Genomic DNA, 114,492 nt, shown 5'->3' on the forward strand with positions numbered 1-114,492 from the left:
GAGGTGGGCGATCTCGGTGATCCGGTGGGCGGGCAGGGTCATCACCGGGGCGATGCCCGCGCGGAGCAGACCGAACAGGTTCACGACGAAGTCGAGGGAGTTGTTCTGCTGCAGGACGACGCGTTGTCCGGGCCGGAGTCCGGCCTCGACGAAACCTGCCGCACGACGCAGCGAGGCGGCACGCAGGTCGGAGTAGCTGAGCGTCCGCGGTCCGTCGGTCGACGCATCGGTGACGGCCGGCGCCTCGGGGATGCGATCGGCACTGGCGTCGAAGCTCGCGAACAGCGGGAGGCCGCGGAACAGTCCGGCGTCCCGGTAGCGCTCGGCCTGGACGTCGGCGTACGGGGTGAAACCGTCGAGCAGGTCGGTCACTCGGTCCAGATGCGTCTGCATGGGACCCATTCAAACACAGGCAGGATAGGGTAACCTTACCGATCGGTCGCTGATGTGAGCCACGCCATCGATCGTAGAGTTGTTTGCTTAGGCTGTCCTAATATCTCTAAGATCACTGGCGCTGCCGCCCACGACCGGAGGACAAGGACATGTCGCTGACGACCGATTCGCGAACCCCGACGCTCGACGCTGCGGGGCCCGGTCCGGCGACGCCGGTCAGCGACTCCGCTGCCGCCGAGATCTCGGCGGCCTGGGCGGGTTCGGGCGAGTTCGGCGACCACGTCGTCTACGAGCGCAACCGTCGCTGGACTTTCGCCGCGGGCGTCCGTGCGCGTGTGATCGTCACGCGCAGCGAGGTCATCGTCGACGACCGGGGGCGCCGGACGACCACTGCGTGGCACGGCGACCCGGCAGATGCTCTCGCCGCGGCGACGGAATCCCTGTCGATCGCCGACTGGCGTCTCTACGGCTGGGTCGGTTTCGACTTCTGCGCGCCGTACCACGGCATCCTCGACCGTGTTCCCGACGACACGGTCCTCGCGCATCTGATCGTTCCCGAGTTCGAGGCCTTCGTCGACGCGGATGGCGTGGACACCGGCACCGCCGATCCCGATCGAGCACGTCGTCTCCTCGAGATCGCCCTCACGGCAAGCGCTCCCGGCGAGTCGCGCCCGGTCGATGTGCGAGTCGACTCGGAGGACTACCGCAGTCGCGTCGCCACCGCCGTCGCCGAGATCGCCGCCGGACGCTATCAGAAGGTCATCCTCTCCCGCGTCGTCGACATCCCGTTCCCGGTCGACATCCCCGCCACCTACGCGCGGGGTCGCGCGGACAACACCCCGGCGCGTTCGTATCTGCTGTCGCTCGGTGATCTCGCGGCCGCCGGATTCAGTCCCGAGCTCGTGGTCGCGGTGCACGGCGACCGGACGGTGGTGACCGAACCTCTCGCGGGTACAAGGGCTTTCGGAATCTCGACCGAGCGTGATGCCGCCGCCCGCGCCGAGCTTCTGGGTGACGCCAAAGAGGTCGCCGAGCACGCGATGTCGGTTCGTGCCTGCTTCGACGAGATCGCGTCGATCTCGGCCGCGAGCACGACTGCGGTGAGCGAGTTCATGGAGGTGCGTGAGCGGGGCAGCGTCCAGCACCTGGCCTCCACCGTGAAGGGCACTCTCGCTGACGGCGAAACATCTTGGCGCGCACTCGAAGTCGTTTTCCCATCGATCACCGCTTCGGGGGTTCCGAAGACCCCGGCCGTCGAGGCCATCGACCGGCTCGAGTCCCGGCGTCGCGGCCCGTATTCCGGTGCGATACTCGTCGCGTCGTCGTCGGGGGAGCTCGAGGCGACCCTCGCACTGCGTACCGTCTTCGCGACCGGGGGCAAAGCGTGGCTGCGCGCCGGTGCCGGCATCGTCGCGCAGTCGACACCTGAGCGCGAGTTCGAGGAGACCTGTGAGAAATTGGGCAGCGTCGCGCCCTATGTCATCCCACGCTGACCACCCGTTACATCCGACCCAACACCATCGTCACCTCAGGAGTGATCACATGTCCGACAACATCACCGAAGCGCTACAAGGAATCCTCGCCGAGGACCTCGACCTCGCGCTCGGCGACGTCACCCGCGAGTCGAGGCTGATCGACGACCTGGGGCTCGACTCGGTGGCATTCGCCATCGGTGTCGTGGCGATCGAGGAGCGTCTCGGCGTGAAGCTCACCGAACGTGAACTCGTCGAATCCACGACGGTCGGAGATCTCGAAGACCTGGTCCGCTCGAAGGCCGGAACACCGGCCTAGGGGGTGTGGGGGATGAGTGTGGACACCGGAGTGCAGACGTTCGAAGAGTTGCTCGACGACGCGTTCGACGAGAAGGTCACCGCGTGGACGGCGCAGGCCGAGAGGGATCATCGATTTCCCCGTCCGTTGCTCGAACATCTCGGCGAGGCAGGGGTTTTCACCCGGAAGTGGGAGGATCGCAAGCTCACCGACCTCCATGACCACTTCGCCTTGGGCCGTCGTCTCGGATCGCTGGGCTCGGCCGCGATCGGCGTCGGTGTCAGCCTGCACGATTCGGCGATCGCCATCCTCCGACGCTTCGGCCGCAACGACTTCCTGAAAGATCTCGCGTACCGGGCGATGACCACCGACGCCGTCCTGTGCATCGGCGCCTCGGAGGAGCAGGGCGGGTCGGACCTGCAGAACTCGGAGACGCGGATCTTCGGCGAGAACGGCGGATACCGCGTCGTGGGGAACAAGAAGTTCGTCTCGCTGTCGCCGATCGCCGACTACATGTTCGTCGTGTGTCGTGGCGTCGAGGACGGCCCCGACGCCGGAGGCAACGTCGCGCTCGCCGCGGTGCCGGTCGACCAGGTCCGCGTCGGCGCGCCGTATCAGAAGCTGGGTGCCGGACCGCTCGACACCGCCCCGGTCGCCATCGACACGTGGATCCCCGAGGAGGCGCTGATCGCCCGCCCGGGCACGGGTCTGGCGATCATCAGCTGGGGCCTTGCACACGAACGCTATTCGGTCGCCGCGCAGATCGCGGCCGCCTGTGAGGTGATGCTCGGCGTGACGCTCGCCCGCATGATGGAGCGTACCCAGTTCGGCAAGAAGCTCTACGACCATCAGGCACTCCGCCTGCGTCTTGCGGACCTGCAGGCCCGCGTGGATGTGCTGAGCTACTCGCTCGACGGCGTCGCCGCCGGGGGCAGGATCAACCTCCGGACCGCGGCGGCACTCAAGGCGACCGCGGCGAACCTGGGCGAAGAGGTCGCCTCGGAATGCCTGCACATCTTCGGCGGTATCGGTTACCTCGAGACCGAGACCCCGATCGGACGCTGGTGGCGCGACATGAAACTCGCGCGCGTCGGTGGCGGTACCGACGAGGTGCTGTGGGAACTGGTCGCCGCGGCCATGAAACCCGACACCGAGCGTTACCAGCAGCACTTCTCCGGTTCTCTCACCCAGGCGCCCTGAGCGTCCTTCATCCAGGCGGTCATCGATGAACAGCACAGTCACTTCCCCGGCCGACGCTCGCGTCACCGAGCTCGCACCCCCGGACCACACCTACCTGCACATGGACACCGACAGCCGGCCCATGCACTGGTCGATGATCCTCGAACTCGAGACGGGTGGAACGCTTCTCGGCCTCGACGAGGTCCGTGCCCGGGTGCGTGAACGGGGCCGGCTGTTCGAGATCTTCCGGCTGGGTGTCAAGAACGGCCGCTGGCGCAAGCCCGAGGTGGTGCTCGCCGACGAGAACTGGGATGCGGGCGAACACGTCTCGGAACTCGGCTTCACCGATCGCGAGCACCTGCAGCGTCGTGTCTCCAAGCTCCTGGAGACGCCGTTGCCGCGTCCGCGTCCGTTCTGGGACATCACGCTGTTCACACCCTCTGCGGGCGCCGAGGGCGTGCGTCAGTGGGTGTTGCTCCGCGTGCATCACAGCATCTCCGACGGCATCGCCGGTGCGGCCTTCGCGGCATTGCTCGCCGACGGTGAGCGCGAGGACCTCGCCGAGTTCGAGCGGTTCGCCACGAGTCCCCGGTTCCACATCAGCGGTATCGACCCGGAGAAGCTGGGCGAGGCCAAGGCGGCGTTCAACGATCAGCACGCCGCCGGTGGTGGCAAGAAGCGCGCCTGGCCGAGCCTGACGAAGTCGGGGCGTCGTGAACATGCGCTGTTCGGCACGTCGACCCGCGCTCTTCGTAAAGCGGCCAAGGCCAACGGTTCCAGCGTGCACGAGTTCGTCCTCGGGGCCATCGGCCGGGCCCTCAGCCTCGATCCGCCGGCGTCGCCGCCGGCGGAGGTCCTCCGCGTGACGCTTCCGGTGACCCTCGACGAGGAGTTCCGGCACACCGGCAACGCGGTGTCCGTGGCGCTGCTCAACCTGCCCGGCAACGAGACCGACCTGTCGCAGCAGATCGAACGGGCTCGTGGTGAGCTGGCCACGATCGCGCAACGGCGGCCCGAACTCTATCTCGCAGCGGCGGACGACCTCCCGCGCGCGCCGCTGTGGGGCCTGCAGCGCGCCATCGTGAACGCCTCGATGGCGCACATGCACCCGGACATCCACATCGGCATCAACCCCGGCTTCTCGAGGGTGCGGTCGGTGCTGGGCAGGTCGATCGTGAGCCTCACCCCGCTGTCGCCGCTGGCCGGCTACTCCTTCTCGGTGACGGTCCTCATCCTCGGCACCACGACGAGTTTCGGCATCGTCACCGATGCGGAGGCACTGCCCGACTACGCGGAGAAGTTCGTCACGACATTCGACAAGGTGCTGAACGAGGCCCTAACGCCCGAGTGACAGTGAAGCTAGCTTAGGCTTGCCTAGTAATCCCGGTGGAAATCGGGAACGATGCAGTACGTGGTGACGCCGATCGAGCGCGCGGCCACGCCAGACGAGTGAACACGCCATACCGAAGAAAACACGGAGAACACCATGCAGAACGACGTCGGCTACCAGGACCCGGGATACGTGGGTGACACCCACGAGCCGGAAGCCGGTTCGGAGAAGCGCTCGGGCGGGGTCAGCATTCCGACGGTGCTGGCATCGGCGGGTGTCGCGGCGGTGATCTCGGCGATCGTCGTCACCATCGGCGTGGTCGGCATCGTGGTCAGCGAACGCAACGACACGGCGTCGGCGGCGCAGCCGACCGTCGTGAACCTGGGTTCCGCACAGGCACCCCAGCAGCAGGGCCTGGTGGGTCCGGCCGCCACCCAGCAGCCGGCCGCCGCGCCCGGGCAGCCCGCCCCGGCGGCAGCACCCGCACCCGCTGCGACGGAGAACGTGCCCGAGAGCGGTGGCACGGTCGGTGCGGGCCCCGACGCCGCCGCGCCCGCGCCGGCACCCGCGCCGGGCACTTCTGCCGCGCCCCCGCAGCAGCAGGCCGCCGCGGCCCCGACGGCGCTGACGCCAGGCCAGCTCAACACCAAGGTCAAGATCGTCATGAACTCTCGCGGCAACCGTGCCGCTCGCGCCGCCGAACTCCAGGGCGGCGAGCGTGCCCTGCGTCAGATCGACGCGGTCGCCCAGGCGATCACCACCTACGGAAATGTCGGCCTCAGCTACCAGATGGTCGGTCCGGTGCAGATCAGCGGCAACAAGATGACCGCCCCCCTGCAGATCAGCGTCGTCGGACGGGGCAGCCAGAACCGTGCGATGACCTGGGTGTGGAGCGGTGACAAGTGGAAGCTGTCGAACAGCAGCGTCTGCCTCATCGCCAGCTTCGTCCTGCTGCCCTGCTCGCTCTGAGACCCTCACCGTTCGTCGACACCTACTGTTCTGGAGATCTGACGTGACCTCACGACTTCGTTTCGGCGCGCTCATCACGGGTGTGTTCATGTTCGCGGGCCTGCTGGCCGGCTGTTCGAGTTCGGACGACTCGGCCGGTGGGTCGGTGCAACTGAACCTGCCCGACGGTCGGTCGGTGACCATCCCGGAGACGCCGAAGCGGATCGTGACCCTGGGCGACCAGTGGACCGACGTGGCGCTCTCGTTCGGTGTCACCCCGGTCGGCTACTACGACTACTCCAAGTCGGCGACGGGAGAACTGCAGCCGTGGTACGGCCAGAAGCTCGCCGACTCGACGTTCATCGACCCGACCAAGGGCGATGACGCCACGACCATCGCCAAGCTCGACCCGGATCTGATCTTCGCACCCGGCTTCGCCTCGAACAGCCCGGAATTCGAACAGATCGCGAAGCTCGCGCCGACGGTCAACTCCATCAGCGGCCAGGAGATCGACCCCTGGCAGGACATGGTGACGGTCATGGGCACCGTCTTGCACCAACCGGACAAGGCGACCGAGATCATCGACGACACCAACGCGAAGGTCGCCGCCGTCGGCAAGGAGTTCCCCGGTCTCGCCGGCAAGACCTACGCGCTGGCCTTCATGTACGGAAACGACCAGCTGTCGGTACTCGGTGATCCGAACGACGGTGCGGCGAAGCTCTTCAGCGAACTGAAGATGGAGATGGCGCCGAAGCTGGTCGCCGAGTACCAGCGCACCCGCAATCCCCGCTTCGGCCTCAGCACCGAGAACATCCCGATGCTCGACGCCGACGTCCTCGTCGTCGCCACCGCGACGCCGGAGCAGGCCGAAACCCTCCGCAAGCTACCGGGTTACAAGAATCTGAAGGCCGTGAAGAACAACGCGGTCACCTTCATGTCGCAGTCGCAGATCACCGGTCTCAACGCGCCGTCGCCGAATTCGGTTCCGTACGTGCTGGACCTGCTCAAGCCGAGCTTCGGGGCCGCGACGAGCTGATCCCTCGAGCGAAATGGCCCGTCCCGCTGTGCGGGGCGGGCCGTTGTCGTCTCGCTCAGCATTCATAGCTCGAGCGTGCGATCGGAATGCTCCCTGAGGTGCTCCTCGCACCCACATAGGAACTAAACCTGGGGCACTTCATTCCAGCGTTTCCGTCACGGTCGATCCTTCCCGCCAAGCTCGCTGCTCGGCGTGTCAGGCCAACCCGGACCCACCGTTATTCAGACAGTCCCCACCTGGTCGAGCGCATACGGGCCGAAGCGCACGTCGGCTCGGGCCGTGGAGGTCGGCAGGTCACGGCGGTGATCGAAAGCAGTGACCGCGAGGCGGACGGCGACCGTACCCCGCCACCCGAGGAGAGGCCGTCCAGCACGTGAAGTCCGGTGCAGGGGCTTTCGGTCCGCAGAGGGGCACGACAAGAGAAGAGGTCTGGCGGCAAGCAGGGCGCTGATCGGGTGTTCGGACGTCGACGACAGTTCGGGATCGGTGACCGATGCCCCTGTCCGATAGCGAGCGGGCGGACCTGCTCCTGATGCGCGAGGAGGAACGGCTGGCGCGCGACTTGTACCGGCGGTCCCATCAGGCGTGGGGTGTGCCGATCTTCGGCAACATTTCCGACGGCGAGCAGCGTCATCACGACGCGATCGGGCGACTACTGAAGCGATACAGTGTGCCCGGAGTCGCCGTCGATCGACCCTCGTCGAACGCCTCGACCGATCTTTCTGTCCAGAGCGGTCCGTTGCCCGGTCCTGCGGCCCGCCGGATCTACACTCACCGGACCTGAAGAGGAGAACCGTGCCTCGTAGCGTCCTCGTCGTCGACGACGAACCCCATATCCGTCGCGTCCTGCGTGGCTATCTCGAGGCGGACGGCTACGACGTCATCGAAGCCGCGACAGGCTCGCAAGCATTGACCCTGGTGCAGTCCCGCTGTCCCGATCTGGTGCTGCTCGACATCCGCCTTCCCGACCTCGACGGTCTCGAGGTACTGCGCAGCATCCGCGGATTCTCCGACGTGTACGTCGTGCTGGTCACCGCGCGCGCCGAAGAGGTCGACAAGCTGGTGGGTCTGGCGGTCGGCGCCGACGACTACATAACCAAGCCGTTCGCACCCCGAGAAGTCGCCGCCCGCGTCCGTGCCGTCCTACGCCGCGCCCGAGGCGCCCCGGACGCACCCTCCCGAGTATCGGCCTCCGGTCTCACCGTTGATCCCGACACCAGGGAAGTGACAGTCGACGGCACACCCGTGAAACTGTCCGCGCTCGAGTTCGACCTGCTCCTGGCGATGGCACGGTCCCCCGGCCGTGTGTACTCACGCAGGCAACTACTCGAGAAAGTGTGGGGTGGAGACTTCTTCGGTGACGAGCGGGTCGTGGACGTGCACATCCGCAGCATCCGCCGGGCGATCGGCGACGACGCCGCCGACCCCCGCTTCATCGGGACCGTCCGCGGAGTCGGCTACAAGTTCGTGGCCACGGCCGGGGCCGACCGGTGAACCGCGGTCTCCGGCTCCCGATGCCGAGCTTGACGATGCGACTGTTCGCTTCCCATGTGCTGGTGGCGGTGGTCGGAGCACTGGTCACGTTCGCCGTCGTCCGTGTCGCGGCGCCGGCGGTGTTCGAAGAACGCGCCACCGGCCCCGGCAGCGGCCGCAACCGCACGAACGGGTCTTCTCCGTTACGGGAGGTCGTGGCCGATGCGGTCACGACGGCGTTGCTGCTCGGTGTGCTCGCCGGAGTGATCACCGCCGCCGCGCTGGGGCTGCTGGCGTCCCGACGCCTGCTGCGGTCGCTGAGGTCGGTGCGCTCGGGCACTCAGGCGATCGCCACCGGCGACTACCGGTACCGCATCCCGGTGCCGCCGGAGGCTGAACTTGCTGCGGTCGCCGCCGACGTCAACGATCTCGCCGTCCGCCTCGCCGACACAGAAGCCCGGCGGGTCCGGCTGCTGTCGGAGGTGGCGCATGAGATGCGCACCCCGTTGACCGTGATCGATGGCTACGCCGAGGGTGTCCTCGACGGTGTCTTCGACGCGGCAGAGCTGGTCCAGATCGAAACCGAGGTCGGCCGGTTGCGCCGGCTCGCCGATGATCTGTCCACCCTGTCCCGGGCGGAGGAAGGTCGTTTGGACCTGCACCCGGCCGACATCGATCTGTCCGACCTCGTCGTACAGGTCACCGGTCGGATGCGCCCCCAATTCGACGATGCCGGCCTGACCGTGACCGTGCACCCGCCGCCCCGGCCGGTGATGGTGTGTGCCGATGCAGACCGGATCACGCAGGTGCTGATCAATCTGCTCGGCAACGCCCTCGCCGCGACCGAGGTCGGCGGCGTGAACATCGACATCACCGCGGATCGAGACGTCGCCACGGTCACCGTCACCGATACCGGTGAGGGACTCGACCCGGACGATGTGGAACGGATCTTCGAACGCTTCTACCGGGTACCGTCCAGGCGCCGGGGCGAGCACGATCTCGGCTCCGGCATCGGCTTGACCATCAGCCGGGATATCGCCCGCGCCCACGGCGGCGACCTTTCGGCCGACTCTCCCGGCCGCGGTCACGGAGCACGGTTCACCCTGCAGTTGCCCACTCGAAGCGACCACCCGATCCGACGCTGACACAACCCGGTCTTCCGCAACGAGGGAAACCTGCACCGGGGTTGCCCCGAGCGGACCGGCCCGCGAGCCGTACATTCCGCGACGTGCGCCGGGTGGCTGCACCCGCCAGCGGACCGATCGCCCGGAGACCGTGCATTATTCCGCGTGCTTCTGCCCTTGGCCCTGCCCGTGCTTCTGCCCCTTGCCCTGCCCGTGCTTCTGCCCTTGGCCCGGCGAGTGTCCGCCGGCCGGCTCCTCGCCGGTCAGGGCCGCCCGGAAGGCCTCCAGGTGGTGCTCGGAACCGGTGCGCAGCTTGCCGTACACGCGGTCGATCGCGTCCTCGTCACTGACCTCGATCGCGGTCGTCAACTCGGTGATGTCGGCGGCCTCGAGTTCAGCCCCGACCGCGTACGCCTGCTCGACCGAGGCCAGGCCGCGGGCGAGCCAACCGTCGTAGGCGCTCTGCAGCTGCGGGTCGGAGTAGGTTCCCGCCGCGAGCCCGGCCGACGGGTCGCTCACACCGTACCGGCCGAGCAGAGTGCCGACGGCATCGTAGTGACGCTGTTCGCTGGTGGAGATGCGCTCGAAGATCTGGGCTCCCCACTGCTGTGCGAACTGTTGGTACAGGTCTCGTGCCAGGCGTTCCTCCTCCCGCATCATCACCAGGTCGGACTGCTCCTGGGAGGACAGCGCACCCCCAGCACTCTCGTCCGGTTCCTGTGCTGACGCGACGGCCGCCCCGAATCCAGCGACTGCGATCGTCGCTCCTGCCGCGAGTGCTGTCACTGTTCTTCGCCAGTTGTTCATCACCGGCACCACCTTTCTCCACCTTTCTCTCCCCACCGAGTTAACTCACCATGAGTGAAGGGACCCCGTCCCGAAGTGTGAAGCTTGTGTGAGAGCAACCCAGCGCTGGTCTTCCGGCGGCATCACCGGGCGGAAGGGCCGAGTGTCACCGCCCGCGTACGACGCCGCACCGCTCTGCCGGCCCGGGCCGGACCTGCACTCGGGGATGGGTGGACATGCTCAGCCCGGGGTTCGGGAAACCGTCGACACCCCGGCGAACGTGTCGTCGAGCGCCGGTGCCGCGGGTCGGCCGACGTCGACTGATTGGCCGCCCACTGGCGTCACCGGCCGGCGATCCAGCTCTCACGCCCGGGCCTAACGGCCCTTGTGCAGCCCCCGCCTTCGAGCGCACTGTGGCCACAGTGGGGGGCGAACACCTTGTTGGAGGAGGGAGTTTCCGTATGACGGTGGTGACCGGGAGCTCCGATACCTCAGCAGAATCGGCCCCCACCTCGCTCCTGCTCGAACGGATCAGGCGGGGAATCATCGGTGAGGGCGAGATCTTGGACGGCCCCTACGGTCGACGCCGGATCACCTACGCCGACTACACCGCCTCGGGACGGTCACTGGACTTCCTCGAGGACTTCATCCGCAGACAAGTGCTCCCGCGCTACGCCAACACTCACACCGAAAGTTCCGGCACAGGACTGCAGACCTCACTGTTGCGGCAGGACGCACGCCAACTCATTCACGACGCCGTCGGCGGCACCGAGAACGATCTGGTGATCTTCTGCGGGTCCGGAGCGACGGGGGCGGTGAACAAGCTGGTCGGAATCCTCGAACTCCGTGTCCCGTCCGGGCTGGCGGCACGCTACGGCTGGGACGAGCAGATCGCCGACTCGCCACGCCCCGTGGTGTTCGTCGGCCCCTACGAACACCATTCCAACGAGTTGCCGTGGCGTGAGTCAATCGCTGACCTGGTGGTGATCGACGAAGACGCTGACGGTCACATCGACGTGGAGCAACTCAAGCAGCAACTGATCGAGCACTCGGACCGGCCGCTGCGCATCGGTAGCTTCTCGGCCGCCTCCAATGTCACCGGCGTTCTGTCGGACACCGACCGGATCGCCGCCCTACTCCACGAGCACGACGCGTTGTCCTTCTGGGACTATGCGGCCGCCGGACCGTATGTCCCGATCCGGATGCGGGAGAGCACTCCCGGGCGCGGCGACTACAAGGATGCGATCTTCCTCTCGCCACACAAGTTCGTCGGCGGTCCCCAGACCCCGGGGGTGCTGGTGATCCGCCGCGAATTGGTGCGTAACACCGTGCCCACCGTGCCGGGTGGGGGCACGGTGGCCTTCGTGGACCCGATCGGCCACCGCTACCTCGACGATCCCGTGGCCCGGGAAGAGGGAGGCACCCCGGCGATCATCGAGTCGATCCGCGCCGGCCTGGTCTTCGCCCTCAAGGACGCCGTGGGGACCGACCTCATCGAGCAGCGAGAACGACGTCTGTGGTGCCACGCCCTGGACCGGTGGCACCGCCATCCGAGTATCGAGATTCTCGGCCCCCCTGATGCGCGACGGCTGTCCATCGTGTCCTTCCGCCTCAGATCGGGCACCGATCGTTACCTGCACCACAACTACGTCGTGGCGCTGCTCAACGATCTGTTCGGGGTCCAGGCCCGCGGTGGCTGTTCCTGTGCCGGCCCGTACGGGCATCGGCTCCTGGGCATCGACCCGCACCAGTCGCGCGCCTTCCGAGACGAGATCGCGCTGGGCTGCGAGGGCATCAAACCCGGCTGGACCCGCATCAACTTCAACTACTTCATTTCCGACACTGTGCGGGACTACCTGATCGAGGCCGTGGAGCTGCTGGCCCGGTACGGCCATCGGCTCCTCACGGACTACACCTTCAGCCCCGATACTGGCCTGTGGCACCACCGTGGAGAAGTTCGTCAGCCGCCATTGCGGCTGACCGACCTGTTCTACGACACCGCGGGCATCCTGCACTACCCGACCGAACGCGAAACCCTCGACGAGGCCGCACTGGTCGACCACCTGCGCGAGGCCCGCACGCTGCTCGAGGCCCGCCCGGAAAAGGTCCCCGACGGCCCGACTCGTCTCCCCGCGCACTTCGAAGCGCTGCGCTGGTTCCCCCTGCCCCCGCAGTGCTTGACCTCCAGACACGAGAACCCCGGCACCGACGGCACCCCGCATTGACCACCATCAGGCCACGACAACGAACAGTGGGAGGCAGGCACAGCATGGGCTACGGCAAGGATGTCCAACAGGAACTTCGCGCACCCGCCCGGGCATTGCGCCAGGCGATCCCGCAGATCTACGAGAGCTTCGGACAACTCTACGCAGCGTCCCTGACCGCCGGGGCGCTCGACGCCAAGACCAAGGAACTGATCAGCTTGGCGATCGCTGTGAGCACGCAATGCGATGGCTGCATTGCCGCACATGCGCGTGGCGCGGCCATACAGGGCAGCACACCGCAGGAAGCGGCCGAAGCCATCGGCGTCGCGATCATGATGGCCGGTGGGCCGGCCACCGTATACGGGCCCCGCGCCTTTGCCGCGTTCAACGAATTCCACGCTGAACGGGCCTCCAGCAGCGAGAACGCCGCACCCGGACCGTAAACGATGGCATGGAACGCGTTCCCGCGATCTCTCCCACCCGAGATGACCACGATGGCCAAACACCGTAGGTCGACCTCCGGCCATCGTGCGGGGGCTGCGCCGCTGTTCGTCTGGTGCGAGCCCCACCGAACATCAGAGGGCCGACGCCACCGCCGAGGCGGCCGAGGTGTTTAGCGGCGGGGGTACGTCAGTGCTCGATGACGTCGCCGGCCGCGGGCCGGCATTGGCGGTGCTGGCCCATCCGGACGACGAAAGCTTCGGGTTGGGTGCCGTACTAGCCGCACTGACCGCAGCCGGGACCGTCGTGCGGGTGGTGTGCCTGACCTACGGTGAAGCGAGCACCCTCGGAGCCGTCGCGGACCTTGCGACCGTGCGCCGTGACGAGCTGACCGCCGCCGCCGAACGCCTGGGCGTCAGCGACATCGTGCTCCACGACTTTCCCGACGGTCATCTGCGCGAGATCGCGCCCGCTGCCCTTGACGAGGTCGTGCAAGACAACCTCGGTGATGCGGCCACGCTCGTCGTGTTCGAACCGGGCGGCGTCACCGGACACCCCGATCACCAGGCCGCGACCGCCACAGCTCATCGCGTCGCCGACCGTCATCAGCTGATGGTGCTCGAGTGGGGCGTCGCCCCCGCCGTCGCCGCGAAGCTCAACGCCGAGTTCGACACCACGTTCGTCGCCCTCGACGGCGACGGGACCGTGGACATCGCCGTCGACCGCGCCATACAGCGGGCTGCAATCAACTGTCACGAAAGCCAAGCCAGCAACAACTCGGTCCTCGCCCGCCGCCTGGAACTCGAAGGCAACGACGAACGGATCCGTCTCCGCCCTCCCGCGCGTTCCGCGGACACCACGGCCTGATGGACAGCTCATGAACCAGCATTTCGCAGCGGCCCGGATATGCCCTCGGGTGCTGCTCATGTGGACGAAGTTTTCGGCAGCTCTCGAAGAGCCGGCGACGTCATCTCGCCAGCCCTTCGAGGCTCGTCGCTTGCGCTCCTCGCACCTCAGGGAGCGAGGGGAAATTCGTCGTGTGCGCTCCTCGCACCTCAGGGAGCGAGGGGAAATTCGTCGCTTGCGCTCCTCGCACCTCAGGGAGCGAGGGGGAATTCGTCGCTTGCGCTCCTCGCACCTCAGGGAGCGAGGGGCGTTGCTCGCTGAGTCCTAGCCGACGACGTCGTCGGTGTCGTCGATCCCGAAGCTGGTGAAAGCGGTGTCCTTCGGCAGCCGGTACACCTCGCGACCCATGACGGCGTTGAGGATTCGGGCGTTGCGGACCGCGCCGATGTCGAGGTTGGGCGCCGAGACGCCGATGGCGTGCTCCTCGGCGTTCGCCACGAACACCCGGTTGGTCAGGGCGGATTCGGTTTCGACCTGATGATTCGCGCCGATGACGAGACGACCGCGCGAATCCCGGTGCAGCTGAGACTCGATGGGGGCCAGGAAGTCCGACTTGCGGGCCTGGTAGCCCGTGCAGGCGATGACCATGTCGGTGGTGTGCGCGAGTGGGGTGCCGGTGTCGAGGTGGCGTCCGCGGACCTTCAGTGTGCCGTCGGCGAGGGTGTCGATGCCCTCGACCTCGGTCGAGATGCGCAGCTGGACGGGGTTGAGCTTCTCGCGCAGCTGGCGCTGGTACAGCAGTTCGTGCACCCGCTCGAGCGTGTCGGTCGATACGCCCTTGTGGAACTGCCAGTGCTGCGGGCGGATCCGATCGCGAGCCGCCTCCGGAAGGCTGTGGAAGTAGTCCATGTACGCCGGGGTGGTCATCTCGAGGGAGAGCTTGGTAAAGTCCAGCGGCGCGAACCAGGGGGTACGGGTCCACCAGCGGACCGAGGGTCCGCCACGGAGATTCGCCTCGAGGAGGTCGACCACGATCTCCGCGCCCGACTGTCCCGATCCGATGACGGTCACCGAGTCGGCGGCATGAGCCTTGTCCTGGTGGCACAGGTAGTCCGAGCTGTGCACGACCGCCGAGGACTCCGACGACAATGATTCCGGCACAAACGGTTCGGTGCCGACGCCCACGACGACGTGGCGGGCGATCACGGTCGACGTCGCGCCGCCGGAGACGATGGAGACGCGGAAGGCGTCGGCCTCGTCATCCCAGGTGACCTCGGTGACGGTGGTGCCCCAGCGCAGGGAGTCGAGCCGCTCGATACACCAGAGCAGGTAGGCCTCGTACTCGACGCGGGTGGGGTAGAAGCTCTCCCGCACCAGGAACCGGTACATCCGGTCGGTGTCGGCCATGTAGTTCAGGAACGACAGAGGGTGCGTCGGATCGACCAGGGTCACCAGGTCCGACAGAAAACCCACCTGCAGTCGGGCCTCGTCGAACATCAGTCCTGGATGCCACCGGAACTCGTCGCGCGAGTCCACGACGAGCACGTCGAGGTCCTCGACGGTCGACGCCAGCGCGGCGAGCCCCAGATTGAACGGGCCGCAGCCGACCGCCAGGACATCTACATTCTCAACTCGGGTCATTCCGACACCCTCACCATTTCTTCACTGTGGGCCTGGTCGCTGGACGCCGAGGCGTTCTCGGATTCCACTTCGATTGCGAGACGCAGGAGTTCGTCGAACAGGTCGTCGATGTCGCTCTCCGAGGTCTCCGGGTTCAGAAGTGTCAGTTTCAGGCAGGTCCGGGGTTCGTCCTCGCCGGGCACCCGTACCTGGGTGCGCCCGATGAGCGCCTTGCCATCGGCGATGAGGCGACGTCGCAATTCGCCGTTGACCGCGTCGAGGTCGGCGCAGCGATAGCGGAAGACGATGGTGGTCAGCGTGACCGGTGCGATGAGTTCGAGCTGCAACTCCGTGGCCACCCGTTGTTCGGCGTACACCGCGAGGTCGTTGCACCGCTCGAGCATCCCGCCGAGTTCGCGGCGTCCGTAGGCCATCAGCGTGGCCGCGACCTTGAGCACGTCGGGCCGGCGGGTGGTCTGCAGGGTCTGACCGAGCAGGCCGCTGTAACCGGCCTCGACGTCGTCGTCGGGGTTGAGATAGGCGACCGAACGGTTCAGCGACACGAACCGGTTGGCATCAGAGAGCAGCATGAGGCTGGCGGCGGCCGGCTGCCAGCCGACCTTGTGCAGGTCGAGGGTGACCGAGTCCGCCCGGTCGACGCCGGTGAGCAGTCCGGACAGACGATCGGAGAACAGCGTGCCGAATCCGTATGCGGCGTCGACGTGCAGCCAGATCTCGTGACGCTCGGCGATGTCGGCGATCTCGGGCAGCGGGTCCACGGTGCCGAAGTCGGTGGTACCGGCCGTCGCCACGATCGCGAGCGGGGTGACATCGCCGGCCTGCCGGATCGCGGCCTCGAGTGCTTCCGGGACGATCCGGTGATGGGAGTCGACCTCGACCGGGATGACCGCGGATTCGCCGAGACCCAGTGCGGCGCATGCGCGGTGCACGGAGAAGTGGGCGACGCGAGAGCAGAACACCACGGGTCGGCGCAGCGCGCCCACACCGTCGTGCCGGACGTCGATGCCACGGCGTGCGGCGGTGTGATCGCGGGCGATCATGAGGGCCAGCAGGTTCGAGATCGATCCGCCCGGGCTGAAGACGCCACCGGCCTGCTCGCCGAATCCCGCCATGCGGGCGAGTGAGCGAACGGTCCAGGTCTCCAGGGCGAGCGTTGCGGGTCCCGAGTCATAGGTGTCCAGCGAGGCGTTGGTGGCGCTCGCGAGTGCATCCGCGGCCACCGCGACGGACAGAGGTGCTGGCTGCAGATGAGCTGCGGTCAGCGGATGGGTGAGATCGAGACCGTACTCGGCCACCAGGCGCGCGAGTCGTGACAGGGCCTCGGACTCGCCGATCCCGGAATCGGGGATTCCGGGGCCACCCAGGGATTCGGTGACCGCGGCGAGCACCGACACCGGATCCCCGGCGGGCAGTGGCGCGCCGTGGTGGTGAGCCGTGACCGACTCGGCCGCCTCGGCCAGACCGCGGCCGATGTCCGCCCATCCCGTTCCCGGCCGGGCAAAACGGGAAGCCCCCCACGCGGACACGCGGTCTTCGGTCACTGAGTTCCCCCTGGACTTTCGATGGTGGTGTGATCATGCGCTCGGTCTCCGTGCGCGTGTCGGTCCGTCACGCCGGGACCCGTCTCTCGAGATCCGCGAGTAGTTCGGCGACCGTCGAGCCCAGAGCGGACGGGATGAGGTCGACGAGTGCGGTCAACACGCCGGTGGCGCGCGTGGCGACGTGGTCGGGAACGATTCCGGGCTGGTGATCGACCTCGACGTGGGTGGCGTGGTCGTCGGTCTCGAAGGCGATCGACAACGGATAGTTGGCGATTCCGTTGAACACCGAACGGCAGGTGGCCGGAGGGCCGTCGGGTCGGGCGACGCCGCGCAGCGGCGCGGGACGCACCGAAGCCATGATCTCCATGACCGGGAACCGGCCGCCCCGCTGGCGAAGTGCAGTGAGGATCGGGCCGAAGTCGGTGCCGGAGTGTTCCATCGCCCGGTAGATCACCGACGCGGCATCGCGCAGGGCCCGCTCGACGGTCGCGGTCGGGTCGACGCGGAAACGCATCGGGATGATGTTGCCGCAGTAGCCGATACGCTGCGGTGGCTGTGTGCGGCGCCGGTTGTCGGCCGGGACCACGAGCACATGGTCGGGTGAACCGGTCAGCGCGAACGCGGCCAGCGAGCACACTCCGATGAGCAGCGCGTTGGGTGTAGCGCCGACGATCTGTGCGACCCGGTCGAACGCGGCGAGCGATTCGTCGGCGACCGCGGCGGCCACCTTGATGCCCTCCCGATCGTCCATCGGGGAGAGCCAGCTCTCCGCGGCGCTCTCGGCGGGCAGTTCGCCGGAGAGCGGGTGGCGCACATCGTCGGCCGCCCAGGTGTCGAGAGCGTGGCGTACCGCGGCGTCGGTGGTCTCGGCCGCAGTGGCGGCATCCGGGGTGGCGGGCCGGGCCTCTGCGTGCACGTCCCCGATCCACTCGCCGGACACGAGCGTGCCGAGCAGCGAAGGCCATGAGGTGTCGTCGACCGCGAGATGGTGAACCACCAGGATCATGCTCACCCGCCCGTCACCTCCCGAGACACGCAGGCGTAACGGCACCTCGGTGAACAGGTCGAATGGGGTGCGGGTCAACCGCGTGGCCATGGTGTCGCTCTCCGTCGAGCCGACCGCGGCGTCGTCGAGACCCCAGGTCCAGACCGAACGGGTTGCGGCCCACCGTCCTTCTCGACGGACCTTCACACGGTGGGGTACTCCGGCTTCGACCTCGACGATCGAACTGAGAACCTCGAAGCGTTCGACGAGTAGTTCCGCTGCGGCGACCACGGATTCGACGGTTCGATCGCCGTCGAACTCGATGACCAAACCGATGTTGTGCGATACCGATTCCGGATCGAGCTCGTAGATCTTCCACATTCGACGTTCGGCGATGCCGAACTGCCCGAAGGAATCCGGGTTCTGTGCGCTCGGGTCGGGGCGGGCCTCGCCCGCAGCGGCGTCGCCGGACTCCGCAATCCGCCGGCGGAGCAGTGTGAGTCGCGCTTCGGTCAATGTGGGCACGGTTCTCCCTCGGTCGAAGTGGCGGTCGAAGTGACGGTGGGGTCGTCCGCGCGCAGGACATCCCAGTCGCGGGCCACCGGGATCAATCGGCCGTCCGCCCACAGTGGGGCCTGGTCCTGGAAGTGCTCGGAATCCGGGTCGCCGCTGACGCCGAGTGGCACCACCCAGAGGCTCGCCCGCGGGTCGGCGAGGTCCCAGACATAGCGGGCCGCGGAGCCGGTGATGCACACGTGGGTGCCGACCGCGGACGCATTGGCGAAGACACACTCCGAATCCCCGGCGAGGGGCAGCGGAGTGGGTCGCAGCGCCGCAAACAGCTCCGGATGTCGAGGTGACGCACCGACGAGATCGAAACCGTGGATCGGGGCGAGCACGTGCACGCTGCCCCAGCTCGGGACGTGCCCGATCGCCTCGACGCGGGTGACGACGGCGTCGAGCGCGTCGAGCGCGACCCCGCCGATGTCTATCCCGATCACCGCGGAGTTGGCGATCACCGTGGTGATGGCGGTGGCGAGGCGCGGCTCCGGGACGAACCACGGCTGGAACACCGCGGGGAAGCCGTGCGGACCCCGCAGCGGCGCGAGGACGTCGGTGCGCGCGACTCCGAGCACCAGCTGACTGCGGAACTCGGCGAACAGGAAGGCGTCGGTGCTGTCGGCGCCCATGGTGCGGTCCCAGGCGAGGATGCGTTGCCGGATGTCCTCGGCGGCCGGGGTGTTGCCCACCACCCGGGTGAGGAGTCGCTGGACCACCTCCGCCTGGTCGAGGCGGATGTCGCGGTGGATGTTTCCGCAGTCGTCCGCGCTGACCGCGTCGAGTTCGTCGAGACGAGCGGTGATGCGGTCGGCGCGGAACGCCTCCACGCACTCGGTGGTGATCGGTTGCAGCGCAGGGACCGTGGACATCCGTTGATTCGCGGTCACGCTGACACCGCCGTCGGCCACGGTCGCGTCGAAATCGGGGTCGCCCAGTGAACCCGGTTCGTAGCCCTGCCACTGGTAGCGCTCGTCCCAGCCGGGAACCGGTAGCCAGTAGTTCTCCGGAGCCCGGACGGGTACCCGTCCGGCCACGTGGGTGACGGTCGTTCCGTCGGCGTGCGCGACGACGGCACGGTTCACCGGCTCGACCCAGGACGACAGCGCGGCTTCGACGTCGGCGATCGATCGGGCGAACAGCAGGTCGAGCGGGGCGTCGAAGGTGACGTCCGTCGAGAGCAGCGGCGAACGCAGGCTGATCGCGAACGGCTCATCCGGACCACCGAACACGACGGTGCCATTGTGTGTGGTGATCACCTCGACCGCAACGGGTTCGGAGTCGCGGACGCCGATCTGCTCGGTGTGCACGGTGGCCGTCGCCCGGTTTCCGCCGGGCACCTCGACGAGCAGTCTGCCCGTCTCGTCGCGGGTGAGTCGCTCGACGTAGAGGTCCTGGTAGTCGGCCATCGCGTTGGTGATGCCCCAGGCGATCTCCTCGCCCTGAGCGAAGTGCGGGATCCCGGCGACGCCCGCGAAGGCGAAACCGGCCACGTCGAAGGACTGTGCCGGGTCGGTCGAGGCGAGGTGGAACTGCTGGTAGATGCCGGGCAGTTCGAGGAATCGGTGCGGGTCACCGGCGACGATCGGGGACCCGGTGGTACTGCGGGCCGCGGAGACACCCCACGCGTTGCTGCCCGACATGGGATCACCCAGGTCGACGGTTTCCCCGATCGGGGATTCGGCGACCGGCGTGGGCCGGGTGAGATCAAGGATCTCGCGAAGGAATGCCTCATCGGGAATCCTCGGCACGGTCGGGTCGTTCTCGCTGCCCTCGAAGGCCCAGAACCGCAGTGCATCCGGTCCGGTGGTGCGGCAGGCGTGGAGCCGGAACAGTTTCGTGGTGAACCGGCCGAACAGCACGTGGTGCATGATGAAGACCGAGATCGGGGTCCACGGCTGCCAGGGCTCCGGATGATGGTCGAGCGCTGCGAGTTCCGGTGCCGGAGGAACGCCATCGGCGTCCGACAGGGTGCTGTTCACGCCGTCGGCGTAGGCGCGCAGCAGGTTTCGGGTGCGCTCCGAGGAGGCGTGGTACATCCGTTCGGCGACCGCATCCAGGCGTGCCCGCCGGGCGAAGGTGTCCCACTCCACGCAGGACTCGCCGAAGACCTCGGCGGTGCGGCCCTCGGCGCGCAGTCGCATGAACTCGATCTGCCACCGGCGGTCCTGACCGCAGGCACGGCCCTGTCCGAAGAGCGCCCCGGCCGGAGTGGCGGCCAGCACGTGCGGGATGCCGTGGGTGTCGCGCAGGATCTCCGCGACAGGAGATTCGGCCGACGGGGTCGTGGTGGTCATCGGGGCCCCCGATCGGCGACGGGGTTGGCGAGCAGATGTCCGGCGTCGATGAGTGATGCGTAGGAGTCCTCGATGTCGACCATCCGCTTGTTGTTGCGCAGCTGCAGGCCGTTCATGTGGACCGCACCGAAATGTGGCGTGAACAGATCCCATTTCGCGAACTTGTCATCGAGATCGGGATGGGCGGCGACGAACTCGCGCAGGCTCTCGGCCACCAGGTCCCAGAACTGCCCATCGGTGACGAGCCGGTCGGTGTGGAGGATGCCCGCCAGTGGGCGCAGGAAGTCGTCGAAGATGTCCGAGAGCACGCCGAGGTTGCGGATCTCGTCGGGTTCGGCGGTGAGCACGCGAGCGCAGTTCTCCGGGAAGCCCTCCGGATCGCCGAAGACCGACACCTCCTCGCCGATGTCCTTGAGGATCGCGCGGACCGGGATCCCGTTGTCGAGGACCAGGATCAGGTTCTCGCCATGAGGGGAGAACTTCAGCTCGTACCGGTACAGCAGGTAGGCGATCGGATGGAGGTACGTCCGCAGGTAGCGTCGAATCCACTCGGCGGCGGGAATCCCCGACCGTGCGATGAGCGCACCGACAAGGGAGTCGCCGTGGTGGTCGACGTGCAGGAGCGCCGCCATGGTGGCGAGCTGTTCGTCGCTGCGCACGAGCGAGACCGGACTCTCGCGCCACAGCGCCGAGAGGATCTTGCGGTACTCCGATCCCGGCTGGGTGATCTGGGTGAAGGTGGGGCTGCGGTAGCCGATGGCCGCGACCTCGAAGATCATCTCGAATCCGATGGCGGCCAGGTACGGGTCGTCGGCCACGAGTCCGCGGACCCAGTTGTTGATCAGCGGGGTGGTGCGCATGTAATCCGCCGACATGCCCCGGGTGAAGCCCATGTTCACGATCGACAGGGCACCCTTGACGTAGTGGCGGGTGGGGCTGGTCGAGTTGAAGACCGTACGGATCGACTGCTGCGCCTGGTACAGGTCGGGGCTCTCACCCACGAACACGATGCGCCGGTCGGCGAGATCGGCGGAGTAGAGCTTGCGGACCTTCTCGGTCCACTGCCACGGGTGCACCGGCAGGTAGTGGTAAGCGTCGGGTTCACAACCGCATTCGCGTAGGACGGCGTCGAAGTCCGCCAGCGTCTCGACGCCGAGTTCGTCGACCAGCATGGCGTCGTAGTCGACGCCGCTGACCGTCGCCACGTCACAGTCCTCACGGCGGGCAGCGACCCAGGCGAGCCGGAAGTGATTGCCGACCTCGGGTGCGTAACGCTCGATGTCCTCGGCGCTGAAGCCGAGGCGCCCGGCGTTCGCCACGATGCAGGGATGACCCTCGGTCATCGTCTTCTCGATGGTCTGGAAGTCGGCGTACGCGAGATCGGTTGCCGTGACGCGCCGTTCGTCGGGCCGGTCGGCGCTGATGGCGAGGGTGTTGATGAATTCCTCGAGGTAGTCCGGCAGCGCCTGAGGGCCGATGCCGAGCAGCGGTGCGAGGTCGACGACCAAGGCGATGGCGTCGACGGGCAGTTCCTCGCCACGTCGCACACGACGCAACGACGACTCCTCGATCGCCCAGTTCTCCAGGGCGAGGACCTCGGCGCGGAAACGGTATTCGGTGTCGCCGTCGGCGGAGACGACGACGTAGTTGCCCGGTCCGGTCTCGACGGGACTCAGGGCGCGTTCGTGAGAGAACTCGGCCAGTATCTTCCTGGCGATCCTGCGGTGATACGTCTCCCGATGGGACACGGTGCCCGGCAGTGCGGTTCGCGGATGGCGGATCTGTTCGACGGTCAACGGATCACGCTCCCAGGTCCGTCACCTCGACCGCGCCGACGCTGGTGCCGCCGGCGGTGACGCGGAGGAAGTCGTCGCGCGTGCAGTAGCTCAGATGAGCGGTCTTGTCGCCGACCGGATAGTCGCCGTCGACCTGGAATCCGACACTGGCGTTGAGGCGGTGGACCGCGGTGTTGCGCACGTCCGGTTCGACGACCACTCGCGCGGCGCCGACCTCGAGGATCGCCGTCCGCATGATGTGCAGCATCACCGCGCCGGTGAATCCGGGCAGGGCCTGCTCGGCGTGGGCGACGAGCAGGTGCATCCCGATGTCGCCCTCGGCATGGACGTAACCGCTTGCGGGGTCGGCGAGTTCGCTGGTCTGCGGATCGTACAGTTCGAACAGGAACTGCGGTCGGCCGTCGTGGTAGCCCAGACGCATGCCGTAGGGCGTGCCGGTGGTCGCTGCCGCGGTCTCCCGGATCATCTTCTCCACGTCCGCGACCGAGCTCTCCAGCATGTCCCAGTACTTGGCCTTGGGATGGGTGAGCCATCCGTGGACCGTGACGGCGTGCGACAGGTCGTCGAGATCGACCGAGTGCAGGTCGTACGCGGGTGCCGATGAAGTGGTCATGATGCCTTTGCTGTCGTGAAGTCTGCGGTCGTGGTGGGTACCGGGGCTGCCGGCTGCGCGTCAGGTCCCGGCCAGCTCGGCGTCCACCTGGTCGTCGGTCAGGGCCACGACGCCGAGGAGGATCTCGGCGACGCGCGTGACGCGCGGGCCTTCGAGGGCGGTGAGCCGTTCGGCGAGGCCTGCGATGGTCCGGTGACCGAAGATGTCGGCGACCGACAGGCGCGGGGCGTCGAGCCAGGTGCGCGACAGCGCCACGAGGCGGGTGGCCTGCACCGAGTCGCCGCCGAGCGAGATGAAGTCCTCGGTGACACCGATCGGTCGGACCGGCAGTACGTCGGAGAAGATCACGGCGAGCGCCTCCTCGAGCGGAGTACGCGGTGCGACGACCGCCGGGCCGGTGTCCGACGGGTCGATGAGGGTTGCCAGTGCCTTGCGATCGTACTTCCCGTTCGCCGTGAGGGGCAGAGCATCCAGCACGGCGATCGAACGCGGGATCATGTGTGGCGGCAGCGTTTCGGAGAGTCCGGCGAGGATCTCGTCCTCGTCGATCCGTGTCCCGGCAGGGACGACGGCGGCACGCAGGTCGCGGCCGTCGGACCAGGCGACCGCCGAACCGACCTCGTCGAGCCCGAGCAGTCCGGCTTCGACCTCGCCGAGCTCCACACGGTAGCCGCGCACCTTCACCATGTGGTCGGCGCGGCCGAGGAAGTCGAGGAATCCGCCGGGCAGATAGCGGGCGAGATCACCGGTCCGATACCACGTCTCGCCGTCGTGGCGGACGAAGCGATCCGCCGTGCGCTCGGGATCGCCGCGATAGCCGTCGGCGACGCCGGCACCGCCGATCCACAGTTCACCGGGGACGAGGTCGGGACGATCACGGCCGGTCTCGTCGACGACCCGGCACCGGACGCCGCGCAGCGGAACGCCATAGGGCACGAACGCCATCCCGGCGGGCACGTCGTCCGCATCGCAGATCGTGGAGTGGATCGCGGTCTCGGTGGTGCCGCCCAGGCCGGCGACCCGGCAGTCGGGCAGCTGTGCGGCGACCCGGTCGAGCAGCGACACCTCGACCTTGTCACCGCCCATGATGATCACCCGCATCGACGCGGGCAGCGAACCGATGTCGAGGATCATGCCGAGGATCGACGGCACGCAGTTGAGTACGGACACCGAGTGTTCGGTGAGAAGTCGCACCCAGTCGTCGATCTTGATGCGCTCGTCGTCACCGGGCACCACCACGGCGCCGCCGACGGCCAGCAGTCCGAAGATGTCGAAGACGGAGAGGTCGAACTCGAGCGAGGAGACCTGGAGACTGCGGTCACGCTCGTCGAGCGAGTAGCGGTCGACGAGGTCGGTGAGGGTGGCCACCGCGGCACGATGCGGGACCTGGACGCCCTTGGGCAGTCCCGTCGATCCGGAGGTGAAGAGGATGTAGGCCAACGCCTCGCCGGACACCTCCGCGGGCTCGGCCGGTGCCGCGGTTCGGGCATGTGCGATGTCTATCACGGCAGGTCCGTCGCCGTCCGCCCAGGCGCCGACATCGGCGGTGAGCACGGCGCGTGGTCCGGCGATGGAGACGATCCGGTCCCGGCGGGCCTCCGGTTGCGTCGGCGCGACCGGTACGTAGGCGGCGCCGACGGCGAGCACGGCGAGTGCGGCGACGACCTGGTCGCCGCCCTTGGGCAGGTGGACGACCACGGTGTCCCCGGTGCGGACGCCCGCCGCGGTGAGTGCGCCGGCCACACGGAGTGCGTCGTCGGTGAGCTCGCCGTGCGTCCAGGTGCGGTCGTCGGTGATGACCGCCGGATACGCGGACCGCTGCGCCGCGCGGCCCAGGATCGTGCCGTGCAGGGTGCCGTCGAAGACATCGGTGGCAGGGAGCGGGTGCTCGACCGAACGACGTTGTGTACGAACCTCATCGGCGACCGGATCGGGCGCGGCCAGGTCCCACTCGCCGTCGACGAGGAGGCCGAGGAGACGGACGTAGTAGTCGAACATCGCGCGGGCGGTGGTCTCGTCGAGATCGGACACCCGGACGTCCCAGTTCAGGAGAAGGCCGCCGGCGATCTCGGTGACCTGTGCGTCGAGCAGTACCTGGGGACCCTGTGAGACGATCCACGCGGGGTCTCCGAGTACGTCGGTGGACTGCGCGGAGAAGAGATCGCCGAGCCCTAGCGCGCTGGTGAACACGACCGGCGAGACGACGGATTCGCCTCGTGCACGCCCGAGTTCGCGGAGGACGTCGAGGCCGTTCATCGAACCGTGGGCGGCGGCGTCGTGCATCGCCGAACGTATCTGGCGTGCGCGCTCGGCCAGCGTCGCCGGTTCGCTCAGGTCGACGTCGACGAGGATCGAGGACGTGAAGTCGCCGACCACGCGTTCGACATCGGGATGGATCTGCGGACGATCGAACAGCGGAACAGTCAGCAGGAACCGGGAATTCGCGGAATGCGTGCCCACGGCCTCGGCGAAGACCGCCGCCACCGCAGCCGCGGGGGTGACGCCCCGGCGGTGGGCGTGTTCCTCGAGTCGCTTCCACTCGGAGGCGGAGACCGAATGGTGCAGGCGGACACTGCGCGGCTCCGTCTCGCCGCGGGCGGCGCGATCGTCGAGTGGGAGTTCGGGCGGTCCGGGCAGGTGGGGGATGCGCTCCCGCCACCATGCGAGGTCCTCGTCGCGGATATCACGGGACGTCCGGTCGGCCGTGATCGTCGCGAAGGTGACCCCGAGTTCCGGCAGGGTCTCCCCGCGGTAGAGACGACTGAAGTCGTCGACCAAGACGCGGTAGCTCATGGCGTCGGCCGCGATCATGTCGACGTCGAGGTGTACGCGGGTGGAACCGCCCGGCAGCAGGCTCAGTTCCGCTCGGATGACCGCACCCTCCTCGACCGGGAGGGCTCGATGCGTTCCGTGTGAACGCTTCTCGGCGAGGATCGCATCGACCATCTCGGCCGATTGGCTGCGCAGGTCGTGGACGGCGATGGCCTCGGGATGGGCGGGTCCGACGACCTGGGTGCCGTCGGGGAGTACGCGGACCCGCAGCATCGGATGGCGCTCCAGCAGTTCGCCCATGGCGGTGGTGAAGCGGTCCGGATCGATGTCGTGACCGTCGAATTCGATGTAGAGGTGCGCGGCGACGTTGCCGAACGCATGGCTGTCGGAGCGGCCGATCCAATACGCGTGCTGCATCGGCGCCAACGGGAAAGGTGCTGTGGGGTCGACGTTCTCCGGGGACTCGTCGGTGTCTGCGGTGGTCGCGGGACTTCCGATGAGTGCGGTCCAGGCGTCGAGTGTGGGTGCGGCGGCCAGGCGGGCGAAGTCGATGTCGATGCCGCGTTTGCGCCAGGTGCCGGCCAGTCGCATCATGCGCAGGGAGTCGAGTCCCTGGGCGATGAGGTCCTGGGTGGGGTCGAGGGACTCCGGTGTCACGCCGAGAGCGCCGGCGACCTCGGCACGGATGACGGCAGGGTCGGCGAGATCGGTGATGGTGGATGTCATCTCGGAGTTCGTGGCCATCAGCCGAAGTGCCTCTCGCGGTTCGGGAGCGTCGTCTAATCGTGTACGTCAATTTAGGGTAGGGTATACTAACTAGTCGCCGCGACCAACGTCCGCCGGCGACAAAACTTAGGTTAGCCTAAGTTATTGAACGTCATGTCGCCAGATGATCTGAATCACGCTTCGGTGAGCAATGGACCACCCCTGTGCGTTACAAAGATTAGGCTAACCTACCCAAGGGTGGTGAGTTGAGTTCGGTCGCCGCGACCCACGCGATTCGCGCGCTCCGGCGCAGTGGACGCCATTCGCCAGATGAACGAGATAGCCGACGTCGCGGTCGGCGAGAACGGGGAACGAACATGTCGCAGAGCAGCGTGGTCTTGGAGGAGGCCGGCTCCACCAATACCCTCGCAGCAACTGTCCGAGAGGCGATGTCGGCGGGGAACACCACGCTGTCCGTGCTCGACTCCGACACCGGCGAGTGGGTCACCGCGCCCTGGCGCGAGGTCCACGCACGCGCCGAGCAGATCGCGATGCAGCTACTCGCCGACAGTGAGCTGCACGAGCCGCTCGCTGTCGGACTCATCGGCGATCCCACCGTCGACCTGATCGCCGCGATCCAGGGTGCGTGGCTCGTCGGAGTGCCGGTGAGCATTCTGCCCGGACCCATCCGTGGAGCCGACGAGGACCGGTGGGCGCAGACCACCTACTCGCGGTTCGTCTCGATCGGCGTCGGCACAGTCCTGGGAAGCGGCTCCCAGCTCGACCTGCTCTCGAAGGTCGATGGTCACCTCAGGATCGCGCGGGTCGCCGAGTTCGGTGTCGCTGCCGACACCACCGACTTCGTCGCCCGCAACGTCAACAGCAACACCGTCGCTGTCCTGCAGGGCACCGCCGGGTCGACCGGTGACCCCAAGACCGCGGTGCTCCCGGCGTCGGCCGTGTACTCCAACGCGATCGAACTCGTGAGCCGCCTCGGGCTGCACCGCACCCGCGACACGGGGTTCAGTTGGCTCCCGCTGTACCACGACATGGGCCTGATGTTTCTGCTCGCCGGCATGACCACCGGCATCTCCACCTATGTGGTGCCGAACACCGCGTTCGCCGCCGCGCCGTTCAAGTGGATGCAGTGGCTGACCGAGACGAAGGCCACCGTGACGGCCGCCCCGAACTTCGCCTACGACATCCTCGGTCGCTACGGGAAGCTCCTGCGCGACGTCGACCTGTCGAACCTCCGCGTCGCGATCAGCGGCGGCGAGCCGATCGACGCCGACGCATTCGACAAGTTCCTGGAGGCGACCGCGCCGTTCGGTTTCGATCGCTCGGCGGCGGCACCCGCCTACGGCATGGCCGAATCCGCTTGTGCCGTGACGATGCCCGCAGTCGGCGAGGGCGCACATTACGACGAGGTGACCGTGACTCCGCCCGGCGGCGGCGAGCCCATTCGACGCCGGTACGCGATCCTCGGAAAGCCGCTGGGCGGCATGCAGATTCGGATCGTCGAACCGAATATTGACGTTCCCGCCATCGACGGTCGTTCCGTGGGCCACGTGGAGATCCGTGGTGCCTCGATGATGCGCGGCTATCTCGGCAGCGCCGATCTCGGTGCGGGGGAATGGTTCTCCACAGGTGACCTCGGTTACCTGATCGACGACCGCCTGGTCATCTGTGGACGGGCCAAAGAGGTCATCATCGTCGCCGGACGCAACCTGTTCCCGATCGAGATCGAGCGCGCGGCCGCCGAGGCCGCCGGCGTTCGGCGTGGCGGCGTGGTCGCGATGGCGCGGGGCGAAGGGTCGTCGCGTCCGGGCCTGGTGATCGTCGCCGAGTACAAGGGTTCGGACCCGGAAAAGGCTCGTGCCGAGGTCATGTCGGAGGTCGCATCGGCATGCGGGATCATGCCGGCGGAGGTGATCTTCGTGGCCCCGGATTCGGTTCCACGTACCACCTCGGGCAAGATCCGTCGCCTCGAAACCCGCCAGATGGTCGAGGACGGGACGCTCGGATCGGTCGAGCGACAGTGAGCCAGGTGGTGACAAGAGGTCGTGGATGGCAGGGCGCCGTCCTCAAGCTGCTGGGCGGCGACGACTTCCGGCTCACCGTGACCGGCTCCGAGGTGGTGACCGATCACTATGTGCGCCTGACGTTCACCGGCGGAGGGCTGCTCGCGAAGAGGGCACCGCACCCCACGATGTGGATTCGGCTGTGGTTCGACGACGCGGGAAGACTCCATCAGCGGGGATACACCGTCGTCGATGCCGACCCCGTCGCCGACACGTTCGGGATCGAGTTCGCGATCCACGACGGCATCGCCGCCCGCTGGGCGCAGCAGGCGCAGCCCGGGGACACGATCAACGCGACCGTGATGGGTTCGAGGTTCGCGATGCCCGCAGACGGGATCCGCGGCTGGATCATCGCCGGCGACCCGGCCTCACTGCCGGCGATCAACTCGCTGCTCGACGCCATCGAGGCATCCGATCGCCCGGAGATGCCTGCCACGATCTGGTTGGAGTACCAGCATGAGAGCGACAGGTCCCAGCCGCTGCGTGCTCGTGCGCACGACACCGTCCACTGGATCGCGCGTGAGGACGAGGGCGCCGCACTCGTCCACGCCGTGCGCGCCTCGGCGTTCGCGGCGGACGACCACTTCGGCTGGGTCGCACTGGACTCCGTCAGCACCCGCGCGGTCTCGGCGACGCTGAGGAACGAGTACGGCATCCCGAAGAAGTCGGTGAAGGCACAGGCCTACTGGATTCCGGGAAAGTCGTTCGTCTGAGGTTCTTCCTGCCCGACGCACCGATCCTCTCGGTTCCGTGGTCGCACCGCACGATCGCTTCCGCTGCCAACATCATTCACTCCTTCGGGGGATACTTCGCCTCAAGGAGCCTGAATAGCATTCATCGGCAGGGGACTTGGTCCAAGGTGAATGCTCAGGAGGCACAGACGTTGAAGCACTCCCGGATGTGGATCGGCGTCGTCAAAGCCGTTGGCGGTGGAGCGTTGGTTGTGTGCGCGGCTGCTCTCGGTGCCGGAGTTGCGGGTGCAGACACCCCCGATGGGGGAGCTGAGACGTCGGTCTCGGCGTCGGGAACGGGGGCTGAGTTCTCATCTGCCGGAGCGCCCTCGGACACGGGACATCCGTCGATCCCGATGGATTCCGACTCGAATTCCGCTGACACAGAGGCTGATTCCGGGAACCTCGTCTCTGGGGACGACTCGAGCCCCGAGGAGGGCGGTGAGTCCCGTTCGGTTGTAAGTGGGGGCCCGGAGTCGGTCGACGCCCTGCCCGAGCCGGCCTCTTCGGGCATCCCAGAAGATCCAGAACCGGTGGGCGCCGATAAGCGTCCGGTTCGGTGGACGCCGTGGGACGAGCAGGCTGCTACGGGAACGGACTCCGACATCCCTGCACCCGAGATCCCGGAAGCGGGAACATCGAGTGGACCTGTGGACCAGGAGTTGCACGGCACCGGCGCACCTCCGATCACCTCGGTTGCACCGGTTGCACCGGTTGCACCGGTTGTCCGCGCACCAACCGTTGAACACACAGGGCAGTTGCGCGTTCGGGGCCTACCTTTGGTATCCGGCCGAGCAGGCAGGGCCGACGCTGCGCCGATGATCTCCGCAGAAGAATCTCAGCCGCTTCCGGCAGGAGAACCGCTGCCCTTGCCGCCGGTGGGATCGGCCGAGTTTGCGTCCGCGTACCTGGCGTATGTGAGGCAACGTGATCCGGAGGGCATCTTCTTTCCATTCATCACCGCAGAACAAGTCACCGCACCTGCGACCTACCTCTACTATGACGAAACTGGGCAACTGGTTGAATCGCCGAACTTCCCACCGTATGCGTCCGGAGTGCTCGAGGGTCTCGCCGGCTACGATTCTGAACATCTCGTCTATGCGAACGCCTACGACACTCCCGTTGCGGTTCTCGTCACGGCGTCGACCACCAGCGAGGTCGAGACAGTGTGGATCGAGGTGCTCCAGCCGGGCGAATCGATTCTCATCCAGAAGACTTCGGGGGGCTTCACACAAGTGAGTGTGTCCGCGCCCCGGAGCGGTTCGACGATGTACAACCTCGGGACCGGCGCCATATGGTTCGACGCGGACGGCGAGGTCACGGGGAGTGTGCGCTCGATTCCAACCGCCATCACTATCGCCGGGCCAACTGCTGGCGACATGTTCGGCGGGCTCAACCCTGGTGCCGGAACTGGATCGCCGATCCGCACTTACTCGTCGCGATCGTCAACCGTTACCCAGTACAACGCGTTCCTGTCGAGCACTGCTTACCGGACATTCGTCGACTGGGCTTCGATCGCGGTCGGCATCCTCGGCGGTACCGACTTGGGCCGCGCGAACCTCTTTCTGACGAGTATCGGGTTGACCATGGGCGCCGTTGACGGCAAGCCGATCAAGGTGATCGCCGGACTGGTGGGAGAAGCCGCCAGCCGGTTCTCCGAGAGCATGGCCAAGCGTGGGAGTGGTGTCGGTTACCTGGCGGGTGTCACCGTGGCGACCTACGCATATGTGTTCGAGCAGGCCTCCGCGATCGACAGCAAGTACGTGCCAGAGACGATCGACTACGCGAAGAAGAACCCGGGGGTCGTGTTCCAGGAACTCGGCAAGGCCACAGTCCAGGTTGCGGCCAAGGTTTCTTCCATCGCTCTCAGTCCGCTGCGCAGCATATTTCGGTGGTGAGGTCGTGATCTCAGCCGAGCTCGAACACCACCGGGGCATGGTCGCTGGCGCCCTTGCGTTTTCGCGCGTCACGGTCGACATGTGCGCCCATGACGCGCGTGTCGAGCGCGGGTGAACAGAACGCGTAGTCGATACGCATCCCCTCGTTGCGCGGGAAACGTAATTGGGTGTAGTCCCAGAACGTGTAACCCGGGGCGTAGGGGAGTGCGGAGTCGACCAGGCCGCCATCCAGGAAGCGCTGCACCGCAGCACGTTCCGGCGGCGTGACGTGGGTGCGTCCCTCGAAGTACTCGCGGTCCCAGACGTCGTCGTCGGTCTGCGCCACGTTCCAGTCGCCGGCCAGCATCATCTCGGCGGCCGGATCGTGTGCCAACCGGAGCGCGATGTGGTCACCGAGGGCGTCGAGCCAGCGGAGTTTGTACTCGTAGTGCGGGTCCTCGGGCGTTCGGCCGTTGGGGACGTACAGACTCCAGACGCGAATCCCGGCGCACACCGCGGAGATCGCCCGGGCCTCTCGGATCGGTTGGTTGTCGACCGGATAGGTGGGCACCCCGTCGAACGCGATCTCCACCCCGTCGAGTCCGACTCGCGACGCTATCGCCACCCCGTTGTAGGCGCCCTGCCCGACATGGGCGACGTCGTACCCGGACGCGAGGAAACTCATCAGCGGGAACGCGTCGTCGTGGCATTTCGTCTCCTGCATCGCCAGGACGTCGACGTCGGCCTGTTCCATCCATTCGACGATCGACTCCGAACGCGCTCGGATGGAGTTGACGTTCCAGGTGGCGATCCGCATCAGCCCTCCCTGCGGTTGTCGAGTTCGGCGACCGCCACACCCGCGGCGTCCCAGCGGGCCCGGACGGCGGAGGACCGGGAAGGGGCGGCCGACAGGATCAGCGCGAATGTCTTTCCGGCGTCACGATAGTGGTCGCGATAGAAGCCGATCGAGTCGGCGAACCACTCGAAGGCGGCGTCATCCTGCTCGAGCAGCCGGTCAGCCCTCGTGACGTGGCTGACGATGATCGACGGCGTTCGGCCGCCGGCGTCGGGTGCGTCGAGGTCGCGCATGCAGTCGTCGAAGGCATCGCGGTTGCGGCCGAAGTGATCCGGGAAGTCCCACACGCGGGCGAACGCGGTGAACAGCGCACCGGTCGTGGTCGCCGCAGTACCGCTGACGGTACGCAGACGGGTGTCGGGGCCCAGGTCGGGCAGCTCAGGCTCGATCGTGAGCCCGACCGCCGAGCCTTCTCTTCCGGCGTCGTCGAGGAATCGGCGGAGGCGAGCACCGAGACCGTCGCGTGCGGTCATGACGGTCCTCGGATCAGGATGAACGAGCGGTAGTGATCGGCGGTGTACCAGGCGGTCCCGTCGTTCCCGGTGACGATCCGTTCGGCATCTCGGCTGCGGCCGGGCTCCTTCGGGTTGACGTCCCATTCCCGGTAGGCGATGCGGCGTCCGTCGGCATCGGTGGACGGCAGCCGACGCTCGTTGTTACGGAAGGTGAGCCCGCCCTTCGTGCCCGGGGCCCGTGCGGCTTCCGGCCATTCGCCGGCGTCGATGAGCGCGAGCGTGCGGGTGACGTGCGCGGGGACCGCGGCCGGCGCACGCGTCTTCGGCGCGGTGGACCCGGACGTTGTGGTGCCCGACCTGGGAGTGGTCGTGGCGGCGGGCGTTCGAGTGATCGAACTCGACTGCGAGACGGTGCCGGCGGTCGCGGAGTCGTCGGCGCCGGAATCGCTGCCGCCGTCGACGAACCAGGTCACCGCGAAGACCAGCGCGATCACCACGAAGGCCACCGTGGTGATCGCGGCCTGCCGACGACGTTGTGCGACGGTCGGTGTCGAGCCTGTGCGGCGTGGCATCAGTGCTCCTGCGGGGCGGGGGCAGGGACGGGAACGTCGGGGGTGGGCAGGTCGCCGGCGGGGATGGCAGGGGTGACGTAGCGGTAGCTGTGGTGCAGACCGAAGCCGAGCCGGCGGTACCAGGCGCCGGCGAGGCGGTTGGTCGTCTCGACCTGCAAGTAGGCGCGGCCGGCGTCGTGCTCGGCACCCCATGCCACCAGTTCGGCGAGGACCTGCGACGACAACCTGCTTCGGCGTCGTTCCGGATCGGTCCACAGTGCCGACAGTCCCAGCCATCGGAGGCCGTCCGGTGATTCGGTGACCACGCCCCGACCGATCGCGATGGCCTCGGTCGACCCGTCGGCGTGGATCGCGGCGAAGGCTCGGGGACCGTCGCCGGCGGTCACCACCTCGCGTACCGCGTGGGCGTCGTGGCCGGAGCGGTGCCCGGAGTAGGCCGACACCCAGTCCACATCAGGATCGTCGGCGAGACGGACGGTGCCGGAACGGGACCCGGCCAGACGAGTCGCCAGCGCCGGGAGGTCGGCGGTGAGCATCTGCACCTCGACGTCGTCGACGCCACCGACGGTCGACGCCGTCAGCAATCGCTCCGGAAGCGCGAGGAGGGGCGGCAACCCCCGGTCGGCGTACCACTGTGCGATCCGCCCGAGCGTGGTCGCGTCGGGGTGTGCCGAACGGTCCAGTGGGACCGCGGAATTCGCGCGGCGACTGAACCCGTGTCCGGCGCGGACGAACCATCCCGCGATCCACGCCGTCTCCACACCCGGCCACGAGCGTGCGGCCACACCCTCCAGAGTGCGGATCTCGCTGTTGCGCACCGGCCTGGCCGACAGCAGCCGCACCGAGGTGACGGAGCTCGCCGGAACCGACACCACCTCGCCGTCGCGCTCCAGGCGAATCGGGTCGGCGTCGTCGATCAGGATGCCGGTGACATCCGATTGCGCCGCACCGGGATTGCCGCGCCAATCGGCGGGGGTCGACTGACCGAGCAGATAGCGCACGACGACTCGGTCGCCGATCACGGCGCCCGACTTCGTCGTGTGCAGCTGGGACACTGTCGTCCGTTGTGGCCTGGTCAGAATCGGTCAGTCGTCGTCATCGTCGTCGTGCCCGAACGGGTCGGCGACGGCGCCCGGCAGCCAGGTCAGTCCGGGTACACCCCACTTGTTGCGCTTGATGGCCTTCTTCGCGGCCCGCGCGTTGCGGCCGACGAGGACGTCGACGTAGAGGAAGCCGTCGAGGTGTCCCACTTCGTGCTGCAGCATCCGTGCGAAGAAGCCGTTGCCCTCGATGACGACCTCGGCGCCGGTCCGGTCGACGCCCGTGACGCGTGCCCAGTCGGCGCGGCCGGTGGGGAACTGCTCGCCCGGCACGGACAGGCAGCCCTCGTCGTTGTCGTCGGGATCGGGCATGGTCTCCGGGATCTCGGAGGTCTCCAGGACCGGGTTGATCACCTCGCCGCGACGACGGGTGGCCATGCGGTCGCCGTCAGGGCAGTCGTAGACGAACATGCGGGACCCGACACCGACCTGGTTGGCCGCCAGCCCGACGCCGTGGGCGGCGTCCATGGTCTCGAACATGTCGTCGAGGAGGGTGATGACGTCTTGCGACGGACGGCCGTCCGCGTCGAGCGGAACCGGGGAGGTGGGCTGGTGCAGCACCGGCTCGCCCACGATGCAGATCGGGAGAATCGCCATGTCGATCACCCTATAGCTGCTCAGGGCGCCGGAACGACGCCGGGTACGGCGTCGCGGACGGCGTCACCCAGCGGGCCCGGGATGCCCGGGAACAGGGTCGACTGCCAATCGAAGCCATCGACGGGATCGGTGACGACCTGCCCGGCGCAACCGCCCCGGAGCGACGTCACCACCCGGGCGATGATCGTCGGGTCCCGCATCTCGATGGCGTGGTCGAATCCGGTGTTGGCCAGGGGCACCGGCGAGTAGGCGCGACACTGCGCCGTGCCGTCGAGCCGGCCGTCGGTCCACTCCCCGTCGCTCTGGACGACCGAATAGCGGGTCGGGCCGGGAGCATCCGGACCCTCGTTGAGTCGTGTGACGGCGTCGGCGTACATGCAGGTGTCGTAGCCTCCGTCGCGCGGTTGCGAACATCCGCCGGGAGAGCCGTACTGGGCGGTGCCGATCGCCACGTACTCGTCGACCACCCGGGCGCCACCGAGGAACTTCAGATAATGACGCGCACCGAGGCCGCCGGCGCTGTGGGCGACGATGCCGACCGAATCGGCGCCCGCCGTGAGCGGGTCGACGACGTCCCTGATCAACCGGGCGTCGGAGGCCACGTCGCGGCCGCTCGCGTGGGCGTAGACGACCCGGTGCCCGGCCGAGCGGATGGCGTCGGCGAGCGGCCGGAAGGTCTCCTCGTTCTGGCGCTCGTCGGCGTAGAGCTGGTGGCCCGGAACGATCACCACGAGAGGCTCACCCGACGCGGCCGGCGCGGCCACCGCCGGTGCGGCGAGAGCCGTGCCCGCAGCGATGCCGACGCCGGCGAACAACGCGGTCAGGCCGCGCGACAGTCCTGAGATCATCCGATTCCCCCCGGATCGACGTGTACGTGGTGAGGCGAGGCTAACAGCGACGGCTCACACGTGGCCCCGGTCGAGCGTGCGTCGTGGCGAGTCACAGCGCGATGGGACGTCGAGACCGTGGTTAGATTGTCTGCGAACCACACCGTTGTGATTCGTCGCCGTGTCCTCCGAGGTCCGAATCGGGAAACCCGGGTCGGGTCGGTCCGCCGGCCCGGCGCACGTCAGCGACGGTGTGAGGGTCATCAGGTTTATCGGTGAGGGAGTGAGATGGACGGCGCAGCTGCGCGTAGCCAGAACGACGGCGATCAACCCACCCCCGACAACGGAGTCCAGCTCGATCCGCACGAGCTCGGTGCGGACGGACTGACGCGCCGGGAACACGACATCCTGGCCTTCGAACGGCAGTGGTGGAAGTACGCCGGCGCCAAGGAAGAGGCCATCAAGGAACTCTTCGGACTCTCGGCGACCCGGTACTACCAGGTGCTCAACGCGCTGGTCGACCGCCCGGAAGCGCTCGCCGCGGATCCGATGCTCGTCAAGCGACTCCGGCGGCTGAGGGCGTCGCGCCAGAAGGCCCGCGCCGCGCGCCGTCTGGGCTTCGAGATCACCTGAGACGCTGACCCCGGTCAGCCATCCGAGGTGCGTTAAGGTCGTCGGTGATGAATGCAGACCGTGAGCCCAATCGCCTCCCGCTGCGCGCGGGGGCGATGATGCTCTTCGCAGTGGCCGTCGTCTTCATCGGGCTCGGCTGGCATTCCGCGGCGACCTCGGGAAGCGAACCGGAGGCCGAGACGACCGCGACCGCCACCTCGACGCCCACCTCCGCGACCCCGTCGTCGACCTCCGCGTCGGCGTCGGCGAAGCGTGTGTGCGTGATCAACGCCGGCCAGGTGTCCGGACTCGCCTCGGATGTGACCGACCTGCTGAAGGAGAAGGGCTACACCATGGCCCAGCCCGGCAACTACACCGCGGGTGGCTTCAGCGAGAACACGATCTTCTACGACGAGGACTCCGACAAGGCGCAGGCCGATCAGCTGGCGGACGCGCTCGGCGGCACCGTCTCCGTCGAGGAACGTCCCAGCTCGTTCACCCGGTGCCGGGGCGGGTTGCCGGTGATCGTGGTGACCGCGGTCAGTGGATCGTGACGTACGCCGCCGGACTATCGTCGAAGCATTCAGAAAATTCAACAGCGCGCCTGTAGTCGTCGCGCACCGTTGGGCCGACGCCCAGTGAACCGCCCCAGCCGGGCGCAATCCCGGTGACAGTGATCAAGGAGTGACATGTCCGGACGTTCGAAACTCGCCGCGTCGCGCGCCCTCGCCGCGTTGGCTTCCGCGGGACTGATCGGGGTTGCCCTGGCCGGTTGCAGCCCCGACCAGAATCCCACGGATGTCCCCGGCACGACGCCGCCCGTGGTCACCGACAAGCCGCTGCCTCCGGGTGCTGCGGACGACGTCGACGGCGAGCCCACCGGCCAGACCGCCGTCGCCGAGATCAAGGACACGTCCGGCAAGGTCGTCGGCGAGGCCACCTTCTCGGCCGAGTCCGAGAGCGATGGTCCGGTCACCGTCAGCGTGCGCGTCACCGACGGCGATCTGCCGGCGGGCTTCCACGGCATGCATATCCACGAGAACGGTGTGTGCGACGCCGGTTCCGGTGGGGCGCAGGCCTTCACCTCGGCCGGCGGCCACCTGCAGGTCGACGGGAACACCAGCCACCCCTCGAGCGGTGACCTGGTCTCGATCAACATCCTCGAGGACCACACGGGCCGTACCGTCACCACGACGGACGCGGTGAAGCTCCAGCAGGTCTTCGGCAAGGCCATCATGATCCACGAGAAGGCCGACAACTTCGGCAACATCCCGGCCGACAAGTACCCGGGTGGACCGAAGGAAGACACCCTGAAGACCGGTGACGCCGGCTCCCGCATCGCCTGCGGCGTCATCGAAGAGAAGAGCTAGGCACCGCGATCCGACAGCGATCGCGGCCGTCCATGACACCGATCGAGTTCGACGGGTCGCCGTCCCCCACGCTGGGGGTCGAGTGGGAATTCGCGCTGACCGACAAGGTCACCGGCGATCTGTCGAACTCGGCGGCGGCGCTCTTCGCCGCGGTCGAGGAGCATCACCCGGAACGTCTGGGGAAGATCCACAAGGAGCTGCTCCGCAACACCGTCGAGCTGGTGACCGGCATCTGCCGGACGACCGGTGAGGCGGTCGCGGACCTCACCGACACACTCGGCATCGTGCGGGTACTGACCGAAGGGCTCGGCGTCGACCTCTACGGCGCGGGCACCCATCCGTTCGCCGAGTACTCGACCCAACTGCTGACCGAAGGGCACCGGTACGCCGAGCTCATCGAGCGCACCCAGTGGTGGGGTCGGCAGATGCTCATCTGGGGCGTCCACGTCCACGTCGGGATCAGCCACCGCGACAAGGTGCTCCCGATCCTCGACGCCCTGCTGAACTACTATCCGCATCTGCTGGCGCTGTCCTCGTCGTCGCCGATGTGGGCCGGCCAGGACACCGGCTACGCCAGCAACCGCGCGATGATGTTCCAGCAGCTCCCGACCGCGGGGCTGCCGTTCCAGTTCAAGACCTGGGAGCAGTTCGAGGCCTTCGTCGCCGATCAGAAGACGACCGGGATCATCGACCACCTCAACGAGATCCGCTGGGACATCCGCCCGTCGCCGCATCTCGGCACCATCGAGGTGCGGGTCTGCGACGGCATGACCAACCTCGGTGAGCTCTCGGCGATCGTCGCGCTGATCCACTGCCTCGTCGTCGATCTCGACCGCCGGTTCTCCGCGGGCGAGACGCTGCCGACGATGGCGCCCTGGCTGGTTCAGGAGAACAAGTGGCGGGCAGCGCGTTACGGCCTCGAGGCCATCGTCATCCTCGACGCGGACTGCACCGAGAGACTCGTCACCGAGGATCTCCACGACCTGCTCGAACGCCTACAGCCGATCGCGCGCGACCTCGACTGCGTCGACGAACTCGCCGGGATCGAGAACATCATCGCGCAGGGCGCCAGCTATCAGCGGCAGCGCGCGGTGTACCGCGACACCCACTCGATGCGCGACGTCGTCGCATCGGTGGTCGCCGAGCTGGACTGACCGTACGTCAACCGGCGCTCAGGGCCTGCCGGTTGAGCCACCGCGTCGAAACCGCGCCTTGTTGGTTGAGCCGGTAGCGAGCGGAGCGAGCCACCGCGTCGAAGCCTAGCCATGCTGGTTGAGCCGGTAGCGAGCGGAGCGAGCCACCGCGTCGAAACCTCGTGCCTTGCTGGTTGAGCCGGTAGCGAGCAAAGCGAGCCACCGCGTCGAAACCTCGTGCCTTGTTGGTTCAACCGGTCGGTGGGTGTGGTGGCGGCCGGGTTTCGACGCGACGCCTCGCTGCGCTCGGTGTCGGCTCAACCGGCAGTGGGGTCGTGTGTCGGCTCAACCGGCGGTGGGGTTGTGTGTCGGCTCAACGGGGTTTCGACGCGACGCCTCGCTGCGCACGGTGTCGGCTCAACCGGCGGTGGGGTTGTGTGTCGGCTCAACCGGCAGTGGGGTTGCCTACTCAGGGAGCGGGAGCTAATCCCGGTCGGGTGCCTCCATGTCCCGCTCCTCCATGAGGCCGTCGCGGGCACGCTGCTCCTGATACGCCAGGCGTCCGATCCGGTGTGCGACCACGGGTGCGGTGATCAGCGCGAAGAGTCCGGCCAGGATGAGCATTCCACTGTCGACACTGTCGCCGAGTCGCACGACGGCGCCGATCAGGACCAGCAGCAGGCCGAAGGTCTGCGGTTTGGTGGCCGCATGCATTCGGCTCAGCGTGTCCGGGAACCGGACCAGGCCGATGGCCGCGGTGACCGCAAGGAGGCAGCCGACGAGAATCAGCGTCGCGCTGACGATGTCCACAATCATTTCTTCACCGTCATGTCTGGTCATCCCGCACACGGAAGCGTGCGATCGACACCGATCCCACGAAGCTGACCAACGACAGCGCGACGATGGCCGGCACGACGGTCGAGTCCCGGCTGTAGGCCGCCCACACGCCGAGGCCACACATGCACAGGGCGATCAGTACGTCGAGCGCGACCAGGCGGTCGAGTGTGGTCGGACCCCGCAGGATCGCGACCGTCGTCAGGACCGCGGCGAGCAACAGCATCGCCGCCACGATCGTCCACACCACGCTCATGACCCCCCTCGATCCGACCGGCCCGTGGTCCGGTCAGGTTCTTCGGCCGGTCGGGCGCCGTCGACCGGCTCGATGGGCCGCACGTGATGGAAGTCCTCGTCGATGCCGTGGTACGGGCTGGGATGCCATTCGCTGTCGCGCTCGAAGGCCTTGATGAACATGCGCTCGACATACGCCACCTGGTCGTAGAAGGCGCGCACCTTCTTCTCCGAGCGGACGTCGAAGACATGGACGTACAGCATGCGCCGCCGGTGATCGATCTCGAGCACCATCGTGCCCGGCACGAGGTTCAGGTAGTCGACGGCGAGCGTGAGAACCATGTCCGACTTGATCGCCACCCGGACTCGCACGACCGCGCCGAGCGGCGGACGGCCGGGACGCAGGGCCATCCAGCCGATCTGCACACTCGAGACGAAGAAGTCGACGATCATCCGGACGAGGAGCCGCGCCACCGACAACGGATGGATACGGCCCTCGACGGGCACGCGGGGCAGCGGCAGCACGGTGAGCACCGCGATCGCCAGGACGACACCGCCGATGACGTTCGCCCAGGAGACGGTGCCCCACAACAAGACCCACACGAAGGTCAGCCAGGCGATGGTCCACAGCCGGACCCCGACCTCGCGGCCGTCGCCGCCGAGCCACTTGGGCAGGCTCGTGTGATTGCGCAGCCACACCAGGGCACTGACGAAGTGCCAGAAGACGAACAGCAGCGACACCCGCCAGGTGTTGATCACCAGCGACAGGACGGGTCCCTTGGTGGAGACCACGGGTGCGCGCCGCTTCGGCTCCCCTGCACGCTCGTGCTCGTGGCCGGTCTGCTTGCCGGTGGGCTGTTTCCCGGTCGTCATCGTGATCCACCTCCGCCCAACACGGCCTCGATATACACGCCGCGGTGGACGACGTCGGTGGCGGCGCTGTCGGTGAAGTCGAAGATGGGGCCGGCCCACACCGTGAGGACGAGGCCGGCGACGACCATCGCGAGCGTGGGGAGCACCATCATCGCCGGCATGCGGCCGACGTCCTCACGGTCGGAGAAGGCGCCGTCGTCGCGTTCGTCGATGAGCGCGGACGGTCCCTGGTCGGCCAGTTCGCCCTCAGGGGCGTCGGCGCGGGGCCGCCAGAATCCCTTGGTCCAGATGCGGGCCACCACGTACAGCGTGAGGAGGCTGGTGACGACCGAGCCGGCCACCAGGATCCAGGCCAGCACCGAGCCGTTCTGCGCGCCGGCCTCGAGGAGGGCGACCTTGCCGATGAACCCGGAGAACGGCGGGATACCGCCCAGGTTGAGGGCCGGGACCAGGAACAGGATGGCGAGGACGGGGCTGGCGATGAGGCCGCCGAGACGGCGCAGTGACGCCGAACCCGCCTGACGTTCGATCAGCCCCACCACCAGGAACAACGTGGTCTGGACGAGAATGTGGTGGGCGACGTAGTAGATCGCCGCCGACATACCGAGTTCCGAGGACAGGGCGACACCGAAGACCATGTAGCCGATGTGGCTGACGAGGGTGAACGACAACAGACGTTTGATGTCGGACTGTGCGATCGCACCGAAGATGCCCACGATCATCGTCAGCAGTCCCGCGACCATCAGCACCGTGTCCATCGACCCGCCGGGGAACAACAGTGTGTGGGCGCGGACGATCGCGTACACACCGACCTTGGTGAGCAGGCCCGCGAACACCGCGGTGACCGGCGCCGGTGCGGTCGGGTAGGAGTCGGGCAGCCACGTCGACAGCGGGAACACCGCGGCCTTGATGCCGAAGGCCACGAGCAGCACGGCGTAGAGCGCGTTGCGGGTGCCGCTGGAGACGTCGTCGAGACGGACGGCCATCTCCGCGAGGTTCAGCGTGCCGGTCGTGGCGTACGCGAAGGCGATGCCGGCCAGGAAGATCAGCGACGACACCATCGACACCATCACGTACGACGCGCCGGCTCGCACGCGCTCCTCACTGGCACCGAGCGTCAGCAGCACGAAACTCGCGGTGAGGAGCACCTCGAAGGACACGTACAGGTTGAACAGGTCGCCGGCGAGGAAGGCGTTGCAGACACCCGCGGTGAGGATGAGATAGGTCGGCAGGAAGATCGACGTCGGCTGTTGCGCCGTGCCGTCCCGGATGCCCTGACCGATCGCGTACACGACGACGCAGAGCAGCACGATCGTCGAGACGACGAGCATCAGGGCGGCCAGTTGATCGACGACCAGCGTGATCCCGAGAGGACCGTTGGGGTAACCCTTGTCGCCCCAACCGCCGATCGCGACGGCGAAGGTGCCGTGCCGGTCGGTCAGGTAGAGCAGCAGACACGACGTGATGAACGCCACCGAGATCGCCACGATGGCGACCACGCGCTGGAACCGGGGGCTCCGGCCCAGCAGCAGCGACAGCGCGGCGGCGCCCAGGGGCACCAGCGTCGGCAGGGCGATCAGGACGGGAATCCAGGACGGCTGCGGAGTCATCGGTCACCCCCTTCGGAGCTGTGTGCTGCGTCGTCGGCGGCGATCTTCTCACCGGAGCTGCCGATGACATTCGGCTCGCCCGAGTCGTCGTCGGGCACCTTGTCGCCCACGACGTCCGGGTCGTCCTCGGTGTCGTCGGAACCGATCTCGTCGATGACGTCCGAGTCGGTCGGCATGATGTCGGTCTCATGCAGGGCGGAGTGCCGCTCGGCGACCTCCTCGGGGGTGAGCGGGTTGCCCGCGTCGTCGAAGTAGTCGCCGGTCACGGTGTCGGACAAGGTGACCGGGTCGTCGCTGCGGTCGCGGTCGGGGGCGGTGTCGAGCGTGCCGGTCTTGATCTTGACGTCCTCGACGTCGTCCTCGACGTCGTCGTCGTCTCGGTTGATCACGAACAGCCGGTACACGAGCGCGAGCACGAACGCCGCCACACCCATGGTGATGACGATCGCGGTCAGGACCATCCCCTGTGCGAGCGGGTCGGCGTCGGTTGCACGGTTCTCCGACGACCGGCCCAGGATCGGCGGATTGCCCATCCCGCCGGACACCACGATGATCATCAGGTTCAGCGCGTTGCCGCACAGGAGCAGGCCGAACAGCATCCGGACCAGGCTGCGTTCCATCAGCAGGTACACACCGCAGGCGGCCATGAATCCGACGACCAGCAGGAGCGGGAGGTTGGTGCTCATCGCGCCACCTGCCCCTTCCCGGTCGGTACGTTCTCGGCTGTCGGTTCGTCCGATTCGGCCGGGACCGTCTCCGACGAGGTCCGGGACCGGACCGTGGTGCGGGCCACCGTCGTCTCGACGTCGAGACGCGCACCGAGACTGCGCAGCACGTCGAGCACGAGGCCGATCACGATGAGGTAGATGCCGAGGTCGAAGAACAGCGCGGTGACCAGTTTGATGTCGCCGAGGACGGGGACGGTGATCTCGAAGACGGCCGACGAGAGCGCCGGGGCCCCGAGGAACATCGAGGTGATCGCGGTGGTGGCGGAGATCGCCAGACCCGCGCCCAGGATGCGGCCCGGTTCGATCGGCAGGGCCTCACCGAGCTCGTAGCGTCCGCCGGCGAGGTACCGCAGGACGAGTGCGAGTCCCGCCGTGAGTCCGCCGGCGAACCCACCGCCCGGCGAGTTGTGGCCGGCGTAGAAGAAGTAGACCGAGAGCACCACCATCGTCGGGAACAGCAGACGTGTCGTCGCCTCCAGCACCATCGAACGGTGCCGCGGGTCGCGCAGACCCGACCCGAGCAGCCACGTCGTGCGGTCGGGTGGGATCGGATCGTCGTCGTCCGAATCGTCGCCACTGATGCCCGCCTGCAGCCGGATGGCGTCGGCGACGCGTGGTGCCGCGCCGAAGCGTCGGTTGCGGAACACCATCGAGGCGACGCCGGTCGCCGCGACGATCAGCACCGACACCTCGCCGATCGTGTCCCAGGCGCGGATGTCGACCAGGAGCACGTTCACCGCGTTCGCGCCGTGCCCGTACTCGTAGGCGGCTTCGGGGAGGTCGACGTGCAGGGGCTCGGTCGAGCGCGCGGAGGCCGCGTACAGACCGATCACCACGAGCATGGCGCCGAATGCGAGACCGATCAGCGCGCGGAGGGGCTTGAAGCCCGTGGCATGCCGCTTCTCCGGCTCGGCGGGCAGCTTGCGCAGCACGAGCACGAAGATGACCAGCGTCAGGGTCTCCACCAGGAACTGGGTGAGTGCGAGGTCGGGGGCGCCGTAGAGCGCGAACAGCATGCCGCAGCCGTAGCCGGTGATGCCGACCAACAGTGTCGCGGCGAGACGATTGCGCAGGACGACCGCGGCGAGCGCCGAGGCGATCATGATTCCGCCGATGACGACCTGGACCGCGGTGGCGCTGTAGTCGACCTGCAGCCGGTCGCGCGCGCCGAGGAACAGGACGATCGTCGGCAGCAGGATCGCCGTGCACAGGATGACGCCCTGGGTGATGGGCAGTGAACCGCGCTGGGTGTTGCGGGTCAGCAGCAGCGAGATGGTGTCGGCCGAGCGCAGCGCAGCGTCGTAGATGCGGTCGGCGTTGAGCAGGGGCCGGAACCCGAAGACGCGGTCGCGGATTCGGCGGATGCCGAGGAAGGCGATCACACCGCCCACGATGACGATGATCGAGAAGATCACCGGGAGGCCGAATCCATGCCACAGGGCGAGGTGTTCGATCTCGTGGCCGTAGCTGTTCAGGGTCTCGGCGTAGGGCTCGAAGAGATCGCCGATCGGTCCGCTGACGAGTCCGGCCACCACTCCGGCGACCGCGAGGACGACCGGGGAGAGGTAGAAGGCCCATGAGGGTGCGTGCATCTTCGCCACTGCCGGGCTGGGCGTGTGCCGCACCTTGCGGCCGAAGGCTCCCCACAGGAAACGGAGCGTGTACGCGCAGGTGATGATCGAGCCGACGAGCAGCACTATGTCGACGGTGTGGGCCTGCCAGGGGGCGAGGGCGCCGGTGTCCCAGACCGACGCGAAGGCGGTTTCCTTGCCGATGAAACCGAAGGTGAAGGGGATGCCGGCCATGCTGGCGCCGGCGACCGCGGCGGTGATGGCGAGCACGGGTAGCCGATGACCGAGCCGCGCGAGTTTACGTATGTCGCGGGTACCGGTGGCGTGGTCGATGATGCCGACGACCATGAACAGCGAGGCCTTGAACATGGCGTGCGCGACGAGCATGGCGAGTCCGGCCATGGCCACGTTGGCGTCGCCGATGCCGACGAGCACGGCCATGAACCCGAGCTGTGACACCGTGCCGAAGGCCAGGATGAGCTTGAGGTCGAGTTCACGCAGCGACCGCCAGCTGCCGAGGACCATCGTGAACGCGCCCAGTCCGACGACGGCGACCTGCCAGCTGGCGGTGACCGAGAAGGCCGGTGCGAGGCGCGCGATCAGGTAGATGCCGGCCTTCACCATCGCCGCGGCGTGCAGGTACGCGCTGACCGGGGTGGGGGCGGCCATGGCGCCCGGGAGCCAGAAGTGGAACGGGGCGATGGCCGATTTGCTGAGTGCGCCGATGAGCAGCAGGACGATCGCGACGTCGACGTAGACGCCGGTCGGCGGGGTCGCGATGATCTCCGAGAGCAGGTAGGTCCCGGACCGTTCGCCCAGCATGATGATGCCGACGAGCATGGCCAGGCCGCCGAAGGTGGTGACCAGCAGCGCCTGGGTGGCCGACCGTCGGGCTGTCGCGCGGACGCCGTAGAAGCCGACCAGCATGAACGACAGCACGGTCGTGAGCTCCCAGAACACATAGAGCACGAGCATGTTGTCGGAGACGACCAGACCGAACATGGCACCGGCGAAGGCGACCATCTCGCCGCCGAACAGTGCGACGCGGGGACGGGCGTCGTCGAAGTAGTGGGCGCAGTAGCAGAGCACGAGGGCGCCGACGCCGAGGATCAGCACGGACAGGATCGCCGCGAGGGTGTCGAACCGGGTGACGATGTCCATCTGCAGCGACGGAACCCAGCTCACCGTCTCCACGACGGCGCGGTCGGCTTCCGGGTCGGGCCAGTGGGAGATCACCCAGATCAGGGCGCCGAGCGGCGCGAGTGCGAGGATGTAAAAGCCCCGGGTGCCGATCCAGTGGATGACTGCGGGCGCTATCAGTACGCACACTGCCAACGCAGTCAACACGGATATCAAAAGGGCACTCCGTCTTTCTCCCGGCGGGGTGTCACGGGCGAACGCCCGCGGGAACTACTTTACCGTTGCCCGTATGTTCCGGTTCGACTGGCTCTGGCGTCTCCTTGTGGTACTGGCTTCGATCGTGGTGGTCGCGGGCTCCCTGGCCGGGTGCGGTGAGGAGGAGCAAGCCGGTCCCGAGGGTGTCCCGCTGCCGTCGGATTTTCCCGTCACGCAGGTGCCGCTGATCGACGGGCACGTGCTCTCGGCGAGCGGTACACGCGCCGACGGCTGGGAGGTCACCGTCCAGGGCCCGGCGAATGCCGGCAACCAGCTCGACGCGGCGGCGAAGAAGCTCACCGACGCCGGCTACACCGAATCGCACCGTTCCACCGAAGGTGGTCAGTCGGTCGCCGTGTTGTCCGCGTTCAAGGGCGGATCGACCTTCTGGGTCCAGATCGGCGCATCACCCCAGGCAGCCGGTGGTGGTTCATCGGTGTTCTACCTGGTGAACGCGGAATAATCCGGCGCATCAGCCCCCGCTGCGGCGGGGGCTTTTTCGTGGCCGGAGCTGCGAGACAAATGACAGAACATGTCAGGTGTTGACCTAACGCCTTTCGGTTACTAGTCTCTCCTGTGACCCGCTTCACAACGCTGCGTCACCGTGTTGTCCGCCCTGGACTCCGGGGCGCACATCCACTCATCGAGGAGCTGTTCCATGACGACGACCGAACAGGCGGCCGACCCGCTCGCCACCATCGCCGACCGCGACCGAGTCTTCATCGGAGGCCGCTGGGTCGAATCGAGCGGCAATGACTGGATCGACGTGGTCGACTCGTACTCCGAGCGCACCGCGGCCCGCGTCCGTGCCGCCACCGCCGAGGACATGGCGCGTGCCGTCGACGTGGCCCGGGCATCGTTCGACGGCGGTGAGTGGGCGCGCAAATCGCCTGCGGAACGCGCCGACGTGATCGACACCATCGCCGACCGCCTCGAGGCACGGGTCCCCGAACTGACGACACTCGGCATCGTCGAGGTCGGCGTCACCGCGCCCGTCAGCGCGATGACCCAGCAGATGGTGCTCGGCCTGTACCGCGCGGTGGCCGCCGAGGCGCGCAAGGTGAACGTCGTCAAGGAGCCGACCGGCGTCGTCGCCGCGATCATCCCCTGGAACGGACCCATCGGCAGCATCGCCTTCAAGGTCATCCCGGCCCTGGCCGCCGGCTGCTCGGTCGTCCTCAAGACCTCGCCCGAGGCGCCGCTGTCGCCGTCGGTGTTCGCCGACGTGGTCGCCGAAATCGTCGAGGAGGGGGTGATCCCCGAGGGCGTCCTCAGCGTGCTCGTCGCCGACCGTGAGGTCTCCGAGTCGCTCGTGGTCAACCCGAAGGTCGTCGAGCACTGCCAGCAGGTCCTGGCCGACTTCAAGGTGCCCCGCTACGTGGTGATCCGGCAGGACCCGCTGCCCCGGCTCCCAAGTGGAAAGATCGCCAAGACGGTGATCCGGGACGAGTACAAGGACGTGGACACTCGCTTCGATCGCGTGCGCTGAGGGGTGCGCGTGCGTTAGACGGGATACGCGCTGGGTGTGAGACGGCCGAGGTTGCGGAGGGACATCCGCACCTCGGTCGTTTTGCTTGTCGGCCTGGCTCGACGCCACGGACGACGAGGCTGTCTCGATTTTTTCCGCCTCGCGGACAGATGACACAGTTTGTCCGTTGTAACATCGCTTGAGGGAGGTGCACACACGTGGCACGCAGAAAGACGGGCAACGTCCTGAGCGAGGACGTCGATGAGGCCCGTAAACAGATCATGGTCGCTGCGGAGAAGGTTTTCCAGCGATACGGCGTATCGAAGACGACGATGGACGACATCGGTCGCGAGGCCGGCGTGTCCCGGCCGACCGTCTACCGCTACTTCGGCGACCGCGACACCCTCATCTCGGCCATCATCGAACGGCGCTCGCGGATGCTGTTCGCCAAGGCGCGGAAGTTCCTGCTGGAGAAGGAGTCCTTCGCCGACCAGCTCGTCGAGGGTCTGATCTTCCTGGTCGATCGCGGACGTCGGGATCCGTTGATCCGCATCCTCGTCAGTCCCGAGCACATGCAGATGGCCGAGCCCCTGGTCGGCGCCTCGGGTCTCGCCGCGCGGTTGACCGCGGAGATGTGGGACCCCGTCATCGAACGGGCGATGGAGCGCGGCGAGATTCGCCGGGACGTCGACAAGGAGAAGATGGCCGAGTGGATCGCGCTCGTCCAGTTCATCCTCGTCGGGCGTCTGGACTTCGACCGTCCGGATGACCCCGAACACCGGGACATGTTGCGTAACTTCGTTCTTCCGGCGTTCCTGCCGAGCGCGGTCCCGGCCGCCACCGCCAAGTCATAGTCCGAACCGCAAAGCGCCCTCGAAATCCGCCCTCCACAGACTGCCCGACGACGCCACGTCGGCGCGGCTACAGAGGGTGGTTCCAGGGGCGGTTTCGGTGGCTACGGCGAACTCTCGGAGTAGACCTCGTCGATGACCGAGGCGTACTTTTCGGCGACTGCGCGTCGTTTGAGTTTCATGGTCGGTGTCAGTTCGTCGGAATCCGGTAGCCACTCGTCGGCGAGCAGCCGATAGTGCTTGACCTGCTCGACCCGCGACAGCTGACCATTGGCACGCTCGACTGCTTCGGCGATCACGGCCTGCAGGGCAGGATCCGCGACCAGTGTCGCCGGGGAGCCGTCGGCGAGTCCGTGCGCGGCCGCGTAGGTGTCCGCGGCGTCCGGATCCAGGACGATCAGTGCGACGTTGTACGGGCGCCGGTCGCCGAAGACACACGCCTGGCCGATGAGCGGCGATGCGCTCTTGAGTTTGCCCTCGATGTTCACCGGCGACATGTTCTTACCGGCGGCGTTGATGATGAGTTCCTTCTTGCGGAACATGCGAACAGACCGTCCTCGACGGCGTTCCGGACCACCGGGATTCGGTGCTCGACGACGACGAGCAGCCCGCGAACGACTGCATGATGGTCTGCGTCTCGCGCAGCTGCTCGGCGCGGCTGGTTCTGGATCTCTGACCCGAAAGGACCGTCCGAGCGCGCCCATCGTCAGCCCGCTGCGACCTCGTCCGCGGCCGGGAGGTCGTGATCCCGGATGATGCCGTGCAGGAAGCTCCGCATCATCGCCTCGAACAGCTGCTTCTGGGTCAGTTCGTTCTTCGACAACGCCTCGGCGAGAAGCGGTTGCGAATCGGCCGACACGTTGGGGAAGATCGCCGAGCGCGGTCGCGGCGGCCGCATCGCCTCCATGAGTACCGCGCCGATGGACAGCGTCTCCATGCCGTCGAGGATGCGGACATGCAGGTCGACGGGGACTCCTGACTCCAGCAGGAACTCGGCGGTGTCCTCGTAGGTGGCGGTGAACAGGTCGCGGGGCAGGTGCTGCAGCAGAACCGGTGCGGCATTGCGATGACGGAGGATCGACTGCCGGAAGTTCAGGGCCAGGTTCACGAAGAACTCCGGCCAGTCCGGTCCGGGTTTCATCCGGGGCCGGCGCACCGCGGTGCCGGCGATGTACCGGGCGACCTCGGTGAGGATCTCGTTCTTGTCGTCGAAGTGGTGGTACAACGACGGCGCGCGGACCCCGAGATGCTTGGCGAGTTTGGGGAGGCTGAAGGCGTCGAGCCCTTCGGAGTCGATGATCTCGATCGATGCCATCACGGCGGCATCGCGACTGATCAACGGCTTGGACGGCCGTGCCATTGTTCCCCTCTCAGCGCGTCACAAAGTGCGGCACACCTTATGCGCGCCCGCATCTGACCTAACCACAGTAGTTTCTGCGTGACCGATCGTCCATGTGGTGGGGGCGATTCTCTCCGGTCAGTCCAGGCGGCGCTCGGCGTACGCCCTGAGCTCCTCCACCTGGACCGGGTCGAGGGAGGGGCGGACCCGTCGCCGGGCCTCGGTGACATCGTCGGCGGTGACCGCGGCGGCGTTGATGTCCCGGCGCATCGCCGACAGGGCGGCTTCGCGCAGGAGCGCCGAACAATCTGCGGCGGAATAGCCGTCGAGGTCGGCCGCGAGTTCGTCGAGGTCGATGTCGTCGAGCGGGACGTCGCGGCCGCTGGCGCGCAGGATGTCACCGCGGGCGGCGGCATCCGGCGGCGGTACGAAGACCAGTCGTTCGAGGCGTCCGGGCCGCAGCAGAGCGGGATCGATGAGATCGGGCCGGTTGGTGGCGCCGAGCACGACCACGTCCTGCAGCGGTTCGACCCCGTCGAGTTCGGTGAGCAGCGAGGCCACCACGCGGTCGCCGACCCCGGAGTCGGTGGACTGTCCGCGGCGGGGAGCGAGGGCGTCGACCTCGTCGAGGAAGATCAGCGACGGCGCCGATTCCCGTGCGCGGGCGAAGAGGTCACGGACCGCCTTCTCCGACGAGCCGACCCACTTGTCCATCAGCTCAGCACCTTTGACGGTGTGCACCGACAACTGGCCGGACGCGGCGAGCGCCCGCACGACGAAGGTCTTGCCGCAGCCGGGCGGGCCGAAGAGCAGCACACCGCGCGGCGGGTCGACGCCGAGACGGGCGAAGGTGTCGGGGTGCTGCAACGGCCACAGCACGGCCTCGGTCAGGGCCTGCTTGGTCTCGACCATGTCGCCGACGTCGGCGAGCGTGATCGAACCCAGGGCCACCTCGGGTGAATCCGACCGTGAGACCGGGCGGATCACGTCGAGCGCGCCCACCAGGTCCTCGGTGCGGAGTGCCGGTTCGGACCTGGTGTTGCTGGCACGGGTGGCGGCGCGCAGCGCGGCCTCCCGGGTGAGCGCGGCGAGGTCGCCGGCGACGAAGCCGGGCGTGCGTGCGGCCACCGAGTCGAGGTCCAGGTCGCCCTCGGTCGGAACCGTCGACAGGATCGCCGACATCAGCCGCGCCCGCGTCGCGGCGTCGGGTAGGCCGATGATCAGTTCGCGGTCGCACAACGACGGATCGCGAAGGCGCGAGTCGAGGCGGACCGGCTCGGCCGTGGTCGCGACGAGTGCGATGCGACCGTCGGCGATGCCCGACCGCAACTCGTCGAGGATGAGGGTGGCGACCGGCTCGGGTTCGGACGGCAACAGGGCGTCGACGTCGGTGATGAGCAGGACCCCACCGGTCGCGCGGGCCTGGGCGACGGCGTCGGAGACCGTGCGCAGGCGGGTGTTGGGTTCGGTCGCGCCGGTCGTCGGGCCGTCGACGGTGACGAGTGTGCGTTTCGCGCAGACCGACCGCACCACTGTCGCCTTGCCGCCGCCGGCCGGCCCGGTCACCAGGACACCGAGGCGGGGTGCGGCTCCCAGGGTGCGCAGCACGTCGGGCTCGTCGAGCGTGATCGCCAGCCATTCGGTGAGCTTGGTGATCTGGGAATCGACGCCGACCAGCTCGGACACCGGCCGGACCGGGACGTCCGGCTCCTCCACCGGGAGGCGGCCGACGCCGGCCGCGGTCGCCGGGGCGGGTGCGCTGACCTGCGCCTCGGGCACGATGCCGAGTGCGCCCGGAAGACGCGGTGAACCGGTGCGGTCGCCGAGCGGGGGTACCACGCCGGCGGTCGTCGACCACAACACCGCGGTGTTGGTCTGGACGCTGACGGGGGAGCCGGGATCGGTGCCGGTGACCGTGAGCAGTTCGGTGGTCCAGGTGATGCCGACGGACCGGGCCAGGGCGCGCGTCGCCTCGGTGGCGGCGAGTTCGGGGCCGAGGTCGCGCGGCAGCAACGACACCGCGTCGCCGACCGACAGCACCTTGCCGAGCAGCGCGCGCCGGAGCGTGGACTCGGTGATCGACTGGGTGGCCAGTACCGAACCGTTCACGATCACCCGGCTCGCCCCGTGCACGACCACCGGTGCCAGCACCACCGAGGCGTTCTCTCTGACCCCGGCGTTGGAGAAGAGGATCTCGTCGAGCAGCGCGATCCCGGTCGGCGACGCCGCGCCGGTCGCCGCGACCACCGCGGCGGTCACGCGGGCGCCGGTGATCGACACGGCGTCCCATTCCCGCAGCGACAGCGCGGTCAGCACCTCGGGATGGACCCGGATGATGCCGCGCCGGGCCTCGGCCGCGGAGGTGTTGAGCCGCGCGGTCAGCGTCAGGGACACCTGTGAGCTCACTCGGTCTCGCTTTCGGCTTCGGCGGCCACCGGTCCAGCGCCGGCGGTCGCGGCGTTCCGGTCCGCGGTGTCGTCCTCGGTCGGGCGATCAGCGGGCTGGTGATCAGTGGGCTGGTGAGCAATGGCCGGGGTGCCGGTCGGACGGTTGAGGCCGAGCCGGCGCTGCGACTTGAGGACGGGGCGTCGTCGACGGCCGTCGGGCTCGGTCTTCGACGCCTTCCGCTGTGCGCGACGTTCGGCGGGCCTCTCCTCCCAGTACTCCGGTCGGGAGGCGACCCAGCGCCGTGAGCGCCACGCGAACGGGATGTGGATCGCGTAACCGAGGATCGCGATCATCATCAGCACGTACGGGTAGGTCAGCAGGAGTGCCGCGCCGACCGCGACGAGGACGAGGAGACCGGCGACCGCGCGGGGCGGGATCGACGCGGTCTTCAGCGACGCGGTCGGGACCCGGCTGACGGCGAGGAAGGCCACCAGGACCAGCCAGCCGCCGACGGCGGGAAGCGACGTCCACCAGCCCTCACCGAACTGCTGGGCGAGACCGATCGGCAGCAGCGCGGCGATGGCGGCCGCGGGCGCCGGAACGCCGACGAAGAAGTCCCTGGTGTAGCCGGGTGCCTCCTCGTCGTCGAGCAGGGTGTTGAAGCGGGCCAGGCGCAGCACGACCGCGCAGCAGTAGACGAGCGCCAGCGCCCAACCGAGATCCTGGCCCTCGAGCAGGTGGAAGTAGACGATCATCGCCGGCACCACGCCGAAGTTGATCGCGTCGGCCAGGGAGTCGATCTCGGCGCCGATCCGGCTGGTCGCGCCCATGAGCCGGGCGACCCGTCCGTCGATGCCGTCGAGGAAGGCCGCGGCCACGAGCAGACCCATGGCGGCGTCGATGTCACCGGTGGTCGCCGCGCGCATCGCCGTCAGTCCGGCGCAGATCGCGAGGATCGTCAGCGACGACGGGATGATGATGCGCCCGGCCTGCGCCTCTCGGCGGACGCGACGCCGCTCGGGTTCCCGTGGCGCCGCCGGTGTCGGGGCGTGGGCCTGCGCCTGGCGTCGTGCCGACCGCGCGGTGGGGTTGCGGGTCGTGGAGGGTCGGGTCGGTCGGCGGATCCCGGGGCCACCGGCCCGGAGTCCGGAGTGGCCGTCGGAGGAGTTCGCTGCTGGGGGGTTCACGGGCGGGCCGGGTCAGAGATCCAGGTAGGCGAACGGGGTCTCGCCGCCGACGGCGCGCTGACCCACCGAGACGCGGGGAGTGGTGCCCTCGGGGAAGTAGACGTCGACCCGGGAGCCGAAGCGGATCAGCCCGTAGGTGTCGCCGAGACGCAGCGTGTCGCCGACCTCCGGATCGCAGACGATCCGGCGTGCGACGAGTCCGGCGATCTGGACGACCGCCAGGTCCGGCCCCGCCCCTCCGCCGGTCGCCGTGGTGCGGATGGTCATCGTGGTGCGCTCGTTGTCGCGGCTGGCCTCGGGCAGGTCCGCGGAGAGGAATGCTCCGGGCGTGTGGGTCACCGCGGTGACCGTACCGGCGATGGGCACACGCTGCACGTGGACGTCGAAGATCGACAGGAAGGTCGAGACGCGGGGCAGCGGCTCGGTGCCCAGGCCCGATTCGGCGGGCGGCACCGCCTCGTCGACCAGCGCGATCGTGCCGTCGGCGGGGGCGACGACCACGCCCGGCTCGGTCGGCGGGATACGGCCGGGGTGGCGGAAGAAGGCGGCACAGGCGCCGGCGGTGAGGGCCGCGGGGCGAGCGATCCAGCGGTGGCGGCGCCCGAGGAGCGCGACCGCCGCGGGAGCGGCGACGAACGGGATACCCGCCGGATGGATCGGTGGGATGGTCTCGCGGGCCAGGTCTAGGAAATGGGCGACACGGCCGGTGTTGCCCTCGTCCGGACGCGGACGTCTGGCCACGATCTACCTCCTGTTGTGCCCGGTGTGGGGCGACTCGATGAAACCTCGTGCACCACGGTGGGTGCGACTCCGGTCCAGCTTAGAGCTCAGCGCAGGACGAGCACGTCGACCGGAGATCCGGCGGCCAGGCCGTCGGTCTCGGTGGGCACGTCGATGAGCGCATCGGCCTCGGCGAGGAACCGCAGGTGATGGGACGCGGGCGGCCCGATCGGATCGACGACGACGCCCGATCCGCCCTCGTCCGTCCGAAGGACTCCGCGCAGGAATTGCCTCTTGCCCTGCGGTGAGCGGATGTCGGCGCCCAGGCGCGCGGTCACACGAGGCCGGTGCGGCGGCAACCCCGTCGCGGTGCGGAGGGCGGGCCGGATGAAGACCTCGAAGGACACCAGGGCGCTGACCGGGTTGCCCGGCAGTGTGATGATCGGCACGGTGGGTCCGGCCGTCCCGTCGGACCCGGCGGACGCGACGTGGTGACCGCACCCCTGCGGCATGCCCGGTTGCATCGCGACCTTGACGAACTCGACGGAACCGGTGGCCGACAGCGCGTCCTTCACGACCTCGAAGGCGCCCGCACTCACACCCCCGGACGTGATGATCAGGTCGGCCTCGCCGGCGACCTCGTCGAGACGCGCGAGGAAGTCGCCGGTGTCGTCCGGCACGAAGTGCACATGCCGGCCGAGCGCGCCGGCCTCGATGGCCGCGGCGGTGAGCATCGCCCCGTTCGATTCGTAGATCTGGCCGTGCTGCAACGGGTTTCCGGGTTCGACGAGTTCCGAACCGGTGGACAGGACCTCGACGCGCAGCGGGCGCGCGACGGTGACCTCGACGATCCCGAGCGCGGCGAGCAGCCCGACCTGCGGCGCGCCGATCACGGTGCCGGCGGGCAGTGCCCGTGCTCCCCGCCCGATGTCGGACCCCGCGCGCCGGATGTGTTTGCCGGACTCGACCGGTGCCGTGAAGGTGACCGTCTCGGCGGCCGCGACCGGGCCGATCACCGCGTCGGTCAGTTCCACCGGCACCACCGCGTCGGCGCCGGCCGGCAACGGGGCGCCGGTCATGATCCGGTGCGCGGTGCCGGGCGCGAGCGTGAGGGTGTCGGTGCGCCCGGCCGGGATGTCCGCGGCGACGGGCAGTGTGACGGGGGAGTCGGGGCCGGCGGAGGCGAGATCCGCGGCGAGGACGGCGAATCCGTCCATCGCGGAGTTGTCGAAGCCGGGCAGCGACAGTGGTGCGTCGACGTCGGCGAGCGTTGCCCGGCCCAGTGCCTCCGGGACGGGCAGCCGGACGGGGACGGGTGGGCCGAACAGCGCCGCGACGACGGCCTGATGCTCTGCGACGGTACGCATGCGCTCAGGATGCCAGGTGGGCGGTCGCGTCTCGCCGCGGTCCCCGATTCGCGGGATGCCTGCACTGCGTCGCCGGGGACCGCGGACTACATTCGTGCCCATGGCATTGGGTCTGCTTCTCGACATCGACGGGGTGATGGTCACCTCGTGGAAGGCTCTGCCCGGCGCGGTGGAGGCCGTCTCCCGACTCGCCGACCGCAAGATCCCGCGGATGTTCCTGACCAACACCACCTCGCGCTCGCGCAACGAGATCGCGGAACTGCTGAACGACTGCGGTTTCTTCGTCGACGGCGGCGAGATCCTGACCGCCGCGAAGCTGACCTCCGAGTATGTGGCGTCGACCTTCCCGGGAAAGCGGGTGTGGGTTCTCAACCAGGGGCCGATCGCGGAGGACATGACCGGCGTCGAACTCACCGACGACCCGTCGGACGCGGAGGTCGTGGTTCTCGGTGGGGCCGGGCCCGTGTTCACCCACCACGCGCTGTCGAAGGTGCTCGAGATGCTGCTCGACGGCGTGCCGGTCATCGCCATGCACCGTTCGATGACGTGGTCGACGGCCGACGGGCTGTCGATCGACACCGGCGTGTACCTCGAGGGCCTCGAGAAGGCATCGGGCAAGAAGATCAAGGCGATCGGCAAACCGTCGCCACTCGGGTTCCGGGCCGCCACCGACATGTTAGGGCTGGAGCCCAACCAGGTGGTGATGGTCGGGGACGACATGCACAACGACGTCCTGGGCGCGCAGGCGTCGGCGCTGATCGGTGTGCTGGTACGCACCGGCAAGTTCCGCGAGGAGGCGCTGAACGCGCTGCAGCGTGACGAGTTCGGGCCCTACCCGGACCACGTCATCGACTCGGTGGCCGACCTCCCCGAGCTGATCGACAAGATCAGCCGAACCTGATGGCCCTCAGACGCGGTCGAGCTTGCTCTCCGCGGCGCGCTTGATCTTGCCGAGGGTCTCGGCCATGCCGAGCTTGAGTTCGGCCTCGAAGGACTCGGTGCCGCCCATGACCTTGTCCACGAGGACCGACGACACCTTGGTGGTGGTGCCGTTCAGCTCACGACGTTCGGTCACGGTGACGCCCGACCCGTTCGGGGTGATGGTGTAGCTCCACACGGTGCGGTTCTCGGCCACGCGGAACGCGATCTCCTGGTTCGGCGTGAAGCGCACGACCTTGGAGGTGGTCGGCCACACCAGCGGTCCCCGGCGGTTGATGTTGATGGTCTTCGTCCCCAACCCGACGGTGCCGCCGCGGATGATCATCTTCTTGCACTGCGGGCTCCACTCGCCCATACGCTGGAGATCGGAGATCACCGACCACACCTGTGCGGGAGTGGCGTCGATGTCGATGGACTCTTCGATGAGTGATGCGGTCATGGTCGCCAACAGTATGGGCTTGTAGGCGCACCGTCAATACGTTGTTGGCGGACCGTCAACAAGCGCGATCGGTGCGACGGAGGGGCTCAGACCAGCAGTGTGATGCCGATGACGGCGCCGATGCCGACGAATACGGCAGCGGTGATCCACCCGGCGGGGTGCTCGTCGTTCTCGAGGAGCAGCGTGCCCAGCTTGCCGGGGGTCAGCCAGTCGATGAGCACGAACGACCACATCATCACGGCGATCGTCAGGACGACGTAGGCGGCGGTGTAGAGGAGCGCGCGCCACAGTGCGAGGAGTTCGGTGTCGACGACCGAACAGGCGAGCACGATGGCCAGTCCGATCACCATCGACGTGGTGAGGATGACCGCGTTGCGGTTGTGGTCGACCCACACCAGCTGCCGCAGACGGCCGGGGGTCACCAGATCGAGCGCCACGAATCCGACGACGAGCAAGGCGATCCCGACAAGGCTGAACGACGCCCCGGCGGCCAGATTGTCACGCAGCAGTTCCATCCGAGTCCCTCTCGCTCATCGACGCTCGCTGAGAACACTATCGGTGGGCGATGCGGAAAGGCCGTCCGACACGTGTCTGCGCAGGGCGGATCGCCCTCGCTCCCTGAGGCAGCGATTGAAGTGCCTCAGGGAGCGAGGAGGGGTGTCAGCCGACGCTGAGCATGTCGTAGGAACCGAGGTCCTTCGACAGCTTGGTGACGTGCGCGTCCGCGTCACCGAGGGTGTGGCTGATCGCGGTGAGGCGGCTCACGTAGTGCGCGATCGGGTATTCGGCGGTCATGCCGATGCCGCCGTGCATCTGGATGGCCTCCTGGCCGATGAGGCGTGCCGAGCGAACGGTCTGCAGCTTCACCCGCGAGGCGATGGCCGCGTCGGCGATGCCGTCGGCGAGTGCGGTCGTCGCGTACAGCACCAGGCTGCGCGCGAGTTCGAGCTGGACGTACATGTCCGCGGCGCGATGGGTGAGCGCCTGGAAGGTCGCCAGCGGAACGCCGAACTGCTTGCGCGACTTGAGGTATTCGACGGTCAGCTCGAGGCTGCGTTCCATCGCGCCGAGGGCTTCGGCGCACAGCGCGGTCTGGATGCCGATCTCCGCGTTGGCGATGAGCTCCGACGCGTCGCCGCTGCCGAGGCGCGTTCCCTTCGCGTCGTTGAAGGTGATCTCGGCGCCGCGTCGACGATCGTGCGTGCGGTAGGGGGTGCGGGTGACGCCCTCGGCGTCGGCGTCGATGAGGAACAGGCCCACCTCGTCGCCGGCGCGCGCCGAGACGATCAGCTTGTGCGCTGCGTCGCCGTGTCCGACAAGGGATTTGGTGCCGTTGAGCACGCCGTCGGCGGTGGCAGTGGTGGCCACCGCGGCCACTGGCCAGCGGTCGCCGGGCTCGTTGTGGGCGAAGGCCATGAGCAGTTCGCCGGAGGCGAGGCCCTGACGCAGCTCGCCGCGGGTCGCGTCGTCGGCGGCCTCGAGGAGCGAGCCCGGGACGAGCACCGAGTCCAGGTAGGGCTCGGGTGCCAGGGCGCGACCGAGTTCGGTCATCACGCTGGTGAACTCGACCGGTCCGGCGTCCATGCCGCCCTCGGACTCGGGAAAGGTCAGGCCCAGGATGCCGATCTCCGCGAGCGACTTCCACACCTTCTCGCTCCAGCCGAGATCGGTGTCGGTCACCTTGCGGAGGGTCTCCACGTCGTAGGTCTTGGTGAGGACCTCGCGCACGGTGTCGCGCAACATCCCCTGTTCTTCGGAAAGCTCGAAATCCATTGTCGTCCTTGGTCTGTGAAGTCGAAAGTGAGGTCAGCGGGGCCGGCGGTCAGAGACCGAGGACCGCCTTGTCGATGATCTGGCGCTGGACCTCGGAGGAACCGCCGTAGATCGAGACCTTGCGGTAGTTCAGGTAGGTCGGGGCGGCGAGCTGGGCCCACTCGGGAGAGGTGACCGCTGCGCTGCCGTTCGCGGCGTCGACGTCGACCCCGGCGACCGGGAGCGAGTCCGGTCCGGCGATGTCGGCGATGAGTTCCATGGCGGCCTGCTGCAGCTGGCTTCCCTTGAGCTTCAGCAGCGACGACGCCGGGTTCGGCTTGCCGTCGGCCGACGACGCGGCGACGCGGAGCTGGGTGATCTCGAGGGCGAGCAGCTCGTTCTCCAGTTCGGCCAGGCGGGTGGCGAACAGCGGGTCGTCGAGCAGCGTGCCGTTGGCGGTCCGGACCTCCCTGGACAGTTCCTTGGCGCGCGCCAGCTTCGACTTCGTGTAGCCGACCCGGGCGATGCCGTTGCGCTCGTTGCCGAGCAGGAACTTGGCCTGCGTCCAGCCGCTGTTCTCCTCGCCGACCATGTTCTCGACGGGCACGCGGACGTCGTTGAAGAAGACCTCGTTGACCTCATAGCTGCCGTCGATGAGCTGGATGGGGCGCAGCTCGATGCCGGGGGTGTCCATCGGGATCAGGAACATGCTGATGCCGGCCTGCTTCTTGACATCCGGGTTGGTCCGGGCGAGCAGGAAGATCCAGTCGGCGTACTGACCGAGCGTCGTCCAGGTCTTCTGACCGTTGATGACGTAGTGGTCGCCGTCGAGGACCGCGCGGGTCTTCAGCGAGGCGAGGTCGGAGCCGGCCTCGGGTTCGGAGAACCCCTGGCACCACCAGATGTCGAGGTTGGCGGTCTGGGGGAGGAACTTCTCCTTCATCTCCTGCGACCCGAACTGCGCGATGACCGGACCGATCATGCTGACGTTGAACGGCAGCGGGTCGGGGACGAACGCCAGGCTCATCTCCTCGCGGTAGATGTGGTGCTGGATCGGCGTCCAGTCCTTGCCGCCCCACTCGATCGGCCAGCTCGGAGTCAGCACGCCGTGCTCGTTGAGGACGCGCGAGGCGGTGACGATGTCGTCGGGGTAGTTGAGGTTGCCCTCTTCGTTCCGCTTGCGGATGTCCTCGGGGACCTTCGCGAAGATGCTGCGCAGTTCCTCGCGGAACGCCTCTTCCTCCGGACTGAACTTCAGGTGCATGGGTTCTTCTCTACTCCTGTCGGGGGTTGCCGGGTGTTCGGCGACACCGGTCGCGGACCGCCTACCTGGAAAGACCGGGAAGACCGCCGCTGACTAAGCGCTTGCTTAGTGATATGTTGCACTATGCCGCGCCGCGTGGGCGGTGTCAATCGGCAAGGTTGGCGCATGGTCGCCGAGCTAATTCGAGGAGGCGTACATGGTCTCGTCGACCGAACCGACGACCCGGGTGCAACCGGTCGCGGCCCGGCAACGACTCCTGCTCGCCGCCGTCGAGGCGTTCGCGGCGAAGGGCTTCAACGCCACGACGACCCGGGACATCGCCAACGGGGCGCAGATGAGTTCGGCCGCCGTCTACGTGCACTTCCGCTCCAAGGAGGAGCTCCTCTTCGAGCTCTCCGACGCCGGGCATCGAAGCATCCTCGACATGATCGACGAGGTCGATGATCCGGCGTCGTCGCCGGGTGACCGGCTGGCGACGGTCATCGGTGCGTTCACCGAGCATCATGCGCGCGAGCACGTCCGCGCTCGCGTCGTGAACTACGAACTGGCCTCGCTCGCGCCCGATCACCTCGAGACGGTCATGGAGCTGCGACGGGAGATCACCCGCCGGGTGCGGGCGATCGTCGATGCGGGTATCGAGAACGGCGACTTCGATGCTGCCGATTCGCAGGCCACCACCAACGCCATGCTGTCGATGGGTATCGACCTCGCGCGGTGGTATCGCGCCGAGAACTCGCTCCCGCCCGAGGAGATGGGGAAGTTCTACGCGCGGCTGGCCACCCGGATGGTGGGTCTGCGGGACCGGGACTAGCTGTACTGGCCCGTCGGTCAGGGTTCGCCGGCCGCCACCGGTTGTCGTGGGCCGGTGTCGCCGATCGTGGCGATGGCGCGGTCGGCTCTCGTGGCGGCACGACGCATGAGGAGGGCGAGTACCGCGCCGAACAGTGCGACCACCAGGACGTAGCCGACATAGCCGATGATCGTCGCGCGAAGACCGATGTGGGACAGGACAACCCCCGCGATCACCGCCGGCACGCTGAACGCGAGGTAGCTCGCGACGAACACCGACGAGAAGACCTGCCCGCGCTGGGCGGGCGGTGTCGCGGCGGTGATGTTGTCCATCGCGCTGAGGAAGGTCGCCGCCCATCCGGAACCGGCCACGATAGAACCGAGGATGTAGAGCGGCAGGGCCTCGGTCAGCACGCCGGACAGCGAGATCAGCACGCCCGCGGCGAGGGTCGGGTAGCCGACGGCCTGCTTGACCGTCGACGGCCGTCCCGTGATGACCAGGGACGTGATGGTCGCGCTGGCGAAGAACGTGAAGAGGATGAGTCCGGCCGCACCGTGGTTGGTGACGCCGAAGACCCGTGCGACAACGGATGATCCGAGCGACAGGTACAGCCCGCCGAGGGACCAGGTGGCCACCAGGGTGGGCACCGCGGCGAAGAACACGGGACGTACCTCACGGGGCACGCGAACCTGGGGGGCGAGGGTGACCGCGAGGTGGCGGCGTGAGCGGAATCCCTCGCGCTCGCGCGTCTCGGGGATGATGAGCAGAGCGGCGAGAAGCATCGCGAAGAAGCCGAGAATGATCTCGTAGACCAGGATTCGCGGCGCGGGCGCGTACTCGACGAGCAGGCCGGTGACACCGACGCCGGCGGCGAGCCCGAACGCCGGTGCGGCGCCGATGATCGTCGAGCCGAGGCGAGCGGTGGGCTGGAGGTCGACGGTGGTCGCGGTGAGGGTGCCCATCGCCGCGCCGGTGGCCAGGCCCTGGAGTGCGCGGGCGGCGAGAAGCGTGCCCACGTCCTGGGCCGCGACGAACAGCACCATGCTGGCGATCAGCAAGACGAGCGCGACGGCGAGCACCGGGCGTCGGCCGATGTGATCCGACAGCGATCCGACCGTCAGCAGGCTCATCAGCATCGTGACCACGTACACCGCGAAGACCAGGGTCAGCGTCAGCGACGAGAACCCCCAGAGCTCCTGGTAGATCGGGTAGAGCGGCGACGGCGCGGCGGAGGCGAAGAGGACCATCACGTAGGTGGCCGCGATCAGCCAGAACGCGCGGTGGGGATGTAGCGGTGCCATCTCGTCTCCTTAACGCAAACGCAGTTGCATTAAGCACGACGATAGGCAGGGATCGCTTCCAAAAGCAATTCGATTTGCAATAATGGTCGCATGGCTATGGGAAGCACAACGTCGCAGTCGGACTCCGCGGATGCGGCGCCGCGCGCGAGGCGGCCCGGTGGCCGGAGTGCGCGGGTGCAGTCGGCGGTCTATGCCGCGGTCGGCCAGCTCGTCGGCGCCGGACAACGCGACACGATGACCATTCCCGAGGTCGCCGACCTCGCCGGGGTCAACCCGACCAGCATCTACCGCAGGTGGGGGTCGATCGACGTGCTCCTGGGTGAGGTGGCGGTCGCCGCCCTGACGCAGGGCGAACCGCTTCCCGACACCGGGGTGCTGCGCGAGGACGTCGCGGAGTGGGCGCGCGTCATAGCCGCCGACATCGGCCGACCCAAGCGCCGGGCGTACCTGCGGGCGATGGTCGCGGCCCGCGACGACGTCGTCGAGGTGTGCCCGTGCTGGGAGATCCGCCGTGAGCAGGCGGAGGAGATGATCGCGCGGGCCCGCGCGCGTGGCGAGTCGGCGCCGTCGGTGCGGCAGCTGCTCGACCACGTGATCGCGCCGCTCTACCACCACGCGGTGTTCGGCCTGGCCGTCGACGATGCGTATGTCGCCGAGTTGATCGACGATGTCGTCTCGATGTTCTCCAGCCGCCCCGGAGACCCGCTTCCGGGCGATAGGGTCCGGGCATGAAGAAGGTTCACGCGTTCCGAGACGACGCACTCGGTGATCTGGACGCGGTCGGCATCGCCGCGGCAATCGCCTCCCGGGAGATCTCGGCAGCCGAGGCGGTCGAAGCGGCCCTCGCCAGGATCGACGCGGTCAATCCGCAGCTGAACGCGATCGCCTTCGACGACCGCGAACGGGCCCGGAAGCGTGCCGTCGACAACGACTTCCCGCTCGGGTCGTTCGGCGGCGTGCCGTCGATCATCAAGAACAACACCGACTTCGCGGGTCTCCCCACGTGTCATGGGTCGGCGGCGGTCGCTCCGAACCCGGCCGTGGCGAACGAGGCCTTCACCAACCAGTTCCTGGCGACGGGCGTCAACTTCGTCGGCGCGTCGAACATGCCGGCCTTCGGGCTGACCGCCACGACGGAGTATGTCGACCGCGAGCCGACGCGCAATCCGTGGGACACCGACCACTCCGCCGGCGGCTCGTCGGGTGGGTCCGCTGCGCTCGTGGCCGCGGGTGCCCTGCCGATCGCGCATGCCAACGACGGTGGCGGTTCGATCCGAATCCCCGCTGCCGCATGCGGTCTGGTCGGTCTCAAACCGACTCGGGGTCGCACCGCGTCGGCGAAACAGACCGAGGACGCCCCGATCGATCTCGTGTGCAACGGGATCGTGAGCCGTTCGGTGCGCGACACCGCCCGCTTCCTCGACGACTCCCAGGGTTTCCGTCCCGCGCCCGGCCTGCCGCCGGTGGGTCTCGTCGAGGGGCCCGGTACCAAGCGTCTGCGGATCGCACTGATCACCGAACCGATCACCGGCCAGCTGCTCGATCGCGACACCCAACGGTGCGTCACCGATGTCGCCGAGCTCGTCGAATCCCTCGGTCACCGAACGGAAATGGTGCCGTTGCCCGTCGATCGCGCCTACATCCGGCAGTTCATCGACTACTGGTCGCTGTTGGCGTTCGCGCTGGACCGTACCGGTAAGCGACTGCACGACAAGGGGTTCGACCGCAAGAAGCTGGACACGTTCACGCGCGGCCTGTCGCGGAACGCGCTGCGCCACTTCTATCGCATGCCGTCGTCGATCCGCGGACTCCGTCGCTCCACGGCCGCTTTCCGCTCGCTGCACGACCAGTTCGACGTGATCTTGTCGCCGACTCTCGCGCACCTACCTCCGGAGATCGGATACCTCGACCCGGGTGTCGATTTCGCCGAGGCGATGGATCGTCTGACCCGGTACGTCGCGTTCACGCCCGCCAACAACACGTCGGGAACCCCGGCCATCAGTCTGCCGCTGGGGCAGTCGACGTCGGGGCTGCCGGTCGGAATCCAGTTCTCGGCCGACCTCGGCGATGAGCGCACGCTGTTGGAGTTGGCGTTCGAGCTCGAGGCGGCCCGCCCGTTCGCGCGGATTCAGGACGCCTGAGCGTCGGTATCGCCCTCCGCTGACAAACCCACCCCTAATCGGCAAAATCACCACCTGGAAGGGTGGTGATTCTGCCGAAAAGGGGTGGGTCTGCCGGAAAGGCTAGTGCTGCACTGCCTTCTCCGCGCCGATGCCGGTGAGCGAGCGAACCTCCATCTCCGCATTGCGCTCGGGGGTGCCGGTGTCCGCCGGGCTGGTCAGCGTGCCGATGATGCCGAGGACGAAGGCGAGCGGGATCGAGACGATGCCGGGGTTGGCCAGCGGGAACCAGGCGAAGTCGGCGCCGGGGATCATCGCGGTCGACGAACCGGAGACGGCCGGCGAGAAGACGATCAGCACGATCGTGGAGATCAGGCCGCCGTACATGCTCCACAGGGCGCCGCGGGTGTTGAACCGCTTCCAGTAGAGCGAGTACACGATCGTCGGCAGGTTCGCCGCCGCGGCGATGGCGAAGGCCAGTGCCACGAGGAAGGCGATGTTCTGACCGTTGGCCAGGATGCCCAGGACGATGCCGAGGATGCCGAGCACGACGACGGTGTAGCGCGAGACGCGGACCTGGTCGTCCTCACTCACCCTGTTGCGCTTGATGACCGACGCGTAGATGTCGTGGGCGAAGGACGCCGACGCGGTGATCGCCAGACCGGCGACGACGGCGAGGATCGTGGCGAAGGCGACCGCCGAGATGATGCCGAGCAGCACCACGCCGCCGATCTCGAACGCCAGCAGCGGTGCCGCCGCATTCTGTCCGCCGGCGGCGGCGAGGATCTTGTCCGGACCGACCAGAGCGGCTGCGCCGTAACCCAGGACCAAGGTGAACAGGTAGAAGGCGCCGATGAGCGCGATCGCCCAGACCACCGACTTACGAGCCTCTTTCGCGGTCGGCACGGTGTAGAAACGCATCAGCACGTGCGGCAGGCCCGCGGTGCCGAGGACCAGCGCGATGGCCAGCGACAGGAAGTTGATCTTCGATTCCAGCGAACCGCCGTACTGGGCGCCGGGCGCGAGAACGTCACGGGCGGCCACCTTTTCGCTCGCCGAGCCGGAGATGGCGTCCTGGGCCGAGCCGAGGATCGAGGACAGGTTCATGCCGAATTTGGCGAGGACGATGAAGGTCATGATCGCCGCACCGCTGATGAGCAGTACCGCCTTGATGATCTGCACCCAGGTGGTGCCCTTCATGCCGCCGATGAGGACGTAGACGATCATCAGCGCCCCGACCACGGCGATCACGATCGACTGGCCCACGCGGCCCTCGATGTCGAGGAGCAGGGCGACGAGGCCACCGGCACCGGCCATCTGGGCGAGCAGGTAGAACAGCGAGACCGCCAAGGTCGAGATGGCCGCCGCGAGACGGACCGGCCGCTGCTTCAGGCGGAAACTGAGGACGTCGGCCATGGTGAACTTGCCGGTGTTGCGCAGCAATTCGGCGACGAGCAGCAGAGCCACCAGCCAGGCGACGAGGAAGCCGATGGAGTAGAGGAAGCCGTCGTAGCCGTAGACCGCGATGGCACCGGCGATACCAAGGAAGCTGGCGGCCGACAGGTAGTCGCCGGCGATGGCGATCCCGTTCTGCGGTCCGGAGAAGCCACGGCCGCCGGTGAAGAAGTCCGCGGCGGAGTTGTTGTTCTTGCTCGCCCGGATGACGATGTACATCGTGATCGCCACGAACGCGGCGAAGATCGCGATGTTGGCGGCCGGACTGCCGACAGTGGCGGCGAGCGTGGTGGTGTGTACGGAGGTGTTCACAGCGACGGTCCGCCTTCCATCTCGTTGCGGATGGCCTCGGCGCGCGGGTCGAGTTCGCGGTTCGCGAAGCGCACGTACAGGCCGGTGATGACGAACGTGGTCACGAACTGCAGCAGGCCGAGGATCAGGCCGACATTGATGTTGCCCCAGACCTGGATCGACATGAAGTCATGCGCGAAGGCGCCGAGGAGCACGTAGACCGCGTACCAGATCAGGAAGAACGCGGTCATCGGGAAGATGAACTTGCGCAGCCGTGCCTTCAGTTCCTGGAACTGAGGGCTGTTCTGCATCTCGATGAACTGCTCGCCCGTCGGCGCATGCGGTGGTGCCGCTGCTGGTTGGTCGATGTTCGACACACTGTCCTCCAAGGTGATGGTGCCACGGTGGTGGAGCCCCACGGTGATGGCTCTTCGGGGAACAGCCTGATTGAGGCCCAGATCACACCGCAATCGGGTGTCGTGGGTCACACGCCGAAGGTCGTCGTCTGTGCGACGGACGGTCGATCGGATCCGACGAACGGTGAACGGTCAGACGTCGCGTCGGTCCGTCTGCCGATCGGCGGGAGGCGTGTCGACGGTCCGACCGGGTAGACGGTCCACGCCCATCCCGACGCGTTCGGGAACGTGCATGCGTGCGAACGTCCGGGCGAGGTCGCCGGGCAGCCGTCGTCGGGTGGCGAGGCTGACCAGCACCATCGTGCCGAAAGCGAGCGGCACGGTGACCGCGCCCGGATAACCGGCCAGCGCGGCCGCCCATCCGCCGAGGACGTCGTCGTCGATCACCCCGGCGATGGCGAGCGACGCCGCCGAACCCGACGACAACCCGCCGACGACCAGACCGGCGATCGCACCGGTTGCGGTGAGACCTCGCCACCAGATCCCCAGCACGAGCAACGGACACAGCGTCGACGCCGCGACCGCGAACACCAGCCCGACGGTCCGGGACAGTTCGAGGGATCCCGCCGCCAGCGAGAGGGCGATCGGGATCGCCCCGCCGATGACCGCTGCGATGCGGAAGTCGCGGACGCGTCCGCGGAGGACGTCAGTCGCCAGCGCGCCGGCCACGGACACCAACAGGCCCGACGACGTGGCGAGGAAGGCTGCGATGGCGCCGGCTGCCACCAGGGCCGCGAGGATCTGTCCGGCCAGACCGCCGACCGCCGCGCTCGGAAGGAGCAGGACCGCGGCGTCGGAGGTGCCGGTGATCAGCAGTTCGGGTACATAGAGGCGCGCGAACACCCCGAGCAGGACGGGGAACAGATAGAACAGCGACAGCAGGGCGATCGCCGCGAGCGCCGTTCGGCGGGCCGTGCGGCCGTCCGGGTTGGTGTAGAAGCGCACCAGCACGTGCGGCAGACCCATCACGCCGAGGAAGGTCGCGAGGATCAGAGACAGCACCTGGAACAGCGGATGGCGGTCGCCGAAACCACCGCCGGGGGTGACCCAATCGTCGCCGTGCACCGGGGCGCCCGCGACCACCGGGGTGGCCGCCCCGGCATCGAGTTCGATCACCGAGCCGGCGGAGATGACGTGACCGCCCGGGGCCGGGATCGGCGCGTCGACCACGGGAGCGCCGTCGAGTGTGCCGGTGACGCGCACGCCTTTGGTCTCGGCGACGGTGACCGACACGTCGGTCGTGACGTCGACGGTGGTGGCGGTCGTGACCCGGGGTGGCGCGGGCTCACCCACGCGTGCCGGATCATTGGCGAATACCCCGATGAGCACCAGGGCGGGGATCGCGATCGCGGTCAGCTTGAGCCAGTACTGGAATGCCTGCACGAAGGTGATCGATCGCATCCCGCCACCGACGACGTTCACGATCACGATGAGCCCGACGCCGACCGCGCCGGTCCACACCGGCGCGCCGAGCAGGATGTTGAGAGTGAGTCCCGCGCCCTGGAACTGGGGGATGAGGTACAGCACGCAGACGACGACCACGACCACCATCGCGGTCTTGCGCACGGTGGTGGAGGAGAGCCGGAACTCGGCGAAGTCGGGCACGGTGTAGGCGCCGGAACGACGCAACGGTGCAGCGACGAACAGCAAAAGTCCGAGGTATCCGGCGGTGAAACCCACGGGGTACCACAGCGCGTCGGCCCCGTACTTCGCGACGAGACCGGCCACACCGAGAAACGATGCCGCCGAGAGGTATTCACCCGATACGGCAGCGGCGTTCCAGCGTGGGCCGACGGTGCGTGAGGCCACCAGGAAATCCGAGGTGGTCCGGGAGAGCCGGCCGCCCCACGCCCCGACCGCGATCGTCGCGATCGCCGCGGCGAACAGTCCCACCGCGGTCAGCACGTCGACGCCGGTCACGGCCCGCCCGGATCGCCGGGGTCGTCGTCGACGAGGTTCATGAAGTCGCGTTCGGCGTGTTCGGCCAGTCGCACGTACAGGAGTCCGGTCAGGTACAGCACGGGATAGGCGAGGAGTCCGAGCACGATCCAGGTGATCCGGATACCGAAGATCGTCGTCTCGGCCAAGCTCGGGAACAGTACGGCGAGGAGGGGGATCGCCACCACGACGACGAGGAGGCTCCCGCCGAGGCGCAACGCCAGCCCGAGCTGAGCCCGCATCAGCCCGCGCACCAGCGCGTCGCCGACCTCGGTCTGCTCCTGGACCTCCACGCGGGTGCGGACCATCCGGGCGCCGCGCCGCGACGCGAGGACCACCCGTTCACGCTGCGGAGGGTTCTCAGACATCGCCGCGACCGGTGGGGGAGCGGTACTGGCGCAACGGGTCTCGGATGAGCCGGTCCTTCAGGTCGCGGACTTGACGACGGCTGACCGGCAGTTCCACCGCCTCCGATGCCCCGTTCGCGCGGATGCTGACGAGTGTGCCGCTGCCGCTGCTCCGCAGTCCGGTGACCATGGGCAAGGCCACCAGGTAGGAACGGTGGACACGTGCGAATCCCTTGTCCTGCCAGCGTGATTCGAGGGTCGACAGCGGGATTCGGACCAGGTGGGCGCCGGACTCGGCGTGGAGCCGGGCGTAATCGCCGACCGCCTCGACCCAGGAGATCGAATCACGCCGGACCAGCGAGGTCACCCCACTCATCTCGACCGGGATCACGTCGTCGGAGCCGGTGCGCGGCTCACCCTGGGTGGCGGGGGTGGGAGTCGTCTCGGCGGGCTGCGTACGGGCGTCGAGGCCGGCGCGGACGCGTGCGATCGCCTGGGCGAGTCGTTCCTCGCGGAGCGGTTTCAGCAGATAGTCGATGGCGCCGACCTCGAAGGCGTCGACCGCCTTGTCCTCGTGAGCGGTGACGAACACGATCACCGGGGGCTGGGCGTACTTGGCGAGGACGCCGGCGAGTTCGAGTCCCGACAGTCCCGACATGTTGATGTCGAGGAAGATCGCGTCGACCCGGCGGGAGTTGAGTTCGCGGAGCGCGCCGGTCGCATCCGTCGCGGTGTGGACCTCGGCGACATCATCCTGCCGGTCCAGGAGGTAACGGAGTTCGTCGAGAGCCGGGGATTCGTCGTCGACGGCGAGCACCACCAGCCCGGACATCCATCACCTCCCGACCGACTGCGCCTGACGTCCGACGACGGACACGAGGATCGTACCGCGTGGTCCGCATCACAGATCGGAACCGCCTGCAACGTCTGGCGGCGACTCGCTCGAGAACCGGCGAACGGTCTGCTAGGCGCGGATGCCGGCCCGGAACTTCGGTACCCGCATGCCCACCTTGGTGCCCGCGCCGACGGCCGTCTCGACCACCAGTCCGTAGTCGTTGCCGAAGGCGGCGCGGAGACGGTGATCGACGTTGGTGAGCCCGACATGGGCGCCCTCGCTGTGGTCCAACGCGTCGAGCGCACCGCTGCGCAGGAGTTCGGGGTCCATGCCGACGCCGTCGTCCTCGACGGTGATGACGCAGTCGGTGCCCTCGTCGGCCGCGGTGATCTTGATGGTGCCGCCGCCCTTCGACGCGAGTCCGTGACGGACCGCGTTCTCCACCAGCGGCTGGAGTGCGAGGAACGGTACGACGACGTTCAGGACCTCCGGCGCGACATGAAGTTTCACGTCGAGTGAGTTGCCGAACCGGGCCCGTTCGAGGGTGAGGTAGCGGTCGATGTTGCGCAGTTCGTCTGCCAGGACGGTGTATTCGCCGCTCGCGCGGAACGAGTAGCGGGTGAAGTCGGCGAAGTCGAGCACGAGTTCACGGGCGCGGTCGGGGTCGGTGCGGACGAACGAGGCGATCGTGTTGAGGGCGTTGTAGATGAAGTGCGGGCTGATCTGCGCGCGAAGAGCGAGCACCTCGGCCCGGTCGAGGCGGGCGCGGGACGCGTCGAGCTCGGCCAACTCGATCTGGCTCGACACGTAGCGGGCAACCTCGGCGACGGCACCGAGCATGCCCGGACCCGGACGACGGGTCGTGGCGACGACGAGGACACCCACGTTGACGTCGCTGGCGACGAGTGGCTGCGCGATGAGGGCTCGCACCGGTGACTCCGCGCCGCACGGGTCGGACACCAGGACACGACGCTGATCGCCGGTGGCCGACGCGGCGGCACGGGCGGCCTCGCGCAGCATGTCGGCATCCCAGATCGCATCGTCGTCCGGGTCGTGGGCGAGACGACGCGGCTCGTCGTCGAACAGGGCGACGGCCTCTGCCGAGGTCAGCGTGCGCAGGTGGGGGAGAGCTTCGCGCGCCGAGTCCTCGGAGAGCCCGGTGCGCAGCGATCGCGCCGCCAGCGACGCCGTGTGCAGCGCCATGTGCACCGCGCGTTCGGTGGGTGTGGTGACCTGGCGGCGCGTCCGGACCAGCACGACGAGGCCGAGAACCATGATCAGCAGCAGGATCGACCCGACGATCGCGACTTCGCTCGACATGGCGCCTCAGCTCCGGATGCCGGTCGCGGTGCCGCGCGAGGCCGCGGTGGTCGACACGGCGAGGTCGATGAGGCGGTAGCGGTCGGCGTGCCACTTCTCCGGCGGCAGGTGGCCGTGGATGTCGAGTTCGGTGACGCCGTGTGCCGTCGCCAGCAACAGTGCGGCGTGGTGCCGGGCCGCATCTCGCTCGGCGTCGGGGCCGATGACGCGGCCCACCAGGTTCATCAGGCCGTCCTGGGCTCGGGCGGCCGCCGGGATGGCGGGGGCGCCCGCCGGGGTCGCGAACATGAGGCGATACAGGTGCGGGCGTCCGACGCCGAGGTCGGACAGGGCGCGCAGAGCGGTGCGGAGTGCGTCCTCGGGGTCGAGTCCGGCGTCGGCGACGATGGCGTCGAGCCCGCCGGCGACGACCTCCCACGCCTGGCTCGCCAGCGCGGCGAGCAGTGCGTCCTTGTCGGCGAAGTGCCGGTAGGGGGCCGACCGTGAAACGCCCGCGCCGTTGCCGACCTCGCGCAGCGTGACCGCTTCTGGGCCTCCGGTGTCGAGGAGCGCTGCGGCGGCATCGAGGAGCGCCCGGCGCGTCTGGGCCGCGCTCTCGGCTCGGGTGGGCATGCCCACACCATAGTTGACATCGTCAACCGAAAGGGCTTGTCTTGGGTTGACAATGTCAACTGAAATGAGAGCCGCGATGGACTCGACGCAGATCGACTCGAACCCCTGGACGCTCGTGATGACCGGGGCGACCCGCGGTATCGGGCGCGTCGCCGCACGGCACGTCCTGGCGGAAGCGCCCGATTGCCATCTCGTCCTCCTCGCCCGCGGCGGCGGGCCGACCGGATTCGCCGACGACTTCGGTGACGTCGGCGGCCGACTGACCATCGTCGACGCCGACCTCGCCGACGTGCGCAGCACGCGTTCGGCCGCTGCGGCCATCGGACGGCTGCTCGACGATGCGACGCTGCCGCCGCTCCGCGGCCTCGCCGGCAATGCCGACATCCAGTTCGTCGACGACCAGCACACGACTGCGGACGGTCTCGAGGCGACGTTCGCGGTGAACGTGCTCGCCGACCATGTGCTGATCGGCGATCTGGCCGACCGCTTCACCCGCGGCTCACGGATCACGATCACCGTGAGCGACACGCATTTCGGGGATCTGCGGCACAACCTCGGGATGGTCCCCGCGCCGCGGTGGATGTCCCCGGCGCAACTGGCGCGGCCGGGCGCCTTCGGCGGCGCGCCCCCCGCGTCCGGGCGAACCGCGTACTCGACGAGCAAGCTCGCGGCCGTCCACCTCGTCCACGAGTGGTCGCGCCGATTGCCCGACGGCGTCGAGATCGTCTCCTACAACCCGGCTTACGTGCCGGGGACGGATCTGACACGGGACGCCGGGGTGGTGGAGCGCTTCGCGAACCGCCGGATGCTTCCGGTCTTCGCGCTCATGGGACTTCTCGATCGGGTGCCGGTCGCGGGACGGCGTCTCGGCGATGCAATCCTCGGCACGTCGTCCGCGGAATCGGGGGCCTACCTCGACCGTGGACGAGTCGCCGCATCATCGGCCGAGAGTTACGACCGGGCAAGGGAACTCGAACTGTGGGAGTTCCTCGAGGCGAAGCGCGTCACGCTCGGCAACGTTCAGTAGGTGGCCCACTCGCCCTGTGCGTACCGCAGGATGCGCGGGTCCATCAGAGTCGACGGCGGAAGGTCGAGTGGTTGCCGATCGAGGGGGAAGACAGTGGCTGCCGTCAACTGTTCCGCACTCAGGAAACGTAGTGGTCCAGGCGCGTTCACCGTCGGGCTGAGGGGTCCTCGGGTGCTCGCGAGGTGAAAACCCCAGTCGCCGAAGGCCGGGACGTCGACGTGGTACGGCGTCGCCGGAAGTCCGGCCTCGCGCATGGTGGAGGCGATGCACCAGAACGACTTCGGTGCGAAGTACGGCGAGCCCGCCTGCACCACGACGCGGCCGTTGTCGGCCAGGTGCGCTCGGACGAGGGCGTAGAACTCGGTGGAGTACAGCTTCGCGGTGGCGGAGTCGTCCGGATCGGGCATGTCGACGATGATCACGTCGAAGCGACGGTCGGTCTGGCGCAACCAGGTGAACGCGTCGGCGGTCACCACCTGTGCCCGTCGGTCGGTCATCGATCCCTGGTTGAGGGATGTCAGGCGCGGGTCTGTCCGGGCGAGGCGGATCATCTCCGGGTCGAGTTCGACGAGCGTCACGTCCCGCGCATCGGGGTATCGGAGTACCTCGCGCAGCGCGAGGCCGTCCCCGCCGCCGAGTACGAGCACCGACGAGTGCGCACCCGACATCGCCGGATGGACGAGCGTCTCGTGATAGCGGTGCTCGTCGATCGAGGAGAACTGCAGGTCGCCGTTGAGGTAGAGGCGGGTGTCGGGGCCTGCGCCGGTGGACTTCTCGGTGATCACGATGTCCTGGTAGGCGCTGCGGGCGGCCGCGACGATCGGGTCGCGGTAGAGCGCCTGCCGCGCCGTCACCTCGAACCGGGCCGACAACAGCAGGCCGGCCACGAGCGCCGCGACCACCGCCAGCGCTCCGGCGGACAGCAGGACGAGGTGGCTGCGGCTCAACGACTTCCGGAAGATGACGAAGACCAGGAAGCAACCGGCGGCAGCATTGACCAGTCCCACCACGAGCGCGCCCCGCAACTGGCCGAACAACGGCAACAACAGGAACGGGAAGCAGAGGCCGCCGATCAGCGCGCCGATGTAGTCGACGGCGAACATGTCCGCGACCGCGGCGCCCGGTTCTTGCCGTCGAATCCCTTGGAGCAGGACCATCAGCAACGGGATCTCCGCCCCGATGAGGACTCCCAGGATGAAGGCGACGACGATGAGGGCCGGGGTGTAGAGCTCCAGGTAGGCGAAAGCGGCGTAGAGCGCCATCACCGACAGGCCGCCCAGGAGCGCCAGCAACAGTTCGATGACCGCGAACGCGGTGACCGAATGGGGTTGCAGTGGCTTCGCGGCGAGTGAGCCGACACCCATCGCGAAGACCATCACCGCGAGGACGATCGACGCTTGTGTCGCGGTGTTGCCGATCAGGAAGGAACCCAGGGAGACCAGCGCCAGTTCGTACACCAGACCGCAGGCGGCGCAGACGAACACCACGGCCAGCAGCGCGGACCGGGCGAAGCGTGGTCGCGCGGAGAGCGGTTCGGTCGTGGTGTCCGTGAGTGTCACAGGAAGACGGTCGTCACAGGATGGAAGCGGCGATGATGATGGCCACCCCGATGTGCGCGATGCCCTGCACCCACACCGCCGGATGACTTTCCGGCTGCACGAGTATCTCGCCGAGCTTGCCGGGGGTGAGCGCGTCGATGACCAGGAAGGTCACCCCCATCACGACCAGGCCGATCGCCGAGTAGACCACCGTGTAGGTGAGGCCCTCGAGAAGGCGGCCCTCGCTGGCGACGATGGCAGCCGTGACGATGATCGCGACCGCGAAGAGGTTGGAGCCGACGAGGATTCCGGCGTTGCGATTGCGCTCGGCCCAGAGCTGTTGGCGCAGCTTCCCCGGCGTCAGCAGGTCGACGATCGCGAAGGACACGATCATCAGGATCACGCCGACACCGGCGTAGGCACCGGCGGCGTAGGCGTTCTCGGTCATGTCAGCGAGCATGGTCGTCTCCGTGGGTTCGGGCCGTGGTTTCGGTCTGCGGGGGATCGGTCGCGAAAACCGGGGTCGGGTGAGTCATTTGCCGCCACCTCCACTGCCGCCGCCGCGATTGCTGCTCCCGCTGCCGGAATAGCCCGGCATCGGAACCCAGAAGGCACCGACATAGTTGTGGTACCGGTTGTAGCCCGACCGGTAGTCGCGGCTCAGCATCACACGGGTCTGGTTGGCGGCGTACGGGAAGAGTGCGACCAGGTAGTCGGGGTACTGGAGGAACTGGGTGCCCGCGACATTGCCCGTTCCGGAGGCGCCGGCGCGCTGGTCGGTGGGGCGCTCGGCGTCGCGGATCTCCGCGGCCACCTCGGCGGGCGTGCCCTCGGCCACGTAGGCGTCCACATCCCCTTCGTCGAGGCCGGTGTTGCGCTCGTAGTTCTGCGCGATGTGATCGCGTGCCGAACCGCCCAGTCCGTCGCCGCGCAGGGCTCGGGCGCCGCACGCGCCGAGCAACGCGAAAATCGTGATCACCACGATGACGCCGATGATGATGTTGCGGATCCGGTTGAGACGGCGGCGCGGATCGGGCGCCGGTTCGTCCGGGGACGGGGGTGGGTGGTTGCCGGGTGGCGGGTAGGTCATGCGGTTGCCGCCCCGCGGTGGATCACGCTGGTCGTGATGACCACCTCACCGGCCTGCGGGTAGGTGTGCCAGGTGTGCCACGAGATCGAGTCCGCCGACAGGTCGGAGACGATGGCGGTCACCGCGTGGGGATCGCCGGGAAAGACACCCATCACGCTCGGATTCCCCGCCGCCATCTGTTCGGTGACGCGGACGCCGAGTTGCTCGACGAGCGCGGCCAATCGGTCGTCGTCGGCCCGTTCGATCCGGGAGCTGAAGAGGTAGCCGCTGTCCTGGAGGCTCTTCGGCAGGGCCGAGGTCACCTCGGGCAGACATGCGACGGTCTCGCAGATGCGTTGCGCGCCGTCGTCGACGACGACCTGATGGCTGGCACCGAGCAGGCGGACCGACACCGTGATGCCGTCGATCTCCCCGTCCTCCCGGGCCAGGGGCTCCTGGAGCGGGGCGTCGAGCGAGAAGCCGAGCTGAGCGGCACTCGTGTCGGCGTACGCGACGGGGAGTCGAGTGACGGACGCACTGAGTTCGCCGGGCTGTTCTGACATGTGTCTCGCAGTCCTTCGTCGCTCAGGTGGTCTGATCGGTGGGGTTGCTGGGGAAGATCCGGTAATCAGCCCGGGTGAGGAGTTCGCCGCGCGCGCATTCCCACCCGCTGCCGTAGTCCTCGAAGGACAAGCGGTCCTCGCCGGCCTGATAGTCGTGGTAGGCCATCCGGCCGGACGTCGCGACCCCGGTCGTGCCCGCCGAGGTGAACCGGGCGTTGCCGGCCTCCTCGGAGTGATAGCGACGGCCGTCGACCTCGACCGTGTCGGGCCCGGGTTCGGAGACGACGCCGGACAGTTCGTGCCACAGCACTACCTCCAGGTCGGGATCGTCCTCGACCGAGATCCACGCCTTGGTGCCGAGCCCGGTGTCGAGGAAGTTCTCGGTCCAGGTGTAGCCGTCCTGGGTCAGCCGCAGCGTGCCGCGGACCGCGTAGGTCTCTCCGCGCAGCTCGACGAGGTCACCGGGCTTGAGTTGTCGCGGGTCGCCGTAGACCGAGTCGTCGTCGGCCGAGGAGAACGGGTCCCCGGGCCGGTAGGTGCGGTTGCGCAGGGCATCGGCCTCGGCCTGCCGGGCCCGGCGGTTGCCCAGAAAGTTGAAGATGACGACCACCGCGATGATCGCGAGCAGTGCCACGACGATGATCAGCAGGAACTCCACTCCGCCGACCCTATCCGGATCCCGGGAGACCGTCAGCCCGCTTCGGCGAGCCGAATGACGCCGCTACCACTCCGCCCGCGCGTCGACGCCGCGCAGGAGCTCGATGACCGGGGCGAACTGCTCGAGCACCGGTTCGAGGACCGTGAGGTAACTGATCCCGGTGGTCTCGCGGAGTTCGACGAGCCGGTCGGCGATGTCGGCGGCGGTGCCGATGAGGATCGACGGCAGATCGAGAAACTGCGGACTCATCGACAGCTCCCACTTCTCGATGTTCTTCGCGGCGACGCCGGTCGCGTCGTCGGTGACCTCGACGATCTGCATCAGCAGGTTCCACTCGATGGTCCCGGCGCGGTCGCCGGCCGCGGCCCGGGCGAATGCGACGCGTTCGGCGAAGTCGTCCGCCGACAGCGGCTCGAGGTCGCCGTCGCGACCCGTGCGTGCCGCGGTGAACCCGACGATGTCGGCGTGCTCGGCGGCCATCCGGAGCACGCGGTCGCCGTTCCCCCCGAGGAGCAGCGGTACGCGCTCCTGCACCGGACGCGGGGTGTGGTCGGGGTCGGTCAGCAGCGACATCGTCCGCGCCACGGTGTCGCCCAGATGGTCGACCCGGCGACCCGCCGGCAGGAATTCGATTCCCGCCGACTCGAACTCCTCCTTGACGTAGCCGGTGCCCAATCCGAGCTCGACGCGACCGTGGGACAGCTGGTCGACGGTCGCGACGTCGCGGGCGAGCAGCGTGGGGTTGGTGAACGCGGCGTTGAGGACGAAAGGGCCCACTCGGAGGCGCTCGGTCGCGGCGGCAGCCGTCGCGAGTGCAGGCCAGGGGCTCGGGATGCCCAGGTGATCGGGGACCAGCAGGACATCGAAGCCGAGCTCCTCGACGTGCTGCGCTCGTCGCTGCCACGACGCGCCGCTGTCCACCGCGAGCATGTTGACCCCGAACCGGAACGCCCTGGACGCGAGAGACATGTCCACAACCTAACCGGGGCCGCGACGGCCGGCCGGGTGAATGCGGTGGCGTCGGGCCCGCCGCAACCTTGCACTCGGCAGGGGCGAGTGCTAAAACGGACGTTGGCACTCGCGAGCTGTGAGTGCCAGGTCGGGACGGTGAGATCGGTACCGAATGACACACCGGTCGTCCGTCGCGGGCACCGAGTCCGGCCATACGAACCTAGTGTCACCCCCTTCGGAGGATCACTTACCCATGGCCAAGCAAATCGCGTTCGACGAAGAGGCCCGTCGCGGCCTCGAGCGGGGCCTCAACAGCCTCGCCGACGCCGTCAAGGTGACGTTGGGACCCAAGGGTCGCAACGTCGTTCTGGAGAAGAAGTGGGGCGCCCCCACGATCACCAACGATGGTGTTTCCATCGCCAAGGAGATCGAGCTGGAGGATCCCTACGAGAAGATCGGCGCCGAGCTGGTCAAGGAAGTCGCCAAGAAGACCGACGACGTCGCGGGCGACGGCACCACCACCGCCACCGTGCTGGCCCAGGCTCTCGTCCGTGAGGGTCTGCGCAACGTCGCTGCCGGCGCCAACCCGCTGGGTCTGAAGCGCGGCATCGAGAAGGCCGTCGAGGCCGTCACCGAGTCGCTGCTGAAGAGCGCCAAGGAGGTCGAGACCAAGGAGCAGATCGCTGCCACCGCCGGTATCTCGGCCGGCGACCCCTCGATCGGCGAGCTCATCGCCGAGGCGATGGACAAGGTCGGCAAGGAAGGCGTCATCACGGTCGAGGAGTCCAACACCTTCGGCCTGCAGCTCGAGCTCACCGAGGGCATGCGCTTCGACAAGGGCTACATCTCGGGCTACTTCGTCACCGACGCCGACCGTCAGGAAGCCGTCCTCGACGACCCGTACATCCTGCTGGTCTCGGGCAAGGTCTCGACCATCAAGGACCTGCTGCCGCTGCTGGAGAAGGTCATCCAGGCCGGCAAGCCGCTGCTGATCATCGCCGAGGACGTCGAGGGCGAAGCCCTCTCGACCCTGGTCGTCAACAAGCTCAAGGGCACCTTCAAGTCCGTCGCCGTCAAGGCTCCGGGCTTCGGTGACCGCCGCAAGGCCATGCTGGCCGACATCGCCATCCTCACCGGTGGCGAGGTCATCAGCGAAGAGGTCGGTCTCTCGCTGGAGAGCGCCGGCGTCGAGCTGCTCGGTACCGCTCGCAAGGTCGTCGTCACCAAGGACGAGACCACCATCGTCGAGGGCGCGGGCGACCCCGACGCCATCGCCGGTCGCGTGGCCCAGATCCGTGGCGAGATCGAGAACAGCGACTCCGACTACGACCGTGAGAAGCTGCAGGAGCGTCTGGCCAAGCTGGCCGGCGGTGTTGCGGTCATCAAGGCCGGCGCGGCCACCGAGGTCGAGCTCAAGGAGCGCAAGCACCGCATCGAGGACGCCGTGCGCAACGCCAAGGCTGCCGTCGAAGAGGGCATCGTCGCCGGTGGTGGCGTGGCCCTGCTGCAGTCGGAGCCGGCCATCGACGCACTCTCGCTCGAGGGTGACGAGGCCACCGGCGCCAACATCGTCCGCGTCGCTCTCTCGGCTCCGGCCAAGCAGATCGCCGTCAACGCCGGCCTCGAGCCGGGCGTCGTCGCCGACAAGGTCCTGAACTCGCCCACCGGCACCGGCCTCAACGCCGCCACCGGTGAGTACGAGGACCTGCTGGCCGCCGGCATCAACGACCCGGTGAAGGTCACCCGCTCGGCGCTGCAGAACGCAGCCTCGATCGCGGCTCTGTTCCTCACCACCGAGGCCGTCGTCGCCGACAAGCCCGAGAAGAACGCTGCTCCGGCGATGCCGGGTGGCGACGAGATGGGCGGCATGGGCTTCTGAGCCTGAGCTCTCCACCTCGGAGCGACACGCTCTGACATCTCAACGGGACCGGCCCACTCCTTCGGGAGTGGGCCGGTTCTGTTGTCTCTCAACCGCTTTCTCCAAACCTGCCGGGAGCGCCCGGAATGCGGCGCGGTCGAAGGGAGTTGAAGACGGCATGGCCTCTCCCATCACAGTCGACATCTGGTCCGACATCGCGTGTCCCTGGTGCTTCATCGGGAAGCGGCGCTTCGAGGCGGGTCTAGCCGAGTTCGCGGGCCGCGACGACGTCGAGGTGACCTATCGCAGCTTCGAACTCGCCCCCGACACGCCCGTCGACTTCGAGGGCTCGGAGATCGACTTCCTCGTGCGGCACAAGGGGATGCCCGCCGCGCAGGTCGAGGGGATGCTCGAGCAGGTCCGCGGGATCGCGGCCGACGCCGGGCTCGACTACGACTTCGACCGCCTCCAGCACACCAAGACCCTGAAGGCCCACGAGGCGCTGCACTTCGCGCGAGCCCACGGGCGCCAGCTCGAGCTGGCGGAACGACTGTTCCAGGCGTACTTCGAGCAGGGCCGGCACGTCGGCCGTCCCGCCGAGATCGCGGACCTGGCCGCCGAGGTCGGGCTGGACCGCGACGCGGTGCTGGCCGCTCTGGAGTCCGGTGACCATGCCGACGCGGTCGCCGCGGACATCGAGCAGGCGCGGGCCTACGGGATCAGCGGCGTTCCGTTCTACGTCTTCAACGGCAAGTACGGGGTGTCCGGCGCTCAGCCCGCCGAGACCTTCACCCAGGTCCTGGAAAAGGTCCACGCGGACTGATCGTGTGTGGACCGCCGGGCTCCGCGGGTAAGGCTGCGTGATGCAGACGTTCCTGCCGTACCCGGACTTCCGGCGATCCGCCGAGGCCCTCGACCCCACGCGGCTCGGCAAGCAGCGCGTGGAGACACTACAGATCCTGCGTGCACTCGAGCTGTACGACTACGGCTGGGGCAACCATCCCGCGGTCACCATGTGGCGTGGGCACACTCCCGCCCTCGTCTCCTACGGCCTCGCCTTCGTCGACGTCTGGCTACGTGGGGGACGCGCGGACACCACGGCCGCGATGATCGCCGAGTTCGCTCCGGAGGCGGTGGGCGTGTCCCAGTCGGATCTCGCCGACGCCGGTCTCATGCCTCCGTGGCTGGGCGACGATCGTCTTCATCGCAGCCACCGTTCGGCGTTTTCTGCGCAAGGACCCGGACTTCTACGTCGCCGAATTCGGCGACGTCCCCGATAACCTCCCGTACTTCTGGCCGGGACCTCCCGCGACGGTTCCCGACCTGGACGACCGGGGCCGAACGGTATGGATCATCCGGGCTTCGTCGACGGAGCAGTACGACGAATTCCGCCGCCGCGACATCGTCGGTCTCGGCGCGGAGTCCGGCATCGACTCCGATGCCGCGATGGCGACCTCAGATGGTCTGCGCGCCCTGCTCAAGGAGTGCAGCCCGGGACGACGGCCGGGCAAGGACCTCCGCGTCCTCGCGTCTTTCGTCGACGACCTGACCCCCGGTGACGAGGTGGCGGTCGTCGATCCCGACGACCCCGAGATCCTTCGGCTCGGGGAGATCGAGGGTGACTACGAATTCACGAGGCGGGGAAAGACTCTCGCACCGCATCGGCGGCGCGTCCGGTGGACCGGCACATTGGCACGTGCGTCCGTGTTGCCTCCCGCACTCCTGCAGAACCCGCGGACGATGTTCCCGGTGCCGGTCGAGACCGAATAGACAGGCCGGACCGGGAAGCGTGGTCCGTTTGGGTGAATTCGGCGGCTTGTCATAGCGAACCGGCGATTGCAGAACGCTATTACGTGGTGGTCGACCCTCCAATTCGTGTCCCGTCCCCGACATAAAGCGGACGCATCCGACGATGTTGAGTATCGTCCGACGTATCCGGATCGATTCCTATTCGTTCGTATTCCGTTGTCGAGACCGAGGCGCGGTTGAAGTCAGTTGAAGGGACACTGATGTCTGCTGTTGGCGGTGACCGCCACCGACGCCTGACCGTTGCGCTGGTCTCTGTCTTGACAACCGTTGCCGCCCTTGCCATCCCGTCGACGGCTTCGGCTGATGACGGGGTGCATGCGGCCCGTGTCGAGCGGCTGGCCGACGCCGTCGCGCAAGGTCGTGTCCTCGACCTCGCCGTACATTCGGCATCGATGAGACGTGACGTCCCGGTCCGCGTGCTGGTCCCTGCGGACAGGTCGAAACCGCGACCCACGCTCTATTTGCTGAATGGCGCCGGTGGCGGCGAGGGAAACGGGCATTGGTTCGAGCAGACCGATATCGTCGACTTCGTCGATGACAAGAATGTCAACGTCGTCGTCCCCATGCGCGGTGCGTACAGCTATTACACCGATTGGGTGAATGTGGACCCGGTCCTCGGCCGCAACAAATGGACGACTTTCCTGACCAAGGAACTCCCGCCGGTCATCGACGGCGAACTCAACACCACCGGGGTCAACGCCATCGCGGGTATCTCGATGGCGGGAACCTCGGCGCTGAGCCTTGCCGAAGCCGCTCCCGATCTCTACACCGCGGTCGCGTCGTACAGCGGCTGCGCGGAAACGAGCACCGACGTCGGCCGGCTGGCGATCCAGGCGGTGGTCGAACTCCGCGGTGGCGGTGACGTGACCAACATCTGGGGGCCGATCGGGTCGCCGGCGTGGCGAGAGCACGATCCGGTGGTCAATGCCGGCAAGCTCCGCGGGAAGTCGATCTACATCAGCTCGGGTACCGGCCTGCCCGGCCCGCACGACCGGCTCACCGGTGCGGGGATCGGCGGCGACACCGTCATCTACGCCGATCAGATCGCGGTGGGCGGTGTCATCGAGGCGGCGACGCATCACTGCACGCGCAACCTCGAGCGCCGGCTCGATCAACTCGGCATCCCGGCAACGATCGACTACGAACCCGGGACGCACTCCTGGCCGTACTGGCAGGACCAACTGGCCAAGTCGTGGCCGACGCTCGACCGCGCGCTGAGTCGTTGACCGCGGCGTGATCGGCCGCCGGTCGCCCGCTTTCCGCGCCGATCTGCCACGATGAGTCGCGTGACGACACCCGGTGCACCGAGCCCGATCGGCAGCCTCCCGAATCTGCGTGACCTGGGCGGCTGGCGGACCGGCGACGGGCGAGTGGTGCGCTCCGGGACGCTGTTCCGGTCGACGGACTTCTCCTCACTCGCCGACTCCGACCTCGCCGCGCTCGCGGGCCTCGGGCTCCGGACCGTGTACGACCTCCGGTCGGTGCATGAGCGGGAGGCCATCCCGGACCCGGCACTGCCCGGCGCCACCGGGATCGGCCTCGATGTGCTCGCCGATGCCCAGATGTCGATTCCGGCCAACATCGGTGCCGTGCTCGCCGATCCGGTGGCGGTCGCCCAGGCCGGTCAGATGCTGGCCGGCGGCAAGGCGCGCGAGATGATCTCCGGTACCTACCGCGAGATGATCACCCTGCCCAGTGCCATCGAGGCCTATTCGGAGTTCTACCGCGGACTGCTCGGCGACGCGCCCAGTCCGATCCTCTTCCACTGCACGACCGGCAAGGATCGCACCGGCTGGGCCGCAGCCGCGTTCCTGACGCTCGTCGGGGTGGGCGAAGAGGACGTCTATCGTGACTACCTGCTGACCAACGAGCGGCTCATCCCGGCGCTGAAGCACATCTTCGACGGCTTCGCGGCAGCAGGCGGCGACCCGCAGCTCCTGGTGGGCGTACTCGGCGTCGATGCGGGATATCTGGATGCCGCGTTCGACGAGGTGCACAGCAGGTTCGGCGGTATCGAAGGGTACTTCGTCGAGGCGCTCGGGATCGGTCCGGGCGAGCAGGAGAAGATCCGCGAGCGGTTCCTCGTCGAAAGCTGACCGGGCACTCTGGCGTGCCGAGCTATGTATAGTTGCATAGACCACTCGGGCCCAGATGAAGGAGCAGGTCATGGCGCCGCATTCCGCCGAATCCGTCATCTCCGGATCGGATGCGCGCGGTCCGCGTGAACGGATGATCGTCCATGCCGCGGACCTGATCGGACGTGATGGTGTCGCCGCGACCTCGATCGGCGACGTGATCACCGCGAGCGCGGCGCCCCGCGGGTCCATCTACCATCACTTTCCCGGTGGCAAGACACAACTCATGACCGAGGCCGTCCGCTACGCAGGCGATTTCATCGCCGAACGACTCGCGCGCCGGGCGACGCTCACACCGGCCGAGACGGTCCGCGAGATCGGCGACGTCTGGCGGCGGATGCTGGTCAACACCGATTATCAGTTCGGCTGCCCGGTCATCGCGGGCGGTCTGGCGCGACGCGGTGAACCCGAGGTCGCCGATGCCGCGGCCGAGATCCTCCGCCGCTGGGCCGATCTCATCACCGCCCGGCTCGTCGTCGACGGCGTGGACAGCGAACGCGCCGACTCGCTGGCCAATCTCGTCGTCGCCGCCATCGAGGGTGCCGTCGCGCTCTGCCAGACTCAGCGCAGCGTCGAGCCGCTCGACCGCGTCATCACCGAACTGGCCGCTCTCTGCGACGCCGCGGTCTATCGGCAGTGACGCCGGCCGGCGCCGCCTGAGGCTTCGAACCCGCAGGACCTGGTCCTGGTCATCTGTTCACCGTTGGTTTGGGAAGGGCTCCGTAGTAGGTTCACGGTGGCGCTACCGCGGTGGTATACGCCGTGAGAACGACGCTGGGCCGAGTTCGGGAGGAGATACGATGACGCCGGTCTTCCGGCACGAGCTGGGCTCGGACTTCGACCGCCTCCATCCCAACGTCGCATGGCGTTACGGCATCGATTCCACCTCCGGTGTCGCGCAGATCTGTCACGGGATGTACGAGTCGGTGTACGTGTCCTCGGCGCTCCCCCCGCCGGCTCTCTGGCACTACGCCAAACGGAATGCGCTGCCGTCCAAGACCAGCCGGATGGTTCCGTTCACCCAGGCCTACTACTGCTACACCGACGAGCTGGAGCGGGAATCCCTGGCTGTACTGCGGACCTTCCAGTACACGACCGGTCCGCGCAAGCTCAACTCGCTGCTCGTCGCGGGACGCACCGGGCTCGTCGACTACTTCGGCGACGGACCCGAGTTCCTGTATCCGATCGAGCCCTCGGTGACCCCGGGCGGCGAAATGCTTCTCGAGAGCGGACCGATGCGCTGGCTGGGACGCGGGCCGAAGGTGGGTATGCGCGGACTGTTCACCGCGCAGATGAAGTACATCGAGGGCTGGGACGAGAAGCGCGAACGCTTTCGCTGCGACATGACGGTCCGCAACCCCGTCATCGGCGAGATCATGCATTTCCGCGGTTGGTTCACCGCCGTGGACCAGGCGTGCACGCTCCGCGACATCCCCGACGAGGCGTGGCCGGTGAACCTGGTCGACCGCGAGAGCTGAGTCTCCGCCGCCGGCCGGACCGTGTTTTGGTCAACCGACCAGGATCGGGGCCCGTCGGCCGACGGTTCGTTGTGTGGCCGTGACCGTCGGGCGGTAGGTTCACCCCATGGCTGTCTCCGCGAACATCGAATTCCACGTCGCCGCCCCGGTCTCGGTGGTGATGGAAGTGCTCATGGACATCGAGTCCCTCCCCGATTGGTCGGGCCCGCACAAGGAGGCCGAGGTCCTCGACGAGCACGACGACGGCAAACCGAGGACCGTGCGCATGGTGGTCACCGCCGCCGGGATCTCCGACGAGCAGACGTGCACCTACGAGTGGACCGAGACGACCTGCGAATGGCACCTGGTCAAGTCGAATCAGCTCAGTGAACAGCACGGCAAGTACACCGTCACCGAAACCGACACCGGCGCGCACGTGCACTTCGACCTGGGCGTGGATCTCAAGATCAAACTTCCGGGACTGATCGTCAAACGAGCACAGAAGATGGCCGTCGACACCGCACGTAAGGGGCTCTCCGCCGAAGTCGAGAAGCGCGCCGCCGGCTGAACGATCAGGGTCGTGCCCCGGGGGTCGTCATCCGGACGATGTCGCTCCGACGATCCCCTCGGGTGGTCCGCACCGGCCCCGGGTACCCTGGGATCGTCATCTGCCCAGCCGTCGCGTCATGGAGGCCAAATCCTTTGAATATCAACAAATTTGCTGTGCGGGCACTGGTCCTTCTCGCCGGCGGAGCCGGTTGTGTCGCATTCGCCGGATTGTCCGGTGAAGGTGTCGCGTCGGCTGTTACGTGCTCGGCGTCCAACGGGACTCAGATCGAACGGGTCGTGGGTGCCAGCGGATGTGGCGCCAAGGCCGGGTTGGGCAGCCGCGCGATCGCCGAGGACCGCAGCGGCAACGGCACCGCCATCTCCGTGTCGGACAACGGCGGCAACGCATCGTCCTACAACCTGCAGCCCGGGTCGTCGGCGCTCGCGGGTGCCAACTCGCGCGGCGTGGCGTATTCGGTGACCACCGGCCCCAAGGCGTTGTCCATCGCGCAGGCGCGACGCGGCGGCACCACGGTGGCGGTCGGCGGGTGGGGCGGGCAGGCCTACGCCGGACCCGACGGGGCGCAGTGCAGCGGCGGTTTCGCGGCGGGCTTCGACTCGATCACCGGAAAGGCTTGCCTGCATTCGGGTTCCATCGATCTGCGGAACTGACCGGGTGAGCGGCCCACTGATCTGAGACGAAAACACCCGACGCGGCGCGTCGTTCACCGGCGCGTCGGGTGTTGTCCGCCCAGGCGTCCTATCGTGGGATCGTGACCGATCTCCACGACGCAGACCCCCACATCGGTCCGGACTTCAGTGTCCTGAACGGCCGGGAGGCACTTCAGCAGCTCGTCGACCTGCACGACGTCACGCAGTTCACGGTCAACGACGACGATGACGACGACCCGGTCCTGCTGACGCTGCCCCACCGCAACGTCGTCGACACCTGGCGCCAGGACTATCCGTACTCCGAGCGCATGAGCCGGCGCGAGTACGAGGTCACCAAACGTCGTCTGCAGATCGAACTGCTCAAACTGCAGAAGTGGTCCAAGCAGACCGGGCAGCGGCACCTGCTGGTCTTCGAGGGCCGCGACGCCGCCGGCAAGGGTGGCACCATCAAACGCTTCAACGAACACCTCAACCCGCGCGGTGCGCGCGTGGTCGCGCTGGAGAAGCCCAGCGAGCGCGAGGCGACCGAGTGGTACTTCCAGCGTTACGTCCAGCATCTGCCCGCCGGCGGCGAGATGGTCTTCTTCGATCGCTCCTGGTACAACCGCGCCGGTGTCGAACGGGTGATGGGTTTTTGCAGCCCGCCGCAGTACACCCAGTTCATGTCGCAGGTCCCGGCCTTCGAGAAGATGCTCGTCGACGACGGCATCAACCTGGTGAAGTTCTGGTTCTCGGTGACCCCGCTCGAGCAGCGCACGCGGTTCGCCATCCGCCAGATCGACCCGGTTCGGCAGTGGAAGCTCTCGCCGATGGACCTCGCGTCGTTGGACAAGTGGGATGCCTACACCGAGGCCAAGGAGGCGATGTTCGCCGCCACCGACACCGACCACGCGCCGTGGACGGTGGTGAAGTCCAACGACAAGAAGCGGGCACGCATCAACGCGATGCGGCACGTGCTCAGCCTGTTCGAGTACGACGGCAAGAACCGCGAGTTCGTCGGCCGGCCCGACCCACTGATCGTCGGACGTGCCGCCGACGTCGTGGGGGAGTAGCCGTCGGGCGCAGGAGTGGGGGATCGGTAGCCTCGTGGGGTGCGTAGCTTTCTCAGTGCCCTGATGACGCTCGTCGCGATGGCTGCGACCGTGCTCGCGGTCCCCGCTCTCTGGCTCGATCTGCGCATCGTCGACCAGGACGGATTCGTCTCCACCGTGGCGCCGATGGCCGAGGACCAGAAGGTGAAGGACTACCTCGCCGACGAGATAGCCGCCCAGGCCACGGCCCGGACCGATCTCCCGATCGCGGGTGCACTGGTGCGTCCACTGGCCGGCAGATACACCGACAGCGAGCAGTTCCGGCTCGACTTCGCCGACGTCGTCGGTCAGCAGCACGCCTGGCTGTTCACCGAACCCGCCCCGGGCGAGGACACCTCCGTCATGCAGCTCGACATCACCGCGATGATCAACCGGGCGCTCAACCTGACCGGTACCCCGAACGAGATCTCGGGACCGGTCGTCGTCGAATTGACCAATGGTGCATCGGGTCTCGAGGCCGGTAGATATGCCGAGGTGGGGAAGCAGATCACCTTCCTCGCCCGGGTGGCGGCAGCGGTGGCGGTCATCGCCGGGCTCATCGCTCTGTTGCTGGCCAGACGGCGCAGCACCGTGTTCGCCTGGCTCGGCCTCGGGGCCGTCGCGGCCGGGGTCGCCAGCTGGGCCATCGGAATGTTCTTCGCCGACCGCGCCAAGCATGAGGTCTCCGGTGCCGAATCGTCGGGTCGGCAGGTCGCGGAACTGATCATCGACGGCGCCTACTCCGACCTCACCCACGTCGCGCTCATCGTCGGCGGTGTGGGGGTTGCGATGTTCGTCGTCGGACTCCTGGGCCGGGTGATCTTCGCCGGCCGGCGCTGAGCGAGTCGCTCCCTGAGGTGCGAGCGAAGCGATCGTCCAGCGCTCCCTGAGGTGCGAGCGAAGCGAGCCACGAAGGGCTCAGTGCCCGGCGAACGCCTCGGCGAGCCACCAGGATCCGCCGTCATTCGTGATCTTGGCGTCGATGACCAGCGGACCGGACGGTTCGGGTGATTCGAGTGATGCGACCCAGCGTCGTACGTCGTCGAGGTCGTCGAACCCGGTGACCGTCACGCCGGTGGCGCCATGGCCGCGGGCGATGGCGGCGATGTCGACCTCGGGAAACGTCACCGTGGTCATGTCGGCGTCGCCGAAGTGGTGTACTTCGGCGCCGTAGGCGGAGTCGTTGTAGACGATCACCACGAGTGGGAGTGCCAGGCGCACAGCGGTTTCCAGTTCGGAGATCGCCATCAGGAAGCCGCCGTCGCCGGTTCCGAGAACCGGGAGCCGACCGGGCTGGGCGATCGCCGCGCCGATCGCGGTGCCCAACCCGAGGCCGATCGACTGGAATGCCTGGGTGAAGCAGAAGCCGAACTCGTCGGGAACCGAGAGGTGCGTCGACGGGTAGCCCATGAAGTTGCCCGAATCGATCGAGAGAATCCGATCGATGGGCAGGATCTCGTCCACCGCGATGGTCAGGGAGCGCGGGTCGATCCGTCCCTCGACGGGTTCGGCGGTGACCGGTACGTCCTGCCACCGCGCGGACCTGGCGATCCGCCCGGCGACCTCGGGGGTGCGGTATCCGCTGTGCGTCAGCGGATCACCGGAAAGGGCGACGAGCACATCGGCAGCCGTGGCGGCACAATCTCCCACCACGCCGATGTCGACGGGACGGTGCGCACCGATCGCCTCGACCTCGACGTCGACCTGGGCCACGACGGTCTGATCGCCGATGAGGCGGCCGTGACGCATCGTCCACATGTTGAGCGCGCAACCCCACCCGACGATGAGGTCGGCGTCGGAGATGAGTTCGGCGACCGTCGGCGACGAGAAACCGCCGGAGATGCCCAGCGCGAACGGATTTCCGGCGAAGAGCCCGTTGGCGACGGCTGAGGTCGCGAGCAGCGCGCCGCCGGCCTCGGCGAGCGCGGTGATCTGCGGTCCGGCCTCGCGGCCGCCCCGACCCGCGACGAAGACCGGTCGACGGGACGCGCGGATGGCCGCGGCGAGGGTCTCGACCGACGTGGTGTCGGGCCGGACCCGCGGCGTCGCAACCGATGCGACGACCGGCCCGGTGATCTCGGCAGGAGCCGCGGCCACGTCGATCGCGACGTTCAGGACGACGGTCCGGCGCTGGGTCACCGCGGTGCGGTAGGCGCGGGTCACGTCGGCGACCACCGTGTCCGGTCCGTGGACGCGGTCGCTGACCGCGCCGACGCTCGTCGCCAGTGCGTCCTGGTCGATCCGGAAGTTCGACCGCAGCGCAGCCGCCGGGGCGTCGGCGGTCAGGACGATCATCGGGGTGCGACTCTTGGCCGCCTCGCCGATGCCGGTGACCGCGTTCGTCAGTCCGCAGCCCTGGTGCACGGTCAGCACACCCACCCGGCCCGACATACGCGAGTAGGCGTCGGCCATGGATGCCGCACCGCCTTCGTGACGAGCCGCGGTGAACCCGACCCCACCGGCGCGCAACGCATTCGTCATCACGAAGTTGCCGCTGCCGACGACCCCGAAGGCGTGACCGACGCCCAGGTCGGCGAGAACCCGGCCCACGACGTCGGCGACCGTGGGGCCGTACGTTGCTGCAGTGCCGGTCACACCGATCAGCTCTCGACGATCGCCAGGACCCGCGACGGGCTACCGGTACCACCGACGATCGGGAGCGGGCTGACGACGATCACGGCGCCGGTCGCCGGCAGCGAACCGAGGTTGCGGAGCGAGGTCAGGCCGTACTTGTCGTTGCCGAGGAAGTGGTAGTGGACGGGGAAGGCCGGATCGAAACCACCCGCGAGACCGGCGTCGACGCCGACGGTCTCGACGCCGAGCCCGGCGATCTGCCGCTGCGTGGCCAGCCACTGCGCGCACTCGACCGAGACGCCGGGGGTGTGCGAGCCGGTCTCGTCGACGTTGAGGAACTCGGCCTCCGATCCGCCGCGCGACTCCCAACCGGTGCGCAGCAGGAGCCAGGCGCCCGGCAGCAGCTCGCCGTGATCGGCCTCCCACGCCTCGACGTCGGTGACCTCGAGCAGGTAGTCGGGGTTGTCGGCGACCTGGGCGGTCAAGTCGAGGACCGCGGCCGGCCCGATCAGCCGCTGCACCGGGATCTGGGAGACGTCGTCACCGTCGCGACCACTGATCCAGTGGATCGGCGCGTCGAGGTGGGTGCCGATGTGCTCCCCGGTGTGGATGTTGTTGTGCCGCCAGTACGGTCCGGGTTCGTTGTAGGCGCTGACCTCTTCGAGACTGAAGTCGATCAGGTTCACGAACGGGGCCGGCAACCGCAGGGCCGGAGTCGAACTCGACAGCGGGGTGGTCAGGTCGATCACCTGCAGGGATCCGTCGGCGAGGCCGGTGAGGAAACCAGAGAGTGCGGTGGCGCTCACTTGCGGGCGCCCCGCCAGTTCATACCCCAGCCGTATGCCTCGTCGATCTTGTCCTGAGCACCGCGGATGTAACGCACCTCGCGGTTGATCACCAGTTCGCCGCCGCGGTTCTCGAGCAGCGCGATCGCGCAGGAGATCGCGGACTGGTCGGCCTCGTCGAGACGGACCTCGATCTCCGGGCCACTGGCCGGGGAGAACGTGACGACGCCGTTGGCGCTCGCCCAGTTGGGGGTGCCCTCGTAGATGTAGGCGAAGATCAGGATTCGACGGATCCGGTTGGTGGCGGAGAGGTCGATGTACATGTTCTCGCCGCCGGCGCCGCGCCGGTCGTCACCGTCCAGGCGGATGATCGGTTGTCCGTCGCGGGGTGCCTGGAATGAGTTGCCGAGGGCCTGGACGATTCCCTTGCTTCCGTCGGTGAACTCCCACAGGCAGGCGAGGTCGAGGTCGATGCCCTTGGCCTTGCGGAACAGGCCGCCGCCGGAGGAGTTCGCGGTCCAGCTGAGGTTGACGCGGACCTGACCGGTGGTCGCGCCCTGCTTGCTCAGGGAGATACTCGGCGCCGACTTGGTCAGGGTGATCTTGGAGAGCGACACCGGCTGGGCGGGCGGCTGCTGACCATAGGCGGGGGTCGGAGCCGGTGCCTGCTGGCCGTAGCCCGGTGCGGGCGGAGTCGATGGGGGCTGCGCAGGCGGTTGCGGCGGTTGGGCTTTCGGGCGCTTGGTGTAGTCGATCCCCATCTCGTTCCTCATCTCGTCGTGCTGACATCGTCGTCGGTGCCGGCGATCTGCTGCCCAGGGTAGTGGAGAGTCGACGGCGTCAGCAGCCGCGTGCAGGAGCCTGGGCCCGGGCGCTCCGGCCGAATGTCGAGGCGATGACCAGCGTGCCCTCCGCTGTCCGGCCGTCCGGCGTCGGTGCGGACGGGTGTGGTGTGCCTCCCGGCGTCGGTGAGAGAGTTCTGGAACGAACCGGCGGGTGGTCGTGCGCTTGTCGCACCTCATGCATCAGGACTCGGGAGCCAGCTTCCGCCACAGGAACTCGAAGGCGAGTGCGGTCTTGAATGCGGCCTGCTTGTTGTCCGCGGCACCGCCGTGACCGCCCTCGATGTTCTCGTAGTACATCACCTCGTGGCCCGTCTCCTCCAGCCGCGCAACCAGTTTGCGGGCGTGGCCGGGATGGACGCGGTCGTCCCGGGTGGACGTCGTCACGAGGATCGGCGGGTACGAGGCATCCGCATCGATGTTCTGATAAGGCGAGAACGGCTGCATGAACTCCCACTGCTCGGGATCGTCGGGGTCGCCGTACTCGGCAACCCATGACGCGCCTGCGAGCAACAGGTGGTAGCGCTTCATGTCGATCAGCGGGACCTGGCACACCAACGCGCCGAAGAGCTCCGGGTAGCGGGTGAGCATGACGCCCATGAGGAGTCCACCGTTGGAACCCCCCTGTGCGCCGAGCTGTTCCGGGGTGGTGAGTCCGCTGTCGACGAGAGCCCCGGCGACGGCGGCGAAATCCTCGTACACCAGGTGGCGTCCGGCCTTCTGGGCCTGCGTGTGCCACGAGGGTCCGTACTCGCCGCCGCCGCGGATGTTCGCGATCACGTAGGTGCCACCGCGTTCGATCCAGTTCTTGCCGGAGATCGACAGGTAGTTCGGGGTGAGCGAGTTCTCGAAACCGCCGTAGCCGTACAGCAAGGTGGGGCCGGTGGTCACGTCCCGGCGGCGGATCACGAAGTAAGGGATCTGGGTCCCGTCCTCCGATGTCGCGAAATACTGTTCGGCGATCACCGATTCGGAGTCGAAGAACGTCGGGCTGCGCTTGATGACCCGAGGACTGGTGCCGTCGCTGTGCAGCAGACTCGGCGGATCGGTGAACGAGGCCGCCATCCAGAACACCTCGTCGCTCTCGTCGGGATCGGTGTCGAGAACCGACACGGTGGCGAGGTCCGGGAGGCCCGGGAAGTCGACGACCTCCCAGCTGCCGAGCTCGCGCACCTCGACCCGGGTGTGCACATCGTGCAACGTCACGATGATGAGATGTGAACGCGTGTAGGCATAGTCGACGAGGCTCGTGTGCGCGTCCGGGATGAACAGCACCGCGGCCTCGCGGCCGCCGGCACGGTAGTCGTCGTAGTCGAACGCGAGCAGGGTGCCCGGCGCGTGGGTCGTACCGGCGACCTCCCATTCCGACCTCGTCATCACCAGCAGCCAGTTCATCCGCACCCCGGCGTGAGCGTCGGTCGGGACGTCGACCAGTTCCGGTTCGCCGTCGCGCAGTTCGAACAACAGGGAGTTGAAGAAGTCCGTCGAACGCGAGACGAAGTGCCGCTCGAACCCGGGAGTGTCGTCGTAGGTCGCGTGCACCGACACGTCGCTCTTCTCGCCGGCGAAGACCGTGATGGCGTCCTCGAGCGGCGCACCCCGCGACCAGCGCTTGGCCACGCGGGGATAGCCGGAGTCGGTCAGCGAGCCCACACCGTCCGGCTGTTCCCCGAAATCTGTTCCCACGTAGACGGTGTCGCGGTCGATCCAGCGCACATTCGACTTGTTCTCCGGCAACGTGAAGCCATCGGTGATCCACTGCCGCGACGGGATGTCGAACTCGCGGATCACGCTGGCGTCGGCACCACCCCGGGACAGCGACACCAGCGCGCGCTCGTACTCGGGCCGGAGCACCGTCGCGCCCGACCACACCCAGTTCTCGTCCTCGGTGCGAGCGAGTTCGTCGATGTCGAGAATGATCTCCCATTCGGGCGCGTCGGTCACGTAGGACTCCAGCGTCGTCCGTCGCCAGAGCCCGCGAGGATTCGCCGCATCGCGCCAGAAGTTGTAGAGGAACTCGCCGCGACGCCGGACGAACGGGATGCGGTCGTCCGTGTCGAGGATCGCCAGGGCCGACGCCTCCATGTCGCGGAAGCGGTTCGACGACGAGAGCGTCTCTACGGTGGGTTCGTTGTGGGAGCGCACCCACGTCAACGCCTCGTCGCCGGTGACGTCCTCGAGCCAGAGGTAGGGATCGTCGATGCTGGTGGAGATGGCGTCGGCCTGCTCGGTCATGGCGTCAAACTTACGCGGGCCGGGTGCCGGTCGCGGGTGTTGCGGGGCCCGCCCGCGGTACGTCTGTGCCTCGCTCGGCCGAAATCGTGCCGATGAACTGGGGAATCGCGACCTGGCGACGCACCACGCGGTATCTTCTCTGCGCGAGGATGAGGAGATCCGCATGCCCACTTTCGATTCGGCCCCCGTCCGGCGCCATGGCCGTGTTCGCGGCCGCTTCTCAGGCAGTTTCCCGCGACGACATGCTCCCCGATGGGGGCGGGTGCCGTTGGCGGTCTGTTCGGCGCTCTCGGTGGTGGCCCTCGTCGCCGCGTGTGACAGCGGGTCCTCCGGTACCGGCTCCCCGCCGACCGAACCGTCGGGGTCGTCGGCGTTGGTGAACCCGAACGCCGTCGTCGCGAGGCCGTTGCCGGCCGACGCGGTGGACAAGGCCGTCGGGCAGCTCGACGGGCTCGTCGAGTCGCTGATGTCGTCGACCGGATTGCCGGGTCTGGCGGTGGCGGTGGTGTCGGGCGGTGAGACCAAGTATGCGAAGGGATTCGGGGTCAAGGACGTGACCACGGGGCAGAAGGTCGATCCCGACACCGTCTTTCAGCTCGCGTCGGTGTCCAAATCCGTCGGGTCGACGGTGGTCGGCGCGGCGGTCACCGACAAGACCGTGGCCTGGGACATGCCCATCGTCGACGGGCTGCCCTGGTTCGCGCTCTCCGATCCGTACGTCACCCGCACGGTGACCGTCGGGGACATGTACTCGCACCGATCCGGACTGCCGGACCACGCCGGCGACAAACTCGAGGACGTGGGTTATTCGCGGACCGAGGTTCTCCAGCGGCTCCGCTTCATGCCTCTCGACCCGTTCCGGATCAGCTACGCCTACACCAACTTCGGTGTGACCACCGGCGGTGAGGCGGTTGCCGCGAAGGCGGGCAAGGACTGGCCGACGCTGTCGCAGGATCTCATCTACGGACCACTGGGCATGACCAGCACCAGTTCCCGCTACGCGGATTTCGAGAAGCGGACCGACCGTGCCGTCGGGCACATCAAGATCGACGGCAAGTGGGCCAAGACCACCATCCCTCGTGACCCGGACGCCCAGACACCGGCCGGTGGGGTCAGCTCGACGGTCAACGACATGGCCACCTGGCTGAAGATGGTTCTGGCGCAGGGCAAGCACGACGGCGCGGAGATCGTCGCCCCGGACGCACTGCTGCCCGCGGTGTCGCCGCAGGTCGTGTCGAGTCCGCCGGCGAACCCGGACACGCGTGCCGGCTTCTACGGCTACGGCTTCAACGTGGGCGTGACGGCCGACGCCCGCACCCAGTTCAGCCACGCCGGCGCGTTCGCGTCCGGTGCAGGCACCGTGTTCGCGATGCTGCCATCTGCGGACACGGCGATCGTCGTGCTGTCCAACGCCGCACCCATCGGCGCGGTGGACGCGCTGGCCGCCGAGTTCATGGACCTCGTGCAGTTCGGCGAGATCCGCAGCGACTGGCGCGAGCTCTATGCCAAGGTCTATGCGCCCCTCAGCGTGCCGAACGGCGAGCTCGTCGGAAAGCAGCGTCCGGCGAATACCACGCCGTCACAGCCGATGCCGACGTTCGTGGGCACCTACGCGAACGCTGTGTACGGACCGGCCGAGGTCGTCGAACGGGACGGCAAGCTGTTCCTCGAAATGGGTCCGGGCGGCGTCCGCAAGCACGAACTCGCCCATTGGGACCGCAACACCTTCACCTTCACCCTGCACGACGAGAACGCCGAGATCGGCACGATCTCGCAGGTGACCTTCGACGGTCCGAAGATGACGGTCGAGTACTACGACGACGAGGAGAGCGACGGGGTCTTCCTGCGGAGGTGAGACGGGTTCGACCGTGCAACAGCTGTCGCGGATCGGTTCGACCGGCGACACGATCTGCGACAGCTGCCGTGAGCGTCAACTCGTCGGCGATGCGGTGGCGAGCGGGTCGGGAACCTCGCCCGTGCGGATCGGGCACCGCGTGTGCGAGTAGATCGTCGGCATGCAGAGGTTGCAGTGGATGCACCGCGACTTCGTCGACGGGTCCGCGGCGATCCGCAGCGGCAGATCGGGTTCTCGCAGGACCGCGCGGCCCATCGCCATGAACTCGAAGCCCTCGGCCATCGCCATGTCCATCGACGCCCGGTCGGTGATGCCGCCGAGCAGGATCATGGGCAGGTCGACCGCCTTGCGCAGCTCGCGGGCGAGCGGCAGCAGATAGCCGTCGTGGTATTGGTAGCGCTTGAGGAAGACCGGTGCGAAAGTCTTGAGCCCGTATTTCATTGCGCCGGAGAAGGCGTCGGCGAACTCCTTGCGCGGGGCGTCCCCGTGGAACAGGTACATCGGGTTGAGCAGCGAGCTGCCCGCGGTGGGTTCGATGGCGTCGAGATGGCCGTCGGACTCCAGCAGCTGCGCCACCTGACATGCCTCGTCGACGTTGAAGCTGCTCAGCTTGGCGCGCCCCTTCGCCCGTGCCTCCGGAGACCGCTCGATGTCGGGCTTGCCCACGCCGTCGTAGGTGTTGAGCTTCACCCAGATCGCGGCCTCGTTCCCGACCTCCTCACGCACGCTCTCGACGACCTCGCGGGCGATGCGTGCGCGGTTGACCAGGCTCCCGCCGTAGCCGTCGCGACGATGGTTGAGCAGGGGAGACAGGAAGCTGGAGATGAGATAGTTGTGCCCGCAGTGGATCTCGAGCCCGTCGAAGCCGGAGTCGACGGCGATGCGGGCGGCCCGCCGGAACTTGATCCGCAACTCGGCGATGTCCTCGACAGATGCCTTGTGGGTCAACGACATCCCCATCGGTGCGGGGATGCGGCCCGGACCCCACGCCTTCGCGCGGTTGGACACCGAGTTGGCCACCGCGCCGGCATGGCCGAGCTGGGCGGCGGCGAGTGCGCCCTCGGAGTGGATGGCGTCGGTCAGCTTGCGCAGACCGGGCATCGCCTCGGGACGCATCCAGATCTGGTGACGGTCGGTGCGACCTTCCGGCGAGACGGCGCAGTAGGCGACGGTGCTCATCGAGACACCGCCGGCCGCGACCTCGCGGTGGAACTCGATCAGTTCGTCGGTGACGAGGGCGTCGGGCGTCATGCCCTCGAAGGTGGCGCATTTGATCAGTCGGTTCCGCAGGGTGAGCGGGCCGAGCTGCGCTGGGCTGAACGGTCCGGCGTCGGGGCTGTCCACGTCGGTTCCTCTCAATCGGTGTCGGTTTGGGTGGGCTGGCTTTCTGCTCCCTGAGGAAGCCCGGAGCTTGCGGAGGGCTGTCACGAAGGGGGCGCCGACAGCCCCGCGGTGACGAACTCCGCGAGGGCGGCGACGGCTTTGGCGTCGAGCGGCTCGGTGCTGCCGAAGCGCAGGAGGATCAGCTGGAAGGCGAGTGCCCAGCGTCGGCGTGCCGCGCCGGCGGGCAGTCCGGGGATGGCGTCCAGCAGGATGTCGGCGAACGGATCGAGGCCGAACCACCGGGCGGTCCAGCCGACCGTCGGGTGGTTGAGGACGAACCGTGACAGCAGCCGCAGGTGCAGGTGACCGGTCGGATCGCCTTGGAGCTCGACGAACGGTGCGAGCAGCACGTCGACGACGTGACGCACCGAGTCGGTCTCGGGATCGATCGACGCCAGGGCGTCGGCCCAGCACGGCGCCAGCCGGGATTCGAGCAGGGCGATCGTCAGGTCGTCCTTGGTTCCGAAGTGGTAGTGCACGGCCGCCGGGTTGGCGTCGGCGGCGGCGCAGATCGCGCGGACGGACACCTTGTCGTAGCCGTCGGCCAGGAAGAGCCGTTCGGCGACGGCGAGCAGGGTCTCGCGGGTACCGGCCGATCCGGCCCCGGGTGCCGCCGCATCGGTGGTCTGGGTCACAGTGGGATGAAACCACAGATCAAACAGCGTTTCAAACAGTGATTGAACCCGTCGCGGTGTTACCGGCGAGTAGTGGGGACGGACTGCGACGGACCATCGACGGGACGTAGGGTGGCAGGCGTGGCTGAACACTTTCAAACAGTTGTATTGGGTGCAGGTCCAGGTGGGTACGTAGCCGCGATCCGGGCGGCTCAGCTGGGCATGAAAACCGCCGTCATCGAGGAGAAGTACTGGGGCGGTGTGTGTCTCAACGTCGGATGTATCCCGTCCAAGGCGTTGCTCCGTAATGCCGAACTCGCGCACATCTTCAATCACCAGGCCAAGACCTTCGGCATGAGTGGCGACGTGTCCTTCGACTTCGGCGCGGCGTTCGACCGCAGCCGCAAGGTCTCGGACGGCATCGTCAAAGGCGTCCACTACCTGATGAAGAAGAACAAGATCACCGAGATCGACGGTTATGGCGTGTTCACCGATGCCAAGACCATCAAGGTCGGCGATCGGGAGATCACCTTCGACAACGTCATCATCGACACCGGCTCGACCGTGAAGCTGCTTCCGGGCGTCGAACTGTCGGAGAACGTGGTCACCTACGAGACCCAGATCCTCACCCGTGAGCTGCCCGAGTCCATCGTCATCGTCGGCGCGGGTGCGATCGGCATGGAGTTCGGCTACGTGCTCGCCAACTACGGTGTCGACGTCACCATCGTCGAGTTCCTCGACCGCGTCCTGCCCAACGAGGACGCCGACTCGTCGAAGGCCGTCGCCAAGGAATACAAGAAGCTCGGCGTCAAGCTGCTGACCTCCACCAAGGTGCAGTCGGTCACCGACAACGGCGACAGCGTCACCGTCACCTACAAGGACGCGAAGGACAAGGACGGCGAGCTGACCGTCGACAAGGTCCTCATGTCCGTCGGCTTCGCCCCGCGCGTCGAGGGTTTCGGTCTGGAGAAGACCGGCGTCGAGCTCACCGACCGCGGCGCCATCGCGATCGACGACTACATGCGCACCAACGTCGACGGCATCTATGCCATCGGTGACGTCACCGCCAAGCTGCAGCTCGCCCACGTCGCCGAGGCGCAGGGCGTCGTCGCCGCCGAGACCATCGCCGGTGCCGAGACGATGACCCTGGGTGACTACCGTTTCCTCCCGCGAGCCACCTTCTGCCAGCCGCAGGTCGCCTCCTTCGGACTCACCGAGGCGCAGGCCGAGGACGAGGGGTACAACGTGAAGGCCACCACGTTCCCGTTCACCGCCAACGGAAAGGCACAGGGGCTCGGCGAGACCACCGGCTTCGCGAAGCTGGTCACCAACGCCGACACCGACGAACTTCTCGGCGGACACCTGGTGGGCGACGGCGTTTCCGAACTTCTCCCCGAGCTGACGCTGGCCCACAAGTGGGATCTCACCGCCAAGGAGCTCGCACGCAACGTGCACACGCATCCGACGATGTCAGAGGCGCTGCAGGAGACGTTCCACGGCGCGATCGGGCACATGATCAATCTGTGAGCCGCGCGTCGGGTTGGTCGGCCACGGCGCGATCGGGCACATGATCTACCACTGGCCACCGACAACGGCTGCTGCCGGTCCCATCCCGAAAGGGGCGGGCCGGCAGCAGCCGTTGTGGTCTGTGCTGTGGGCGAGGATCGGGCGGGTGACTATTCCCCGGTCCGAGCCCCGCTGTTCTGGGTCTCGCTGTTCTGCGTCTCCGCGGCCTTCTCGAGCTCCTCGAGGATCTGCAACGACAGGAAGGTCATCGGCCCGTCGTCCTCGAACTTGTCACTGACGTTGCCGGCGAGTCCGCCCTCGACTGCCAGGCGGCCGCACAGGTCGAGCTTGAGTTGCGGCGAACCCTCGCTGAAGTCCAGATCGGCGAGGTCGACCCACACGATGTTCGGGCGGGTGGTCGATTCGTAGACGAAACGCTTGTTCGTCAGATCCGTGACCGTCTGCCAGATGGTCTGCGACGCATCCGGTTTGCCCGGGTCCGGGATGCGGAAGGGTTGCGCGGCGTTACGGATGACGCTGAAGATCGCGGCGATGGCCTCGAGCTGGGTGTCCGGCTGGGCGAGACGTTCGACGTAGTACGACGCGCCGGCGAATCGATCGGCGGCGAGGGTGGAACCCGGCAGGGGTTTGTCGCCGCCGAGTCCACGGATCTCCTTGACCAGCTCGAGCTGCTTGTCGAAGGTCGGTGAATTGGTCATCACGCGGTAGGAGGGATCGTGGTAGACCTTCGGATGGCCGTCGATGTACTCGATGATCGCCGAGTCGCCGGTGGCGTCGTCGAGCGCCAGGTGGATGGTGGGCGGGGTGCCGCCGGTCGGGTCGTCCATCTGCACCACCTGGACGTCGGTTTCCTCCACCCACGCGACGGCGTCGGCGACCGTGGCGAAGTTGTCGAGGAAGTACTGCAACCAGATGGCCTGGCTGAGCGCGGTGCGCGACCCGTCGTAGGTGCCATAGGTGGATTCGGCCACCCAGAGCACATGTCCCGCCAGACCGGCTTCGTTGAGCCCATCGACCGAGATGATATCGACCGAGATGATGTCGAAGGCCGCCGCGATCACACTGCCGTACTTCGACGTCCAGGTCAGCTCACCCTCGACGCCGTCGTCGCGCTTCACGCCGCGTGGTTGCTTCCACAGGTTGGTCATCAGATCCTTGTGGAAATCCATGTTCCGGCCGACCAGCACCGAACCGTTGGCGTCGGGCCAGATCACTCGTGTGCACATGCGTTGTCACTGCCTAACTCATCGCGATGGGGATCGGTCTCCGCACAGACGGAGTCCGTCGCCGGTGAGCATACTCATGAGGATCTCGAATGTTCTGCCGCACAGTGAAGTCGGCGCATTCTTGACGCTGGGTCGGCAGGCGCCGGCACCCCGGCGCGGACTGTTCCGGTCCGCCCGGGAAGGGATCGCGCACCGGCGGCGACCGGGCTTCCCCGATCACCCGATTGCAGCCGACTCGAGGGCGGCAATTTCGTGACACAACAAGCGGTTCGGGCGGCAAATTTGAGCAGGTGCGGATTGCTCTGACACCGATTGCGGAACGCCTGGACAGATCGGTACGGGACACAGAAGCGGATGACGTGGGAGTTCGCCGCGATTCCGGCGTCCACCATCGAATTCGCACGTTCCAAAAGGTCCGCGCAGGCCTCTCCGGGATCGAATTGCGAATGCCCGGGAAGATCGGAATTCACGGTATAACCAAACGTTATGAGCACAACCATCCTGCACAATGCTCGTCTGATCGACGGGACCGGAGCCGACCCGATCGCCGACGCGGTTGTCGTGATCGACGACGGCAAGATCACCTACGCCGGTGCGGCTGCTGGTGCCCCGCAGATCGACGAGTCGGCGAAGCCGGTGAAGGTGGATGTCGGGGGCAACACCGTCACTCCCGGATTCTTCGACTGCCATGTGCATCTCTCGCTGCCGGGCACCAAGGGCTCACCGATCTCCGCAGCGATGGTCCCGCCGTCGTACCGCTACTTCGAGCTCATCGACCGCCTCAAGACCACGATCGGCGCCGGTGTCACCACCGTGCGTGACCTCATGGGCGTCGACGTCGGCGTTCGGGACGCGGTCGCCCACGGTCTCGTCGCCGGTCCGCGACTCCTGGTCGCCGACAAGATGCTCAGCCAGACCGGTGGCCACGCCGACTTCCACATCGCGTCCGGCCTCGACGGCACCGGCCTGATCGGCGGTCTCCTCGTGGACACCGTCGACGAGGCGCGCCGCGAGGTCCGCAAGCTGTTGCGCAGCGGTGTCGACGTCGTCAAGGTCGCCTCCAGCGGCGGTGTCTCCTCTCCCAGCGACGACCCGGACTGGCTGGGTGCCCGCACCGAGATCGTCGCCGCCCTCGTCGAAGAGGCCCACAACTACGGCGGTCGCAAGGTCGCGGCTCACGCCATCGGACTCGCCGGGATCCAGGCCGCCGTCCAGGGTGGCGCGCATTCGATCGAACACGGCTACGCCCTCACCGACGAACTGCGCGCCGAGATGGTCGAGCGCGGTCAGTACCTGGTGCCCACCCTCATCGAGACCCTCAAGCCCGACACCGCGACCCCGCAGGCGGTCGCCAAATCCGAGAAGTGGCACAACCTGGCACACGAGTCCATCGCGGCGTCGATCGAGGCCGGCATCAAGGTCGCCGTGGGCACCGACGCCGGTCTGGTCCCCGACCACGGGGCGACCCTCGGCGAGCTCGGCTGCCTGGTGAAGTTCGGTGGCATGACCCCGATGCAGGCCATCGTCGCCGGCACCCGCACCTCCGCCGAGCTCTGCGACGTCGCCGACACCCTCGGCACCCTGGAGCCGGGCAAGCTCGCCGACGTGGTCGTCGTCAAGGGCGATCCGCTCGCCGCCATCGATTCGCTGGCCGACCACGACAACATCCTCCTGGTCCTCAAGGAGGGCAAGACCGCCTCCAACCGCGGCGGATACGCACTCTGATCGATCGCGGGGAGTGAACTCGTGGAAGCGCTGAATCGCTTCCTGTGACGCATCGACGAGAGCCGGTGACCAGTTCGGTCACCGGCTCTCGTCGTATCCCGGCACTCTTTTCACGGCCGGCGGTTCGGAATGGCCGATGAATTCTTCGCACACATATCCCGTCCTTTTCCGGAATTCGGCGAGAAACGGACCTAGGAAGTGCGGACTACGCTCGGAGCGGTGAGTGTCGTCGAACGTGTCCGCGAGTGGGAGTTGCCGTGGCCGCTCGACGTTCGGGGCACTGTCGGTCATCTTCGACGGGGAGCCGGTGACCCCACGTTCGTCTACGGCAGCGACGGGTCGATCTGGCGCGCTGTACAGACCCCCGACGGCCCGGGCACCGAGACCCTGCGAATCGACGGTTCCCGAGTGCTGGGACGTGCATGGGGTCCGGGAGCCGACTGGCTGCTCGAGCAGTTGCCGGACTTCCTCGGTGCCTCCGACGACCCGCAGGCGATGACCGTGCACGACGACGTGGTCGCCGGACTCGTCCGGCGGTCGGTGGGCCTGCGCATCGGCCGGACCGACCGGGTGTGGGAGGCGCTCGTACCGGCGATCCTCGAGCAGAAGGTGGTCGGCGCCGAGGCCTTCCGCGCGTGGCGATATCTGGTGCGCCGCTTCGGCGAACCGGCGCCCGGTCCGGTACCCGACACGATGCGTGTGCCGCCGCCGCGGGCCGCGTGGGCCGACATCCCGTCGTGGGAGTGGCACCGGAGCGGCATCGAACCGGTGCGCATGCGCACGATCCGCGGCGCGACCGTGATGGACGTGGAGCGCCACCACGACCGGCTCCGGCTCCTACGGGGCGTGGGGCGCTGGACCGAGGCGGAGACGCGTGCGCGTGCGGTCGGCGACACCGACGCGGTGTCGGTCGGTGACTATCACATCCCGACACTGGTGGGCATGACCCTCATCGGCGAACCGGTCGACGACGCGGGCATGCTCGAACTGCTGGAACCCTATGCCGGACAACGGCGTCGGATCATCCGGATGGTCGAGCTGCACGGCGTCCGCCGAGAGCGGCGCGGACCGCGGATGACGGTGCGCGACTACCGGTCCTTCTGACCCGGAGCGTCAGCGTGATGCATCCGAGGGTGACGAGGGTCAGCGCGATCGCGCCGCAGTAGAGGAGTCCTCCGGTGGGACCCCACGGCGGCATGAACGCGAGTTCCTGTCCGGTGCCGAAGGTTCCGTTGAGGAAGGGCATGTACTGCTGCAGCGTATAACCGTCGGGCACCAGGCTGATCGCGTTCTCGATGACGTACGCCCAACCTAGCAGTGCCCCAACGGTTCCCGCGGGGTGGCCGATGATCGCGGCGAGTCCGATGCCGATCCCGACCGCGAACACCGCGAAGACCGGCACCGCGATCAGGAAGCGGACCCCCTCCGCCGAACCGATGTCGACCCCGCTGTAGACCTTCGGGAAGAAGGTGGGCAGCATCGCCATGACCAGCGCGACCAGTGCCGCGCTACACAGGGCGGCGCCAGTGCCGTAGGCGATCCACCGGGAGACCAGACCGGTCCAGCGCCGCGGGTAGAGGTGGCGGGCGAGCTCTCCCAGCGCACCGCGCTCCGCGGTCGCCTGGGCGTAGGCGGCGACCACGGCCCAGATCATCACGGTGAAGGTGATGACCCAGTAGACCGAATTGGTCGTGGTGACCGAGGTGACCTGGATGCTGCCCGAGATCGACGCGAACCGTTCGGCGACGGTGGCGACGCCGAAAGTGATGACGAGGGGCAGAAGTACCGCTCCCGGGATCAGCCCGTAGAGCAGAATGCTGCGTGCACCGCCGACACGGGTGAGCTCGGCGCGGGTGCCGCGACGGATCTGGCCCACCACGGCCGCGAGTGTGGTGGTCATGGGGTGACTCCTGCGGATGTCAGGCCGGCCGCCGCGGCGAGGTATGCCTCCTCGAGATCCGCATGCCCACCGATGAATTCGGTCAGCGGCGCATCGGCGGTGACATGACCGGAATCCAGGACGACGACGCGGTCGGCGGTGCGGGCCACCTCGTCGAGGTGGTGAGAGGCGATGAGCAGGCGGCGGCCGTCGTCGGCGAGGTCCCGGAGAAGGCCTCGGAGCCAACGGATGCCGTCGATGTCGAGACCGTTGACCGGCTCGTCGAGGATGAGCGTCCGGGCGTCGCCCAGGAGCGCGGTCGCGATCCCGAGCCGCTGCCGCATGCCCAGGGAGTAGTCGACGACCCGGCGGTCGGCGACGTCGGAGAGTCCGACGAGGTCGAGGACCTCGGCCACCCGGCCGGTCGGGATCCCGCCGGCCCGGGCGAGCCAGGTCAGGTGGCGCCGGGCGGTGTGTCCGGGATGGGCGCCGTCGGTGCCCAGGTGCATACCGATCACCGTCGATGGTGTGGCGAGTTCGGCGAATCGCTTGCCGTCGAAGAGGATTCGTCCCGCAGAGGGCGGGATCACACCGCAGATGGTCCGCAGTAGCGTGGTCTTTCCGGTGCCGTTGCGGCCGAGCAGATAGACGAGCTCACCGTCGTCGACGTGAGTGGTGATCCCATCGAGAACGGCCTGCCCGCCCACTCGGACGGACAGGCCGTTGATGTCGAGCACGCCGATCAGCTGTTGCAGTAGATGTTCAGGCCGACGGTCTTGACGCCCTGGCACAGCGAGCTCGCCGCGAGCTTCCAGTTGCCGTCGAGCTTCTTGAACTCGATCGTCATGCGGATCGTGGGACGGCCGGCCGAGCCGCTGTTGAGCGTGGCGGTGACACTGTTGCCCTTCTGGACCAGGGGGCCGGTCACGTCGTTCCAGCCACGAGGCGCACGGAAGAGGCCGAGTGAGTACACGGTCTTCGGGACGATCACGGCGTTCATGCCGCCCTCGACGTTGGCTGCCTTGGCCTGATCCGACGCCGGCGTCTCGACCAGGAACTCGACGATGTCGTTGAGATCGGCGAGCGTGGGACGGTCGGCGGTGACCTTGAAGTTCGGCGGGAAGGTCTTGGCGGCCGAGGCGCCGCCGGTGGCCGATACGAGCCCGATGACGGCCACGAGCGTCGCGAGCGCGGCGATGGTCATCCTCCGGATGAGCTGCATGACGTGGTTCTCCTGTGTCCGGCGGTGGTCGTTCGCCAACGCCTTTGGAGTAACTTAATCCTCAAAATTGATTGAGGCAAGCCTTACCTATGTACGTGTCTCAGGGGAGGGCTGCGCCGCGTCGCACCGGGGCCAGTCGCAGCACGATCTCGCAGTTGCCGCCGGACGGATCCGGGGCGACGCTGACGGCATACTGCGAACTGAGTGCGGGGGAATTCGCGGCAAGTGCCTGCTCGATGACCCCGCGAGCGATTCCGCGGGCGACCTCGGGGTGCGTGCGGGCGATGTCCTGCAACGGGCACGAGCACAGTCGTAGTTCGTGGGAACCGAAGGCGCTCACCATGTTCGACACCTGGAAGCCCAGTTCGCCGAGGGTTTGGGCGGCGACGGTCACGGGGTCGGGCAGATCGGCGGCAGGCACGGGGTGCGCATGCTGTTCGGCCCAGAGGCGACCGGCCTCGGCGCCGGCGTGCTCGCGAGCCGCCGTCGTGCTGCCGAGCTGTCCGAGGAGATGGCCCAGCAGCGCGCCGGTGGGCGCCTGCCGGACCATCCGATAACCGACGCGGGGACGTCCGACGCCTGCGGTCGGGACCGTCGTGGTCTCGACCCGCCCCTCCTCGACAAGTTTGGCGAGGTGGAAGCGGGCCGTGGTGACATGCAGGTCGAGGCGTGCCGAGATCTCTCCGGCGACCATCGGCGCGGCCGATTCGGTGAGCAGGGCGATGATCTTGTCGCGCTGCTTGGTCGCCATGGGTTCCTCTCGATCTCGACGCGCACCGCGCGCGCCGACGCGGAGTTCAGTTCGCAGTCGGATTCTCCAACACCACCAGTGTGACCACTGCATCGGTCCGCGCTTCGAGGGCGTGCGGGATGTCGGCGTTCACGTGGATCGCGACGCCCGCCTCGAGGCGCGTCGTGTCGTCACCCACGGTGAAGTCGATCTCGCCGCTCTGACCGATGACCAGGATCGGCCGGCCCGCGCGATGGTCGGGCATCGTCTGCCCGGCGAGGAAGGACAGACGCACGACGTTGGCACCGTCGTTGCGAGAGAGCACCGAGAGGTCGGGACGGTCGCCGGCCTTGCCGGTGTTCTCGGCAAGGCCGGTGATCACGGTGGTGTCGCTCATGCCGCGACCTCCGGCTTCGCCGCGATGATCTCGATGGCAGCCAGATGCGACTTGTACTTGGTGAAGGTCGAACGCATCGCGAGCACGCGTTTGCGGGCGTCGGCGTCGCGGATGACGTTGCCGACGAACTTAAGTGCGCGGCCGAGGCCCTCGTCGGCGATCACGCGGCGCGGTTCCAGCAGCGCCATCTCGGCGAACTTGACGGTGGTGACCTCGAAGCCGGCGTCGGTCAGCAGCTTTCGCCACTCTGCCTCGGTGAGTGGTCGCGCGTTGACTTTGATCGACCGTGCCAGGGACTTGCGGATCTCGGTCTTGTCCTCGTCGGGAAGGGTGTCGGGATTGATCGCCAGCTCGTGGATCGCGTGGCGGCCGCCGGGGCGCAGCACGCGGAACGCCTCCCCGACGATCTCGGCCTTGTTGCGGTCGGACTGCATCGTCAGCATCGCCTCGCCGACGGCGACGTCGGTGCTCGCGTCGTCGAGTCCGGTGGCCGATGCGTCCCCGGCGACGACCCGACCGCGATCGCCGATGACATCCTTGGTGAGGACGACGGCATCCGGATCGTCGTCGACGCCGACGTAACTGCGTGGCGATCGCTCGAGGATCGACGTGGCGGTCTTGCCCAGGCCGGGGGCGATCTCGAGTACGTCGGCGCCGTTGATGCGGGCGTCGTCGAGCAGGCTCTCGGTGAGCTCCCGTCCACCGGGACGCAGCACTCGCTTGCCGAGCCGGGCGAGCAGCCAATGTCCCGGCATGTCCTCGGTCTTACGCCGCCCGAACGGCAGCTGATCGGCGGACGAAGTTTCGTTAGTCATACCTAACCTCCCTATTTCGAGGAGGACATTACTGTAAATCTCCTGCGGGCATAACCGGCCCCGGCTTCAGGCCCAGCACGTACTGTCCGTGGCCGGTGATGGTCTGCTCGACGTCCACCAGTCCGGCCGCACGCAGGCGGTCGGCGATGGTGTGCTCATCGAAGATGTGAAAGCCGGTCAGGGCGACGACCCGTTGAACCCCGGGAAGTGACGTCAGTTCGGTCGCCACGGACGTGAACACGACGATCTCGCCGCCCGGCCTGGTGACCCGTACCAGTTCGTCGACGACGCGGAGGGGATCGGGGATGAGATAGAGGGCGGCCAGGCAGGTGACGACGTCGAAGGTGTTGTCGCCGAACGGGATCGCGTGCGCATCGGCGCGGAGGAACGCGGCACGGTCGACGGCGTTGGTGCGGGCCGCCCGCGCGAGCATCGCTGCCGAGAAGTCGATTCCGATGCAGCGGCCGTCGCCGGTCAGGCCGTCGGCGATCACGCGTGTGTAATTGCCTGGGCCACAGGCAACGTCGAGGACGAGTCGGTCGCCGGGGCGGGACAGGTATGCGCGCAGTGCGCGGTCGTAGTCCTCGGTGGCGCGCCCACCGAGACTGAACAACCGGGTGAAGGTCGGTCGCCACAGGTTCTCGTAGATCTCGGCGAATGCGGCGTTGCGCATCAGGCGCTGGCTGATCGACTCCATCGCTTCGCCGATGTCAGGTATGACGATCGCGCTGGATGCGGAGCGTGTGGATCGTCGTGGCCAGGCTGTCGTACTGGCCGACGAGCAGCGTGAACTCGATCAGCTTGCGGTCGTCGAGGTGCCGCGACAGTGCGGCCCAGGCGATGTCGGAGACGTCCTTGTCGGCGACCAGCTCGTCGACGGCGCGCAGGATGGCCCGCTCGCGGTCGCCCCAACCGGCGTCCGGGCCCTCGAGGATGCGCTCGAACTCGACGTCACCGATGCCCGCCCGGCGCCCGAGTCTGCGGTGATGGTCGAGCTCGTACTCACAACCACGCAGATGTGCGACGCGGATGATGATCATCTCGGAGTCCTTGCGTGGCAACGTCCCGAACGGCATCAACCGGCCGCTGAAATGCAGCCAGCCGCGGAACAGGCCCTTCGCCCGGCCGAGCGTCGAGAAGATGTGCGCGTCGTCGACTCCGATGACGCGGGCGGCCCCGCGCGCGAAGACGAAATTGAAACCTCCGAGTTCTCGGAGACCACCCGGTGTGACTCGCGGTGCGCTCATGGGGCCACGGTAGACTACGTCCACTATGACGAACAGCACACGGACGTTCAGAAGTGTCGAAGAACTGAAGGCCGCGATCGGCGAAGACCTCGGGTCGGGCGAGTGGCTGGAGATCACCCAGGAGCGTATCGACGCGTTCGCCGACGCCACCGGTGACCACCAGTGGATTCACACCGATCCCGAGCGCGCCAAGTCGGGGCCGTTCGGCACCACGATCGCGCACGGGTATCTGACGGTCTCCCTGCTGCCGATGATCGCCGGCCAGATCTTCTCCGTCGAGGGTCCCAAGCTCGTCCTCAACTACGGCATGAACAAGCTGCGCTTTCCGAACCCGGTGAAGGTCGGCGCCCGCATCCGGTCCAACGCCGTCATCACCTCGATCGAGGAGACCCCCAAAGGCGTGAACATGGTCGTGACCAACACGGTCGAGATCGAGGGTGAGTCCAAGCCGGCCTGTGTCGCCGAGAACCTGCGCGTGCTCGTCTACTGATCCTCGTCTGTTCGATTCGGACTCTCGCGGCGCCCGGCCTCATCCGGCCGGGCGCCGCGGGCATTCGTCGACCGCCGGCCGTCCGGCGAGTCGCATGTTCAGCCACTCGAGCGCGACCGGGAATCCCAAGAGCGCGCCGGTGATGTGTTCGCCGAAGATCTCGCGGTATGCGGCGGTCGCCCCGTATCCAGCACTGCTGGCGGTAGAGCGCTCGGGCGCCCGCTGCGGGAATCCACCACTCGTGGGTTCCGTGGTAGATCAGCAAGGGGGCCAACGATTTACGGTCGGCCATCGCGGTGATCCGGTAGATGCGTTCGGCCACCGGCGAGTGGAACGGGTCCGGGTCGCGCGACAGCAACTGCATCGGCAGGAATGTCCCCCCTGCCAGGGCCTCGGGGATGACGCAGACGTTCTTCAGCGGTGACGTGGCCAGCCAACGCGCGGGCCGGTTGGCCATCGCCAGGATCTCGGTGCGTTCGCGTGCGATGCCGAAGGTCGCGGCGTGGAACAGCCCGGTGGCCAGGTTGGCGTTCATGCTGCCGACCAGCATCCGGAAGTCGGCGGGAACCCCACCGAGTGCGGCGCCGACGATCCGGTCGGACAGTTCGGGTGCGTACTCGCCGACCAGCTTCGACGCGCCGTGCGTCGCGATCGCCCCGCCCGAGTAGCCGGCCATCGCGATCCGGCTGTGCCGCAGGATGTCCGGGCGTAGCGTCAGACCCGCGCGGATCGCGTCGAGGACGACGTGCCCCGCCAGAACGGGCTCGGCGTAGGCCATCCGCGGCCCCTGATGGGCGGGGATGAGGACCGCGTGACCGTCGTACAAGGCGAGCTGAGTGGTCGGCGGGATCAGGTCGGTGGGGTTCGTCGCGATCGAGAAGCCATGTGCCAACGTGTATCCCGGTGTACAGGCGGCTCCGAGTGAGTCGATCGGCAGGTTGTTGACCAGCAGGGGCCGTGGCCCACGGACCGCTCGTGCCGGAATCAGCAGCGTTGCCGTACCGAAGATCGGGGCGCCGACCGCGTCGGTGGTGGCGAACTTGACGAGGGTCGCCGACCGCAACGGGATGGTGACCACCGGGCTCGCGGAGGCGGTGACGTCGCGGACCGCGATCACCTGGCCTGGTTCCAGTGCCGACAGATCGGGCGGCCACCGGTCGAAGAACGGGTCGCCGGTCGGTGACGGCAACAGCGCCTCACGTAATCCCAGTGTGCGGTGGTCGAATCCGGATGCGCGCGCTCGTGGTGGGACCTCGCGGAGGCGGGGGATCGGGGGAGGTGGCACGGCCGAGTCGACGGCCTCGGCGACCGGTGGCGGGACAGGCATCATGTTCGGCGGTTCGCCGGATGCTGACCCCGGGGCCACCGTCCGCCAGGCAGCCACGAGCCCCAGGGTGATGCACACGATCAGCGCGCGCCGGCTGGTCCGGTGTCGTAGGCGATTCGCCGGTGCCGCCATCGGGTGCCTCCGCAGCTCGCGAGTGTGTCGCCTCGCTGCGGTCGAGACTAGGACAAGCGACCAGATGTCGATGCCCGCCACCCGCATGGACATTTCTTCGATACTCAACCGTGATCGCGGCCAGGGGATTTCTGCCTGAATCTGTTTGTCCCCTGCCGAAGTCCCCGCGGGCGTTTAGCATGACGGAATTCGGACCGGAATGGCGAGTTGGGCTGACCATCGGGGGTGAGCTGACCCGGGATCGCCGGTGTGGCAGGAGTGTTGGCGATGCGCTCGAAGTTCAGGTGGCGATCACGGACGCTGTGTGTGGCGGCGGCCGTCGGCGTCGCGACCGTTGGCCTGCTCGGTGGCGTGTGGGGACCGGGGCTCGGCCCGGTGGCCCGGGCCGAGCCACCGAACCTGACCGCCGTACCGTCGGCCATCCCGGGCGAGATCGACGCGGTGGTGCCCGCCCCGCCGGTCAAGAAGCTCAACCGCATCCCGCAGCGGTCGAAGATCGAGGGCGGTTCCAAGGAACTGCAGGAACTGCGTGAGGCGGTCATGCCGTCGCCGGTGGGCGATCGCTTCTTCGATCACTGGCCCGCCGACCTCGCCGCACTCGAGCCCGGCGACCTGATCGCGACTAGAGACGTGACGCAGGTGGCCGGCTTCCTCGTCACCGTGCCGCTGCGGTCGGCCCGGCAGATCAAGTTCCGCACCACCGACGCCACCGGCGGCCCGCTGTTCGGCACGGCGACCCTGTTCGTCCCGCAGAAGGCGTGGAGGGGTCCGGGGCCGCGGCCGATCCTCGTCAACAACACACCGATCGTCGCGCTGGGGACGACCTGTACACCGGGTTACACGTTCTCCCACGGGTACAACAAGGACACCAACAACACCGACCTGTTCCCGCCGCTGACCCAGCTGGCGCTCGATCGTGGTTATGCGGTGATCGTGCCCGACCACACGGGCGCCCGGATGGCCTATGCCGAACCGTATGTCGGCGCGCATGTCGTCCTCGATTCCGTCCGTGCCGCGGCGAGACTCGATCCGATCGAGTTCGGTCGTGGCCCGATCGCCATGCACGGATACTCCGGTGGTGCGATCGCCACCAACGGGGCCGCGAAACTCGCCTCCACCTACGCCCCCGATCAGGCCGGACGCTTCGTCGGCGCGGCCATCGGCGGTGTTCCGGCGGATTACCGGGTCCTGGCCGGGGCGATGAACGCCAACCTCGCATCCGGGGTTTTCCACTCCGCGATGCTGGGTGTGGCGCGGGAGCGTCCGGAGATCCTGGGGATGTCGAACCATGTCGCACGGTGGCTCGCGACCTCCGGGCTGCGCGACCTCTGCACCGGCGAGATGGGCATCCTGGGTTTCTCCCATCTGCCGACGCAGCTGCTCTCGCTCGACGCCGACCCGTTCCATTCACCGGTCGCCGACCACATCTTCGACGTCACGTCGATGTCGGGGTACCGGGCGACCATGCCCCTGTTCATCTATCAGGGGACCTACGAATGGTGGCTTCCCGCGACCCAGGCGCGTGCCCTGTTCGCCGAGCAGTGCGAACTCGGTGCGACCGCGATCTACCGCGAGTATCCGGGTGAGCACATCACGACGGTGTTCGAGGCCTTTCCCGATGTGGCCACCTGGCTCGACCGTCGATTGCAGGGAATCCCCGCCACCAACGAGTGTCGCTGATCCTCACCGTGTCTCGGTGATCGCCATGTACGGCGACACCGTGGAGGAGTGTTCGTTGACGCGCAGTGTGGCGCCCAGGGCGGGGAAGGCCCGCTGTGCGCACTGGGTTCGTTCGCAGACGCGGCAGCCCGCACCGATCGGGGTCACGTGTGCCTGCGGTCCGATCTCGAGGCCGTCGGAGTAGATCACCCGACCGGCATGGCGGAGTTCGCATCCCATGCCGATCGCGAAGGTCTTGCCGGGTTGCCCGTACCGCGCGGCGCGGCGTTCGACCGTGCGCGCCACCCAGAAGTAGTTGCGGCCGTCGGGCATCTCGGCGATCTGGGTGAGGATCTTGCCCGGCGAGGCGAAGGTCTCGTAGACATTCCACAGCGGGCAGGTGCCGCCGCTGGAGGAAAAGTGGAAACCGGTGGCGGACTGTCGTTTCGACATGTTCCCGGCGCGGTCGACACGGACGAACGACCACGGTATCCCGCGGAGGTTGGGGCGTTGCAGCGTCGAGAGCCGGTGGCAGATCGTCTCGTAGGACACCGCGTAGAACGCTGAGAGCCGTTCGATGTCGTAGCGGAAATCTTCTGCCGCGCCGTGGAACTGGCTGTAGGGGAGCACGACTGCCGCGGCGAAGTAGTTCGCCAGGCCGAGCAGCGCCAGTGAGCGCGCGTCCTCACTGGCGAAGTTTCCCTGGTCGACGAGTTCGTCGAGGAGATCGTGGTACTCGAGGTAGCAGAGCTCGCTGGCGAGCTTGAAGGTCCGCTGTCCGGCGGAGAGGGCGGCCGAGAACTCCAGGCGGCGCTCCTCGGAGTTCAGCCGGTGGAGGGTGTAGTCGCCGAGGTCGACGCGGCGCACGATGCTGATCCCGTGCACGTTCTCGATGCGGTTCATGATCTCGCGCCGGATGTCCGCCGAGTGCATGCGCATGCGGTTCGTCATCTCCTCGGCGGCGATGTCGAGCTCATGGATGTAGTTGCGGCGCTGATAGAAGTAGTCGCGCACTTCCTCGTGTGGTGCGCTGATCGTGCCCCGCATGCTGCGGTCGCCGCGTTCGTCGGTGGCCGCGGCGAGCTGGTCGGTCGCGATCCGGTAGCGCCGGTGCAGATTGACCATCGCCTGCGCGATCTCCGGATGCGAGGCGACCATCGTGCTGATCTGCTGGGCGTCGTGCGCGCCCGGACCGGCCTCGATGTCGTCGTCGAGCAGCACCTCGCGCAGTTCGGCGACCAGCCGGAGATCGTCCTGGGAGTCGAAGAACCCGGCGTCGACGCCGAACGCCTCGGTGATCTTGCGCAACACCGACGTCGTCAGCGGCCGGGCGTCGTGCTCGATCTGATTGAGATACGACGCGGAGATCGACAGCGTCTGCGCGAGGGCCACCTGCGAGAGTCCGCGCTCGGATCGCAACTGACGCAGCCGGGAGCCGACGTAGGTCCTGCTCACTCGCCACCTCCAGGACAGGGGATGCCAGATCGATGATCCCCTTCAGGGTACGGTGACCGCGTGCGCTCACCCCGCGGCCGACACCGCAGCCCGCGGCCGGTGGCGTCGGCCGTGTTCGCGCTGGTGGCCGCGGTGATCGCGATCGCCGGATGTTCGAACGGGTCGGCCGAAGCACCCGCTCCTCGCACGCCTGCCGACCTGCTGCTCCAGCCATCCGACCTACCGCCGGGATTCACCGCCGAATCGCTGTCCGTCAGTGACCTCGTCGCGGGAAACCGGGCGGGCATCGACGCCGCGCGCACCGCCCGGGTGACCCCCGGGTTCTGCACCCCGACCGCTGACGCGGAATTGAACGGGGAGCTGACCGCGGACAGCTCGGCGGTCCTCGCCGCGCGTGGTGGCACGGGGGTACTCGTCGAGCTGGTCACCGAGGCGAGGCGCGACATCGACGCCGACCGGCTCTCCACGACCGGTCGCTGCTCGCGCACGACCACCGAGATCACCGTCGGAAATCTCGCCGGGAGCCGTGTCGTCACCGAGTACACGGAGATGGCGCCGCCCGAGGTGGACGGCGGCCTCGGCACCGGCGAGCAGATGCTGCTGACGCGGTCCGAGGTCACCACGACGCTGCCCGACGGTGGTGTCCGCCGCCAGATCGGCTTCGCCGGATATGCCGCCCTGGACCGTCCGACGTCGGGGCCGGTGACCGTCCAGCTGACGGTGTCGGGCGCGACCACGCCGGCCTCCGATCCGCCGACCGAACCGACCGAACCCGTCGACGCCGCGACCTTCGTGAGAGTCTTCGACGCCGCCGTCGGTCGCGTCACCGCACCCTGATCGAGGCGGTCGAAGCGCGCGTCGGGCCGTCTGCGCGGTGTGAAAGTGGTCACTATTGCCGCGCCGGCGCCGGATGTCGGACCCCCGACGGCTCGCAGAGAAGTCACGGAGTCTGCTGTACTCGGGAGTAGGAAATCCCAGTACGCGCGTACTTTTTTCGGGGATCCACGAAGGCTTTCACATGTCAAGATTTGCAAACTTTGCAACGCGGCGTCAAAAAATAACCCGGATTTACAGTCCGCGAGGGTTGGACCTGCGTGTTTGTCCTGTGGCACCCTTGCTGCAGGCACCTCAGACGGAAGCCCAAGAGTTCGCAAAGTCCGGCCGACACCGCCGCCGGACTCGCGAGTACAACGCTCTCGGGAACCACGTCGGATGTCTGTCAGCACTCCAGGCCTCGGCGGCGCGCCGGGCCGGTCGTCCCGATCCGACCCGGTCGAGACGAGCAGGACAACGAAAGCGAAGTAGCCAATGAGCAACGTCGGAAAGCCCCGCACCGCCGCGGAAATCCAGCAGGACTGGGACACCAATCCCCGCTGGAAGGGCATCAAGCGCGACTACACCGCCGAGCAGGTCGCTCAGCTCCAGGGTTCGGTCGTCGAGGAGCACACCCTCGCCCGCCGTGGCGCCGAGATCCTGTGGGAAGGCGTGACCAAGGGTGATGGCAGCTACATCAACGCTCTGGGTGCCCTCACCGGTAACCAGGCCGTGCAGCAGGTCCGCGCCGGCCTGAAGGCCGTGTACCTGTCGGGCTGGCAGGTCGCCGGTGACGCCAACCTGTCCGGCCACACCTACCCCGACCAGTCGCTGTACCCGGCGAACTCGGTTCCGAACGTTGTTCGTCGCATCAACAACGCGCTTCTCCGCGCCGACGAGATCGCCCGCGTCGAGGGTGACGACTCGGTCGACAACTGGGTCGTCCCGATCGTCGCCGACGGTGAGGCCGGCTTCGGTGGCGCGCTCAACGTCTACGAGCTGCAGAAGGCCATGATCGCCGCGGGTGCCGCCGGTACCCACTGGGAGGATCAGCTCGCCTCGGAGAAGAAGTGCGGCCACCTCGGTGGCAAGGTGCTCATCCCGACCCAGCAGCACATCCGCACCCTGAACTCGGCCCGCCTGGCCGCCGACGTCGCCGGTGTCCCCACCG

At 67.9% G+C, this 114,492-nt stretch carries 107 protein-coding genes and 3 pseudogenes (2 of these 110 only partly in view); 48 read left to right on the top strand and 62 right to left on the bottom strand.

Going from position 1 to position 114,492, the window contains the following annotated elements:
* A protein-coding gene (locus tag GAA2_RS02320; protein ID WP_035760984.1) for a (2,3-dihydroxybenzoyl)adenylate synthase crosses the window boundary here: on the bottom strand, positions 1 to 393 show its 5' portion. The gene continues 1,266 nt to the left of window position 1, outside the view; only the first 393 of its 1,659 coding nucleotides appear in the window; it begins with the start codon at positions 391 to 393; its stop codon lies beyond the left edge, outside the window.
* A gap of 149 nt (positions 394 to 542) precedes the next feature.
* On the opposite strand from GAA2_RS02320, the gene GAA2_RS02325 reads away from it, so the two are divergent.
* The 9 genes from GAA2_RS02325 (at position 543) to GAA2_RS02365 (ending at position 9,274) form a co-directional block, all read left to right on the top strand.
* Positions 543 to 1,886: a salicylate synthase gene (locus GAA2_RS02325; RefSeq protein WP_024500276.1), complete on the top strand. Its 1,344-nt coding sequence runs from the start codon at positions 543 to 545 to the stop codon at positions 1,884 to 1,886.
* 49 nt (positions 1,887 to 1,935) lie between these two features.
* On the top strand, positions 1,936 to 2,184 hold the full coding sequence (locus tag GAA2_RS02330; RefSeq protein ID WP_024500275.1) for an acyl carrier protein: 249 nt from the start codon (positions 1,936 to 1,938) through the stop codon (positions 2,182 to 2,184).
* A 12-nt stretch (positions 2,185 to 2,196) separates the two neighbouring features.
* Positions 2,197 to 3,363, top strand: a complete 1,167-nt coding sequence (locus GAA2_RS02335; RefSeq protein ID WP_159404577.1) for an acyl-CoA dehydrogenase family protein — start codon at positions 2,197 to 2,199, stop codon at positions 3,361 to 3,363.
* A gap of 25 nt (positions 3,364 to 3,388) precedes the next feature.
* Entirely contained in the window at positions 3,389 to 4,693 is a 1,305-nt protein-coding gene (locus GAA2_RS02340) for a wax ester/triacylglycerol synthase domain-containing protein (protein WP_159404576.1), read from the top strand.
* A 135-nt stretch (positions 4,694 to 4,828) separates the two neighbouring features.
* Entirely contained in the window at positions 4,829 to 5,641 is an 813-nt protein-coding gene (locus GAA2_RS02345) for a hypothetical protein (protein ID WP_096272900.1), read from the top strand.
* Between the two features lie 43 nt (positions 5,642 to 5,684).
* Positions 5,685 to 6,656: an ABC transporter substrate-binding protein gene (locus tag GAA2_RS02350; RefSeq protein ID WP_191834678.1), complete on the top strand. Its 972-nt coding sequence runs from the start codon at positions 5,685 to 5,687 to the stop codon at positions 6,654 to 6,656.
* A gap of 532 nt (positions 6,657 to 7,188) precedes the next feature.
* On the top strand, positions 7,189 to 7,440 hold the full coding sequence (locus GAA2_RS02355; protein WP_232513055.1) for a DUF2202 domain-containing protein: 252 nt from the start codon (positions 7,189 to 7,191) through the stop codon (positions 7,438 to 7,440).
* Between the two features lie 11 nt (positions 7,441 to 7,451).
* Positions 7,452 to 8,150 (top strand): response regulator transcription factor, encoded by a 699-nt coding sequence (locus GAA2_RS02360; RefSeq protein ID WP_006435004.1) that lies wholly within the window; start codon positions 7,452 to 7,454, stop codon positions 8,148 to 8,150.
* 20 nt (positions 8,151 to 8,170) lie between these two features.
* Complete coding sequence (locus GAA2_RS02365; RefSeq protein ID WP_232513056.1) at positions 8,171 to 9,274, top strand: sensor histidine kinase; 1,104 nt, start codon at positions 8,171 to 8,173, stop codon at positions 9,272 to 9,274.
* A gap of 135 nt (positions 9,275 to 9,409) precedes the next feature.
* Here GAA2_RS02365 and GAA2_RS02370 read toward each other — a convergent pair whose 3' ends face one another.
* Positions 9,410 to 10,060, bottom strand: coding sequence for a DUF2202 domain-containing protein (locus GAA2_RS02370; RefSeq protein ID WP_006435002.1), 651 nt, complete (start codon positions 10,058 to 10,060; stop codon positions 9,410 to 9,412).
* A gap of 440 nt (positions 10,061 to 10,500) precedes the next feature.
* Here GAA2_RS02370 and GAA2_RS02375 point away from each other — a divergent pair, with 440 nt between their 5' ends.
* The 3 genes from GAA2_RS02375 to GAA2_RS02385 all read left to right on the top strand — a co-directional run bounded on the left by GAA2_RS02375 (position 10,501) and on the right by GAA2_RS02385 (position 13,551).
* A complete protein-coding gene (locus GAA2_RS02375) occupies positions 10,501 to 12,264 on the top strand; it encodes an aminotransferase class V-fold PLP-dependent enzyme (RefSeq protein WP_006435001.1) in 1,764 nt (587 codons plus the stop codon).
* Between the two features lie 44 nt (positions 12,265 to 12,308).
* A complete protein-coding gene (locus tag GAA2_RS02380) occupies positions 12,309 to 12,686 on the top strand; it encodes a carboxymuconolactone decarboxylase family protein (protein ID WP_040004542.1) in 378 nt (125 codons plus the stop codon).
* A gap of 190 nt (positions 12,687 to 12,876) precedes the next feature.
* A complete protein-coding gene (locus GAA2_RS02385; RefSeq protein ID WP_006434999.1) occupies positions 12,877 to 13,551 on the top strand; it encodes a PIG-L deacetylase family protein in 675 nt (224 codons plus the stop codon).
* Between the two features lie 303 nt (positions 13,552 to 13,854).
* Here the strand turns inward: GAA2_RS02385 and GAA2_RS02390 are convergent, their stop codons facing one another.
* The 7 genes from GAA2_RS02390 to GAA2_RS02420 all read right to left on the bottom strand — a co-directional run bounded on the left by GAA2_RS02390 (position 13,855) and on the right by GAA2_RS02420 (position 26,477).
* Positions 13,855 to 15,171 (bottom strand): lysine N(6)-hydroxylase/L-ornithine N(5)-oxygenase family protein, encoded by a 1,317-nt coding sequence (locus GAA2_RS02390; RefSeq protein WP_191834679.1) that lies wholly within the window; start codon positions 15,169 to 15,171, stop codon positions 13,855 to 13,857.
* Positions 15,168 to 16,712 carry a pyridoxal phosphate-dependent decarboxylase family protein gene (locus tag GAA2_RS02395; protein WP_006436922.1) on the bottom strand — a complete coding sequence of 515 codons (1,545 nt, stop codon included), beginning with the start codon at positions 16,710 to 16,712 and terminating at the stop codon, positions 15,168 to 15,170. Before GAA2_RS02395 ends, GAA2_RS02390 begins: the two co-directional genes overlap by 4 nt.
* A 67-nt stretch (positions 16,713 to 16,779) precedes the next feature.
* Positions 16,780 to 18,222, bottom strand: coding sequence for a peptide synthetase (locus GAA2_RS02400; RefSeq protein WP_040004804.1), 1,443 nt, complete (start codon positions 18,220 to 18,222; stop codon positions 16,780 to 16,782).
* Positions 18,210 to 20,552 (bottom strand): penicillin acylase family protein, encoded by a 2,343-nt coding sequence (locus tag GAA2_RS02405; RefSeq protein ID WP_191834680.1) that lies wholly within the window; start codon positions 20,550 to 20,552, stop codon positions 18,210 to 18,212. The genes GAA2_RS02400 and GAA2_RS02405 overlap by 13 nt, the downstream gene beginning before the upstream one ends.
* Positions 20,549 to 22,348: an IucA/IucC family protein gene (locus tag GAA2_RS02410; protein WP_191834681.1), complete on the bottom strand. Its 1,800-nt coding sequence runs from the start codon at positions 22,346 to 22,348 to the stop codon at positions 20,549 to 20,551. Before GAA2_RS02410 ends, GAA2_RS02405 begins: the two co-directional genes overlap by 4 nt.
* A 4-nt stretch (positions 22,349 to 22,352) precedes the next feature.
* On the bottom strand, positions 22,353 to 22,961 hold the full coding sequence (locus tag GAA2_RS02415) for a GNAT family N-acetyltransferase (protein WP_006436918.1): 609 nt from the start codon (positions 22,959 to 22,961) through the stop codon (positions 22,353 to 22,355).
* 60 nt (positions 22,962 to 23,021) lie between these two features.
* On the bottom strand, positions 23,022 to 26,477 hold the full coding sequence (locus GAA2_RS02420; protein WP_006436917.1) for a non-ribosomal peptide synthetase: 3,456 nt from the start codon (positions 26,475 to 26,477) through the stop codon (positions 23,022 to 23,024).
* A gap of 338 nt (positions 26,478 to 26,815) precedes the next feature.
* Here GAA2_RS02420 and mbtM point away from each other — a divergent pair, with 338 nt between their 5' ends.
* The 3 genes from mbtM to GAA2_RS02435 all read left to right on the top strand — a co-directional run bounded on the left by mbtM (position 26,816) and on the right by GAA2_RS02435 (position 31,148).
* Complete coding sequence (gene mbtM, locus GAA2_RS02425; protein ID WP_006436916.1) at positions 26,816 to 28,480, top strand: long-chain-fatty acid--ACP ligase MbtM; 1,665 nt, start codon at positions 26,816 to 26,818, stop codon at positions 28,478 to 28,480.
* Positions 28,477 to 29,232, top strand: coding sequence for a siderophore-interacting protein (locus GAA2_RS02430; RefSeq protein WP_191834682.1), 756 nt, complete (start codon positions 28,477 to 28,479; stop codon positions 29,230 to 29,232). Before mbtM ends, GAA2_RS02430 begins: the two co-directional genes overlap by 4 nt.
* 836 nt (positions 29,233 to 30,068) lie before the next feature.
* Positions 30,069 to 31,148: a hypothetical protein gene (locus GAA2_RS02435; protein ID WP_191834683.1), complete on the top strand. Its 1,080-nt coding sequence runs from the start codon at positions 30,069 to 30,071 to the stop codon at positions 31,146 to 31,148.
* Positions 31,149 to 31,158: 10 nt separating this feature from the next.
* On the opposite strand, the gene GAA2_RS02440 is transcribed toward GAA2_RS02435, so the two are convergent.
* From GAA2_RS02440 to GAA2_RS02465, 6 genes are read right to left on the bottom strand one after another with little or no spacing between them, the layout of a single operon-like run.
* Positions 31,159 to 31,944: an exodeoxyribonuclease III gene (locus GAA2_RS02440; RefSeq protein ID WP_191834684.1), complete on the bottom strand. Its 786-nt coding sequence runs from the start codon at positions 31,942 to 31,944 to the stop codon at positions 31,159 to 31,161.
* Entirely contained in the window at positions 31,944 to 32,456 is a 513-nt protein-coding gene (locus tag GAA2_RS02445; RefSeq protein ID WP_191834685.1) for a barstar family protein, read from the bottom strand. Before GAA2_RS02445 ends, GAA2_RS02440 begins: the two co-directional genes overlap by 1 nt.
* On the bottom strand, positions 32,453 to 33,010 hold the full coding sequence (locus GAA2_RS02450; protein WP_191834686.1) for a ribonuclease domain-containing protein: 558 nt from the start codon (positions 33,008 to 33,010) through the stop codon (positions 32,453 to 32,455). Before GAA2_RS02450 ends, GAA2_RS02445 begins: the two co-directional genes overlap by 4 nt.
* The gene (locus tag GAA2_RS02455) at positions 33,010 to 34,065 is read right to left on the bottom strand and encodes a GNAT family N-acetyltransferase (protein WP_191834687.1); all 1,056 of its coding nucleotides are present in this window, start codon (positions 34,063 to 34,065) and stop codon (positions 33,010 to 33,012) included. The genes GAA2_RS02450 and GAA2_RS02455 overlap by 1 nt, the downstream gene beginning before the upstream one ends.
* A gap of 30 nt (positions 34,066 to 34,095) precedes the next feature.
* The gene (locus GAA2_RS02460; RefSeq protein WP_040004806.1) at positions 34,096 to 34,707 is read right to left on the bottom strand and encodes a peptide deformylase; all 612 of its coding nucleotides are present in this window, start codon (positions 34,705 to 34,707) and stop codon (positions 34,096 to 34,098) included.
* Between the two features lie 20 nt (positions 34,708 to 34,727).
* Entirely contained in the window at positions 34,728 to 35,555 is an 828-nt protein-coding gene (locus GAA2_RS02465; RefSeq protein ID WP_191834688.1) for an esterase/lipase family protein, read from the bottom strand.
* 267 nt (positions 35,556 to 35,822) lie between these two features.
* Between GAA2_RS02465 and GAA2_RS02470 the strand changes: the two genes are divergently transcribed.
* From GAA2_RS02470 to GAA2_RS02485, 4 genes are all read left to right on the top strand, one after another.
* Positions 35,823 to 36,167 carry a DUF3263 domain-containing protein gene (locus tag GAA2_RS02470; protein WP_006436908.1) on the top strand — a complete coding sequence of 115 codons (345 nt, stop codon included), beginning with the start codon at positions 35,823 to 35,825 and terminating at the stop codon, positions 36,165 to 36,167.
* A 47-nt stretch (positions 36,168 to 36,214) separates the two neighbouring features.
* The gene (locus GAA2_RS02475; RefSeq protein ID WP_006436907.1) at positions 36,215 to 36,700 is read left to right on the top strand and encodes a LytR C-terminal domain-containing protein; all 486 of its coding nucleotides are present in this window, start codon (positions 36,215 to 36,217) and stop codon (positions 36,698 to 36,700) included.
* A 135-nt stretch (positions 36,701 to 36,835) separates the two neighbouring features.
* A complete protein-coding gene (locus GAA2_RS02480; protein WP_191834689.1) occupies positions 36,836 to 37,516 on the top strand; it encodes a superoxide dismutase family protein in 681 nt (226 codons plus the stop codon).
* A 32-nt stretch (positions 37,517 to 37,548) separates the two neighbouring features.
* On the top strand, positions 37,549 to 38,670 hold the full coding sequence (locus GAA2_RS02485; RefSeq protein ID WP_191834690.1) for a glutamate--cysteine ligase: 1,122 nt from the start codon (positions 37,549 to 37,551) through the stop codon (positions 38,668 to 38,670).
* 462 nt (positions 38,671 to 39,132) lie between these two features.
* Here GAA2_RS02485 and mnhG read toward each other — a convergent pair whose 3' ends face one another.
* The 6 genes from mnhG to GAA2_RS02515 are packed head-to-tail and all read right to left on the bottom strand — an operon-like array spanning position 39,133 to position 45,855.
* Positions 39,133 to 39,465, bottom strand: a complete 333-nt coding sequence (gene mnhG, locus GAA2_RS02490) for a monovalent cation/H(+) antiporter subunit G (RefSeq protein ID WP_006436904.1) — start codon at positions 39,463 to 39,465, stop codon at positions 39,133 to 39,135.
* 10 nt (positions 39,466 to 39,475) lie between these two features.
* The gene (locus tag GAA2_RS02495; protein ID WP_006436903.1) at positions 39,476 to 39,739 is read right to left on the bottom strand and encodes a monovalent cation/H+ antiporter complex subunit F; all 264 of its coding nucleotides are present in this window, start codon (positions 39,737 to 39,739) and stop codon (positions 39,476 to 39,478) included.
* Entirely contained in the window at positions 39,736 to 40,590 is an 855-nt protein-coding gene (locus tag GAA2_RS02500) for a Na+/H+ antiporter subunit E (protein WP_191834691.1), read from the bottom strand. The genes GAA2_RS02495 and GAA2_RS02500 overlap by 4 nt, the downstream gene beginning before the upstream one ends.
* Positions 40,587 to 42,200 carry a Na+/H+ antiporter subunit D gene (locus GAA2_RS02505; RefSeq protein ID WP_191834692.1) on the bottom strand — a complete coding sequence of 538 codons (1,614 nt, stop codon included), beginning with the start codon at positions 42,198 to 42,200 and terminating at the stop codon, positions 40,587 to 40,589. Before GAA2_RS02505 ends, GAA2_RS02500 begins: the two co-directional genes overlap by 4 nt.
* Positions 42,197 to 42,886, bottom strand: a complete 690-nt coding sequence (locus GAA2_RS02510) for a Na(+)/H(+) antiporter subunit C (RefSeq protein WP_006436900.1) — start codon at positions 42,884 to 42,886, stop codon at positions 42,197 to 42,199. Before GAA2_RS02510 ends, GAA2_RS02505 begins: the two co-directional genes overlap by 4 nt.
* Positions 42,883 to 45,855, bottom strand: a complete 2,973-nt coding sequence (locus GAA2_RS02515; RefSeq protein ID WP_191834693.1) for a Na+/H+ antiporter subunit A — start codon at positions 45,853 to 45,855, stop codon at positions 42,883 to 42,885. The genes GAA2_RS02510 and GAA2_RS02515 overlap by 4 nt, the downstream gene beginning before the upstream one ends.
* 73 nt (positions 45,856 to 45,928) lie before the next feature.
* Here GAA2_RS02515 and GAA2_RS02520 point away from each other — a divergent pair, with 73 nt between their 5' ends.
* From GAA2_RS02520 to GAA2_RS02530, 3 genes and pseudogenes are all read left to right on the top strand, one after another.
* Entirely contained in the window at positions 45,929 to 46,357 is a 429-nt protein-coding gene (locus GAA2_RS02520) for a hypothetical protein (protein ID WP_096272932.1), read from the top strand.
* Positions 46,358 to 46,552: 195 nt separating this feature from the next.
* A pseudogene (locus GAA2_RS02525) lies at positions 46,553 to 47,224 on the top strand (aldehyde dehydrogenase family protein); the annotation flags it as partial.
* A gap of 356 nt (positions 47,225 to 47,580) precedes the next feature.
* Complete coding sequence (locus tag GAA2_RS02530) at positions 47,581 to 48,216, top strand: TetR/AcrR family transcriptional regulator (RefSeq protein WP_191834694.1); 636 nt, start codon at positions 47,581 to 47,583, stop codon at positions 48,214 to 48,216.
* Between the two features lie 101 nt (positions 48,217 to 48,317).
* Here the strand turns inward: GAA2_RS02530 and GAA2_RS02535 are convergent, their stop codons facing one another.
* The gene (locus tag GAA2_RS02535; RefSeq protein ID WP_238064140.1) at positions 48,318 to 48,755 is read right to left on the bottom strand and encodes a hypothetical protein; all 438 of its coding nucleotides are present in this window, start codon (positions 48,753 to 48,755) and stop codon (positions 48,318 to 48,320) included.
* On the opposite strand from GAA2_RS02535, the pseudogene GAA2_RS23025 reads away from it, so the two are divergent.
* Positions 48,743 to 48,889, top strand: a pseudogene (locus GAA2_RS23025) (oxidoreductase); the annotation flags it as partial. The gene GAA2_RS02535 and the pseudogene GAA2_RS23025 overlap by 13 nt on opposite strands.
* Before the next feature lie 30 nt (positions 48,890 to 48,919).
* Here the strand turns inward: GAA2_RS23025 and GAA2_RS02540 are convergent.
* The 5 genes from GAA2_RS02540 to glp all read right to left on the bottom strand — a co-directional run bounded on the left by GAA2_RS02540 (position 48,920) and on the right by glp (position 55,214).
* Positions 48,920 to 49,573 carry a TetR family transcriptional regulator gene (locus tag GAA2_RS02540; RefSeq protein ID WP_006436879.1) on the bottom strand — a complete coding sequence of 218 codons (654 nt, stop codon included), beginning with the start codon at positions 49,571 to 49,573 and terminating at the stop codon, positions 48,920 to 48,922.
* Between the two features lie 117 nt (positions 49,574 to 49,690).
* On the bottom strand, positions 49,691 to 51,958 hold the full coding sequence (locus GAA2_RS02545; protein ID WP_191834695.1) for an AAA family ATPase: 2,268 nt from the start codon (positions 51,956 to 51,958) through the stop codon (positions 49,691 to 49,693).
* Positions 51,955 to 53,127, bottom strand: coding sequence for a CDP-alcohol phosphatidyltransferase family protein (locus tag GAA2_RS02550; protein ID WP_191834696.1), 1,173 nt, complete (start codon positions 53,125 to 53,127; stop codon positions 51,955 to 51,957). Before GAA2_RS02550 ends, GAA2_RS02545 begins: the two co-directional genes overlap by 4 nt.
* Positions 53,128 to 53,139: 12 nt before the next feature.
* A complete protein-coding gene (locus GAA2_RS02555; protein ID WP_006436876.1) occupies positions 53,140 to 53,868 on the bottom strand; it encodes a phosphatidylserine decarboxylase in 729 nt (242 codons plus the stop codon).
* Positions 53,869 to 53,954: 86 nt separating this feature from the next.
* The gene (gene glp, locus GAA2_RS02560; protein WP_006436875.1) at positions 53,955 to 55,214 is read right to left on the bottom strand and encodes a gephyrin-like molybdotransferase Glp; all 1,260 of its coding nucleotides are present in this window, start codon (positions 55,212 to 55,214) and stop codon (positions 53,955 to 53,957) included.
* A 100-nt stretch (positions 55,215 to 55,314) separates the two neighbouring features.
* On the opposite strand from glp, the gene GAA2_RS02565 reads away from it, so the two are divergent.
* Positions 55,315 to 56,115: an HAD-IIA family hydrolase gene (locus tag GAA2_RS02565; protein ID WP_006436867.1), complete on the top strand. Its 801-nt coding sequence runs from the start codon at positions 55,315 to 55,317 to the stop codon at positions 56,113 to 56,115.
* A 6-nt stretch (positions 56,116 to 56,121) separates the two neighbouring features.
* On the opposite strand, the gene GAA2_RS02570 is transcribed toward GAA2_RS02565, so the two are convergent.
* From GAA2_RS02570 to GAA2_RS02585, 4 genes are all read right to left on the bottom strand, one after another.
* Complete coding sequence (locus GAA2_RS02570) at positions 56,122 to 56,592, bottom strand: SRPBCC family protein (RefSeq protein ID WP_006436865.1); 471 nt, start codon at positions 56,590 to 56,592, stop codon at positions 56,122 to 56,124.
* Between the two features lie 86 nt (positions 56,593 to 56,678).
* Entirely contained in the window at positions 56,679 to 57,107 is a 429-nt protein-coding gene (locus GAA2_RS02575; protein WP_159404565.1) for a DUF350 domain-containing protein, read from the bottom strand.
* Positions 57,108 to 57,252: 145 nt separating this feature from the next.
* Complete coding sequence (locus GAA2_RS02580; protein ID WP_006436863.1) at positions 57,253 to 58,365, bottom strand: acyl-CoA dehydrogenase family protein; 1,113 nt, start codon at positions 58,363 to 58,365, stop codon at positions 57,253 to 57,255.
* A 49-nt stretch (positions 58,366 to 58,414) separates the two neighbouring features.
* Complete coding sequence (locus tag GAA2_RS02585) at positions 58,415 to 59,608, bottom strand: acyl-CoA dehydrogenase family protein (protein ID WP_191834697.1); 1,194 nt, start codon at positions 59,606 to 59,608, stop codon at positions 58,415 to 58,417.
* 196 nt (positions 59,609 to 59,804) lie between these two features.
* Between GAA2_RS02585 and GAA2_RS02590 the strand changes: the two genes are divergently transcribed.
* Positions 59,805 to 60,419 (top strand): TetR/AcrR family transcriptional regulator, encoded by a 615-nt coding sequence (locus GAA2_RS02590; protein ID WP_191834698.1) that lies wholly within the window; start codon positions 59,805 to 59,807, stop codon positions 60,417 to 60,419.
* A gap of 17 nt (positions 60,420 to 60,436) precedes the next feature.
* Here GAA2_RS02590 and GAA2_RS02595 read toward each other — a convergent pair whose 3' ends face one another.
* Entirely contained in the window at positions 60,437 to 61,699 is a 1,263-nt protein-coding gene (locus GAA2_RS02595) for an MFS transporter (RefSeq protein ID WP_191834699.1), read from the bottom strand.
* A gap of 90 nt (positions 61,700 to 61,789) precedes the next feature.
* Here GAA2_RS02595 and GAA2_RS02600 point away from each other — a divergent pair, with 90 nt between their 5' ends.
* Both GAA2_RS02600 and GAA2_RS02605 read left to right on the top strand, forming a co-directional pair.
* Positions 61,790 to 62,431, top strand: a complete 642-nt coding sequence (locus GAA2_RS02600; protein WP_191834700.1) for a TetR/AcrR family transcriptional regulator — start codon at positions 61,790 to 61,792, stop codon at positions 62,429 to 62,431.
* Positions 62,428 to 63,840: an amidase gene (locus tag GAA2_RS02605; protein ID WP_191834701.1), complete on the top strand. Its 1,413-nt coding sequence runs from the start codon at positions 62,428 to 62,430 to the stop codon at positions 63,838 to 63,840. The genes GAA2_RS02600 and GAA2_RS02605 overlap by 4 nt, the downstream gene beginning before the upstream one ends.
* 102 nt (positions 63,841 to 63,942) lie before the next feature.
* Here GAA2_RS02605 and GAA2_RS02610 read toward each other — a convergent pair whose 3' ends face one another.
* The 7 genes from GAA2_RS02610 to GAA2_RS02640 form a co-directional block, all read right to left on the bottom strand.
* Positions 63,943 to 65,586, bottom strand: a complete 1,644-nt coding sequence (locus GAA2_RS02610; protein WP_006436857.1) for a cation acetate symporter — start codon at positions 65,584 to 65,586, stop codon at positions 63,943 to 63,945.
* Positions 65,583 to 65,942, bottom strand: a complete 360-nt coding sequence (locus GAA2_RS02615) for a DUF485 domain-containing protein (RefSeq protein WP_006436856.1) — start codon at positions 65,940 to 65,942, stop codon at positions 65,583 to 65,585. The genes GAA2_RS02610 and GAA2_RS02615 overlap by 4 nt, the downstream gene beginning before the upstream one ends.
* Before the next feature lie 171 nt (positions 65,943 to 66,113).
* Positions 66,114 to 67,901 (bottom strand): cation acetate symporter, encoded by a 1,788-nt coding sequence (locus GAA2_RS02620; protein WP_006436855.1) that lies wholly within the window; start codon positions 67,899 to 67,901, stop codon positions 66,114 to 66,116.
* The gene (locus GAA2_RS02625) at positions 67,898 to 68,287 is read right to left on the bottom strand and encodes a hypothetical protein (protein ID WP_006436854.1); all 390 of its coding nucleotides are present in this window, start codon (positions 68,285 to 68,287) and stop codon (positions 67,898 to 67,900) included. The genes GAA2_RS02620 and GAA2_RS02625 overlap by 4 nt, the downstream gene beginning before the upstream one ends.
* On the bottom strand, positions 68,280 to 69,098 hold the full coding sequence (locus GAA2_RS02630) for a LytR/AlgR family response regulator transcription factor (protein ID WP_191834702.1): 819 nt from the start codon (positions 69,096 to 69,098) through the stop codon (positions 68,280 to 68,282). Before GAA2_RS02630 ends, GAA2_RS02625 begins: the two co-directional genes overlap by 8 nt.
* A gap of 132 nt (positions 69,099 to 69,230) precedes the next feature.
* Positions 69,231 to 70,421 (bottom strand): sensor histidine kinase, encoded by a 1,191-nt coding sequence (locus tag GAA2_RS02635; RefSeq protein WP_006436852.1) that lies wholly within the window; start codon positions 70,419 to 70,421, stop codon positions 69,231 to 69,233.
* Between the two features lie 6 nt (positions 70,422 to 70,427).
* Positions 70,428 to 71,033, bottom strand: coding sequence for a TetR/AcrR family transcriptional regulator (locus GAA2_RS02640; RefSeq protein WP_191834703.1), 606 nt, complete (start codon positions 71,031 to 71,033; stop codon positions 70,428 to 70,430).
* Between the two features lie 76 nt (positions 71,034 to 71,109).
* Between GAA2_RS02640 and GAA2_RS02645 the strand changes: the two genes are divergently transcribed.
* Entirely contained in the window at positions 71,110 to 72,060 is a 951-nt protein-coding gene (locus GAA2_RS02645; protein ID WP_191834704.1) for an SDR family NAD(P)-dependent oxidoreductase, read from the top strand.
* Here GAA2_RS02645 and GAA2_RS02650 read toward each other — a convergent pair.
* From GAA2_RS02650 to GAA2_RS02675, 6 genes are all read right to left on the bottom strand, one after another.
* The gene (locus tag GAA2_RS02650; protein WP_191834705.1) at positions 72,054 to 73,619 is read right to left on the bottom strand and encodes a polyamine aminopropyltransferase; all 1,566 of its coding nucleotides are present in this window, start codon (positions 73,617 to 73,619) and stop codon (positions 72,054 to 72,056) included. The genes GAA2_RS02645 and GAA2_RS02650 overlap by 7 nt on opposite strands.
* A gap of 13 nt (positions 73,620 to 73,632) precedes the next feature.
* Positions 73,633 to 74,058: a DUF350 domain-containing protein gene (locus tag GAA2_RS02655; protein WP_182154848.1), complete on the bottom strand. Its 426-nt coding sequence runs from the start codon at positions 74,056 to 74,058 to the stop codon at positions 73,633 to 73,635.
* Between the two features lie 72 nt (positions 74,059 to 74,130).
* Positions 74,131 to 74,688 carry a DUF4247 domain-containing protein gene (locus GAA2_RS02660; RefSeq protein WP_006436847.1) on the bottom strand — a complete coding sequence of 186 codons (558 nt, stop codon included), beginning with the start codon at positions 74,686 to 74,688 and terminating at the stop codon, positions 74,131 to 74,133.
* Positions 74,685 to 75,230, bottom strand: a complete 546-nt coding sequence (locus GAA2_RS02665) for a DUF2617 family protein (RefSeq protein WP_006436846.1) — start codon at positions 75,228 to 75,230, stop codon at positions 74,685 to 74,687. The genes GAA2_RS02660 and GAA2_RS02665 overlap by 4 nt, the downstream gene beginning before the upstream one ends.
* A gap of 22 nt (positions 75,231 to 75,252) precedes the next feature.
* Positions 75,253 to 75,888: a DUF4178 domain-containing protein gene (locus tag GAA2_RS02670; protein ID WP_006436845.1), complete on the bottom strand. Its 636-nt coding sequence runs from the start codon at positions 75,886 to 75,888 to the stop codon at positions 75,253 to 75,255.
* A 63-nt stretch (positions 75,889 to 75,951) separates the two neighbouring features.
* Entirely contained in the window at positions 75,952 to 76,857 is a 906-nt protein-coding gene (locus GAA2_RS02675; protein ID WP_182154846.1) for a TIGR03621 family F420-dependent LLM class oxidoreductase, read from the bottom strand.
* Positions 76,858 to 77,092: 235 nt separating this feature from the next.
* On the opposite strand from GAA2_RS02675, the gene groL reads away from it, so the two are divergent.
* The 12 genes from groL (at position 77,093) to GAA2_RS02730 (ending at position 87,229) form a co-directional block, all read left to right on the top strand.
* Entirely contained in the window at positions 77,093 to 78,718 is a 1,626-nt protein-coding gene (groL, locus tag GAA2_RS02680; RefSeq protein ID WP_006436843.1) for a chaperonin GroEL, read from the top strand.
* A gap of 157 nt (positions 78,719 to 78,875) precedes the next feature.
* Positions 78,876 to 79,520 (top strand): DsbA family protein, encoded by a 645-nt coding sequence (locus GAA2_RS02685; protein WP_182154844.1) that lies wholly within the window; start codon positions 78,876 to 78,878, stop codon positions 79,518 to 79,520.
* A gap of 40 nt (positions 79,521 to 79,560) precedes the next feature.
* Entirely contained in the window at positions 79,561 to 79,977 is a 417-nt protein-coding gene (locus GAA2_RS23030) for an MSMEG_6728 family protein (protein WP_309148638.1), read from the top strand.
* Between the two features lie 166 nt (positions 79,978 to 80,143).
* Positions 80,144 to 80,467 carry a hypothetical protein gene (locus GAA2_RS23035; RefSeq protein ID WP_232513163.1) on the top strand — a complete coding sequence of 108 codons (324 nt, stop codon included), beginning with the start codon at positions 80,144 to 80,146 and terminating at the stop codon, positions 80,465 to 80,467.
* A gap of 239 nt (positions 80,468 to 80,706) precedes the next feature.
* The gene (locus GAA2_RS02695; RefSeq protein ID WP_096272982.1) at positions 80,707 to 81,732 is read left to right on the top strand and encodes an alpha/beta hydrolase; all 1,026 of its coding nucleotides are present in this window, start codon (positions 80,707 to 80,709) and stop codon (positions 81,730 to 81,732) included.
* Between the two features lie 51 nt (positions 81,733 to 81,783).
* Positions 81,784 to 82,602: a tyrosine-protein phosphatase gene (locus GAA2_RS02700; RefSeq protein WP_182154842.1), complete on the top strand. Its 819-nt coding sequence runs from the start codon at positions 81,784 to 81,786 to the stop codon at positions 82,600 to 82,602.
* A gap of 70 nt (positions 82,603 to 82,672) precedes the next feature.
* Positions 82,673 to 83,281 carry a TetR/AcrR family transcriptional regulator gene (locus tag GAA2_RS02705; protein ID WP_182154840.1) on the top strand — a complete coding sequence of 203 codons (609 nt, stop codon included), beginning with the start codon at positions 82,673 to 82,675 and terminating at the stop codon, positions 83,279 to 83,281.
* 160 nt (positions 83,282 to 83,441) lie between these two features.
* The gene (locus GAA2_RS02710) at positions 83,442 to 84,119 is read left to right on the top strand and encodes a DUF4166 domain-containing protein (protein ID WP_182154838.1); all 678 of its coding nucleotides are present in this window, start codon (positions 83,442 to 83,444) and stop codon (positions 84,117 to 84,119) included.
* A 106-nt stretch (positions 84,120 to 84,225) separates the two neighbouring features.
* Positions 84,226 to 84,666, top strand: a complete 441-nt coding sequence (locus tag GAA2_RS02715) for an SRPBCC family protein (RefSeq protein WP_006436836.1) — start codon at positions 84,226 to 84,228, stop codon at positions 84,664 to 84,666.
* Between the two features lie 134 nt (positions 84,667 to 84,800).
* Positions 84,801 to 85,319: a DUF6764 family protein gene (locus tag GAA2_RS02720; RefSeq protein WP_006436835.1), complete on the top strand. Its 519-nt coding sequence runs from the start codon at positions 84,801 to 84,803 to the stop codon at positions 85,317 to 85,319.
* A 101-nt stretch (positions 85,320 to 85,420) separates the two neighbouring features.
* Entirely contained in the window at positions 85,421 to 86,371 is a 951-nt protein-coding gene (ppk2, locus tag GAA2_RS02725; protein ID WP_024500235.1) for a polyphosphate kinase 2, read from the top strand.
* Between the two features lie 63 nt (positions 86,372 to 86,434).
* Positions 86,435 to 87,229 (top strand): hypothetical protein, encoded by a 795-nt coding sequence (locus GAA2_RS02730; RefSeq protein WP_191834968.1) that lies wholly within the window; start codon positions 86,435 to 86,437, stop codon positions 87,227 to 87,229.
* A gap of 78 nt (positions 87,230 to 87,307) precedes the next feature.
* Here the strand turns inward: GAA2_RS02730 and GAA2_RS02735 are convergent, their stop codons facing one another.
* From GAA2_RS02735 to GAA2_RS02750, 4 genes are all read right to left on the bottom strand, one after another.
* Positions 87,308 to 88,984 (bottom strand): thiamine pyrophosphate-binding protein, encoded by a 1,677-nt coding sequence (locus GAA2_RS02735; RefSeq protein WP_096272986.1) that lies wholly within the window; start codon positions 88,982 to 88,984, stop codon positions 87,308 to 87,310.
* Between the two features lie 5 nt (positions 88,985 to 88,989).
* Positions 88,990 to 89,769 carry a cyclase family protein gene (locus tag GAA2_RS02740; protein ID WP_191834706.1) on the bottom strand — a complete coding sequence of 260 codons (780 nt, stop codon included), beginning with the start codon at positions 89,767 to 89,769 and terminating at the stop codon, positions 88,990 to 88,992.
* Entirely contained in the window at positions 89,766 to 90,509 is a 744-nt protein-coding gene (locus GAA2_RS02745) for a tellurium resistance protein (RefSeq protein ID WP_191834707.1), read from the bottom strand. The genes GAA2_RS02740 and GAA2_RS02745 overlap by 4 nt, the downstream gene beginning before the upstream one ends.
* Before the next feature lie 264 nt (positions 90,510 to 90,773).
* Positions 90,774 to 92,825: a prolyl oligopeptidase family serine peptidase gene (locus GAA2_RS02750; RefSeq protein ID WP_096272990.1), complete on the bottom strand. Its 2,052-nt coding sequence runs from the start codon at positions 92,823 to 92,825 to the stop codon at positions 90,774 to 90,776.
* 262 nt (positions 92,826 to 93,087) lie between these two features.
* Between GAA2_RS02750 and GAA2_RS02755 the strand changes: the two genes are divergently transcribed.
* Positions 93,088 to 94,680 (top strand): serine hydrolase, encoded by a 1,593-nt coding sequence (locus tag GAA2_RS02755; RefSeq protein WP_191834969.1) that lies wholly within the window; start codon positions 93,088 to 93,090, stop codon positions 94,678 to 94,680.
* Positions 94,681 to 94,755: 75 nt separating this feature from the next.
* Here GAA2_RS02755 and GAA2_RS02760 read toward each other — a convergent pair whose 3' ends face one another.
* Together GAA2_RS02760 and GAA2_RS02765 are read right to left on the bottom strand one after the other, a co-directional pair.
* A complete protein-coding gene (locus GAA2_RS02760) occupies positions 94,756 to 96,024 on the bottom strand; it encodes an NADH:flavin oxidoreductase (RefSeq protein WP_096272994.1) in 1,269 nt (422 codons plus the stop codon).
* A gap of 80 nt (positions 96,025 to 96,104) precedes the next feature.
* Positions 96,105 to 96,698, bottom strand: coding sequence for a TetR/AcrR family transcriptional regulator (locus GAA2_RS02765; protein WP_096272996.1), 594 nt, complete (start codon positions 96,696 to 96,698; stop codon positions 96,105 to 96,107).
* Between the two features lie 120 nt (positions 96,699 to 96,818).
* Here GAA2_RS02765 and lpdA point away from each other — a divergent pair, with 120 nt between their 5' ends.
* Positions 96,819 to 98,204, top strand: coding sequence for a dihydrolipoyl dehydrogenase (gene lpdA, locus GAA2_RS02770; RefSeq protein ID WP_006436825.1), 1,386 nt, complete (start codon positions 96,819 to 96,821; stop codon positions 98,202 to 98,204).
* Between the two features lie 149 nt (positions 98,205 to 98,353).
* Here lpdA and GAA2_RS02775 read toward each other — a convergent pair whose 3' ends face one another.
* Complete coding sequence (locus GAA2_RS02775) at positions 98,354 to 99,430, bottom strand: linear amide C-N hydrolase (RefSeq protein ID WP_096272998.1); 1,077 nt, start codon at positions 99,428 to 99,430, stop codon at positions 98,354 to 98,356.
* 486 nt (positions 99,431 to 99,916) lie between these two features.
* Between GAA2_RS02775 and GAA2_RS02780 the strand changes: the two genes are divergently transcribed.
* The gene (locus GAA2_RS02780) at positions 99,917 to 101,155 is read left to right on the top strand and encodes a metal-dependent hydrolase family protein (RefSeq protein ID WP_096273000.1); all 1,239 of its coding nucleotides are present in this window, start codon (positions 99,917 to 99,919) and stop codon (positions 101,153 to 101,155) included.
* A 219-nt stretch (positions 101,156 to 101,374) separates the two neighbouring features.
* Positions 101,375 to 102,259 (top strand): DNA-3-methyladenine glycosylase family protein, encoded by an 885-nt coding sequence (locus GAA2_RS02785; protein WP_040004800.1) that lies wholly within the window; start codon positions 101,375 to 101,377, stop codon positions 102,257 to 102,259.
* Here the strand turns inward: GAA2_RS02785 and GAA2_RS02790 are convergent.
* From GAA2_RS02790 to GAA2_RS02825, 8 genes are all read right to left on the bottom strand, one after another.
* Positions 102,177 to 103,055 carry an ABC transporter permease gene (locus GAA2_RS02790; RefSeq protein ID WP_096273002.1) on the bottom strand — a complete coding sequence of 293 codons (879 nt, stop codon included), beginning with the start codon at positions 103,053 to 103,055 and terminating at the stop codon, positions 102,177 to 102,179. The two genes, GAA2_RS02785 and GAA2_RS02790, sit on opposite strands and share 83 nt — an antisense overlap.
* The gene (locus GAA2_RS02795) at positions 103,052 to 103,771 is read right to left on the bottom strand and encodes an ATP-binding cassette domain-containing protein (RefSeq protein ID WP_096273004.1); all 720 of its coding nucleotides are present in this window, start codon (positions 103,769 to 103,771) and stop codon (positions 103,052 to 103,054) included. Before GAA2_RS02795 ends, GAA2_RS02790 begins: the two co-directional genes overlap by 4 nt.
* A gap of 5 nt (positions 103,772 to 103,776) precedes the next feature.
* Positions 103,777 to 104,256 carry a hypothetical protein gene (locus GAA2_RS02800; RefSeq protein WP_006436818.1) on the bottom strand — a complete coding sequence of 160 codons (480 nt, stop codon included), beginning with the start codon at positions 104,254 to 104,256 and terminating at the stop codon, positions 103,777 to 103,779.
* A gap of 100 nt (positions 104,257 to 104,356) precedes the next feature.
* A complete protein-coding gene (locus GAA2_RS02805) occupies positions 104,357 to 105,007 on the bottom strand; it encodes a helix-turn-helix transcriptional regulator (RefSeq protein WP_096273006.1) in 651 nt (216 codons plus the stop codon).
* A gap of 46 nt (positions 105,008 to 105,053) precedes the next feature.
* Positions 105,054 to 105,383 (bottom strand): cupin domain-containing protein, encoded by a 330-nt coding sequence (locus GAA2_RS02810; protein ID WP_006436816.1) that lies wholly within the window; start codon positions 105,381 to 105,383, stop codon positions 105,054 to 105,056.
* Positions 105,380 to 106,198, bottom strand: a complete 819-nt coding sequence (locus tag GAA2_RS02815) for a class I SAM-dependent methyltransferase (RefSeq protein WP_191834708.1) — start codon at positions 106,196 to 106,198, stop codon at positions 105,380 to 105,382. The genes GAA2_RS02810 and GAA2_RS02815 overlap by 4 nt, the downstream gene beginning before the upstream one ends.
* Before the next feature lie 28 nt (positions 106,199 to 106,226).
* Entirely contained in the window at positions 106,227 to 106,895 is a 669-nt protein-coding gene (locus GAA2_RS02820; protein WP_096273008.1) for a class I SAM-dependent methyltransferase, read from the bottom strand.
* Positions 106,896 to 106,908: 13 nt separating this feature from the next.
* Positions 106,909 to 107,445, bottom strand: coding sequence for a carboxymuconolactone decarboxylase family protein (locus GAA2_RS02825; RefSeq protein ID WP_006436813.1), 537 nt, complete (start codon positions 107,443 to 107,445; stop codon positions 106,909 to 106,911).
* A 25-nt stretch (positions 107,446 to 107,470) separates the two neighbouring features.
* Here GAA2_RS02825 and GAA2_RS02830 point away from each other — a divergent pair, with 25 nt between their 5' ends.
* The gene (locus GAA2_RS02830) at positions 107,471 to 107,935 is read left to right on the top strand and encodes a MaoC family dehydratase (protein ID WP_006436812.1); all 465 of its coding nucleotides are present in this window, start codon (positions 107,471 to 107,473) and stop codon (positions 107,933 to 107,935) included.
* Positions 107,936 to 107,974: 39 nt separating this feature from the next.
* Here GAA2_RS02830 and GAA2_RS02835 read toward each other — a convergent pair.
* Positions 107,975 to 109,265: pseudogene (locus GAA2_RS02835) on the bottom strand (lipase family protein).
* A 396-nt stretch (positions 109,266 to 109,661) separates the two neighbouring features.
* On the opposite strand from GAA2_RS02835, the gene GAA2_RS02840 reads away from it, so the two are divergent.
* A complete protein-coding gene (locus tag GAA2_RS02840) occupies positions 109,662 to 111,074 on the top strand; it encodes a lipase family protein (RefSeq protein WP_191834709.1) in 1,413 nt (470 codons plus the stop codon).
* 3 nt (positions 111,075 to 111,077) lie between these two features.
* On the opposite strand, the gene ramB is transcribed toward GAA2_RS02840, so the two are convergent.
* A complete protein-coding gene (gene ramB / locus GAA2_RS02845) occupies positions 111,078 to 112,508 on the bottom strand; it encodes an acetate metabolism transcriptional regulator RamB (RefSeq protein ID WP_191834710.1) in 1,431 nt (476 codons plus the stop codon).
* Positions 112,509 to 112,568: 60 nt separating this feature from the next.
* Here ramB and GAA2_RS02850 point away from each other — a divergent pair, with 60 nt between their 5' ends.
* Together GAA2_RS02850 and aceA are read left to right on the top strand one after the other, a co-directional pair.
* Positions 112,569 to 113,345, top strand: coding sequence for a hypothetical protein (locus tag GAA2_RS02850; RefSeq protein WP_040004799.1), 777 nt, complete (start codon positions 112,569 to 112,571; stop codon positions 113,343 to 113,345).
* Between the two features lie 471 nt (positions 113,346 to 113,816).
* Positions 113,817 to 114,492: the 5' portion of an isocitrate lyase gene (gene aceA, locus GAA2_RS02855; protein ID WP_006436807.1), read on the top strand. The gene runs 620 nt beyond the window's last position; 676 of the gene's 1,296 nt are visible here — the first part of the coding sequence; its start codon is at positions 113,817 to 113,819; the stop codon falls past the right edge of the window.

It is taken from the genome of Gordonia ajococcus (assembly GCF_012974285.1).
Classification (GTDB): Bacteria; Actinomycetota; Actinomycetes; order Mycobacteriales; family Mycobacteriaceae; genus Gordonia; species Gordonia amicalis.

Coding starts and splice junctions, on each gene's coding strand:
- GAA2_RS02705 (WP_182154840.1), top strand. CDS start 82,673: ATGGCGCCGCATTCCGCCGAATCCGTCATCTCCGGATCGGATGCGCGC.
- GAA2_RS02810 (WP_006436816.1), bottom strand. CDS start 105,383: ATGAGCGACACCACCGTGATCACCGGCCTTGCCGAGAACACCGGCAAG.
- GAA2_RS02470 (WP_006436908.1), top strand. CDS start 35,823: ATGGACGGCGCAGCTGCGCGTAGCCAGAACGACGGCGATCAACCCACC.
- GAA2_RS02505 (WP_191834692.1), bottom strand. CDS start 42,200: ATGACTCCGCAGCCGTCCTGGATTCCCGTCCTGATCGCCCTGCCGACG.
- GAA2_RS02645 (WP_191834704.1), top strand. CDS start 71,110: ATGGACTCGACGCAGATCGACTCGAACCCCTGGACGCTCGTGATGACC.
- GAA2_RS02590 (WP_191834698.1), top strand. CDS start 59,805: ATGGTCTCGTCGACCGAACCGACGACCCGGGTGCAACCGGTCGCGGCC.
- GAA2_RS02790 (WP_096273002.1), bottom strand. CDS start 103,055: ATGACCACCACACTCGCGGCCGTGGTGGGCCAGATCCGTCGCGGCACC.
- GAA2_RS02520 (WP_096272932.1), top strand. CDS start 45,929: ATGTTCCGGTTCGACTGGCTCTGGCGTCTCCTTGTGGTACTGGCTTCG.
- GAA2_RS02655 (WP_182154848.1), bottom strand. CDS start 74,058: ATGCTCGCTGACATGACCGAGAACGCCTACGCCGCCGGTGCCTACGCC.
- GAA2_RS02745 (WP_191834707.1), bottom strand. CDS start 90,509: ATGGGGATCGACTACACCAAGCGCCCGAAAGCCCAACCGCCGCAACCG.
- GAA2_RS02830 (WP_006436812.1), top strand. CDS start 107,471: ATGACGAACAGCACACGGACGTTCAGAAGTGTCGAAGAACTGAAGGCC.
- GAA2_RS02630 (WP_191834702.1), bottom strand. CDS start 69,098: ATGTCCGGGCTGGTGGTGCTCGCCGTCGACGACGAATCCCCGGCTCTC.
- GAA2_RS02600 (WP_191834700.1), top strand. CDS start 61,790: ATGGCTATGGGAAGCACAACGTCGCAGTCGGACTCCGCGGATGCGGCG.
- GAA2_RS02345 (WP_096272900.1), top strand. CDS start 4,829: ATGCAGAACGACGTCGGCTACCAGGACCCGGGATACGTGGGTGACACC.
- GAA2_RS02575 (WP_159404565.1), bottom strand. CDS start 57,107: ATGGAACTGCTGCGTGACAATCTGGCCGCCGGGGCGTCGTTCAGCCTT.
- GAA2_RS02800 (WP_006436818.1), bottom strand. CDS start 104,256: ATGCAGCTCATCCGGAGGATGACCATCGCCGCGCTCGCGACGCTCGTG.
- GAA2_RS02355 (WP_232513055.1), top strand. CDS start 7,189: ATGCGCGAGGAGGAACGGCTGGCGCGCGACTTGTACCGGCGGTCCCAT.
- GAA2_RS02540 (WP_006436879.1), bottom strand. CDS start 49,573: ATGGCACGGCCGTCCAAGCCGTTGATCAGTCGCGATGCCGCCGTGATG.
- GAA2_RS02445 (WP_191834685.1), bottom strand. CDS start 32,456: ATGACCGCACGCGACGGTCTCGGTGCTCGCCTCCGCCGATTCCTCGAC.
- GAA2_RS02840 (WP_191834709.1), top strand. CDS start 109,662: ATGCGCTCGAAGTTCAGGTGGCGATCACGGACGCTGTGTGTGGCGGCG.
- GAA2_RS02710 (WP_182154838.1), top strand. CDS start 83,442: ATGACGCCGGTCTTCCGGCACGAGCTGGGCTCGGACTTCGACCGCCTC.
- GAA2_RS02495 (WP_006436903.1), bottom strand. CDS start 39,739: ATGAGCGTGGTGTGGACGATCGTGGCGGCGATGCTGTTGCTCGCCGCG.
- GAA2_RS02805 (WP_096273006.1), bottom strand. CDS start 105,007: ATGGCGACCAAGCAGCGCGACAAGATCATCGCCCTGCTCACCGAATCG.
- GAA2_RS02700 (WP_182154842.1), top strand. CDS start 81,784: ATGAGTCGCGTGACGACACCCGGTGCACCGAGCCCGATCGGCAGCCTC.
- GAA2_RS02665 (WP_006436846.1), bottom strand. CDS start 75,230: ATGTCAGAACAGCCCGGCGAACTCAGTGCGTCCGTCACTCGACTCCCC.
- GAA2_RS02440 (WP_191834684.1), bottom strand. CDS start 31,944: ATGCGGATCGCCACCTGGAACGTCAACTCCATCCGAGCGCGTTCGGAG.
- GAA2_RS02460 (WP_040004806.1), bottom strand. CDS start 34,707: ATGGCGATTCTCCCGATCTGCATCGTGGGCGAGCCGGTGCTGCACCAG.
- GAA2_RS02750 (WP_096272990.1), bottom strand. CDS start 92,825: ATGACCGAGCAGGCCGACGCCATCTCCACCAGCATCGACGATCCCTAC.
- GAA2_RS02415 (WP_006436918.1), bottom strand. CDS start 22,961: ATGACCACTTCATCGGCACCCGCGTACGACCTGCACTCGGTCGATCTC.
- GAA2_RS02640 (WP_191834703.1), bottom strand. CDS start 71,033: ATGCCCACCCGAGCCGAGAGCGCGGCCCAGACGCGCCGGGCGCTCCTC.
- GAA2_RS02775 (WP_096272998.1), bottom strand. CDS start 99,430: ATGTGCACACGAGTGATCTGGCCCGACGCCAACGGTTCGGTGCTGGTC.
- GAA2_RS02570 (WP_006436865.1), bottom strand. CDS start 56,592: ATGACCGCATCACTCATCGAAGAGTCCATCGACATCGACGCCACTCCC.
- GAA2_RS02450 (WP_191834686.1), bottom strand. CDS start 33,010: ATGCCACGCCGCACAGGCTCGACACCGACCGTCGCACAACGTCGTCGG.
- GAA2_RS02675 (WP_182154846.1), bottom strand. CDS start 76,857: ATGTCTCTCGCGTCCAGGGCGTTCCGGTTCGGGGTCAACATGCTCGCG.
- GAA2_RS02585 (WP_191834697.1), bottom strand. CDS start 59,608: ATGCACCTGAAGTTCAGTCCGGAGGAAGAGGCGTTCCGCGAGGAACTG.
- GAA2_RS02370 (WP_006435002.1), bottom strand. CDS start 10,060: ATGAACAACTGGCGAAGAACAGTGACAGCACTCGCGGCAGGAGCGACG.
- GAA2_RS02480 (WP_191834689.1), top strand. CDS start 36,836: ATGTCCGGACGTTCGAAACTCGCCGCGTCGCGCGCCCTCGCCGCGTTG.
- GAA2_RS02325 (WP_024500276.1), top strand. CDS start 543: ATGTCGCTGACGACCGATTCGCGAACCCCGACGCTCGACGCTGCGGGG.
- GAA2_RS02500 (WP_191834691.1), bottom strand. CDS start 40,590: ATGACGACCGGGAAACAGCCCACCGGCAAGCAGACCGGCCACGAGCAC.
- GAA2_RS02335 (WP_159404577.1), top strand. CDS start 2,197: ATGAGTGTGGACACCGGAGTGCAGACGTTCGAAGAGTTGCTCGACGAC.
- GAA2_RS02340 (WP_159404576.1), top strand. CDS start 3,389: ATGAACAGCACAGTCACTTCCCCGGCCGACGCTCGCGTCACCGAGCTC.
- GAA2_RS23035 (WP_232513163.1), top strand. CDS start 80,144: ATGGCGACCTCAGATGGTCTGCGCGCCCTGCTCAAGGAGTGCAGCCCG.
- GAA2_RS02815 (WP_191834708.1), bottom strand. CDS start 106,198: ATGACTAACGAAACTTCGTCCGCCGATCAGCTGCCGTTCGGGCGGCGT.
- GAA2_RS02580 (WP_006436863.1), bottom strand. CDS start 58,365: ATGGATTTCGAGCTTTCCGAAGAACAGGGGATGTTGCGCGACACCGTG.
- GAA2_RS02435 (WP_191834683.1), top strand. CDS start 30,069: ATGATCTCCGCAGAAGAATCTCAGCCGCTTCCGGCAGGAGAACCGCTG.
- GAA2_RS02420 (WP_006436917.1), bottom strand. CDS start 26,477: ATGGCCACGAACTCCGAGATGACATCCACCATCACCGATCTCGCCGAC.
- GAA2_RS23030 (WP_309148638.1), top strand. CDS start 79,561: ATGCAGACGTTCCTGCCGTACCCGGACTTCCGGCGATCCGCCGAGGCC.
- mbtM (WP_006436916.1), top strand. CDS start 26,816: ATGTCGCAGAGCAGCGTGGTCTTGGAGGAGGCCGGCTCCACCAATACC.
- GAA2_RS02565 (WP_006436867.1), top strand. CDS start 55,315: ATGGCATTGGGTCTGCTTCTCGACATCGACGGGGTGATGGTCACCTCG.
- GAA2_RS02820 (WP_096273008.1), bottom strand. CDS start 106,895: ATGGAGTCGATCAGCCAGCGCCTGATGCGCAACGCCGCATTCGCCGAG.
- GAA2_RS02605 (WP_191834701.1), top strand. CDS start 62,428: ATGAAGAAGGTTCACGCGTTCCGAGACGACGCACTCGGTGATCTGGAC.
- GAA2_RS02380 (WP_040004542.1), top strand. CDS start 12,309: ATGGGCTACGGCAAGGATGTCCAACAGGAACTTCGCGCACCCGCCCGG.
- GAA2_RS02780 (WP_096273000.1), top strand. CDS start 99,917: ATGAGCACAACCATCCTGCACAATGCTCGTCTGATCGACGGGACCGGA.
- GAA2_RS02730 (WP_191834968.1), top strand. CDS start 86,435: ATGACGCTCGTCGCGATGGCTGCGACCGTGCTCGCGGTCCCCGCTCTC.
- GAA2_RS02595 (WP_191834699.1), bottom strand. CDS start 61,699: ATGGCACCGCTACATCCCCACCGCGCGTTCTGGCTGATCGCGGCCACC.
- GAA2_RS02485 (WP_191834690.1), top strand. CDS start 37,549: ATGACACCGATCGAGTTCGACGGGTCGCCGTCCCCCACGCTGGGGGTC.
- GAA2_RS02390 (WP_191834679.1), bottom strand. CDS start 15,171: ATGACCCGAGTTGAGAATGTAGATGTCCTGGCGGTCGGCTGCGGCCCG.
- GAA2_RS02365 (WP_232513056.1), top strand. CDS start 8,171: ATGCCGAGCTTGACGATGCGACTGTTCGCTTCCCATGTGCTGGTGGCG.
- GAA2_RS02625 (WP_006436854.1), bottom strand. CDS start 68,287: ATGTCTGAGAACCCTCCGCAGCGTGAACGGGTGGTCCTCGCGTCGCGG.
- GAA2_RS02405 (WP_191834680.1), bottom strand. CDS start 20,552: ATGACCACCACGACCCCGTCGGCCGAATCTCCTGTCGCGGAGATCCTG.
- GAA2_RS02685 (WP_182154844.1), top strand. CDS start 78,876: ATGGCCTCTCCCATCACAGTCGACATCTGGTCCGACATCGCGTGTCCC.
- GAA2_RS02695 (WP_096272982.1), top strand. CDS start 80,707: ATGTCTGCTGTTGGCGGTGACCGCCACCGACGCCTGACCGTTGCGCTG.
- GAA2_RS02330 (WP_024500275.1), top strand. CDS start 1,936: ATGTCCGACAACATCACCGAAGCGCTACAAGGAATCCTCGCCGAGGAC.
- glp (WP_006436875.1), bottom strand. CDS start 55,214: ATGCGTACCGTCGCAGAGCATCAGGCCGTCGTCGCGGCGCTGTTCGGC.
- GAA2_RS02375 (WP_006435001.1), top strand. CDS start 10,501: ATGACGGTGGTGACCGGGAGCTCCGATACCTCAGCAGAATCGGCCCCC.
- GAA2_RS02825 (WP_006436813.1), bottom strand. CDS start 107,445: ATGAGCGCACCGCGAGTCACACCGGGTGGTCTCCGAGAACTCGGAGGT.
- groL (WP_006436843.1), top strand. CDS start 77,093: ATGGCCAAGCAAATCGCGTTCGACGAAGAGGCCCGTCGCGGCCTCGAG.
- GAA2_RS02510 (WP_006436900.1), bottom strand. CDS start 42,886: ATGAGCACCAACCTCCCGCTCCTGCTGGTCGTCGGATTCATGGCCGCC.
- GAA2_RS02465 (WP_191834688.1), bottom strand. CDS start 35,555: ATGATCTCAGGACTGTCGCGCGGCCTGACCGCGTTGTTCGCCGGCGTC.
- GAA2_RS02535 (WP_238064140.1), bottom strand. CDS start 48,755: ATGTTCCGCAAGAAGGAACTCATCATCAACGCCGCCGGTAAGAACATG.
- GAA2_RS02635 (WP_006436852.1), bottom strand. CDS start 70,421: ATGTCGAGCGAAGTCGCGATCGTCGGGTCGATCCTGCTGCTGATCATG.
- GAA2_RS02715 (WP_006436836.1), top strand. CDS start 84,226: ATGGCTGTCTCCGCGAACATCGAATTCCACGTCGCCGCCCCGGTCTCG.
- GAA2_RS02660 (WP_006436847.1), bottom strand. CDS start 74,688: ATGACCTACCCGCCACCCGGCAACCACCCACCCCCGTCCCCGGACGAA.
- GAA2_RS02475 (WP_006436907.1), top strand. CDS start 36,215: ATGAATGCAGACCGTGAGCCCAATCGCCTCCCGCTGCGCGCGGGGGCG.
- mnhG (WP_006436904.1), bottom strand. CDS start 39,465: ATGATTGTGGACATCGTCAGCGCGACGCTGATTCTCGTCGGCTGCCTC.